The sequence below is a fragment of the Sphingomonas sp. HITSZ_GF genome, from assembly GCF_029543155.1.
Lineage (GTDB): Bacteria > Pseudomonadota > Alphaproteobacteria > Sphingomonadales > Sphingomonadaceae > Sphingomonas.
Window position 1 is genome coordinate 226565 of record NZ_JARQXA010000001.1, and the last position, 112044, is coordinate 338608.

At 67.6% G+C, this 112044-nt stretch carries 111 protein-coding genes and 4 tRNA genes (1 of these 115 running past the window's edge); 71 read left to right on the forward strand and 44 right to left on the reverse strand.

Annotated features, from left to right (window positions below; genetic code table 11):
• Positions 1–23: 23 nt before the first annotated feature.
• On the reverse strand, positions 24–482 hold the full coding sequence (locus P6144_RS01095; protein ID WP_277765879.1) for a YaiI/YqxD family protein: 459 nt from the start codon (positions 480–482) through the stop codon (positions 24–26).
• A complete protein-coding gene (locus P6144_RS01100) occupies positions 479–2188 on the reverse strand; it encodes a DEAD/DEAH box helicase (RefSeq protein WP_277765880.1) in 1710 nt (569 codons plus the stop codon). Before P6144_RS01100 ends, P6144_RS01095 begins: the two co-directional genes overlap by 4 nt.
• Positions 2189–2710: 522 nt before the next feature.
• On the opposite strand from P6144_RS01100, the gene P6144_RS01105 reads away from it, so the two are divergent.
• Positions 2711–3037: a hypothetical protein gene (locus P6144_RS01105; RefSeq protein ID WP_277765881.1), complete on the forward strand. Its 327-nt coding sequence runs from the start codon at positions 2711–2713 to the stop codon at positions 3035–3037.
• A gap of 49 nt (positions 3038–3086) precedes the next feature.
• Here P6144_RS01105 and P6144_RS01110 read toward each other — a convergent pair whose 3' ends face one another.
• On the reverse strand, positions 3087–3926 hold the full coding sequence (locus P6144_RS01110; protein WP_277765882.1) for an SDR family oxidoreductase: 840 nt from the start codon (positions 3924–3926) through the stop codon (positions 3087–3089).
• An 81-nt stretch (positions 3927–4007) separates the two neighbouring features.
• Here P6144_RS01110 and P6144_RS01115 point away from each other — a divergent pair, with 81 nt between their 5' ends.
• Positions 4008–4412, forward strand: coding sequence for a helix-turn-helix domain-containing protein (locus P6144_RS01115; protein WP_277765883.1), 405 nt, complete (start codon positions 4008–4010; stop codon positions 4410–4412).
• A gap of 81 nt (positions 4413–4493) precedes the next feature.
• Here the strand turns inward: P6144_RS01115 and P6144_RS01120 are convergent, their stop codons facing one another.
• The gene (locus tag P6144_RS01120; RefSeq protein ID WP_277765884.1) at positions 4494–5876 is read right to left on the reverse strand and encodes a methyl-accepting chemotaxis protein; all 1383 of its coding nucleotides are present in this window, start codon (positions 5874–5876) and stop codon (positions 4494–4496) included.
• Positions 5877–6118: 242 nt separating this feature from the next.
• On the reverse strand, positions 6119–7282 hold the full coding sequence (locus P6144_RS01125) for an NAD(P)/FAD-dependent oxidoreductase (RefSeq protein ID WP_277765885.1): 1164 nt from the start codon (positions 7280–7282) through the stop codon (positions 6119–6121).
• 78 nt (positions 7283–7360) lie between these two features.
• Between P6144_RS01125 and P6144_RS01130 the strand changes: the two genes are divergently transcribed.
• Positions 7361–7792: a hypothetical protein gene (locus P6144_RS01130; protein WP_277765886.1), complete on the forward strand. Its 432-nt coding sequence runs from the start codon at positions 7361–7363 to the stop codon at positions 7790–7792.
• Here P6144_RS01130 and P6144_RS01135 read toward each other — a convergent pair.
• Positions 7786–7965 carry a hypothetical protein gene (locus tag P6144_RS01135; protein WP_277765887.1) on the reverse strand — a complete coding sequence of 60 codons (180 nt, stop codon included), beginning with the start codon at positions 7963–7965 and terminating at the stop codon, positions 7786–7788. The two genes, P6144_RS01130 and P6144_RS01135, sit on opposite strands and share 7 nt — an antisense overlap.
• Positions 7966–8053: 88 nt before the next feature.
• Complete coding sequence (locus P6144_RS01140; RefSeq protein WP_277765888.1) at positions 8054–8311, reverse strand: SWIB/MDM2 domain-containing protein; 258 nt, start codon at positions 8309–8311, stop codon at positions 8054–8056.
• Between the two features lie 285 nt (positions 8312–8596).
• Between P6144_RS01140 and P6144_RS01145 the strand changes: the two genes are divergently transcribed.
• The 3 genes from P6144_RS01145 (at position 8597) to P6144_RS01155 (ending at position 12146) form a co-directional block, all read left to right on the forward strand.
• Positions 8597–8818, forward strand: a complete 222-nt coding sequence (locus P6144_RS01145) for a hypothetical protein (protein WP_277765889.1) — start codon at positions 8597–8599, stop codon at positions 8816–8818.
• 163 nt (positions 8819–8981) lie between these two features.
• Entirely contained in the window at positions 8982–10640 is a 1659-nt protein-coding gene (gene leuA / locus P6144_RS01150) for a 2-isopropylmalate synthase (RefSeq protein WP_277765890.1), read from the forward strand.
• An 87-nt stretch (positions 10641–10727) separates the two neighbouring features.
• On the forward strand, positions 10728–12146 hold the full coding sequence (locus P6144_RS01155; RefSeq protein WP_277765891.1) for an MFS transporter: 1419 nt from the start codon (positions 10728–10730) through the stop codon (positions 12144–12146).
• A gap of 3 nt (positions 12147–12149) precedes the next feature.
• Here the strand turns inward: P6144_RS01155 and P6144_RS01160 are convergent, their stop codons facing one another.
• Positions 12150–13277, reverse strand: a complete 1128-nt coding sequence (locus tag P6144_RS01160; protein ID WP_277765892.1) for a zinc-binding dehydrogenase — start codon at positions 13275–13277, stop codon at positions 12150–12152.
• Between the two features lie 148 nt (positions 13278–13425).
• Here P6144_RS01160 and P6144_RS01165 point away from each other — a divergent pair, with 148 nt between their 5' ends.
• Complete coding sequence (locus P6144_RS01165) at positions 13426–14580, forward strand: GGDEF domain-containing protein (RefSeq protein ID WP_277765893.1); 1155 nt, start codon at positions 13426–13428, stop codon at positions 14578–14580.
• Here the strand turns inward: P6144_RS01165 and P6144_RS01170 are convergent.
• The 3 genes from P6144_RS01170 to folE are packed head-to-tail and all read right to left on the reverse strand — an operon-like array spanning position 14577 to position 16307.
• The gene (locus P6144_RS01170; protein WP_277765894.1) at positions 14577–14927 is read right to left on the reverse strand and encodes a dihydroneopterin aldolase; all 351 of its coding nucleotides are present in this window, start codon (positions 14925–14927) and stop codon (positions 14577–14579) included. The two genes, P6144_RS01165 and P6144_RS01170, sit on opposite strands and share 4 nt — an antisense overlap.
• Positions 14920–15687, reverse strand: coding sequence for an SDR family oxidoreductase (locus tag P6144_RS01175; protein ID WP_277765895.1), 768 nt, complete (start codon positions 15685–15687; stop codon positions 14920–14922). The genes P6144_RS01170 and P6144_RS01175 overlap by 8 nt, the downstream gene beginning before the upstream one ends.
• Positions 15687–16307, reverse strand: coding sequence for a GTP cyclohydrolase I FolE (gene folE / locus P6144_RS01180; RefSeq protein WP_277765896.1), 621 nt, complete (start codon positions 16305–16307; stop codon positions 15687–15689). The genes P6144_RS01175 and folE overlap by 1 nt, the downstream gene beginning before the upstream one ends.
• A gap of 232 nt (positions 16308–16539) precedes the next feature.
• On the opposite strand from folE, the gene P6144_RS01185 reads away from it, so the two are divergent.
• Positions 16540–19224, forward strand: a complete 2685-nt coding sequence (locus P6144_RS01185; RefSeq protein ID WP_277765897.1) for a TonB-dependent receptor — start codon at positions 16540–16542, stop codon at positions 19222–19224.
• Between the two features lie 120 nt (positions 19225–19344).
• On the forward strand, positions 19345–19641 hold the full coding sequence (locus P6144_RS01190) for a GIY-YIG nuclease family protein (protein WP_277765898.1): 297 nt from the start codon (positions 19345–19347) through the stop codon (positions 19639–19641).
• A 57-nt stretch (positions 19642–19698) separates the two neighbouring features.
• Here P6144_RS01190 and P6144_RS01195 read toward each other — a convergent pair whose 3' ends face one another.
• Together P6144_RS01195 and P6144_RS01200 are read right to left on the reverse strand one after the other, a co-directional pair.
• On the reverse strand, positions 19699–20304 hold the full coding sequence (locus P6144_RS01195; protein ID WP_277765899.1) for a TMEM175 family protein: 606 nt from the start codon (positions 20302–20304) through the stop codon (positions 19699–19701).
• A gap of 75 nt (positions 20305–20379) precedes the next feature.
• On the reverse strand, positions 20380–20994 hold the full coding sequence (locus P6144_RS01200; protein WP_277765900.1) for a YceI family protein: 615 nt from the start codon (positions 20992–20994) through the stop codon (positions 20380–20382).
• A gap of 197 nt (positions 20995–21191) precedes the next feature.
• On the opposite strand from P6144_RS01200, the gene P6144_RS01205 reads away from it, so the two are divergent.
• Entirely contained in the window at positions 21192–21581 is a 390-nt protein-coding gene (locus P6144_RS01205) for a VOC family protein (RefSeq protein WP_277765901.1), read from the forward strand.
• Positions 21582–21605: 24 nt separating this feature from the next.
• Here the strand turns inward: P6144_RS01205 and ilvC are convergent, their stop codons facing one another.
• From ilvC to miaA, 4 genes are all read right to left on the reverse strand, one after another.
• Positions 21606–22679, reverse strand: a complete 1074-nt coding sequence (gene ilvC / locus P6144_RS01210) for a ketol-acid reductoisomerase (protein ID WP_277765902.1) — start codon at positions 22677–22679, stop codon at positions 21606–21608.
• 84 nt (positions 22680–22763) lie between these two features.
• Positions 22764–23279, reverse strand: coding sequence for an acetolactate synthase small subunit (gene ilvN, locus P6144_RS01215; protein ID WP_277765903.1), 516 nt, complete (start codon positions 23277–23279; stop codon positions 22764–22766).
• 4 nt (positions 23280–23283) lie between these two features.
• Complete coding sequence (ilvB, locus tag P6144_RS01220) at positions 23284–25035, reverse strand: biosynthetic-type acetolactate synthase large subunit (RefSeq protein ID WP_277765904.1); 1752 nt, start codon at positions 25033–25035, stop codon at positions 23284–23286.
• Positions 25036–25113: 78 nt separating this feature from the next.
• Positions 25114–26034, reverse strand: a complete 921-nt coding sequence (miaA, locus tag P6144_RS01225; protein ID WP_277765905.1) for a tRNA (adenosine(37)-N6)-dimethylallyltransferase MiaA — start codon at positions 26032–26034, stop codon at positions 25114–25116.
• A 129-nt stretch (positions 26035–26163) separates the two neighbouring features.
• Here miaA and serB point away from each other — a divergent pair, with 129 nt between their 5' ends.
• Entirely contained in the window at positions 26164–27042 is an 879-nt protein-coding gene (gene serB / locus P6144_RS01230) for a phosphoserine phosphatase SerB (protein ID WP_277765906.1), read from the forward strand.
• A 58-nt stretch (positions 27043–27100) separates the two neighbouring features.
• Here the strand turns inward: serB and P6144_RS01235 are convergent, their stop codons facing one another.
• Both P6144_RS01235 and P6144_RS01240 read right to left on the reverse strand, forming a co-directional pair.
• Positions 27101–27901, reverse strand: coding sequence for a MipA/OmpV family protein (locus tag P6144_RS01235; RefSeq protein ID WP_277765907.1), 801 nt, complete (start codon positions 27899–27901; stop codon positions 27101–27103).
• A 67-nt stretch (positions 27902–27968) separates the two neighbouring features.
• Positions 27969–28907: an SPOR domain-containing protein gene (locus P6144_RS01240; RefSeq protein ID WP_277765908.1), complete on the reverse strand. Its 939-nt coding sequence runs from the start codon at positions 28905–28907 to the stop codon at positions 27969–27971.
• A gap of 175 nt (positions 28908–29082) precedes the next feature.
• Here P6144_RS01240 and P6144_RS01245 point away from each other — a divergent pair, with 175 nt between their 5' ends.
• From P6144_RS01245 to P6144_RS01255, 3 genes are read left to right on the forward strand one after another with little or no spacing between them, the layout of a single operon-like run.
• Positions 29083–29796, forward strand: a complete 714-nt coding sequence (locus P6144_RS01245; RefSeq protein WP_277765909.1) for a ParA family protein — start codon at positions 29083–29085, stop codon at positions 29794–29796.
• A complete protein-coding gene (locus P6144_RS01250; RefSeq protein WP_277765910.1) occupies positions 29796–30383 on the forward strand; it encodes a hypothetical protein in 588 nt (195 codons plus the stop codon). The genes P6144_RS01245 and P6144_RS01250 overlap by 1 nt, the downstream gene beginning before the upstream one ends.
• A 10-nt stretch (positions 30384–30393) precedes the next feature.
• Positions 30394–31767 (forward strand): SPOR domain-containing protein, encoded by a 1374-nt coding sequence (locus P6144_RS01255; protein ID WP_277765911.1) that lies wholly within the window; start codon positions 30394–30396, stop codon positions 31765–31767.
• A gap of 66 nt (positions 31768–31833) precedes the next feature.
• Here the strand turns inward: P6144_RS01255 and P6144_RS01260 are convergent, their stop codons facing one another.
• The 3 genes from P6144_RS01260 to P6144_RS01270 form a co-directional block, all read right to left on the reverse strand.
• Entirely contained in the window at positions 31834–32049 is a 216-nt protein-coding gene (locus tag P6144_RS01260) for a hypothetical protein (RefSeq protein WP_277765912.1), read from the reverse strand.
• A 107-nt stretch (positions 32050–32156) separates the two neighbouring features.
• The gene (locus tag P6144_RS01265; protein ID WP_277765913.1) at positions 32157–32903 is read right to left on the reverse strand and encodes a siderophore-interacting protein; all 747 of its coding nucleotides are present in this window, start codon (positions 32901–32903) and stop codon (positions 32157–32159) included.
• Positions 32903–33598 carry a class I SAM-dependent methyltransferase gene (locus P6144_RS01270; RefSeq protein WP_277765914.1) on the reverse strand — a complete coding sequence of 232 codons (696 nt, stop codon included), beginning with the start codon at positions 33596–33598 and terminating at the stop codon, positions 32903–32905. Before P6144_RS01270 ends, P6144_RS01265 begins: the two co-directional genes overlap by 1 nt.
• Positions 33599–33718: 120 nt before the next feature.
• Here P6144_RS01270 and P6144_RS01275 point away from each other — a divergent pair, with 120 nt between their 5' ends.
• The 3 genes from P6144_RS01275 to P6144_RS01285 all read left to right on the forward strand — a co-directional run bounded on the left by P6144_RS01275 (position 33719) and on the right by P6144_RS01285 (position 35168).
• Complete coding sequence (locus P6144_RS01275) at positions 33719–34531, forward strand: helix-turn-helix transcriptional regulator (protein ID WP_277765915.1); 813 nt, start codon at positions 33719–33721, stop codon at positions 34529–34531.
• A gap of 62 nt (positions 34532–34593) precedes the next feature.
• Complete coding sequence (locus tag P6144_RS01280; protein WP_277765916.1) at positions 34594–34779, forward strand: hypothetical protein; 186 nt, start codon at positions 34594–34596, stop codon at positions 34777–34779.
• Entirely contained in the window at positions 34776–35168 is a 393-nt protein-coding gene (locus P6144_RS01285) for a DUF1801 domain-containing protein (protein WP_277765917.1), read from the forward strand. The genes P6144_RS01280 and P6144_RS01285 overlap by 4 nt, the downstream gene beginning before the upstream one ends.
• Before the next feature lie 211 nt (positions 35169–35379).
• Here P6144_RS01285 and P6144_RS01290 read toward each other — a convergent pair whose 3' ends face one another.
• The 4 genes from P6144_RS01290 to P6144_RS01305 all read right to left on the reverse strand — a co-directional run bounded on the left by P6144_RS01290 (position 35380) and on the right by P6144_RS01305 (position 39416).
• Positions 35380–36564, reverse strand: coding sequence for an amidohydrolase family protein (locus P6144_RS01290; protein WP_277766745.1), 1185 nt, complete (start codon positions 36562–36564; stop codon positions 35380–35382).
• 130 nt (positions 36565–36694) lie between these two features.
• Positions 36695–37684 carry an aspartate carbamoyltransferase catalytic subunit gene (locus P6144_RS01295; RefSeq protein ID WP_277765918.1) on the reverse strand — a complete coding sequence of 330 codons (990 nt, stop codon included), beginning with the start codon at positions 37682–37684 and terminating at the stop codon, positions 36695–36697.
• A 50-nt stretch (positions 37685–37734) separates the two neighbouring features.
• Positions 37735–38196 carry a Holliday junction resolvase RuvX gene (gene ruvX / locus P6144_RS01300; RefSeq protein WP_277765919.1) on the reverse strand — a complete coding sequence of 154 codons (462 nt, stop codon included), beginning with the start codon at positions 38194–38196 and terminating at the stop codon, positions 37735–37737.
• Positions 38197–38318: 122 nt separating this feature from the next.
• Positions 38319–39416: a DUF3089 domain-containing protein gene (locus P6144_RS01305; protein ID WP_277765920.1), complete on the reverse strand. Its 1098-nt coding sequence runs from the start codon at positions 39414–39416 to the stop codon at positions 38319–38321.
• Positions 39417–39591: 175 nt separating this feature from the next.
• On the opposite strand from P6144_RS01305, the gene P6144_RS01310 reads away from it, so the two are divergent.
• The 5 genes from P6144_RS01310 to gatB all read left to right on the forward strand — a co-directional run bounded on the left by P6144_RS01310 (position 39592) and on the right by gatB (position 44935).
• Positions 39592–41346, forward strand: coding sequence for a DUF4153 domain-containing protein (locus P6144_RS01310; RefSeq protein ID WP_277765921.1), 1755 nt, complete (start codon positions 39592–39594; stop codon positions 41344–41346).
• Positions 41347–41389: 43 nt separating this feature from the next.
• Positions 41390–41677, forward strand: coding sequence for an Asp-tRNA(Asn)/Glu-tRNA(Gln) amidotransferase subunit GatC (gene gatC / locus P6144_RS01315; protein WP_277765922.1), 288 nt, complete (start codon positions 41390–41392; stop codon positions 41675–41677).
• Positions 41677–41799 carry a hypothetical protein gene (locus tag P6144_RS01320; RefSeq protein ID WP_277765923.1) on the forward strand — a complete coding sequence of 41 codons (123 nt, stop codon included), beginning with the start codon at positions 41677–41679 and terminating at the stop codon, positions 41797–41799. Before gatC ends, P6144_RS01320 begins: the two co-directional genes overlap by 1 nt.
• Positions 41796–43280: an Asp-tRNA(Asn)/Glu-tRNA(Gln) amidotransferase subunit GatA gene (gatA, locus tag P6144_RS01325; RefSeq protein WP_277765924.1), complete on the forward strand. Its 1485-nt coding sequence runs from the start codon at positions 41796–41798 to the stop codon at positions 43278–43280. The genes P6144_RS01320 and gatA overlap by 4 nt, the downstream gene beginning before the upstream one ends.
• Positions 43281–43429: 149 nt before the next feature.
• Positions 43430–44935: an Asp-tRNA(Asn)/Glu-tRNA(Gln) amidotransferase subunit GatB gene (gatB, locus tag P6144_RS01330; RefSeq protein ID WP_277765925.1), complete on the forward strand. Its 1506-nt coding sequence runs from the start codon at positions 43430–43432 to the stop codon at positions 44933–44935.
• On the opposite strand, the gene P6144_RS01335 is transcribed toward gatB, so the two are convergent.
• Positions 44932–45723: a hypothetical protein gene (locus P6144_RS01335; RefSeq protein WP_277765926.1), complete on the reverse strand. Its 792-nt coding sequence runs from the start codon at positions 45721–45723 to the stop codon at positions 44932–44934. The genes gatB and P6144_RS01335 overlap by 4 nt on opposite strands.
• Positions 45724–45866: 143 nt before the next feature.
• Between P6144_RS01335 and P6144_RS01340 the strand changes: the two genes are divergently transcribed.
• Positions 45867–46487, forward strand: a complete 621-nt coding sequence (locus P6144_RS01340; protein ID WP_277765927.1) for a peptidylprolyl isomerase — start codon at positions 45867–45869, stop codon at positions 46485–46487.
• A 4-nt stretch (positions 46488–46491) separates the two neighbouring features.
• Here the strand turns inward: P6144_RS01340 and P6144_RS01345 are convergent, their stop codons facing one another.
• The 5 genes from P6144_RS01345 to P6144_RS01365 all read right to left on the reverse strand — a co-directional run bounded on the left by P6144_RS01345 (position 46492) and on the right by P6144_RS01365 (position 49928).
• On the reverse strand, positions 46492–47094 hold the full coding sequence (locus tag P6144_RS01345) for a hypothetical protein (RefSeq protein WP_277765928.1): 603 nt from the start codon (positions 47092–47094) through the stop codon (positions 46492–46494).
• Positions 47095–47131: 37 nt separating this feature from the next.
• Positions 47132–48034 (reverse strand): hypothetical protein, encoded by a 903-nt coding sequence (locus P6144_RS01350; RefSeq protein ID WP_277765929.1) that lies wholly within the window; start codon positions 48032–48034, stop codon positions 47132–47134.
• 67 nt (positions 48035–48101) lie between these two features.
• Complete coding sequence (locus P6144_RS01355; RefSeq protein ID WP_277765930.1) at positions 48102–48743, reverse strand: hypothetical protein; 642 nt, start codon at positions 48741–48743, stop codon at positions 48102–48104.
• Positions 48744–49013: 270 nt separating this feature from the next.
• Positions 49014–49733 (reverse strand): Crp/Fnr family transcriptional regulator, encoded by a 720-nt coding sequence (locus P6144_RS01360; RefSeq protein WP_277765931.1) that lies wholly within the window; start codon positions 49731–49733, stop codon positions 49014–49016.
• Between the two features lie 12 nt (positions 49734–49745).
• A complete protein-coding gene (locus P6144_RS01365; protein ID WP_277765932.1) occupies positions 49746–49928 on the reverse strand; it encodes a hypothetical protein in 183 nt (60 codons plus the stop codon).
• A 307-nt stretch (positions 49929–50235) separates the two neighbouring features.
• Between P6144_RS01365 and P6144_RS01370 the strand changes: the two genes are divergently transcribed.
• The 3 genes from P6144_RS01370 (at position 50236) to P6144_RS01380 (ending at position 53028) form a co-directional block, all read left to right on the forward strand.
• Positions 50236–50320: transfer RNA gene (locus tag P6144_RS01370), tRNA-Leu, on the forward strand.
• Between the two features lie 69 nt (positions 50321–50389).
• Positions 50390–51982: a trigger factor gene (gene tig, locus P6144_RS01375; RefSeq protein ID WP_277765933.1), complete on the forward strand. Its 1593-nt coding sequence runs from the start codon at positions 50390–50392 to the stop codon at positions 51980–51982.
• A 119-nt stretch (positions 51983–52101) separates the two neighbouring features.
• A complete protein-coding gene (locus P6144_RS01380) occupies positions 52102–53028 on the forward strand; it encodes a glycosyltransferase family 2 protein (protein WP_277765934.1) in 927 nt (308 codons plus the stop codon).
• 89 nt (positions 53029–53117) lie between these two features.
• Here P6144_RS01380 and P6144_RS01385 read toward each other — a convergent pair whose 3' ends face one another.
• Complete coding sequence (locus P6144_RS01385; RefSeq protein ID WP_277765935.1) at positions 53118–54146, reverse strand: aldehyde reductase; 1029 nt, start codon at positions 54144–54146, stop codon at positions 53118–53120.
• Positions 54143–55402 (reverse strand): hypothetical protein, encoded by a 1260-nt coding sequence (locus tag P6144_RS01390; RefSeq protein WP_277765936.1) that lies wholly within the window; start codon positions 55400–55402, stop codon positions 54143–54145. Before P6144_RS01390 ends, P6144_RS01385 begins: the two co-directional genes overlap by 4 nt.
• Before the next feature lie 195 nt (positions 55403–55597).
• Between P6144_RS01390 and clpP the strand changes: the two genes are divergently transcribed.
• The 3 genes from clpP (at position 55598) to P6144_RS01405 (ending at position 58522) form a co-directional block, all read left to right on the forward strand.
• Entirely contained in the window at positions 55598–56233 is a 636-nt protein-coding gene (clpP, locus tag P6144_RS01395) for an ATP-dependent Clp endopeptidase proteolytic subunit ClpP (protein WP_277765937.1), read from the forward strand.
• A gap of 119 nt (positions 56234–56352) precedes the next feature.
• Positions 56353–57609, forward strand: coding sequence for an ATP-dependent Clp protease ATP-binding subunit ClpX (gene clpX, locus P6144_RS01400; RefSeq protein ID WP_277765938.1), 1257 nt, complete (start codon positions 56353–56355; stop codon positions 57607–57609).
• A 259-nt stretch (positions 57610–57868) separates the two neighbouring features.
• Positions 57869–58522 (forward strand): hypothetical protein, encoded by a 654-nt coding sequence (locus P6144_RS01405; protein WP_277765939.1) that lies wholly within the window; start codon positions 57869–57871, stop codon positions 58520–58522.
• Here the strand turns inward: P6144_RS01405 and P6144_RS01410 are convergent.
• Positions 58491–59948: an NCS1 family nucleobase:cation symporter-1 gene (locus tag P6144_RS01410; protein ID WP_277765940.1), complete on the reverse strand. Its 1458-nt coding sequence runs from the start codon at positions 59946–59948 to the stop codon at positions 58491–58493. The two genes, P6144_RS01405 and P6144_RS01410, sit on opposite strands and share 32 nt — an antisense overlap.
• 124 nt (positions 59949–60072) lie before the next feature.
• On the opposite strand from P6144_RS01410, the gene P6144_RS01415 reads away from it, so the two are divergent.
• Both P6144_RS01415 and P6144_RS01420 read left to right on the forward strand, forming a co-directional pair.
• Entirely contained in the window at positions 60073–60693 is a 621-nt protein-coding gene (locus P6144_RS01415) for a hypothetical protein (protein WP_277765941.1), read from the forward strand.
• 186 nt (positions 60694–60879) lie between these two features.
• Positions 60880–61791, forward strand: a complete 912-nt coding sequence (locus P6144_RS01420) for a hypothetical protein (RefSeq protein ID WP_277765942.1) — start codon at positions 60880–60882, stop codon at positions 61789–61791.
• On the opposite strand, the gene P6144_RS01425 is transcribed toward P6144_RS01420, so the two are convergent.
• Genes P6144_RS01425 through P6144_RS01435 form a run of 3 tightly spaced genes read right to left on the reverse strand, consistent with a single transcriptional unit; the run spans position 61788 to position 64677 of the window.
• Positions 61788–62393 carry an isoprenylcysteine carboxylmethyltransferase family protein gene (locus tag P6144_RS01425; protein WP_277765943.1) on the reverse strand — a complete coding sequence of 202 codons (606 nt, stop codon included), beginning with the start codon at positions 62391–62393 and terminating at the stop codon, positions 61788–61790. The genes P6144_RS01420 and P6144_RS01425 overlap by 4 nt on opposite strands.
• 2 nt (positions 62394–62395) lie before the next feature.
• The gene (locus P6144_RS01430; protein WP_277765944.1) at positions 62396–64222 is read right to left on the reverse strand and encodes a M1 family metallopeptidase; all 1827 of its coding nucleotides are present in this window, start codon (positions 64220–64222) and stop codon (positions 62396–62398) included.
• On the reverse strand, positions 64126–64677 hold the full coding sequence (locus P6144_RS01435; protein ID WP_277765945.1) for a hypothetical protein: 552 nt from the start codon (positions 64675–64677) through the stop codon (positions 64126–64128). Before P6144_RS01435 ends, P6144_RS01430 begins: the two co-directional genes overlap by 97 nt.
• A 142-nt stretch (positions 64678–64819) precedes the next feature.
• On the opposite strand from P6144_RS01435, the gene lon reads away from it, so the two are divergent.
• The 5 genes from lon to P6144_RS01460 all read left to right on the forward strand — a co-directional run bounded on the left by lon (position 64820) and on the right by P6144_RS01460 (position 70810).
• A complete protein-coding gene (lon, locus tag P6144_RS01440; RefSeq protein WP_277765946.1) occupies positions 64820–67216 on the forward strand; it encodes an endopeptidase La in 2397 nt (798 codons plus the stop codon).
• A 168-nt stretch (positions 67217–67384) separates the two neighbouring features.
• The gene (locus P6144_RS01445) at positions 67385–67657 is read left to right on the forward strand and encodes an HU family DNA-binding protein (protein ID WP_086129015.1); all 273 of its coding nucleotides are present in this window, start codon (positions 67385–67387) and stop codon (positions 67655–67657) included.
• Positions 67658–67744: 87 nt separating this feature from the next.
• Positions 67745–67819: transfer RNA gene (locus tag P6144_RS01450), tRNA-Val, on the forward strand.
• Between the two features lie 178 nt (positions 67820–67997).
• Positions 67998–70061 carry a M13-type metalloendopeptidase gene (locus P6144_RS01455; RefSeq protein ID WP_347274982.1) on the forward strand — a complete coding sequence of 688 codons (2064 nt, stop codon included), beginning with the start codon at positions 67998–68000 and terminating at the stop codon, positions 70059–70061.
• A 209-nt stretch (positions 70062–70270) separates the two neighbouring features.
• Positions 70271–70810 (forward strand): hypothetical protein, encoded by a 540-nt coding sequence (locus tag P6144_RS01460; protein ID WP_277765947.1) that lies wholly within the window; start codon positions 70271–70273, stop codon positions 70808–70810.
• A gap of 1 nt (position 70811) precedes the next feature.
• Here the strand turns inward: P6144_RS01460 and bla are convergent, their stop codons facing one another.
• Positions 70812–71720, reverse strand: a complete 909-nt coding sequence (bla, locus tag P6144_RS01465) for a subclass B3 metallo-beta-lactamase (RefSeq protein ID WP_277765948.1) — start codon at positions 71718–71720, stop codon at positions 70812–70814.
• A 200-nt stretch (positions 71721–71920) separates the two neighbouring features.
• On the opposite strand from bla, the gene P6144_RS01470 reads away from it, so the two are divergent.
• The 4 genes from P6144_RS01470 to P6144_RS01485 all read left to right on the forward strand — a co-directional run bounded on the left by P6144_RS01470 (position 71921) and on the right by P6144_RS01485 (position 78781).
• The gene (locus P6144_RS01470) at positions 71921–72805 is read left to right on the forward strand and encodes a DMT family transporter (protein WP_277765949.1); all 885 of its coding nucleotides are present in this window, start codon (positions 71921–71923) and stop codon (positions 72803–72805) included.
• Between the two features lie 131 nt (positions 72806–72936).
• Positions 72937–74196, forward strand: a complete 1260-nt coding sequence (locus tag P6144_RS01475) for an amidohydrolase family protein (protein WP_277765950.1) — start codon at positions 72937–72939, stop codon at positions 74194–74196.
• 189 nt (positions 74197–74385) lie between these two features.
• On the forward strand, positions 74386–76029 hold the full coding sequence (locus P6144_RS01480; protein WP_277765951.1) for a hypothetical protein: 1644 nt from the start codon (positions 74386–74388) through the stop codon (positions 76027–76029).
• An 82-nt stretch (positions 76030–76111) separates the two neighbouring features.
• Positions 76112–78781 carry a TonB-dependent receptor gene (locus P6144_RS01485; RefSeq protein WP_277765952.1) on the forward strand — a complete coding sequence of 890 codons (2670 nt, stop codon included), beginning with the start codon at positions 76112–76114 and terminating at the stop codon, positions 78779–78781.
• 98 nt (positions 78782–78879) lie between these two features.
• Here P6144_RS01485 and P6144_RS01490 read toward each other — a convergent pair whose 3' ends face one another.
• Complete coding sequence (locus P6144_RS01490; RefSeq protein WP_277765953.1) at positions 78880–79551, reverse strand: 2OG-Fe(II) oxygenase; 672 nt, start codon at positions 79549–79551, stop codon at positions 78880–78882.
• A 118-nt stretch (positions 79552–79669) separates the two neighbouring features.
• Here P6144_RS01490 and P6144_RS01495 point away from each other — a divergent pair, with 118 nt between their 5' ends.
• The 14 genes from P6144_RS01495 (at position 79670) to P6144_RS01560 (ending at position 90681) form a co-directional block, all read left to right on the forward strand.
• Complete coding sequence (locus P6144_RS01495; protein WP_277765954.1) at positions 79670–80767, forward strand: ATPase, T2SS/T4P/T4SS family; 1098 nt, start codon at positions 79670–79672, stop codon at positions 80765–80767.
• A 68-nt stretch (positions 80768–80835) separates the two neighbouring features.
• A tRNA-His gene (locus P6144_RS01500) sits at positions 80836–80912 on the forward strand.
• 63 nt (positions 80913–80975) lie between these two features.
• Complete coding sequence (locus tag P6144_RS01505; protein ID WP_277765955.1) at positions 80976–82028, forward strand: Glu/Leu/Phe/Val dehydrogenase dimerization domain-containing protein; 1053 nt, start codon at positions 80976–80978, stop codon at positions 82026–82028.
• Between the two features lie 189 nt (positions 82029–82217).
• The gene (locus P6144_RS01510; protein WP_277765956.1) at positions 82218–83819 is read left to right on the forward strand and encodes a M20/M25/M40 family metallo-hydrolase; all 1602 of its coding nucleotides are present in this window, start codon (positions 82218–82220) and stop codon (positions 83817–83819) included.
• Positions 83820–84027: 208 nt separating this feature from the next.
• Positions 84028–84486 (forward strand): carboxymuconolactone decarboxylase family protein, encoded by a 459-nt coding sequence (locus tag P6144_RS01515; RefSeq protein WP_277766747.1) that lies wholly within the window; start codon positions 84028–84030, stop codon positions 84484–84486.
• Positions 84483–85346: a sigma-70 family RNA polymerase sigma factor gene (locus tag P6144_RS01520; protein WP_277765957.1), complete on the forward strand. Its 864-nt coding sequence runs from the start codon at positions 84483–84485 to the stop codon at positions 85344–85346. Before P6144_RS01515 ends, P6144_RS01520 begins: the two co-directional genes overlap by 4 nt.
• Positions 85347–85394: 48 nt before the next feature.
• The gene (locus tag P6144_RS01525; RefSeq protein ID WP_277765958.1) at positions 85395–85826 is read left to right on the forward strand and encodes a hypothetical protein; all 432 of its coding nucleotides are present in this window, start codon (positions 85395–85397) and stop codon (positions 85824–85826) included.
• Between the two features lie 64 nt (positions 85827–85890).
• Positions 85891–86610 carry a heme ABC transporter permease CcmC gene (ccmC, locus tag P6144_RS01530; protein WP_277765959.1) on the forward strand — a complete coding sequence of 240 codons (720 nt, stop codon included), beginning with the start codon at positions 85891–85893 and terminating at the stop codon, positions 86608–86610.
• A complete protein-coding gene (locus P6144_RS01535; RefSeq protein WP_277765960.1) occupies positions 86607–86741 on the forward strand; it encodes a hypothetical protein in 135 nt (44 codons plus the stop codon). Before ccmC ends, P6144_RS01535 begins: the two co-directional genes overlap by 4 nt.
• Complete coding sequence (gene ccmE, locus P6144_RS01540) at positions 86738–87172, forward strand: cytochrome c maturation protein CcmE (protein WP_277765961.1); 435 nt, start codon at positions 86738–86740, stop codon at positions 87170–87172. The genes P6144_RS01535 and ccmE overlap by 4 nt, the downstream gene beginning before the upstream one ends.
• On the forward strand, positions 87169–89097 hold the full coding sequence (locus P6144_RS01545) for a heme lyase CcmF/NrfE family subunit (RefSeq protein ID WP_277765962.1): 1929 nt from the start codon (positions 87169–87171) through the stop codon (positions 89095–89097). Before ccmE ends, P6144_RS01545 begins: the two co-directional genes overlap by 4 nt.
• Positions 89094–89618 carry a DsbE family thiol:disulfide interchange protein gene (locus tag P6144_RS01550; RefSeq protein WP_277765963.1) on the forward strand — a complete coding sequence of 175 codons (525 nt, stop codon included), beginning with the start codon at positions 89094–89096 and terminating at the stop codon, positions 89616–89618. Before P6144_RS01545 ends, P6144_RS01550 begins: the two co-directional genes overlap by 4 nt.
• The gene (locus P6144_RS01555; protein ID WP_277765964.1) at positions 89615–90019 is read left to right on the forward strand and encodes a cytochrome c-type biogenesis protein; all 405 of its coding nucleotides are present in this window, start codon (positions 89615–89617) and stop codon (positions 90017–90019) included. Before P6144_RS01550 ends, P6144_RS01555 begins: the two co-directional genes overlap by 4 nt.
• Positions 90016–90681, forward strand: a complete 666-nt coding sequence (locus tag P6144_RS01560) for a cytochrome c biogenesis factor-like protein (RefSeq protein ID WP_277765965.1) — start codon at positions 90016–90018, stop codon at positions 90679–90681. Before P6144_RS01555 ends, P6144_RS01560 begins: the two co-directional genes overlap by 4 nt.
• A gap of 4 nt (positions 90682–90685) precedes the next feature.
• Here P6144_RS01560 and ald read toward each other — a convergent pair whose 3' ends face one another.
• Entirely contained in the window at positions 90686–91792 is a 1107-nt protein-coding gene (gene ald, locus P6144_RS01565) for an alanine dehydrogenase (protein WP_277765966.1), read from the reverse strand.
• A 140-nt stretch (positions 91793–91932) separates the two neighbouring features.
• On the opposite strand from ald, the gene P6144_RS01570 reads away from it, so the two are divergent.
• From P6144_RS01570 to trxB, 8 genes are all read left to right on the forward strand, one after another.
• Positions 91933–92418 carry an Lrp/AsnC family transcriptional regulator gene (locus tag P6144_RS01570; protein WP_277765967.1) on the forward strand — a complete coding sequence of 162 codons (486 nt, stop codon included), beginning with the start codon at positions 91933–91935 and terminating at the stop codon, positions 92416–92418.
• A 142-nt stretch (positions 92419–92560) separates the two neighbouring features.
• Complete coding sequence (locus tag P6144_RS01575) at positions 92561–93424, forward strand: OmpA family protein (protein ID WP_277765968.1); 864 nt, start codon at positions 92561–92563, stop codon at positions 93422–93424.
• A gap of 290 nt (positions 93425–93714) precedes the next feature.
• Complete coding sequence (locus tag P6144_RS01580) at positions 93715–95640, forward strand: potassium transporter Kup (protein ID WP_277766748.1); 1926 nt, start codon at positions 93715–93717, stop codon at positions 95638–95640.
• A 118-nt stretch (positions 95641–95758) separates the two neighbouring features.
• Complete coding sequence (locus tag P6144_RS01585; RefSeq protein ID WP_277765969.1) at positions 95759–96274, forward strand: 2'-5' RNA ligase family protein; 516 nt, start codon at positions 95759–95761, stop codon at positions 96272–96274.
• A 41-nt stretch (positions 96275–96315) separates the two neighbouring features.
• A tRNA-Met gene (locus P6144_RS01590) sits at positions 96316–96392 on the forward strand.
• 138 nt (positions 96393–96530) lie between these two features.
• Positions 96531–97334 (forward strand): fructosamine kinase family protein, encoded by an 804-nt coding sequence (locus P6144_RS01595; protein WP_277765970.1) that lies wholly within the window; start codon positions 96531–96533, stop codon positions 97332–97334.
• 297 nt (positions 97335–97631) lie between these two features.
• The gene (locus P6144_RS01600; RefSeq protein WP_277765971.1) at positions 97632–98960 is read left to right on the forward strand and encodes a tyrosinase family protein; all 1329 of its coding nucleotides are present in this window, start codon (positions 97632–97634) and stop codon (positions 98958–98960) included.
• Between the two features lie 125 nt (positions 98961–99085).
• Complete coding sequence (gene trxB / locus P6144_RS01605; RefSeq protein ID WP_277766749.1) at positions 99086–100060, forward strand: thioredoxin-disulfide reductase; 975 nt, start codon at positions 99086–99088, stop codon at positions 100058–100060.
• A gap of 30 nt (positions 100061–100090) precedes the next feature.
• On the opposite strand, the gene P6144_RS01610 is transcribed toward trxB, so the two are convergent.
• Genes P6144_RS01610 through P6144_RS01620 form a run of 3 tightly spaced genes read right to left on the reverse strand, consistent with a single transcriptional unit; the run spans position 100091 to position 101771 of the window.
• Complete coding sequence (locus P6144_RS01610) at positions 100091–100876, reverse strand: hydrolase 1, exosortase A system-associated (RefSeq protein ID WP_277765972.1); 786 nt, start codon at positions 100874–100876, stop codon at positions 100091–100093.
• The gene (locus P6144_RS01615) at positions 100864–101502 is read right to left on the reverse strand and encodes a hypothetical protein (protein ID WP_277765973.1); all 639 of its coding nucleotides are present in this window, start codon (positions 101500–101502) and stop codon (positions 100864–100866) included. The genes P6144_RS01610 and P6144_RS01615 overlap by 13 nt, the downstream gene beginning before the upstream one ends.
• Positions 101499–101771, reverse strand: a complete 273-nt coding sequence (locus P6144_RS01620) for an acyl carrier protein (protein ID WP_277765974.1) — start codon at positions 101769–101771, stop codon at positions 101499–101501. The genes P6144_RS01615 and P6144_RS01620 overlap by 4 nt, the downstream gene beginning before the upstream one ends.
• A gap of 74 nt (positions 101772–101845) precedes the next feature.
• Here P6144_RS01620 and P6144_RS01625 point away from each other — a divergent pair, with 74 nt between their 5' ends.
• From P6144_RS01625 to P6144_RS01665, 9 genes are all read left to right on the forward strand, one after another.
• Positions 101846–103333 carry an acyl-CoA ligase (AMP-forming), exosortase A system-associated gene (locus P6144_RS01625; protein ID WP_277765975.1) on the forward strand — a complete coding sequence of 496 codons (1488 nt, stop codon included), beginning with the start codon at positions 101846–101848 and terminating at the stop codon, positions 103331–103333.
• A gap of 100 nt (positions 103334–103433) precedes the next feature.
• On the forward strand, positions 103434–104621 hold the full coding sequence (locus P6144_RS01630; protein WP_277765976.1) for a pyridoxal-dependent decarboxylase, exosortase A system-associated: 1188 nt from the start codon (positions 103434–103436) through the stop codon (positions 104619–104621).
• Between the two features lie 138 nt (positions 104622–104759).
• On the forward strand, positions 104760–104963 hold the full coding sequence (locus P6144_RS01635) for a hypothetical protein (protein WP_277765977.1): 204 nt from the start codon (positions 104760–104762) through the stop codon (positions 104961–104963).
• 191 nt (positions 104964–105154) lie between these two features.
• Positions 105155–105796, forward strand: a complete 642-nt coding sequence (locus tag P6144_RS01640) for an XrtA/PEP-CTERM system exopolysaccharide export protein (RefSeq protein ID WP_277765978.1) — start codon at positions 105155–105157, stop codon at positions 105794–105796.
• A gap of 10 nt (positions 105797–105806) precedes the next feature.
• Positions 105807–107321, forward strand: coding sequence for an XrtA system polysaccharide chain length determinant (locus P6144_RS01645; RefSeq protein ID WP_277765979.1), 1515 nt, complete (start codon positions 105807–105809; stop codon positions 107319–107321).
• 346 nt (positions 107322–107667) lie between these two features.
• Entirely contained in the window at positions 107668–108414 is a 747-nt protein-coding gene (locus P6144_RS01650) for an AAA family ATPase (RefSeq protein ID WP_347274995.1), read from the forward strand.
• On the forward strand, positions 108411–110000 hold the full coding sequence (locus tag P6144_RS01655) for a hypothetical protein (protein ID WP_277765981.1): 1590 nt from the start codon (positions 108411–108413) through the stop codon (positions 109998–110000). The genes P6144_RS01650 and P6144_RS01655 overlap by 4 nt, the downstream gene beginning before the upstream one ends.
• Before the next feature lie 16 nt (positions 110001–110016).
• Positions 110017–111168 (forward strand): AAA family ATPase, encoded by a 1152-nt coding sequence (locus tag P6144_RS01660; protein ID WP_277765982.1) that lies wholly within the window; start codon positions 110017–110019, stop codon positions 111166–111168.
• A gap of 128 nt (positions 111169–111296) precedes the next feature.
• Positions 111297–112044, forward strand: partial view of an XrtA system polysaccharide deacetylase gene (locus tag P6144_RS01665; RefSeq protein WP_277765983.1) — the 5' portion only. 110 nt of this gene lie beyond the right edge of the window; only the first 748 of its 858 coding nucleotides appear in the window; it begins with the start codon at positions 111297–111299; its stop codon lies beyond the right edge, outside the window.

The following is a 112044-nucleotide window of genomic DNA, read 5'->3' on the forward strand; positions in this document are numbered from 1 at the left end:
GCGGGAAGTTAGCCGAGCGTCTCCTAATATTGCGTAAGGGACCGCTTGAGCGAGATCAATTCCCGGTCGAGCGCCTGAAGGAACGCCGAGCGATCCGCGGACGAAAAGGGCCTGGGGCCGCCGATCTGGTCGCCGCCGGCGCGCAGATCCGCCATGATCGCCCGGGTGGCGATTGCCGCGCCGATGGAGTTCATCGTGAACGGCTTGCCATTGGGCGCCAGCACCCGGGCACCCGCCTTGAGCGCGCGGTCGGCCAGCAGGATGTCGGCCGTGATCACCACCGTGTCGCTGCCTGCCGCCTCGGCGATCCAGTCATCGGCGGCGTCGAACCCGTCGCTGACTACCTGGCGGCTGACCAGCGGATGCTGGGGCACGCGCAGCCACGAATTGCTGACGATCACCACCGGCACCTCGTGCCGCCACGCCACTTTATAGACCTCGTCCTTCACCGGGCAGGCATCGGCGTCGACGAGGACCCTCACCGCGGCGCGTGACCCCGCGGCGGACCCTTGCGGTGCGGCTTGGCCTGGTAGTTCGGGCGGTTGGGGCCGTTAGGGCCATTGCGCTGCGGGCGGGCACCCTGGACCGGCGCATCGGACTGCTCGAAGCGCACGTCCTCCTCACCCTCGGCACTGCGCGCCACGGCGGCCATGAACTTGCCGGCCAGCCCGCGCGGGATCTGGAACGCAGTCTCGTTCGGCCCGATGCGGATCGCGCCGACTTCGTTCTTGGTGATGTGGCCACGACGGCAGATCAGCGGCAGGATCCAGCGCGGATCGGCATTTTGCCGGCGACCGATGTCCATGCGGAACCACACGACATCGTCGAAGCCCGGGCGGTGCTGCCCGGCCTGGCGCTCCTCGCGCTTGTCCGAATGGCTGCGCTCGCTGAGCTCTTCCGGGGCAGGTAGCGCAGCGCGGTGCGCACGGACGAGCGCTGCGGCGATCTCTGCCGGAGTGCGCTCGGCGAGCAGGCGCTCGGCGATGGCGGCGTCTTCCTCGTCGGTCTCCACGGGCGTGAGCAGCGTGGTGATCAGCCGCTCGCGATCCTGCTCGCGGATCGCCTCGGCGCTGGGCACGTCGACCCATTCGACCGGGATGCGCGCACCCTTGAGCATCATCTCGACGCGGCGGCGGCGCTGATAGGGGACGATCAGGACCGCGGTGCCCTTCTTGCCGGCGCGGCCGGTGCGGCCCGAGCGGTGCTGCAGCGTCTCGGCATCGCGCGGCAGCTCGACATGGACGACGAGCGTGAGCGTCGGCAGGTCGATGCCGCGGGCGGCGACGTCGGTGGCGACGCAGACGCGGGCGCGCTGGTCGCGCAGCGCCTGGAGCGCGTGGTTGCGCTCGTTCTGGCTATGCTCGCCCGACAGCGCCACGGCAGAGAAGCCGCGCTCGACCAGCGTGGCGTGGAGGTGGCGGACATTGTCACGGGTCGCGCAGAACAGGATCGCCGTCTCCGCCTCGTGGAAGCGCAGCAGGTTGATCACCGCATGCTCGATATCCGAGGGGGCGACGGTCATCGCCTGGTAGCTGATGTCGCCATGCCCGCGGTCCTCGCCGACCGTCGAGATGCGCAGCGCGTCCTGCTGGTAGCGCTTGGCCAGGGCCACGATCGGCTTGGGCATCGTCGCCGAGAAAAGCAGCGTGCGGCGGGTTTCCGGCGTCGCGTCGAGGATCGCCTCGAGATCGTCGCGGAAGCCCATGTCGAGCATCTCATCGGCCTCGTCGAGGACGATGGCACGCAGCGCCGAAAGGTCGAGCGCGCCACGCTCGAGATGGTCGCGCAGGCGGCCCGGAGTACCGACGACGATATGCGCGCCGAAGTTGAGCTGCCGGCGCTCCTTCGAGGCGTCCATGCCGCCGACGCAGGTCGCGATACGCGCACCGGTGGGGCCGTAGAGCCAGATCAGCTCGCGGCTGACCTGGAGCGCAAGCTCGCGGGTGGGGGCGATGATCAGCGCGTGCGGCTCGCGGGTGGGCACGACGCGGCCATCCTCGCCGAGCAGCTCGGGATGCATCGCCAGGCCGAACGCGACGGTCTTGCCCGAGCCGGTCTGGGCCGAGACGATGAGATCGCGGCCGGCAGCTTCCGGGGCGATGACGGCGGCCTGCACGGCCGTGGGCGCAGCATAGCCACGCGATGCGAGCGCTTCGGCGAGAAGCGCAGGGAGTTCAGCAAATGACATGAGACCCCGCACATGGGCTCGTGGGAGCGCTACCGCAAGGGAAAAGAGGGTTGCGCGCGCAGGACGTGGCTTTGTGTCGTTCAACCGGCAGGTTGAGCAATTAAATGGCCGATTTCGGCGGTTTTCGGTTGCCAGCTGTAAATTCCTTACAGCGAAAACATTGACTCCGTTGACTTGGCCCCACGTGCGCGGGGCGCGGCAAGGGGTGGTGGAGTCGGCTCGAGGCTGCATCCGACAGGGTAGATCAGACGAAATCCTACATTGCCATGGAAAAGGTGATCCTTGCCGGCCGGGCGAGCCGATGTCAGGCTCGACGTCATGGGATCCCGTCTTCATTTCGTCGGCAGTGGCGTTGGTATTGCTGCACTATTTGCGTGCTTCCCGGCATTCGCCCAGGCCGCGGCGACCGAACCTCCGCGTTGTGCGACCGGGCATAGAGGCGCGGATTGCCTCGCCGCGTTCGCCGTCGATCTCGATGGGGATCAGGAGCTTGACCAGGTGAGCCTGGCGGTCGACCCGAGAATGGGCCTCTACTATGTGGTGGTCTATACGCATTCGGGCCGGCAGCTCTGGCCGTTCGCGGGAAGCTTCGACCGCAAGACCGATCATGTCATGCTGACCGCACGTTCGGGCGGTGGGGATCTCCGCTGTCGCCACTGGGCGGCGAGGAAATGGTGCGGCTATCCGGTGGTGACGCATGATCTTCCCCGCACCGTGCTGTACCTGTCGGACAGCAAGCGCGGCGACTTCGTGCTCTATATCCCGCAGCCCTATGGCCATGACTTCAACGCCGACGGAATCTTCAGGATCATGCCCGCGCTGGACGGGCCGATGCGGGACATGCCCTAGTCCGTCCGCCACCCCGGCTTCGAGCCGGTGTGGCGGAAGGAGCCGAGGTTCAGGCCAGAAGCGCCTTCACGCCGTCGGTGAGGCTGGTGGTCGGGTGACCGATCAGCTTCGAAAGCGCATGGCCGTCGTCGAACAGCGCGCCGTCGGCGATATCGGCGTCCCAGCCGGCGAGCATCCCGGCGACCGGGGCGGGGAGGCCGGCCCCGGCGAGCGCAGCGGCATAATCGGCGACAGAGAGATTGCGATAGGGAATGGTGCGGCCCGCCTGGCGCGAGACCTCGGCGGCGAGATCGGCGAGGGTAAAGGCGGTGTCGCCGGCCAGCTCATAGGTCTTGCCGTCATGCCCCGTATCGGTGAGCACCGCCACCGCGGCATCGGCATAGTCGGCGCGAGTGGCGGCGGCGATGCGGCCGTCGCCGGCGGCACCGATCAGCGCGCCGTGTGCGAGCGCGGCCTGCACGCCGCTGGCATAATTTTCGATATACCAGCCGTTGCGCAGGATCGTGTGGGGGATGCCGGAGGCGGCGAGCGCGCGCTCGGTTTCGAGATGCTCGGTGGCGAGGCTGAGCGCGCTGCTGTCGGCGCGCAGCAGGCTGGTATAGGCGATGCGGGCGACGCCGGCCTGCTTCGCGGCGGCGATTACCGCCCGGTGCTGCGGCACGCGCTTGCCGACTTCGCTGCCCGAGATCAGCAGCAGCGTATCGATGCCGGCGAGCGCGGCGGCATCGGGCGCGTCATAGTCGAAGGCGCGGACTGCGACGCCGAGATCGGACGCCCTTTCCGGGCTGCGGGCGAGCGCGACGATCTGGCCGGCGGGCAGCCTGGCCTTGAGCTTGGCGATGACGATGCGGCCGAGCTGGCCGGTGGCTCCGGTGATGGCGATGGTCATGGGTCCGTTCCTCTTGATGGGTGACGGACGCCCAGATATTGGCCTTGCTTACTATTCGTAAGTACATACATTGAAGTAAGTATGGAAAAAACTTCGAACGTCCCTGGCGAGCCCTTTTCGACCCGCGTGCGCCGAGGCGCGCTGCTCGAGCGCAACTGCCCGTCGCGCGAGGTGCTGAAGCACATCTCCAGCCAATGGGGGGTGCTGATCCTGATCGTGCTGGAGGGCGGCACGCACCGGTTCAGCGAACTGCGCCGCAAGGTGGACGGAGTGAGCGAGCGGATGCTGGCGCAGACACTGCAATGGCTGGAGGGCGACGGGTTGGTCGAGCGGATCGCCTATCCGGTGGTGCCGCCGCATGTGGAATACAGCCTGACGCCGATCGGGCGCGAGGCGGCGGGGCATATCCGCGCGCTTGCCGACTGGATCGAAGTGCGGTTGCCCGACATTTGCGACGCGCAGGCAGCACGGCTGGCGGCGGAATAGGTTTCAGGGCCGGGACTGCGCCTGCCGCAAACCCCGCCGAGCGGAGTGGGGGCGCCGCATCGCGACGCCCCCCGGCCGGGATCAGAAGCTGGCCCATTCCTCGCTGGCTACGGTCTTGGCCGTCGGCCGGGCAGCGGCGAGCGGCTTGACCGGCGAGACATAGCCGCGCGGCTTTTGCGGGCGCGACGGCACATTGGTGCGCGCGGCGGCGCCGACGTCGAACTTCGCAGCCTGCTCGCCCAGCGCGGCGACTTCGCCGGTGAGGTTGCGCGCGGCGGCCGAAGTCTGCTCGACCATTGCGGCATTCTGCTGGGTCGACTGGTCCATCGTGCCGATCGCGGCGCTGATCTGGGTGATCGCAGTCGCCTGGGCCTGGTTGTCGCCGGCCATCTGCCCGAGCAGCGCATGGACCTCGCCGACATCGCCCGAGATATTGGCGAGCGCGCCGTCGACCTTCTGCACCATCTCCACCGCCGCGACGATGTCGGTCTGGGTAGCGGTCAGCTGATCGCGGGCGCGGCCGGCTTCCTCCTCGGCACGCATGGCGAGCGCGCTGACCAGGTCCGCGACGACCGCGAAGCCGCGGCCTGCTTCGCCGGCGCGACCGGCTTCCACCGCGGCGTTCATCGCGAGAACGCGCGTCTGGAAGGCGATCTTGTCGAGGCCCTCGATCACGCTGTCGATGCCCTTGGCGCTATCGCTGACGCGGGTCATCGCCTGCACCGCCTCTTCGGCGATCGAGCGGCCGCCTTCGACCGTGGCGATGGCGCCATCGGCGCGCTCGACGGTGCGGCTGGCAGCCTCGGCAGTGGCCTTGAGACGGCCATCCATCTGCGCGACGGCGGCCGAGGTCTCTTCCAGGCTCGCGGCATTGGCTTCGGTGCGGCGGGCCAGGTCTTCCGAGGCCTGGGCGATCTCGCCCGAGCCGGTCTGGATCGTCGCCGCCGATTCCATCACCGAGCCGATCAGCCCGCGCAGGCTGACCATCGCTTCGTTGAAATTGGCCTTGAGACCGGCATAGCCGGCGGGGAAGCCAGTGCCGATATCGGCGGTGAGGTCGCCGGCGGTCAGCCGCTCGAGGCTGGTGCCGAGAAGCGTCACTGCGACCGACTGTTCCTCGGCCTGCTTGGCCTGCTCGACTGCGTTGTCCCGGAAGGTGAGCATCGCCTTGGTCATGCGGCCGACGCAATCCTCATAGTCGGTGAACTGGATCGCGCTGGTGAGGTCGCCGGCGGCGAGACCCTCCATGCGGACGACGGTGCCGACATAGGGATCGGCGATCGCGCTGCGAAAGCGGACGCACTGGATCGCGGCGCCGGCGATCAGCACCGCCACCACGGGCAGCGCGATCATCGTGGGCGCGAGCAGCGCGACGAGCGCGACCAGCGTCATGACACCCATCAGCGAGCTGAAGGCAACGAGCAGTTTGAGACGTATCGGGGCCTTGGCCTGGAACCAATGCATAGGAATCCTCCTGCGTGGCTCCAGCGAGATGCATCCCCGTGAAGCCTGTGTGGACGCACGGCAACGCAGGAAGCGGCACCGGCTTCCCCTTTGTAGAAGACACGCGGCGGAAACATTCGAAATTACGTAAATTACAATACGGGGTTCTACGGTAGGAATAGGGTCAATTCGGACCGAAATATCGCATTTTACGCTACGGAAACCGCGAACATTACAAATTTTTTAGAGACGATGCGCGGGCGCTATACGGCCTGTCCGGCGGCCCGTCCGCTCGCCCATGCCCATTGGAAATTATAGCCGCCGAGCCAGCCGGTGACGTCCACCGCCTCGCCGATCGCGTAGAGGCCGGGCAGCTTGCGCGCTTCCATGGTCTGCGAGCTCAATTCGGCGGTGCTGATCCCGCCGACGGTGACTTCGGCCTTGGCATAGCCTTCGGTGCCGTTGGGCGCGAAGCGCCAGTCGGCGAGGGCGCGGGCGGCATCCTCGAGCCTGCGGTCGGGGGTGTTGGCGAGCTCGGTGGGGAGGGCGAGCTTCTCGGCCAGCGCGTCGGCCAGGCGATCGGGGAGGGCTTCGCCGAGCAGCTTGCGCAGCGTGACGCGGGGCCGGGCACGCTTGGCGGCGAGCAGCCAGCCGGGCTCGGCATTGGGCAGGAAATCGATCGCGATGCTCTCGCCGTGGCGCCAATAGCTCGAGACCTGGAGGATCGCCGGGCCCGAAAGGCCGCGATGGGTGAACAGCGCCGCCTCGCGGAACGCCGCCTTGCCGGCGCGCGCGGTCACTTCGGTCGAGACGCCGGAAAGCTCGCGGAACAGCGCTTCCTCGCCGCTCAGGGTGAGCGGGACGAGGGCGGGGCGGGGCTCGACCACCTTGAGCCCGAACTGGCGGGCAAGCTCATAGGCGAAGCCGGTGGCGCCCATTTTGGGGATCGAGGGGCCGCCGGTGGCGATCACCAGCGCCGGGGCCTCGGCGACGCGCTTGCCACAGGTGATGCGGAAACGGGCATCGCCGTGCTCGACCCGGGGCGCATCGCCGAGCCAGATCTCGACGCCGCCCCGCGCGCACTCGTCGAGCAGCATGTCGACGATCTGGCGGGCAGAGCCGTCGCAGAAGAGCTGGCCGAGCGTCTTCTCGTGCCAGGCGATGCGGTGGCGCTCGACCAGGTCGAGGAAATCCTGCGCGGTGTAGCGGCCGAGCGCGGACTTCATGAAATGCGGGTTCTGCGAGAGGTAGCGATCCGGCGCGGTGCCGATATTGGTGAAGTTGCAGCGCCCGCCGCCCGAGATCAGGATCTTCTTGCCCGGCGCATCGGCATGATCGACCAGCAGCACGCGCCTGCCGCGCTGGCCGGCGGTGAGCGCGCACATCAGCCCCGCGGCGCCGGCTCCCAAGATGATCGCGTCATACATTGCGGCGGGCCTAGCAGTTGTTCAGGCTGCGGCAAGCGGTGGTGCGGGATCGTTGCACAACTGGAAGGAGAATAGGGGATGCACTTCCCGATTGTCGCGGCGCTGCTCGCCGCATCCGTTGCCCAGGACGATCCGTTCTGCGCCGACATCAGCCGCCTTTCGGCGGCGGCCGGCGAGGAGAAGCCGTTCGAAAGCCTCTATCAGGCGAAGTTCGTGCCGCGACTGCTGAACAGCTGCCAGCGCGGGGTGGGCTATTTCTGCCACCGGAGCCTGTTGCCGCCGGAGATCACCTACGAGACGATGGCAACGCGGATCGCGGCGTGCCTGCCCGGCGCAGTCAAGGCGATGCCGGCGCAGCAATGGCCCGGCATCCGGCGCGTGACCGTAACCGGCGGGGGGCTGTTCTTCGATATCGAGGAGACCGGCAGCGACCGCGCCCATGTCGGGCGCATCCTCCACATCGAGATCCGCTCCGAGAAGCAGCCCCGGCCCGAACACTGGTATCAGTGAAGCTTGGCGATGCTGAGCCCGTCGAGCTTGGCGCGCTCCTTCACCGATTCCTCGCTGCGGGTAAGCGCCTTTGCGATCGCCCGCAGTGCCATGCCCTTCTTGGCGAGCGTATGGAGCTTCTGGATCTCGTCGGCGCGCCAGGGCTGGCGGTGACGCTCGAACTTCTCGGCCATCGGTATCTCCTCAAAGCAAAAGGGCGGGCCCCGATCGGGAACCCGCCCTTCGCGTTTTCAGCGGCGGGGCACGGGGCCCCGGGCCGGCTTACTTGACGTGCTTCGCGATGTGCTTGTTCATCTCGAACATCGTCACCTTGTCGGCGCCGAAGATCGGCTTGAGCGTCGCGTCCGCGAGGATCTCGCGCTTGTTCGCCGGGTTCTGGAGATTGTTCTTCTTGATGTAGTCCCACATCTTCGAAACGATCTCGCTGCGCGGCAGCGGCGCAGAGCCCGTGATCTTGGCCAGCTCTGCGGAAGGGGTCACCGGCTTGGCGATGCCGCCGCGTGCTTTGGTCTCGGCCATAAAGTCTTCTCCTGTTCCTGCCCTTGGACGGGGCTATGCCTTCGTGGGCGCTAGCGGCTTGTGCGAACCCTCCGCCGCCTGTCACGCCTACGATGTACCGTGGTGAGGGCGTTACTCCTCACCTGACAACCCTTTGATCGTGCCAAATCGCGTCTGTCTAGAGAGCAGATGCGCCGAGACGCCCTCTGAGAGCGACATTTTGGGGATAAGTGGGGTTAAACGGCCGGTAGGAGAGGGGAAAAGGCCGTGCTAAGAGGGATTTTCTCGGCAAATGGGGAGAGCGGGATGCGCGTTGTGGTGGTCGGCGGGTTGCTGATTCTGGCGGGTTGCGGCGGCAGCGGTACGACGGGAACCAACTATTCCGACCCGCCGCCGATGGCCGAAATCGTCGCCACGCCCAGCCCGAAGGCGACCGAGACGCCCGAGCCGACGCCGACGCCCGACCATGTCGAGACGACGGTGATCGAGCCGAATAGTGCAGCTTCGGTACCCGACAACGCGAACTGAGGTGGACAAGCCTGCGCGGGCGCGTCTAAGGGGTGCCCAACATGACGACCCGCGCGCTTCTTGGTCTGCGACTTATCCGCCCTTAGGGGCCGGACGCGCACGCGCACGCCCCTAAGGGCAACTTCACCGTCGAACCGAAGTCTCCAGCCGAGAGAGAGCTGTCATGTTGCGCGATCCCAGTTCCAAATACCGTCCCTTTCCCCAGGTGAACCTGCCCGGCCGGCAATGGCCGAGCCGCACCATCACCAAGGCGCCCCGCTGGCTGTCGACCGACATGCGCGACGGCAACCAGGCGCTGATCGACCCGATGGACGCCGAGAAGAAGACCCGCTTCTTCGAGCTGCTCTGCAAGGTGGGGCTGAAGGAAATCGAAGTCGGCTTCCCGAGCGCAGGCGCCACCGAATTCGACTTCATCTCGGGCCTGGTCCAGCAGGACAAGATCCCCGACGACGTGATCGTCCAGGTGCTCACCCAGTCGCGCCAGGACCTGATCGAGACCAGTTTCCAGTCCTTGAAGGGCGCGAAGAAGGCGATCGTCCACCTCTACAATGCCGTCTCGCCGGCCTGGCGCCGCATCGTGTTCGGCATGAGCCGCGAGGAGATCAAGGCGATCGCGGTTGCCGGCGCCAAGGTGCTGCGCGACGAGGCCGCCAAGCAGCCCGACACCGACTGGCATTTCGAATATAGCCCCGAGACCTTCTCGACCGCCGAGCTCGATTTCTCGATCGAGGTCTGCGAGGCGGTGATGGACATCCTGCGGCCGACCACCGACAAGCCGCTGATCCTCAACCTGCCGGCGACGGTGGAGGCGGCAACGCCGAACATCTATGCCGACCAGATCGAGTGGTTCTGCCGCAACATCCGCAGCCGCGAGACGGTGGTGATCAGCCTGCACACGCACAACGACCGCGGCACCGGCGTCGCCGCGTCGGAGCTGGGGCTGCTCGCCGGCGCCGACCGCGTCGAGGGCTGCCTGTTCGGAAACGGCGAGCGTACGGGCAATGTCGACCTGGTGACACTCGCCCTCAACATGTACACGCAAGGTGTTGATCCGGAGCTGGATTTCTCGAACATCGACGAGGTGATCCAGACGGTGGAATATTGCAACGCGCTGCCCGTCCACCCGCGCCATCCCTATGCCGGCGATCTGGTGTTCACTGCCTTTTCGGGCAGCCACCAGGACGCGATCAAGAAGGGCTTCGCGGCGCAGGAAGCGCGCAACGACGATTTCTGGGACGTGCCCTATCTGCCGATCGACCCCAAGGACCTGGGCCGCGACTACGAGGCGGTGATCCGCGTCAACTCGCAATCGGGCAAGGGCGGCGTCGCCTGGGTGCTCGAGCAGGACAAGGGCCTGAAGCTGCCCAAGCGCATGCAGGCCGATTTCTCGCGCCATGTGCAGGCGCTGGCCGACGAGACCAGCCGCGAACTCAACGCCGCCGACATCTGGGGCCGCTTCGAGCAGATCTATCTGCCGGGCGAGAAGGATCGCTTCGTGCTCGAGGATTATGAAGAGAGCGGCGCGGCTGGGCAGCGCGTGTTCGTCGGCCGCATCGCGGTGGACGGCGAGACCCAGTCGATCTCCGGGCGCGGCAACGGCCTGATCTCGGGCGTGATCGACGCGCTTGCCGGCACCACCGGGCCGAACCTCGACGTGGTCGACTATAGCGAGCATGCGATCGGCCATGGTGCCGATGCGCAGGCAGCCGCCTATGTCGAATGCCGCACCGCGGACGGGCGCACCGTGTTCGGCGTGGGCATCGACGCCGACATCGCGACGGCCTCGGTACGCGCCGTGCTCAGCGCGGCCAACCGGGCCTGAAGCCGCTCCCATCATGTCGGCCGGGCTGAAATCCGGGCGACATGATGGCATATCACGGGCGCGGGATCGTTATCGGGAGCCTGTTGCATGCATGAACCTTCGGCCGCGTCGCCCTTTGCGGACGAAGACGATGGCCTGCCGGTGCCGCGCCGCTATTTCGCGGCGGCGGCGATCTGGCTGGCGATCACCATGGCGGTGCTCGACGGCGCGATCGCCAACATCGCGCTGCCGACCATCGCCGGGCAGCTGGGCGCACCCCCCGCAGTCGCGGTGTGGGTGATCAACGCCTATCAGCTGGCCATAACCGTGCTGCTGCTGCCGCTGGCGGCGATGGGCGACCGGATCGGGCATGCGAAGGTCTATCTGCCCGCGCTCGGCCTGTTCATTATCGGCTCGCTGGCCTGCGCGCTGTCGCACAGCCTGGACATGCTGATCGCTGCGCGGGTGGTGCAGGGGATGGGCGCGGCCGGGATCATGAGCATGAACGCGGCGCTGGTCCGCGCGACCTATCCCTCGGCGATGCTGGGACGGGGCATGGGCTATAACGCGATGGTGCTGTCCGCTTCGGCGGCGGCGGGGCCGACGATCGCGTCGCTGATCCTGAGCGTGGCGAGCTGGCCCTGGCTGTTCGCGATCAACGTGCCGTTCGGCATCGCCGCGATCCTGATCGGCCGGCGCTATCTGCCGCAGGCTCCCGGGCACGGCCGCAAGCCCGACTTCGTTGCCGCCGCGCTCAGCGCCGGCATGCTCGGCGGGATCATCTATGGCGGGGAATCGCTGGCCCGCGAAGGCGCGACCTCGGGCCTCGTGCTGCTGGTCCTTGGCGTGGTGCTCGGCATCGTGCTGGTCCGGCGCGAATGGCGCCGGCCGGCGCCGCTGGTGCCGATCGACCTGCTGCGCATCCCGATCTTCGGACTGTCGATCGCGACCTCGATCACGTCCTTCTCGGCGCAGATGCTCGCTTTCGTCACCATGCCGTTCCTGCTGCAGAAGGTGCTGGGGTACAGCGTGGTCGCGTCGGGATTGCTGATGACGCCCTGGCCGCTCGCGGTCGGCTGCGTCGCGCCGTTCGCCGGGCGGCTGGCCGATCGCTATTCGGCCGGGCTGCTGGGCGGCATCGGGCTGGGGCTGTTCGCGAGCGGGCTGCTCTCCCTGGCGCTGCTCGGCCAGCACCCCTCGGTATTCGACATCGTCTGGCGGATGGCGCTGTGCGGCGCGGGCTTCGGACTGTTCCAGTCGCCGAACAACCGCGCGATGATCGGCGCCGCGCCGCGGGAGCGCTCGGGCGCGGCCGGGGGCATGCTCGCCACGGCGCGGCTGCTCGGCCAGACCATCGGCGCCGCCGCGGTCGCCTATGGCTTCCACGCGTTCGGGCTGGGATCGAGCGCGACGCTGCTGGGCGGGGCGGCCGCCGCCGCTGCGCTCGCCGCGTGCATCAGCCTGTTGCGCACCCGCGTGCCGAGCCCGGCGACCCGGCGCGCCGCGGCGATCATGGACCCACCCTGAGGCTCAGCGGCTGGGATCGATCAGGAACTTCTCGCCGGTCGCCTTCTTCGCATAGGCGGAGACCACTTCCGGATCGAGCGCCTGGGCGAGCGAGATCGTCCTGTTGTAGTGGCTGGCGAAGGTGGTGGTCAGCTCGGCGGCGACGCGGGCGCGCAGGCGCATCGCGCCTTCCATGCCGAGCTTCATCAGGAAGGGCGTGACCAGGAAGCCGCTGACGCCCCAGGCCAGGCCATAGCCGCGATCGAGCTCCATCGGCGACGTATCGAGCATGCCATAGACATAGACCTGCTTCCAGGTCGCCGAGCCATAGCGGCTAAAGGCGGTGGCGGTGCGGTTGATCGCGTCTTCCATCGCGTGGAGGATCGTGTTGACGATCCGCCCGCCGCCGATCGCGTCGAAGGCGAGGGTGGCGCCGGTCTCGGCGATCGCATCGGTGAGCTTCTCGCGAAAATCGGGGGCGCTGCTGTCGACAATGTATTTCGCGCCGATCTCACGCAGGATCGCGGCCTGCGCATCGCTGCGCACGATGTTCACCAGCGGCACGCCATCGGCGATGCAGATGCGGTTGAGCATCTGGCCGAGGTTCGAGGCGGCGGCGGTGTGGATCAGCGCCTTGTGCCCCTCCATCCTGAGCGTCTCGACCATCGAGAGCGAAGTCAGCGGATTGACGAACATCGAGGCGCCGTCGGCGGCGCTGGCATGATCGGGCAGCGGAATGACGTCGCGCGCGGCGATCCTGCGATACTGGGCGTACATCGAGCCGCCGAGCATGCCGACCTTCTTGCCGAGCAGCCCGGCGACATTGGCGCCGGCTTCCACCACGGTGCCGGCACCTTCGTTGCCGACGGTCATCGACTGATCGAGCCGCGCCTTCATCGCGCGCAGGCCAGCCGGCGAGACGGCGGCGGTGAGGGTGGGGCGATCGGGCGTGCCGCCGGCGGCCAGGGTCGCCAGGTCGGCGGGGCCGAGCAGCAGGCCGAGATCCGAAGGGTTGATCGGCGAGGCCTCGACCCGGACGATCACTTCGTCCGGCCCGGGCGCAGCGAGCGTCACCGGCTCGAGGGCGAGGGTGAGCTTGCCGTCGCTCGAAATCGTCGAGCGTAGTTCGAGGCTGGTGCGCGGCTCTGCCATGGCGACTCTCCTGAGGATCTTTCCCGCGGTGATATCGCGCTTCGCCGCGAGGTCCAGCGCCCGTGCACAGGATCGGGAAAATCGGCAGGCGATAAGGCTGGTGTTAACGCCTTTCGGCCCAGACACTTGCCATTCGGGGGTAGGGTAATTGTTCGTCAGCCTGACAGCAGTGCATGCGTGCGTCTTCGCGACGCTGGCCTTGCTCGTTGGTGCGATCCGGATCGGCATGCGCAACGAGTCCGCTTTCTCGTGGATCGTCGCGGCGCTGCTCTGCGGCACCACCGAGATGCTGGTGCTCGCGCTGGCGCGGCACGGGCAGAGCGAGCTGATCGCTGCGATGCTGCTCGTTCCCCCAGCCTATCTCTGCTTCAGCCAGGCAGTGCGCATCTCGGTGGGTGGCCGGCAGCAATGGCGGCTGATCGGGGCGAGCGTGGCGCTGGTCGGCTGCGCGCTGGTGCTGCGCGCGGTGGGCGCGCCCTTCGTGGTGATGACCATTCCGTTCCAGCTCGGCTGCGCGCTGGCGCTTGGCGACGGGATCCTGCACCTGGCGCGGCGGCCCAAGGGTGTGGTCGATCGCGCGCTGCTCTTCTGCCTGGCAGTGATCGCCGGCGTGTTCCTGGTCCGCATCCCGCTCTATCCGGCGCTGTTCGGCGTGCATGTCGCCTATGCGACGATCATGCCGAGCATGTTCGAGCGCAGCCTGCTGCTCGTCTCGGCGCTGCTGACCCCGCCTTCGATCTTCCTGCTGCTCGCCAAGATCATCGGCGGCGTCATCGCGCAATATCGCCTGCGCTCCGAGCGTGACCATCTGACCGGCGTGCTCAACCGCCAGACCTTCGAGGCGGCGGTGCGGGCCGAGCCGCTGCGCGGCGGCGCGGTGATCTACAGCGACATCGACAAGTTCAAGCGGATCAACGATCGCTACGGCCATCATATCGGCGACGAAGTGATCCGCCAGTTCGCGGACATCCTGGCCGGGACCGGCTTCCGGGTGGGGCGGCTGGGCGGCGAGGAGTTCGCGTTGTTCCTGCCCGGCAACAGCGCGGCGGACGCCGCCGGGCTCGCCGAGGTGCTGCGCATGCATTTCCACAACTGCACCCACGAAGCGATGGCGCCCGACCACCGGCTGAGCGCGAGCTTCGGCGTGGCCGACTATGCGCCCGGCGAGCCGCCCGCCGAGGCGCTGATCCGCGCCGACGTCGCGCTCTACCGCGCCAAGGGCGAGGGGCGGAACCGGGTGGCGATATTCCACGCCTGGGGGATGATGCCGGTGGTGCAGGAGCCGCCGCGCGCCGCGGCCTAGCGTTCGCGCACGATCTCGCAGCCGATCCGCGCGTCGGGGTAGATGTCGAGCTTCATCGAGCGGACGGTGACGCGAACCACCCGAGCATCTTCCAGCGCCAGCGCGGCAACCTGTTCGCACAGGGTTTCCTGCAGCTCGAAATGGCGCGATTCCACCAGCTTGTGGATGCCGGTTCGCAGGAAATCGTAATCGACGACGGCGCCGATCCGGTCCTCGGGCGGGGTGTCGTAACGGCAGGTCATGGCGACGTGGAGCGTCACCCGCTGGGGGGCGGCGCGCTCCTCGGGGTGGATGCCCAGGCCCATCACCACCTCGAGCCCGTCGAGCAGGATCGTGTATTCAGCCATGCGGGCGCTCCCGGCCTTCGAACATCACGTCACCCTCGCGCTGCAGGAAGCGCTGGCCGCAATCGACGAAGATGTTCTGACCGGTGATGCTGGGCGTGACGAGCAGCATCTCGACCGCAGCGGCGATGTCCGCCAGCGCAACCGGGCGCTGGAGCAGGTTCTGCCGGGCATGCTCGGCGAACTCCTCGGCTGTCTGGTCGAGGCTGGGGAGGGTGAGGCCGGGCGAGACGGCGTTGACGCGGATGCGCGGGGCAAGACCGCGGGCGAGCAGCTCGGTCGCGGTGGCGAGCGCGGCCTTGCTCAGCGTGTAGGTGAGGAAATCCGGGTTGAGGTTGGCGAGCTTCTGGTCGAGCAGATTGACCACCGCGCCGGAAACAAGGTCGTCCTGCGCCGCCAGCGCCGAGGCAAGCGCGACGGGCGCGCCGCAATTGACGCGCATGTGGCGGTCGAGCAGCGCGAAATCGGTGAGCGGCAGCGCGTCCCAGGCGAATTGCGAGGCGTTGTTGACCAGCCCCTCGATCGGGCCGCCAAGCCCTTCGCGCGCCGCCTCGATCAGCGCGGGGGCGGTGGCAGCGTCGGCCAGCTCGCCGCTCACCACACAGGCGGTGCCGCCTTCCGCCGCGATCTGCGCGCGGAGCGCCCCGGCCTCATCGGCGATGTTGTGATGATGGTGGATCGCCACCTGGTGGCCGCGCAGCGCCAGGCGCCGGGCGATGCCCGCGCCGATGCGACGCGCGCCGCCGGTGACGAGAACCCGCATCAATAACCCATCAGCTTGAGCACTTCCTGGCGGCTGCGCTCGTCGTCGCGGAACACGCCCATCATGCGGCTGGTGACCATGCCGACGCCGGGGGTGCGGACGCCGCGCGCGGTCATGCAGCCATGCGTCGCCTCGATCACCACCGCGACGCCCTGGGGACGCAGCTTTTCCCAGATGCAGTCCGCCACCTGGGCCGTGAGCCGCTCCTGCACCTGGAGGCGGCTGGCGAAACCGTGGAGGACGCGGGCGAGCTTCGAGATGCCAACCACCCGATCCTTGGGCAGATAGGCGATCGATGCCTTGCCGGTGATCGGCGCCATGTGATGCTCGCAGTGCGACTGGAAGGGGATGCCGTTGAGCAGGACGATATCGTCATAGCCGCCGACTTCCTCGAACACCCGGTTGAGGTGATGCGCAGGATCTTCGTCATAGCCCTGGCAATATTCCTTCCAGGCGCGGGCGACGCGGGCAGGCGTATCGAGCAGTCCTTCGCGCTCGGGATCATCGCCGGCCCAGCGGATCAGCGTACGGATCGCCTCGGAGACTTCGTTGGGAACCGGAATCTTGGGCGACGGAGCGACGATGTCGCCATCTTCGGGGCCGTCGTGATCATGCACCATTTTAGTCTCTTCCTCGCCGCTTCCGGGCTTTACGCTACGGCATCTGCACTTCTGGCAGAAACCGGGTGTGGCTATACTGTATCTACCCCGGGGAAAATGGCCGGAAACCGTGGGGTTCCGCCCCTTATCCCCGTTGACGGGCTGAAAAATGCAGCGTTAGTTTCGCTGGCGATTAATGCAACGCCGTGACCGGTAGCAAGCCGGCTGGCGCTCCAGAGGAGGGGATCACCCGATGAAGAAGTTCGAGCTGCTCGCGGCTACTGCGGTCACGCTGTTCCTGGCGACGCCTGCCCTTGCGCAGCAGACCGCACCGACGCCGACCCCGGCACCTGCCGCGGAAGACCAGGAATATCAGTCCGCCAACGAGATCGTCGTCACCGCGACCCGCCGTAACGAGACGGTGCAGGACGTGCCGATCGCGATCACCGCCATCGGCGCCGCCGAGCTGCAGAATTCGGGCGTCGACAATATCCGCGACCTCGAGCAGCTTGCCCCGTCGATCCAGAGCTCGACCGGCCAGTCTTCGGCTTCCGGCACCACCGTCTATCTTCGCGGCATCACCACCGCCGGCGACAATCCCGGCTTCGAGCCGGCGGTCGGCGTGTTCATCGACGGCGTGTTCCGCGCCCGCGCCGGTGTCGCGGTCTCCGAGCTCCCCGAGCTGGAGCGCGTCGAAGTGCTGCGCGGCCCGCAGGGCACGCTGTTCGGCCGCAACACCTCCGCCGGCGCGTTGAGCATCTACACCGCGCTGCCGCAGTTCGAGACGCATGGCTATGTCGAGGGCAGCTACGGCAACTACAACGCCTATGGCATCCGCGGCGCGATCACCGGCCCGGTGAGCCAGGAGCTCGCGCTGCGCCTCGACGGCAGCTACCGGAAGCGCGACGGCTATATCAAGGACGCCAATAGCGACCGTCGCTTCAACGACGTCGACCGCTGGGCACTGCGCGGCCAGGCGCTGCTCGACAAGGGCGACGTGACTTTCCGCCTGATCGCCGACTATTCCCAGACCGACGAGCAGTGCTGCGCCACCGTCTCGGTCGTCCGCGGCGCGATGGCGCAGGTGATCAACGGCATCGCCGCCTCGCAGGGCCGCGTGGGCATCTATACCGGCCCGCCCAGCGACCGCATCCAGGCCGTCTCACCCAATCGCGAATATGGCGAGAAGGTGAAGGACTGGGGCATCTCGGGCGAGCTCAACTGGGATCTGGGCGACATCAAGCTCACCTCGATCACTGCCTATCGCGACTGGCGCGCGCTGCGTAGCCAGGACATCGACTTCTCGGGCATCGATCGCGCCTATCGCGACGGCTACAAGACCCAGCTCAAGGACTTCACCCAGGAAGTGCGCTTCCAGGGCTCGGCGTTCGGCGGCGTGCTCGACTGGCTGGTCGGCGGTTTCTACCTGCACGAGCAGAATGACCTGACCGACACGGTCCGGATCGGCAATGACGGCAATCGCTACGTCGACTCGGTGTTCAACGCGCTGGCGGGCCCGTCCTTCGGCGGGTCGGTCCAGTTCTACGGCTCGCTCGGCGCCTCGGTGCCGACGCCGGGCGCGGTGTTCCTGAACCCGGCGGTGCCGAACAGCCTGGCTGCGCTGCAGTCGGTCTATGGCGCCACGCTGGCGCCGCTGGTCGGCTGCTTCCGCGCCCAGGCAGGCACGGCGCCGTCGAGCCTGTGCGTGATCCCGGGCTATCCGTCGACCGCAATCCCGGGCCTCGCCGCGCTTGCCGCCTCGCCGCTGCCCGGCGCCACTGCGGGCCAGGGCAACAACAACGACCAGTTCGGCGTGAAGACCGATGCCTTCGCGCTGTTCACCCACAACATCGTCAACATCAGCGACAATTTCTCGCTGACGCTGGGCGCGCGCTGGAACCACGAGCGCAAGGCGCTGAACGCCTCGATCAACAACAACACCGGCAGCTGTACCTTCTTCAACCAGGTGCGTGCGGGCAACGCGGCGGCGACCGCCTATGCCAATGTGCTGCGCCAGCTCGGCATCTTCAACAACCTGTTCCTGCTGAGCTGCAACCCGGCGATCAACAGCGAGTTCAACGGCAATTACAGCGACAGCTTCACCGATGACGAGATCACCGGCACCGTGAAGCTGGCCTACAAGCTGTCGAACAAGCTGCTGGTCTATGGAAGCTATGACCATGGCTATAAGTCGGGCGGCTACAATCTCGATCAGGCGACCTTCGATTCGGTGCTGCTCGGCGGCAACGGCGCCCAGGGCAGCGACCTGCGCTTCGGCGCGGAGACCAACGACGCGTTCGAAATCGGCACCAAGTTCAGCCCGAACCGCGCCTTCTCGCTGAACATCGCGGCCTTCTACATGAACTTCTACGGCCTGCAGTCGCTGGTGTTCTCGGGCAACAACTTCGTCGTCCAGAATGTCGACAAGAGCATCTCGAAGGGCGTCGAGATCGAATCGACGATCCGGCCGTCCAAGGACCTGACCTTCCAGCTCGGCTACAGCTATATCGACGCGCAGTACGCCAAGTCGAACGACTTCACCGGCACGCCGCTGCAGGGCCAGGAAGGCCGCCAGTTCCAGAACCAGCCGAAGCACACGGTGACCGGCGCGGTGACCTGGGAGCCGCAGGTCTCGAGCGGGCTCAAGGGCCTGATCCACCTCGACTTCCGCTACAACAGCGAAGTCGACATCCCGTCGAGCAACCCCGACCCGGTGACCGGCCACACGGCGATCCGCAACGAGGGCTATGCGCTGGTCAACGGCGCGATCGGCCTGCAGTCGAACAATGGCAAGATTCGCGGCGAGGTGTTCGTCGAGAACCTCACCAACACCTTCTACTTCATCTCGGGCTTCGCCGTGCCGGAGCAGACCGGCAACTATAACGGCTATCCGGGCTATCCGCGCTTCTATGGCGCGCGGGTGCGCTTCGGGTTCTGATCCGCGAGCCCTCGGGCCGGGAAACAGGCGCTCCGGGCAACCGGGGCGCCTTTTTCGTTCTTAGGGTGGACGCACGATTTTCCCCGGCGAAGGCCGGGGCCCAGACTTGGAGTCTGAAACGTGGAACTCAGGGGCTTCGTCTACATCATGGCCAGCGGGCGGAACGGCACGCTCTACGTTGGGGCAACGAGCGAGCTCGCAAAGCGAGCTTGGGAGCATCGCAATGGCGTCGTAGACGGCTTCACCAAGAAATACGGATGCAAGCTGCTCGTCTGGTATCTGGCGTTCGAGAGCCTTGAAGCAGCACGGCTTCGCGAGAAGCAGATGAAGGGTTGGAAGCGGCTCTGGAAATTGCGTGAGATCGAGACACTGAACCCGGATTGGGAAGATCTCTATGACCGCATTGCGCTGCCTTAGATTTCAAGTCTGGGCCCCGGCCTTCGGCGGGGAGAAAGGCTGGCTAACCTCCTGCAATTAATCCCCGAACAGTGCGTCGATCGGGCTCTTCGGCAGGAACCACAGCACGGCGACCAGCGCCGCGCAGGCGAGGCCTGCCCAGGGCGAGGCGAAGGTGAGGGCAATGCCGCCGGCATAGATGGCGGAGGCGACGGCGCCCTTGCGCAAGGTACGGTGGTGATAGGCCTGCGCAGCCTCGTCCTGGCGGCCGGTGCGGCGGATCACCGACTGGAGCCACACATAGGCGAAGCTCGGCAGCATCATCACGCACATATAGACGAGCGCCGCGTCATGGCTGAAATGCTGCTCGCCCAGATAGGCGGTGGCGAAGGGCACCAGCGAGAGCGTGAAGAGCAGGGCGATGTTCGACCAGAGCAGATCGTTGGTGATCCGCGTGGCATGGGCGAACATCCGGTGGTGGTTCACCCAGTAGATCGCGACATAGGCATAGCTGAGCACATAGGCGGTGAAGACCGGCCACAGCGCCCACAGATGCGCGAGGCCATGCTCTTCGGGCGCCTTCATCTCGAGCACCATGATCGTGATGATGATCGCGATCACGCCGTCGGAGAACGCCTCCACCCGGTTGACGCCGCCACGGCCTTCGCTCTCGCTGTCACTCATCCTGTTTCCCCCTCGCGCCGTGTCCGGCAGGTGCTGTCCTTTTGCCGGGAACGCGCGCGAGGGGAAAGGGCATGCTTATTGCGCGGCGAAGGCCGCGTTGATCTCGAGTGCGACCTCGTCGGAGACGAAGGGGACATACTTGTCCATGCCGAAGTCGCTGCGCTTGATCGTAGTGGTCGCGGCGAAGCCGAAGTTGAGCTTCTTGCTCATCGGGTTCTCGCCGGCGCCGACGAATTTGGTGTCGAGCACCACCGGGCGGGTGACGCCGTGCAGCGTGAGGTTGCCGGTGATCTTGGCGGTGGTGCCGGTGACGGCCACGCCGGTCGAGACGAAGCGGATGGTCGGGTACTTGGCGGCGTCGAAGAAGTCGGCAGTGCCGAGATGCTCGTCGAGCGCCTTGACCGTGGTGACGATGCCCGAGGCGGGGATGGTCACGTCGAGCCTGGCATCGGCGGGCTTCTTCGGATCGATGGCGAGCGTGCCGGTGGCGCCGCCGGCCTGGCCGGTGAACTTGCTGAAGCCGAAGTGATCGACGGTGTAGCTGACCTGGGTATGGCCGCCGTCGACGGCATAGGTGCCGGCGGCGATGCGGGCGGGATCGGGCTGGCCGGGAAGCTCCGCGGCCTGCTGGGCGGCGAAGGCGGCGAGCGGGGTTGCGGCGAGCAGGGCGACGGCGAGGATGACGCGCATGGGAACTCCTTGTGGGGGAAGGTCCGTGCGTTGTGGCGGGGGCGGCTCACGGACGAAATCCCGAAGCCGGCAACCCAGCGTTTCCGAAAAGGCCCGGTTTCCAAGCCTGTCGAGCCGCAAGCTCAGACGATGGCGACACGATTGCCGGGCAGGGGGCGTGGGTCTAGAATTGGCGGGTCGCCACGATGGAGGCAGCGATGCACGTCCCGCCCGGCTTCACCAGGCTATTCCCCTATCTCTTCGTCGAGGGTGCGCGCGCCTATCTCGCGTTCCTGGTCGATGGGCTGGGCGGCGAGATCCTTGGCGTGCACGACCGCCCGGACGGGCTGGTGGCCAATGCCCAGGTCCGCTTCGGCGACACCATAATCATGGTGAGCGAGGCAGGGGAGGGGCGCACGGCGACGCGCGGCACCTATTATCTCTATGTCGAGGACGCCGATGCGGCGATGGCGCGCGGCCTGGCGGCCGGCGGCACGATGGAGTCGGAAGTGGGCGACCGGGTCTATGGCGATCGCCAGGGCGGGCTTCGCGATCCCGCGGGCAATATCTGGTGGCTGTCGCAGCGGCTGGCGCCGGGCCCCTATTGAGGCCCGGCGCCGCGCGCCATTCGCTTAGTTCTTGGTCTGGTCGACCAGCTTGTTGGCACCGATCCACGGCATCATCGCGCGCAGCTCGCTGCCGACCTGCTCGATCTGGTGGCGCTTGGCGGCGATGCGGCTGGCCTTCAGCTCGGGCTGGCCGGCGCGGTTGTCGAGCACGAAGTCCTTCACGAAGCGGCCCGACTGGATGTCGGCGAGGACGCGCTTCATTTCCTTCTTGGTCTCTTCGGTGATGATGCGCGGGCCGGTCTTGATGTCGCCGTACTCGGCGGTGTTCGAGATCGAGTAGCGCATGTTGGCGATGCCGCCTTCATACATCAGGTCGACGATGAGCTTGAGCTCGTGGAGGCACTCGAAATAGGCCATTTCCGGAGCGTAGCCGGCCTCGACCAGCGTCTCGAAGCCGGCCTGGACCAGCGCGGTGGCGCCGCCGCAGAGCACCGCCTGCTCGCCGAACAGATCGGTCTCGCATTCCTCGCGGAAATTGGTCTCGATGATGCCCGAACGGCCGCCGCCGACGCCCGAGGCATAGGCGAGCGCGATGTCATGCGCGTTGCCCGAGGCGTCCTGGTGGATCGCGATCAGGCAGGGCACGCCGCCGCCCCGGGCATATTCGCTGCGCACGGTGTGGCCGGGGCCCTTGGGCGCGATCATGATCACGTCGATGTCGGCCGGGGCCTCGATCAGGCCGAAATGGATGTTGAGGCCGTGGGCGAAGGCGAGCGCGGCACCGGGGCGCAGATTGCCCTTGATGTCGTTCTCGTAGATCGCGGCCTGATGCTCGTCGGGCGCGAGGATCATCAGGATGTCGGCCCAGGCGGCCGCTTCCTTGTTCGGCAGCACCTTGAAGCCGGCGCCTTCGGCCTTGGCGGCCGAGGCCGAACCCGGGCGAAGCGCGATCGCGACTTCCTTCACGCCGCTGTCGCGCAGGTTCTGCGCATGGGCATGGCCCTGCGAGCCATAGCCGAGAATGGCGATCTTCTTGCCGGCGATCAGGTTCAGATCGGCGTCGCGATCGTAATAGACACGCATGATATTCCAGTCCCTTTCCGAAATGTGATCGTCATGCTGAACTTGTCTCAGCATCCAACGCGCAACTGGCGACGGTGTCGCTCGTGGAGGGTTGGGCCCTGAAACAAGTTCAGGGTGACGGTTAGTTATTGTGATCCTTCAGGCGGCCTCGGCCCCTCTCGCAATCGCGACGATGCCGGTGCGGGCGACCTCTACGAGGCCGAGATCGCGCATCAGCTCGACGAACTTGTCGATCTTCTCGATGCCGCCCGTCACTTCGAAGACGAAGCTGCTCGTGGTCGCATCGACCACCCGGGCGCGATAGACTTCGGCGAGGCGCAGCGCCTCGATCCGGTGATCGCCGGTGCCGGCGACCTTCACCAGCGCCAGCTCGCGCTCGACATGCGGGCCGAAGGCAGTGAGGTCGGTCACCTTGTGGACCGGCACCAGCCGCTCGAGCTGGGCGATGATCTGCTCCATCACCGGCGCCGAGGCGTGGGTGACGATGGTGATCCGGCTGATCAGGTCGTCGTCGCTGATCTCGGACACGGTGAGCGAGGTGATGTTGTAGCCCCGCGCGGTGAACAGGCCGGCGATCCGGGCGAGGATGCCCGGCTCGTTGTCGACGATGACCGCGAGCGTGTGCCGCTCGACTGCTTCTTCCTTGATGTGCATGGGTTCAGACCAGCGCCTTGGCTTCGTCGTCCATTTCGCCCGAGACTTCGGCCGACTGGAGCAGCATTTCGGTATGGGCGGCGCCCGACGGGATCATCGGGAAGCAGTTGGCGAGCTTGGCGACGCGGCAATCGACCACCACCGGCCCGTCATAGGCGAGCATCTCGGCGATGCCGCTGTCCAGCTGGTCGCGAGTGTCGATGCGGATGCCCTTCCAGCCATAAGCCTCTGCCAGCCTTACGAAATCCGGGAGCGCGTCGCTGTAGCTCTCCGAATAGCGCGACTGGTAGGTCAGCTCCTGCCACTGGCGGACCATGCCCATATATTCGTTGTTGAGGATGAAGATCTTGACCGGCAGCCGATACTGGGTCGCGGTGGCCAGCTCCTGGATGTTCATCTGGATCGAGGCTTCGCCGGCGATGTCGATGACCAGCGCATCGGGGTTGCCGAGCTGGGCGCCGATCGCGGCGGGGAGGCCATAGCCCATCGTGCCGAGGCCGCCCGAGGTCAGCCACTTGTTGGGATCGTCGAAATGGAAGTGCTGGGCCGCCCACATCTGGTGCTGGCCGACTTCGGTGGTGATGATCGGCGCCTTGTCCTTCGTCGCCTCCCACAGCGCGCGGATGGCGCGCTGGGGCATGATGACCTGGGGATCGGCTTCCTTGAACTCGAGGCAGCCGACCTGGCGCCAGCCGTTGATGCGGCTCCACCATTCCGACAGGTCCGGACGCGGATGCTTCCGAAGTTTATACGCATCGATCATCGCCCGGATCGCCGAGCCGACGTCCGCCACGATGGGCAGGTCGACGCGGACGTTCTTGTTGATGCTCGAACGGTCAATATCGACGTGGATCTTTGCACTGTTCGGCGAAAAGGCATCGAGCCGGCCGGTGACGCGATCGTCGAAGCGGGCACCCAAAGCGATGATGAGATCGGCCTGGTTCATCGCCAGGTTCGCCTCATAGGTGCCGTGCATGCCCAGCATGCCCAGCCACTTGTCGTCCGAAGCGGGGAAGGCGCCGAGGCCCATCAGCGTCGAGGTGACCGGCGCGCCGGTGATCTCGGCGAGCTCGCGCAGCAGGCGCGACGCTTCGGGACCGGAATTGATGATGCCGCCGCCGGTATAGAAGATCGGGCGCTCGGCCGCGGCCAGCATGTCGACCGCCTTCTCGATCAGTGCTGCATCGGGCTCGGTCTGCGGGCGATAGGTCTTGTGCGAGATCGGGCCGTTGTCGCCGCGACGCGCCGTCGCGACCTGGACGTCCTTGGGAATGTCGATCACGACCGGGCCGGGGCGGCCCGAGGTGGCGATATAGAAGGCCTCGCGGATCGTCGGCTCGAGCCGGGCGGGATCCTTGACCAGATAATTATGCTTCGAACAGTGGCGGGTGATGCCGACGGTATCGGCTTCCTGGAAGGCATCGGTGCCGATCAGCGCGGTAGGGACCTGGCCGGTGATGACGACCATCGGAATCGAATCCATCAGCGCATCGGTGATCCCGGTGACCGCGTTGGTCGCGCCCGGGCCCGAGGTGACGAGGACGACGCCCGGCTTGCCGGTGGCGCGGGCATAGCCCTCCGCGGCGTGGGTGGCGGCCTGCTCGTGGCGGACGAGGATGTGCTTGATGCGGTCCTGCTTGAAGATCGCGTCGTAGATCGGAAGCACGGCACCGCCGGGATAGCCGAACACGACTTCCACACCGAGATCGCTCAGCGTCTCGATCAGGATGTCTGCTCCACTCTTCTCGGTCGTCACATCGGCCTCCAAATACTGCGGTAAGGGCACCGCCGGAAGGGCGCTGCTAGCCGCACGAAAACTTCGCGTCAAGCGTATTTATCGCAATTTTATTTCGAATTGCTCAGCGAGTCTGTTTGTTTGTGTCTCGTCTGTTCGTTCCCATTCCGGGGGCGGCTGGCGACGGAACCAGGTATATTGCCGCTTGGCATATTGGCGGGTGGCGAGCGACCCGGCGAAATGCGCCTCGTCGAGGTTGCTTTCGCCCGCCAGCGCCAGCCCGACCTCGCGCACGCCGATTGCCCGGAGCACCGGTGCGTCGTTCGGCACGTCGGTGCGGGCGAGCAGCGCCTCGACCTCGGGCCTGGCGACATTGACCATGTGGCGGAAACGCCGGTCGATCCGGTCGGACAGCCAGGTCTTGTCGGGGAGGAGGATGGTTGCGGCGATGCGCACTTCGCCCGCGATCCCGCCATGGCGCTCGGCCTGCCAATAGGCGAGCGGCTTGCCGGTGGAGCGGACGACTTCGAGCGCCCGGGCGATGCGCGTGGTATCGGCGGGGCCGAGCCGGGCGGCGGTCTCGGGATCGAGCCGGGCGAGCTCGGCCTGGGCCTCGGCGACGGGCAGCGCGCGGACCTCGGCACGGATCAGGGAATCGATCTCGGGCACCGGTGCGATGCCCTCGACCAGCGTGCGCAGATACATGCCGGTGCCGCCGACCAGGATCGGCAGCCGAGAGTCCTTGTGGGCTTCGTGGATGGCAGCGCGGGCCTCGGCCGCCCAGCGCGCGGCGGAATAGGCCTCGGCCCCGTCGACATGCCCGAACAGCCGGTGCGGCGCGCGCTTCTCCTCGTCGACGGTGGGGCGGGCGGTGAGCACGCGCAGATCGGCATAGACCTGCATCGAATCCGCGTTGATCACGGTGCCGTTGTGCTTTTCCGCGAGCGCGAGCGCGAGCGCGGACTTGCCGCTCGCGGTCGGCCCTGCGATGAGCGCCACCATTGGGAGCTCGGCGCTCATGCCCAGGCCTCCGTTCGTGCCGAGCTTGTCGAAGCACCGTCCTGCTTTCCGCGAAGGAAGGACGGCCCTTCGACAAGCTCAGGGCGAACGGAAAGGGGGAGAGCCCATCCCGTATCAAAGGGGACGCAGGTGTTCATTGCGACGCTTATAGCAGACGGTTTGACCGCGGGGCAGCTTTCGGAAGCGGCCGACCGGCTGGCTTCGGTGCAATGCGCGCCGGGCAGCTGGCGCTGGATCGACGAAGGGCGCGCGGCGGACCTCGAGTTCGCGATGCATCCCGATGCGGCGCGCGGCGCGCTTGAGGGGGCGTTCGCGGCGACCGACGTAGCGGTGCAGCCGGCCGAGGGGCGGGCGAAGGCGCTGCTGATCGCCGACATGGATTCGACGATGATCACCGTCGAGTGCATCGACGAACTGGCCGATTATGCCGGGATCAAGGCGCAGATCGCCGACGTGACCGAGCGGGCGATGCGCGGCGAGCTGGATTTCGGCGCGGCGCTCGATGCGCGGGTGGCGCTGCTCAAGGGACTTTCGGAAAGCGCGATCGCGCAGTGCCTGGCCGAGCGGGTGAAGCTGATGCCCGGGGCGAAGGCGCTGGTGCGGACGATGCGCGCGCGCGGCGCAACCTGCGTGCTGGTGTCGGGCGGGTTCACCCGCTTCGCCGAGCCGGTGGGGGGTGAGATCGGCTTCCACCGGATGATCGCCAACCGGCTGGTGATCGCCGATGGCATGCTCGACGGGACGGTGGAGAAGCCGATCGTCGACAGCAACACCAAGCTCGAGACGCTGCTGGCGGTGCGCGCCGAGCTGGGGCTGGCGGCGCACGAGACGCTGGCGGTGGGCGACGGCGCCAACGACCTGGCGATGATCCGCGAGGCCGGGCTGGGCGTGGCGTACCACGCCAAGCCGATCGTCGCCGCGGCGGCGGGGGTGCGGGTGGACCATGGCGATCTGACCGCGCTGCTCTATGCGCAGGAGATACCGGCGAAGGAGTGGGTGACTTCCTAGTCCTACCTTCTTAGCCCTCTCCCGCGAAAGCGGGAGAGGGCTAAGAAGAAGAGGCCCCTCAGCGCACGCCCTTGCCGAAGGTGAAGCTGAGTGCGGCGCCGCCGGAGAACTGGTCGCGGCTGCCGATCGTGCGGGTGATCGGGCTGTCGGCGCCGTCGCCGGTCAGGCGGTCGTACTTGGCATAGGCATAGACGCCCCAGCGCTTGCTGAGCTGGAAGGTCGAAGTGGCGGTGGCGCCATAGGCCTGCACCCAGCTGCCGTCGGCGCGATAGACCGGCAGGCCGGTGCGCGCCGCGACCGCGGGGGTGACGTCGAAATAGGCCTGGCGATACTTGTTGTCGGTCACGGTGATGCGCGGGCCGATCGCGAACAGCCATTTGTCGCCGCTCCGCGCGACATAGTCGAAGCCGGCATTGCTGATCAGGCCGCCATGGCCGTTGACGCCCTGGCGCAGCTCGACACGGGCGCGCAGCGGCCTGGCCAGCCAATATTGCATATAGCCGCCGAGCTCGATCGTGGTGCCGACCTCGTCGATCGCGATGCCGGCGGTCTTGCGGCGGCGCGCGCCCTGGAAATTGGCGGCGGGGCCCATCTCGAAGCGGCCGCTGTCGATCATCGGCACCGCGAAGCTCTCGTCCGCCGCCTCGAAGGGAAAGGGATTGTCGCCGCGCGTGACGGCGACGTCGACCAGCGGGCTGAGGCGGAGCTTGTCCTCGCCCGGATAGCTGGGGGTGAATTGCGGGCCGAGCGCGACGCGGTAGCGCCGCGGCGGCTTGTTCTCCTCGTCCTGCGCATGGGCGGGGAGGGCCAGCGCCAGCACGGGGGCGGCGAAGAGCAGGTACGCGTGGATACGGTTCATGGCGCTGAAACGCCATGAACCGGATTTTGTTGCAACTGCGATATGACCGGCCGGTCTGGCTTTGCGGCTAGTTGCTGACCGGCACGCAGGGGCTGACCCCGCGGCAGGCGCCGGCGGCCTCGCCCTTGCTGGCGAAGGGGCCGACCAGCACCTTGGTAAGGCTGCCCGCCTTCACATAGCTGACCGAGCGGCCGGGGAAGCGGCCGCCGACCTGGCTCCACAACTTGCGGGCATTGGCGGGATCGCCGAACGCGCCGAGCTGGAGGCGCCAGCCGCCGTCGCGGATCGCCGCGGCGGGGGCCGATGCGGCGACCCTGACCGGCTCGGGCGCGGGCGAGGTAGCGCGCGGCGGGGTGCGGACGGGCGGCGTGCGGACCGGTGCCTGGCTGCTCGCCACCGCGACCGGCGGCATCGCGCCCGGCAGCGGCGGGCGGTTGGCCTCTTCCTCATATTTGCGCGCGAGAGTGAGGCCGGCCTGGCGGTCCTGCACGCTCATATATTTGTCCATCTGCGACAGCGCGCCCGAGGCTTCGGCCAGGCCCGATTGCGAGGAGCGGGTGACCAGCGCATAGGCGCGGATCCAGTCCTTCTGGACGACGTCGCCGTTGAAATACATCGTGCCGAGCACATACTGGGCGCGCGGATCGCCGCGGCCGGCGGCACGCTGGAGCCAGGGCTGGGCGGCCTCGCGCTTGCCATTGGCGAAGAGGGCGAGGGCGTAGCTCGCCTCGGCCTGCTCATGGCCCTGGGCGGCGGCCTTGCCATACCAGAGCTCGGCCTGGGTGAGATCGGCGGGGACGCCGCGGCCGAGCTTATAGGCCTGGCCGAGATTGAACTGCGCGTCGCTGTCGCCCTTCATCGCAGGGCTGCGCCAGCGATCGACGGCGCCCTTGTAATCGCCGCGCTCCCAGGCCTCCACGCCGGCCTTGACCGGGTTCTCCTGCGCAAGCGCGGGCAGCGCGGCAAGCGCGACACCGGCAGCAACGACGTAACCAAAGACCTTCATTCGAACCCGACTCCCGCCCCCGCAAGATTGGATAAATGCCCGTTTACCATCGTCGGGGAAAGAAATCCTTACCGGGTGCGCCCTCAGGAGAATCCCGGGGCGGAACGCCGTTAACGCATTCTTAGACGACGCCGTGGCATTCGACCCTTGGGTAAATAGTATCTCGAGGGGGTTCATGCGCGTTCTGGCGATGGCATCGCAGAAGGGCGGATCCGGCAAGACGACCTTGTCGGGGCATCTGGCCGTGCAGGCGGAACGGGCGGGCTGCGGCCCGGTCGTGCTGATCGACATCGATCCGCAGGGGTCGCTGGCCGACTGGTGGAACGAGCGCGAGACGGATCTTCCCGCCTTCGCGCAGACCACGGTCGCGCGGCTGGCCTCGGACCTCGAGATCCTGCGCCAGCAGGGCTTCAAGCTGGCCGTGATCGACACGCCACCGGCAATCACCATGGCGATCCAGAGCGTGATCGCGGTGGCCGAGCTGATCGTGATCCCGACGCGCCCGAGCCCGCACGACCTGCGCGCCGTGGGCGCCACGGTCGATCTGTGCGAGCGCGCGGGCAAGCCGCTGATCTTCGTGGTCAACGCCGCGACGCCCAAGGCGCGGATCACCAGCGAAGCCGCCGTCGCGCTGTCGCAGCACGGCACGGTCGCGCCGATCACGCTCCATCACCGCACCGATTTCGCCGCCTCGATGATCGACGGCCGCACCGTGATGGAAACCGACCCCAAGGGCCGCTCGGCCGCCGAGGTCGAGGCGCTGTGGACCTATATCAACGACCGGCTGGAGAAGAACTTCCGCCGCACCGTGTTCGCGGCGCCGACCGCGGTCAGTCACTTCGGCGCGGCGCGCCCGGCGGGCGGCTTTGGCCGCCGGGTGGTGAGCTGATGCTCGGCACGCCCAAGCCTACCGCCTCGCTCTCGTCCAGCCTGCTCGCCCGCAAGGGGCAGGCGCGCCCGGCGATGCGCCCCCAGGGGTTCGTCGGCCTCAACCCGGCGACTGCCCAGGAGGACCTGGGCTGGAACGACATGGGCGAGGATGCCTATGCCCAGCAGTTCGCGCCCGATCCCACGGCCAAGCCGCCGGTGCTCCGCCAGATCGAGGAGCTGGACGAGCGGCTGAGCCAGAGCGAGCCGGTTCCGGCCCCCCAGGCCGTGATCGAGCATCACCTGACGCCGGAGCCCCAGGCGCTCGCCGCGCCGGTGGTGCCCGCCGCCGTCGCTCCCGTCACCACCAAGCTGCCTGCGCTGGGCACTGCCGCCGCCGAGCGGGTCGCCCGCGAAGTGGCAAAGAAATCCAAGGCGGCGTTCACGCTCCGCCTCGACAATGACCGGCATTTGCGACTGCGCCTCGCATCCGCCGTCACCAACCGTTCGGCGCAGATGCTCGTGACCGAGGCGCTCGACGCCTTTCTGGAATCGATCGCCGAGGTCGAGGCGCTGGCGCGCCAGGTCGGCCCCGGGACGAACCGCTGAGGAAGATGCAATGAAGACCCGTAGCAAGCTCCTGATCGGCCTTTCGGCGCTCGCCGCCGGAAGCACGCTGGCGGCCGGCATCGCGACGCAGGGCCTGGTGCTCTCCGCGTTCGCGAGCGACGCGCCCAACGCGAAGAAGGCGGCGCAGGAAGCGGCGGCGGCGCGCAAGGCGATCGCCAAGCGCAAGGCCGGCGACGCGGTGGCGCATGCCGAGCTGGCCGTGGCGAACGACCCGCAGAATGGCGACTATCGCGCGCTGCTCGGCCAGGCCTATCTGCTCGCGGGCCGCTTCGCCTCGGCGAACCAGGCGCTCGGCGACGCGCTGACGCTCAACCCGGGCAATGGCAGCGTCGCGCTGAACCTCGTCCTCGCCAAGATCGCCGGCGGCGACTGGTCGGGCGCGCGCGAGATGCTGAACACCCATCAGGACACCATCCCGGCGAGCGACCGCGGCCTGGCCTATGCGCTGGCCGGCGATCCCGTCACGGCGGTGCAGATCCTCGAGCCGGCCGCCCGCGCCGAGGACGCGACCGCCAAGACCCGCCAGAACCTGGCGCTGGCGCTGGCGCTTTCAGGCCGCTGGTCCGAAGCCAAGCAGGTCGCCTCGGTCGACGTCGCGCCGGACCAGCTCGGCCCGCGCATGATGCAGTGGCTGAGCTTCGCCCGCCCGGTGAACGCCTATGACCAGGTCGCGACGCTGCTCGGCGTGACGCCGGTGGCCGATGGCGGCCAGCCGCAGCGCCTGGCGCTGGCGCAGCAGAATGTGATGCTCGCCGCGGCCGCGACCCAGCCGGTGCAGACCCCGGCGCAGGATCCGGTCGATACCTATATGCCGGGCGTGCCCGCGGGTGCTGCGGCGGTTGTCGCCGAGGCGCCTGTCGAGGCCGCAGCGCCTGTCGAGGTCGCGTCCGCCGAGGTTGCACCGGTTGCCGGCACCAATGCCGGCGTCGTGTTCGGCCCGCGTGCCGAGATCGTCCAGTCGGTTCCGACCCGCGCAGTCGCGGCGCCTGCGGCCACCGCTTCGGTGAGCGCGCGTGCGCCCAAGCTCTTCGAGAAGAACGCCGCCGTCACTGCAAAGCCGGCCAAGGGCAATTTCTACGTCCAGCTCGGCGCCTATGTGAGCCCGGCCGTCGCGCGCGACGCCTGGGGCCGGATGGGCAACCGCGTGCCCGCGCTCGGCAGCCAGACGCCGTACGGCGCCAAGGTCTCGACCAAGGCCGGCAATTTCTATCGCCTGTCGGTGGGCGGCTATGACCGCAGCGGCGCCGACGCGCTGTGCCGCCAGGTGAAGGCGAGCGGCCAGACCTGCTTCGTGCGCTCCGGCGCCGGCGACGCGCTCGCCGAATGGGCCAAGCCCGGCCGCGCGCGCATGGCCTCGCGCTGACCAGTTTTCCCACTCCCATCGGGAAATAGGAGAGGCCGGGGTGGCGACGCCCCGGCCTTTTTCGTGTCAGTCCTTGGCCTTCGATGCCCCGGCGAAGTGATTCCAGAGGAGTCCGGCGAACACGCCGACGCCCAATGGTATCAGCCAAAGCTGATACGGGCTCATGAACTGCAGGAAGAACATGAGGAAGGCGCCCGCGACTATCTCATCGGGGGCGAGACCGCCCATCCACAGCACAAAGCCGAGAGGGAATGCCAGGAAGGCACCTGCGAGCGCGATCAATCCTCTGACCCAGGGTTCCATGGCATGCCACCGAGCAATTCGAGGCGTCCTATCCGACAGTCTTGCAGAGGCGATGCAGCCGGCACGGAATTTCCGGCAATCCCCTCTCAATCCAGCCCGGTCTTGCCTGGGGCCCAATAGGCCTTGGTAATCACCCGGGAGGATGGCACGCCCAGCGCCTTGAGCGCGTGGCGCAGGCGCTGGACCATGCCGGCGCGGCCGGCGAGGACGAAGCCGGCATCGGCGGCGATCAGCGCGGGAAGGGCGGCTTCCATCGCGGCGACGTGCGATTCTCCGGCCCGGCGGGGATAGAGGGCCATCCGGCCGACGCCGAGCTGATCGGCGACCTTGCAGACCGCGCCCGAATCCTCGACCTCGAAATGGCTGGTGATGCGCCTGCCCTGGCGGGAAAGGGCATAGGCCAGGCCGATCGCCGTCTCATCGCCGAACAGCGCGAGCGTGCCGGGCAGGCGACCCGCGTCGAGCGAGCCGCGCGGGCCGAACAGGTCGCAGGCGTCGCCCGGGCGGGCATCGCGCACCCAGGCGCTGCCCGGGCCCTCGCCATGCGCATAGCCGAGGATGCAGGTGCGCCCGGCCACGCTATTCCACTCGATCGGCGTGTAGGTACGCGTCATGAATGCCGAGCCCATCGCGACCTGGAGCTTCTGCCCCGGAGTCCAGGCGACGCCGGCGAGCGCGGGGCCCTCGATCGTGATCAGGCGGAAGCGATCGCTGAGCTCTTCATTCGCGACGATCGCGGCGGGCTTCATCAGCAGGCGGCGCAGCGCCTGGTCGATCCGGCCCGGCGCCTTGGCGGCGGGGGCGGGACGCTCGGGGGAATCGGGAGCAAGCATCACAGGGTCCTCACGGTGAATTCGTTGCCGCGGCCCTCGTCCACCGGAAGCGGTTGCGAGACATAGCCGTTGGCGGGATTGCGGACATAATCGAGATAGGCGGGGTCGAAGGCGTTCTCGCCGAGGATCACCGCGCCGGGCCTGAGGAACGGCTCGATCAGCCTGAGCACGGGAAGGTAGAGCGAGAAGGCGCCATCGACGAGCATCAGATCGACCGTGCCGCCCGGATCGGCCAGCGTCTCACGGGCGTCACCGACGCGGATCTCGACCAGATCGGCGAGCCCGGCGGCCTCGAGATGGGCGCGGGCGCGCGCGGCCTTGGCCGGCTCGATCTCGCTGCCGATCAGCCTGCCGCCGCCATTGTCGCGGATCGCCGCGGCGAGATAGATCGCCGAGACGCCCATCGAGGTGCCGAACTCGACGATGCGGGTGGCGCCGCGGGCGCGGGCGATCGCATAGAGGAAGCGGCCGAACACCGGCGAGACGGCAAGGAAATTGCTGGCATATTCGCGATAGACCGCACCCAGATCGGCGCGCTCCTCCGCCAGGATCGTCTCGACCAGCGCATCGATATTGCCGTCCTGCGCCTCGACCTTGTCCATCATCGCGCGGAAATGGGCTTCGTCGGTGGCGGTGGCTTCGTCGTGCAGCGTTGCGAGCAGGCGGGCGACGGGCCCGTCGGTCAAAGTCGTCACGTTCTGTCCTTTCGCGAGGGGCGAGAAGAGTCTCGACCGGGCTCTGGAAAGTTGATAACCGCTCGCAATAACGGCGTCATTCCGAAGGTTGGCCAGAATGTTATTCAAAATGGACAAGTCATGCCGATCCTGACCAGCAAGGCCGACAAGGCGGACTGGCTCGATCCCGACGAGGTGCCGCGGCCGGTGGTGACCTATGGCGCGGCGATGAAGGATGTCGGGGCGTTCGAGCTGGAGCCGCACCGGCACCGCAAGGGTCAGGTGCTGCTCGTCTATCGCGGCGCGCTGACCTGCGAAGTCGATGGCGGGCTGTGGCTGGTGCCGCCGCGCAGCGCGGTGTGGATACCCGGCGATGCGCTGCACAGCATCAAGGCATCGGGGGTGCTCGAGGGCTATAATGCGTTCGTCGCGCCCGAAGTGGCGGCGAACCTGCCGGCGACCTGCTGTGCGATCTCGGTGACGCCGCTGCTGCGCGAGCTGCTCGTCCGCTGCGCGCATCTGCCGGTGCTCTACGAGGAGAATGACGCCAACGGACGGATGGTCGCGGTGCTGCTCGACGAGCTGGCGCGGGCGCAGGTGGAGGACCTGCACTTGCCGATGCCGAGCGATTCGCGGCTGCGGCGGATGGCCGAGGCGATGATCGCCGCGCCGAGCGACCGGGCGACGCTGGAGGTGTGGGCGAAGCGCGCCGGGCTGGGTGCGCGGACGCTGGCACGGACGATCGTGCGCGAGACGGGGATGAGCTTCGGGCGCTGGCGCCAGCAGCTGGCGGTGATGCTGGCGGTGAAATGGCTGGCCGGCGGCGCATCGATCCAGCAGGTGGCGGGGGACCTGGGCTATGAGAGCGTGCCCAGCTTCGTGACGATGTTCGGCAAGGTACTGGGCACGTCGCCGGGGCGCTACATGGCGGAACGGCACGCGGGGCGGGATTGACTCATCGATAACCGGGTGGTTATGGGAATGCATAACCCAATGGTTATTTGAGAGGGCAGGCCATGATCCGTCAGATCCACCGCTGGAGCGGTTTCGTGTTCAGCATCGCCGCGATCGTGAACATCGTCGCGGTGATCCTGAAGAGCAATGCGCAGTGGCTCGGGCTGGTGGCGGTGGTGCCGCTGCTGGTGCTGTTGCCGACGGGGCTCTACATGTTCGCGCGGCCCTATCTGGCGAGGAACGCATGAGCGAAGACAAGACCGCAGCCGAACAGATCGACGCCCGCATCGGGGCGCTGGACGACTGGCGCGGCAGTACGCTCGCCCGGGTGCGCGCGATCATCCATGCAGCCGATCCCGAGGTGGAGGAGACGTGGAAGTGGCGCGGCGTGCCGGTGTGGGAGCATGCCGGGATCATCTGCACCGGCGAGACCTACAAGGCGGCAGTGAAGCTCACCTTCGCCAAGGGGGCATCGCTGGCGGATCCGAGCGGGCTGTTCAATTCGAGCCTGGACGGAAATGTGCGGCGCGCGATCGACATCCATGAAGGGGAAGCGATCGACGCGGCGGCATTGAAGGCGCTGGTGCTGGAGGCGGTGGCGGCGAATTTGGCGAAGCCGGCAAAGAGTAAGAAGTAGGGCGCGGCTTTCCGTTCTTCCCGTCACCCCGGCCTTGTGCCGGGGTCCACTATGCCTCCCACTCCGCGCTTGGGCCTCTTGTCTGTCACTTGTCTTCCGGTGGACCCCGGCACAAGGCCGGGGTGACGATGGCGTGCGCAGGGGAAGAGCCGCATGCGATCCCGGCTTTCGCCGGGATGACGGTTTGAGGCACCGCGACGGCGGCCTTGGCCTATTCGATCTCGCGGCCGCCTTTGAAGACGCGGTGGACCTTGCCCTGGACGGGGAGCCCGTCGAACGGGGTGTTGCCGGCGCGGGCCTTCATCTTCGTGCTGTCGATCGCCCAGGGGGTGTCGGGCGCGAACAGGATGAAGTCGGCGGGCTTGCCGGGGGCGAGGCTGCCAGCGTCGAGGCCGAGGATGCGCGCCGGATTGGCGGCGAGCAGCTCGAACAGGCGCTCGATCGTCAGCGTGCCGTCGCGGACCAGGCCGAGCGACAAGGCGAGCAGCGTTTCGGCGCCCGACATGCCTTCCTCGGCATCGGCGAAGGGGAGGCGCTTGCCCTCGGGCCCGCGCGGATCATGGCCCGAGGCGATCACGTCGATCGTGCCGTCGGCGAGCGCGGCGCGGACCGCCTGGCGATCGCCGTCGCTGCGCAGGGGCGGTGAAAGCCGGGCATAGGTGCGGTAGTCGTTCAGATCGATGTCCGACAGCAGCCAGTGCGCCGGGGTGACGCCGCAGGTGACCTGCACGCCGCGGCGCTTGGCCTGGCGGACCAGGTCGAGCCCGGCGGCGGTGGTGACCTGGCGGAAGTGGATGCGCGCGCCGGTATCCTCGGCCAGCATCGTGTCGCGGGCGATCGCCAGCGCCTCGGCGATGGCGGGGGCGGCGGCGAGGCCGAGCAGCGTGGCGGTGAGGCCTTCGGTCGCCACCGCCTCACCGGCGAGGCCGCTGTCCTCGGCATGGGCGATGACGGTGAGGCCGCAATCCTTCGCATAGGCGAGGATCTTGCGCATCACGCCTGCGCTGGAGACCCAGCGGCGGCCGGTGGCGACGGCCTTGGCGCCGGCGCTGGCGTTGATCGCCATCTCGGCGAGGTCGGCGCCTTCGAGCCCACGCGTGGCGGCGGCCAGCGGGTGGACCCACAAGTCCGGCTTCCCCATCAGCGCGGCGCGGCGGATGATGCCGGGATCGTCGAGGATCGGCGACTGATCGGGCATCAGCCCGACCCGGGTGATGCCGCCGGCGCGGCAGGCGGCACGATCGACCGCGAACACGCCGAGATCGATGATGCCGGGGGCCAGGGTGAGGCCTTGGCCGTCGATGCTTTCGGCGCCGGCAGGGGCGTCGGCAAGGATGGTCTCGCCGTCGAACGCGAAGCCGGTGGCGCCGCCGAGCACGCGGACGTTTTCAAACACGGTGCTCACGCTACTACTCCTGCGGCATCCATTCCCTCGTCATCCCCGCGAAGGCGGGGATCCATTGGCGCCGACGGTATTGAATGGATCCCCGCCTTTGCGGGGATGACGGTGAAGGGGGGGAGGTAGCTCATGCCCAGCCCTCCACGCCGCGCTCGGCTCTGGTGAGGACGTCGAGGCAGGCCATGCGGACCGCCACGCCCATCTCGACCTGCTCGGTGATCGCGCTGCGCTCCGGATGGTCCGCCACCGAGCTGTCGATCTCGACGCCGCGGTTCATCGGGCCGGGGTGCATGACCAGCGCGTCTTCCCTGGCGCGGGCCAGGCGTTCGGGGGTGAGGCCGTAGCGGGCGTGGAACTCGCGGGTCGACGGGATGAAGCCGCCGGCCATGCGCTCGTTCTGGACGCGCAGCATCATCACGACATCGGCGCCTTCGAGCGCGGCGTCGAAATCGGTGAAGGGGGTGACGTAGAGCCCCTCGATCGCCGGGGGCATCAGGGTGGAGGGGGCGACGACGCGGACCTCTGCACCCAGCGAGGTCAGCGCCAGCATGTTCGAGCGGGCGACGCGGCTGTGGAGCAGGTCGCCGCAGATCACCACGCGCTGGCCGGCGACGCTGCCGCGGCGGCGGCGGATCGTCAGTGCGTCGAGCAGCGCCTGCGTCGGGTGCTCGTGCCAGCCGTCGCCGGCGTTGAGCACCGGGCAGTCGACCTTGTCGGCGATCAGTTGGACCGCGCCTGAGGCCATGTGGCGGATGACGATCACGTCGGCGCGCATCGCATTGAGCGTCACCGCGGTGTCGATCAGTGTCTCGCCCTTCTTCACCGAGCTTTGCGCGGCGTGCATGTTGACCACGTCGGCGCCGAGCCGCTTGCCCGCGATCTCGAAGGAGAGGAGCGTACGGGTGCTGTTCTCGAAAAAGGCGTTGATCTGGGTGATGCCCTCGAGCCGGCGATCGCTGCGCGCGCGCGAGCGGTTCGCCTCGATCCACTGCTCGGCCTCGTCGAGCAGGAACATGATCTCATGGGGCTGAAGACCCGCAATGCCGGTGAGGTGCCGGTGCGGGAAGACGGCGCGGCCCGGTATCTGGGCAGCGGGGCGATGATCGGAGGCTTGCATTAAAGCCGTCGCCTAGACCGGGACAGGCGGGTGCGCAAGGCCGCCGGTGGCTAGACGTTGACCAGCGCGTCGATCGCCGCTTGCAGGATGTGCGCGGCGGCCATGTTGTCGATCATCTCGGCGCGGCGGGCGCGGCTGAAATCCTGCTCGATCAGCGTGCGCTCGACTGCGACGGTGGACCAGCGCTCGTCCCACAGCAGGATCGGCATGCCGAGATCGTCCATGTTGCGGGCGAAGGCACGGGTGGACTGGGTGCGCGGGCTGTCGGTGCCGTCGAGGTTGAGGGGCAGGCCGATCACCAGGCCCATCACCTGCTGCGCGGCGATCAGCGCCTGGAGCTGGGCCTTGTCCTTGGAGAATTTGGTGCGGCGGACCAGTTCGGCCGGGCTGGCGAAGCTCCAGCCGGCGTCGCACAGCGCGGTGCCGATCGTCTTGGTGCCGACGTCGAGGCCGATCAGGCGGCCGCCGTTCGGGAGCGCAGCGCGGAAATCGGCGGAGGCGGTGGTGATCATCGCCCGTCACTACCCCCAATCGTCATCCCGGCGAAAGCCGGGATCTCGTGCGGTGCCTTCCCAGCGCCTTTTCCTGAGATCCCGACTTTCGCCGGGATGACGGGGGTGGGGCGGGATGAGGGCTATTTGGAGAATGCCTTCAACCGGCGCTCGGCATCGGCGCGGATATTGGCCCAGAACAGGCTGTAGTCGAACACGTGATAATTGTTGCCCGGCAGCACATAGGGGCCGAGGTCGGGCGGGGTGGTGCCGATCATCAGGAAGCCGCGGCCCTCGCAGCGCGCCGGCACCAGGTTCTTGCTGAGCACCGCGCTGGTCAGGTCTTTGCTCGGCAGCAGGCCGCCGAGATTGGCCTCCGCGCCGGCGCTGTCGTTGGGCTTGCCGGTGAGCGGATTGGTGCAGACCATCGGCGTGCCCTTGCGCGGCAGGCCGGTGAAGCCGTTGGTCTGGTCGAAGGTATCGAGGATCAGCGAGGGATCGGCGGGATCCGAGAAGCTCTGCCACGAGAGGATGCAGCCGCTCTCGTCCGGCCCCGCGCAGGCGGGCAGGCCGAGCCTGGGCAGATCGGCGGTGATCGAGACGGGCCAGCCGACGACATAGGCCGCGACGATGCGCTTCGCGAGCGGCGTGCCCGCGACGCGCTCCGCAAGCAGGCGAGTGAGGTGGAGCGCGCCCTGGCTGTGGCCGGCCAGGATGATCGGGCGGTTGCCGGCTTCCTTCAGGAACTGGTCGAACGCCGCCGCCACGTCGCGATAGGCGAAGTCGAGCGCCTGTTGCGCCTGCTGCTTCGAAGTGAGGAAGGCGCCGAAGGTCGCCTGGCGATAGCGCGGCGCCCAGACCAGCCCGGCGCCGTTGAACGCGCTGGCCTGGCCGCGCAGGAACAGCTCCGCCCGGCTGTTGGCGGTGGCGTCGTTCAGAGGAGCGTTCCAGGCTGAGCGATCGAGGAACGAGGTCGGGTGGATGAAGAACACCGCGGCGGGCGGGTTCTCGGCCGGCGTGAAGCCAGCGGGCGTCCACAGCGCCGGGTTGCCGGGCTTGTCGGGACGGGCGAGCCATAGGTCGGCCTTGGAATAGTCGCCCGGCGGGGAGAGCTGGACCACATTCGCGCTCGGCACCATCGCCTGGCGGAGGAGCTCGATGCCCCAGAATCGGAATGCGAAGGTGGCGGCTGTTGCGAGCACTATGAGTCCTACGATGCCGTAGAGGAATTTACGGGCCAAGCCCCACTCTCCATTGTGCAATGCAGCATAAAGCCGGTTTGTTGCAATCGCATTCCCTTCGGGCACGATTGCCGCGGATGCAACCGTACATGCAGATTGCAGCCCTTCTGCATCGGAAATCCACTTTACCGGGCGGCGGCGATCGGGAAGCATCCGCGCCAGAGGGAGAGCGTGCATGGAAGAGATCGATCGCGGCGCCGAAGGGGCGCCGGAACGCTGGGCGGCACGGCCGCTGCTGCTGGCCGGATTGGGCCTGGCGACGGGGATCGTCGTCCACCTGATCCTGGGCAAGAGCCAGATCTATGAAAACAGCCTGGGCACGGTGCAGGCGGCGCTGGTGCTGGGCGTGACGCTGGGCGCGGCGCTGATCGGCTTCACGATCGAGCGGCGGCTATGGTGGGCGGCGCTGCTGTTCGGCGGCGTGATGGGCCTGTTCGGCTATCTGATCATGCTGGGCAACGGCGCGCCGGGCGGCTGGGGTGCCGGCGAAGAGTGGCGGCTGTTGAGCCTGGTGCTGGCGCTGGCGATCGCGGCACCGCTGTTCCAGGCGGCGCGCGACGAGGACACGCTGCGTCCCTCCTATAGAGGCGTGCACGACCATGTCTGGGCCAATATCGTGCTGTGGTTCGCGAGCTGGCTGTTCGTGGCGATCGTCTGGGTGATGGCGGTCCTGCTTTCCGAGCTGTTCCACCTGATCCGGATCGACTTCGTTCGCGAGCTGCTGGGCAAGGACTGGTTCGGTCGGGCGATGACCGGGCTGGCGTTCGGATCGGCGCTGGGCCTGCTGCGCGAGCATGATGTGGTGGTGCGCACGCTTCAGCGCGTGGTGGCGATCGTGCTCGCGGTGCTGGCTCCGGTGTTGGCGGTGGGGCTGGCGCTGTTCCTGATCGCGCTGCCCTTCACGGGCGTGCAGGCGCTGTGGGACGCGACATCGGCGACCACCCCGCTGCTGCTCGCCTGCGCGGCGGGCGCGCTGATCCTCACCAATGTGGTGATCGGGCGCGAGGATGCCGACGAGCGCCGCAATCCCGCGTTGCGCTATGCCGCGATGGTGCTGGCGGCGGTGATCCTGCCGCTGGCGGTGCTCGCCGCGGTGGCGACCGGTCTGCGCATCGGCCAATATGGCTATACGCCCGAACGGCTGTGGGGCGTGGTGTTCGTCGGCATCGCGCTCTGCTGGGGCGCGGCCTATTTCGTCACGCTGGTGCTGCGCCGACGCGGCTGGGCGCGGCAGGTGCGCCCGGCGAACCTGGTGCTGGCCTGCCTGGTCTGCCTGCTCGGCTTCGTGCTGGCGACGCCGCTGATCAGCTTCAACGCGATCTCGACGCGCGACCAGGTCGGGCGGCTTGAATCGGGGAAGATCGCTCCCGACAAGTTCGATTGGCCAGCGCTCGCGTTCGACTTCGGCAAGCCGGGCCGGGACGCGCTTACGCGGCTGCGCGGCTCGTCCAACGCGGCGGTGCGCGCAGAGGCCGTCAAGGCCGCGAGCGCCAAGACCCGCTGGGATCTGGCCCGGTCCGATGCACGCCCCGATCCGGCAGATGCGGTGGCGCGTAACGCGCGGATGCTGCCCGCGGGCGCGGTGTTTCCGCAGGGCCTGATCGATGTGCTGAGCACCAGCTATCTTTGCCATGCGGAAAGCCCGTGCACGGTCCTGATGCTGTCGGCGAACGAGGCGGTAGTGTTCGGCCGGCACTGCTTCGCCGAAAACAATGCCGATGCCAAGCCCAACACCTATCCGTGCCTGGGTGGCGACCGCTACGTGCTGTCGGAGGGAAGCTGGGCGGAGGCGCAGGATACAGGCGTGCTGACGCCGGCGGAACGGGCGGCGGCAGCCGCGGCGTACAAGGAAGGCAAGATCGAGGTGCGCACCGTGCCGCGCAGGCAGGTTTTCCTGGGTGGCATGCCGGTCGGCGCACCGTTCGAATAAGCCAGCGCTTGAAGGCGGGAGGCGCCCCTGTTAGGCGCCTCCCATGTCCGTCGATACCGCAACCGTGAAGAAGGTGGCGAACCTGGCCCGCATCGCGATCAGCGATGCCGAGGCCGAGCGTCTCGCACCCGAGCTCAACAACATCCTGGGCTGGATCGAGCAGCTCGGCGAGGTCGATACCTCGTCGGTCGAGCCGATGACCGCCGTGATCCCCAATCATCTGCGCCTGCGCGAAGACGTGGTCACCGAAGGCGCCCAGCGCGACGCGGTGCTGCAGAACGCGCCGCAGGGCGAGCACGGCTTCTTCACCGTGCCGAAGGTGGTCGAATAATGGTCATCGCCTTCAACCCCGTTCGCCCTGAGCTTGTCGAAGGGCTGTCCTTTTCTTCTCCTGTCGGCGCCAAGGAAGAACGGCGCTTCGACAAGCTCAGCGCGAACGGAGAAGTGAAGTGAGCGAAATCACCGATCTGGGCGTTGCCGCGCTGCGCGACGGCGTGCGCACCGGCAAGTTCTCGGCGCGCGAAGTGGCCGATGCCTTCATTGTCCAGGTGAGCAAGGGCAAGGCGCTCAACGCCTTCATCGTCGAGACGCCGGAGCATGCGCTGACCGCTGCCCGTGCTGCCGACGAGGCGATCGCCAAGGGCGAGCCGCTCAAGCCGCTGTCCGGCGTGCCGCTGGGCATGAAAGACCTGTTCTGCACTAAGGGCGTGCAGACCACCGCCGCCAGCCACATGCTCGAAGGCTTCAAGCCGGTCTATGAATCGACTGTCTCGCAGAAGCTGTGGGACGCCGGCGCGGGCATGCTCGGCAAGCTCAACCTCGACCAGTTCGCGATGGGCTCGTCGAACGAGACCAGCTATTTCGGCAACGTGATCTCGCCCTGGCGGCGCGGCGGCGGCGACAATGCCCCGCTGGCGCCGGGCGGTTCGTCGGGCGGCAGCTCGGCGGCGATCTCCGCACGGCTGGTGCCGGGCGCGACGGGCACCGACACCGGCGGCTCGATCCGCCAGCCCGCGGCGTTCACCGGCATCAGCGGCATCAAGCCGACCTATGGCCGCTGCTCGCGCTACGGCGTGGTCGCCTTCGCCTCGAGCCTCGACCAGGCCGGGCCGATGGCGCGCGACGTGCGCGACTGCGCGATCCTGCTCGAGAACATGGCGGGCTTTGATCCCAAGGACTCGACCTCGCTCAACCTGCCGGTGCCCAATTGGGAGCAGGCGCTTTCGGGCGACCTGAGCGGCAAGAAGATCGGCATTCCCGCCGAATACCTGATCGACGGCATCCCGACCGAAATCGCCAAGCTGTGGGAAGCGGGCATCGCCTGGATGAAGGATGCCGGCGCCGAAGTGGTGGAAGTGAGTCTTCCGCACACCAAGTATGCGCTGCCGGCCTATTACATCATCGCGCCGGCCGAGGCTTCGTCGAACCTCGCCCGCTATGACGGCGTGCGCTACGGCCTGCGCGAGTTGGCCGAGGGCCAGAACCTGCAGGAAATGTACGCGGCGACGCGTGCGGCCGGTTTCGGCGATGAAGTGAAGCGCCGCATCCTGATCGGCACCTATGTGCTGTCGGCGGGCTTCTACGACGCCTATTTCACCCAGGCATCGAAGGTGCGCAGCCTGATCGCGCAGGATTTCGACAATGCCTTCTCGATGTGCGACCTGCTGCTGACGCCGACCGCGCCTTCGGCTGCCTTCGCGCTCGGCGAGAAGTCGGACGATCCGCTGGCGATGTACCTCAACGACGTGTTCACCGTGCCGTCGAGCCTTGCCGGCCTGCCGGCGATGAGCGTGCCGGCCGGGCTGGATGCCGCCGGGCTGCCGCTGGGGCTGCAGATCATCGGCCGCCCGCTCGACGAGCAGGGGGTGCTGAACGCGGGCCTAGCGATCGAGCAGCGCGCGGGCTTCGTCGCGCGGCCGGAGCAATGGTGGTGAGATGAGCGAGTTCCCGGAGACTGGCTATCACCGCCGCGAACGCGAGGCGGAGGATCGGCTGGTCCGATGGAACTGGCTTGTGAGTTTGTTGCGTCCACGCAGGACGCCACTTGTGGACGAGATCGAACGGCGAAGGGCCGGGAACAAAGATGGCTGAATCCACCTATCGTATCATGGGCGAAACCGGCGAGTGGGAGGTCGTTGTCGGCCTCGAAGTCCACGCCCAGGTCACCTCCAACGCCAAGCTCTTCTCGGGCGCGGCGACCGCGTTCGGCGCGGAGCCGAACAGCCAGGTCAGCCTGATCGACGCGGCGATGCCGGGCATGCTGCCGACGCCGAACCGCGAGTGCATCCGCCAGGCGGTGCGCACCGGCATGGCGATCGGCGCGGTGATCAACAAATGGTCGCGCTTCGACCGCAAGAACTACTTCTACGCCGATCTGCCGCAGGGCTATCAGATCAGCCAGCTCTTCCACCCGCTGGTGGGCGAGGGGCAGATTGACATCAGCCTGGACGACAAGGATCCCGAGGCGAACGTCAAGACGATCGGCATCGAGCGCATCCATGTCGAGCAGGACGCCGGCAAGCTGATGCACGACCAGCATCCGACGCGCTCCTATGTCGATCTCAACCGCGCCGGCGTGGCGCTGATGGAGATCGTGTCGAAACCCGACATGCGCTCGCCGCAGGAAGCCGGCGCGTATCTGAGCAAGCTGCGCGCGATCCTGCGCTATGTCGGCTCGTGCGACGGTAACATGGACCAGGGCTCGATGCGTGCGGACGTGAACGTCTCGGTTCGCAAGCCGGGCGCCGAATTCGGCACGCGCACCGAGACCAAGAACGTCAACTCGGTCCGCTTCGTCATGCAGACGGTGGAGATCGAGGCGCGCCGCCAGATCGAGGTGATCGAGGCGGGCGGCAAGATCGTCCAGGAAACGCGCCTGTTCGATCCGGACAAGGGCGAGACCCGCTCGATGCGCTCGAAGGAAGACGCGCACGACTATCGCTATTTCCCCGATCCCGACCTGCTGCCGCTCGAGCTGGACGATGCGTTCCTCGAGGAATGCCGCGCCAGCCTGCCCGAGCTGCCCGATGCCAAGCGCCGCCGCTACGAGCAGGAGCTGGGGCTTTCGGCCTATAACGCCGCGACGCTGACCGCCGATGCGGACACGGCGCGCTGGTTCGAGGCGCTGCTCGCCGAGGGCGCGCGGGTGCAGAAGAAGGGCGAGAACGAAGTCGCCCGCGCGTCGGCCAACTGGCTGCTGTCGGACCTGTACGGCGCGCTCAACAAGCTGGGCAAGGACCTGGACGAGAGCCCGGTGAGCCCCGAACAGGGCGCCGAGCTGCTGGCGCTCGCCGCCGACGGCACGCTTTCGGGCCCGCTCGCCAAGCAGGTGTTCGAGATCATGCTCGAGACCGGAGACCCGGCGGGCAAGATCGTCGAGGAGCGCGGGCTCAAGCAGACCAGCGACACCGGCGCGATCGAGGCGGTGATCGCCGAGGTGCTCGCCAGGAATCCGGGCCAGCTCGAGCAGTATCGCGGCGGCAAGGAAGCCCTGTTCGGCTTCTTCGTCGGCCAGACGATGAAGGCGATGGCCGGCAAGGCCAACCCGGCGGTGGTCAACGAGCTGCTGAAGAAGGCGCTGGCGGGCTAACCCCGCGCCGGCCGGGACGGCGTATATTGGGCGCCTGCCGAATAGACGCCGTCATAGCCCGCACGCAGGCCGGGATCGGCGCGGACGCCGCGCGGCGCCACCGGCTCGCGCACCGGCATCGCATAGGGCTTGCAACCGTCCCGCGTGCCGTCTGGTGCGGCACAGCCCCAATAGCTGCCGCCCGGGCGCGCAAAGGCAAGGACCAGCGAGCGATCCCTTGGCAGCAGCCCGCCAAGCGCGGGGAAGGGTGGCGTGTAGGAGGACCAGGGCTCGCGGCTCGCATGGCCCACCCCGGTAAGCACGATCGCAAGGCCGTTCGGCCGGCGGGCGACGGCTGCGCGCAGCCGCTCTGCCATCCCGGCCTCGCGCTCCATCGACGTGCCGGTGACCACTTCGACGGGATCGAAGGCGAGGATTTCCACCTGCCGGCCCGATCTGGCGAGGCGTCGGCTAGCCTCGATCAGGTCGAGGATCGCGCCGGTGGTGCGGCCGCCTTCCTCGCGCCAGCCGGGCGCTTCGAGCAGCGCGGTGCGAGCGGAGTCGCTGCCGTCGCTGCGCAGATAGGTGTCGAGTGCGGACTGGTTGCCTGCATGCATCTCGATCCCCAGGATCAGCGGGCGGCCGGTGGCAGCGGCGCTGCACAGCGCATCGGCGACCGCGCCGGGCATCTCCACCGTCCCGTGATATTCGCCGAACAGCACGAACTGCGTCTCCGGCGTGATCAGCGGATCGAGGCCGGGGAGGGGCGTGCAGGCGGGGGCAAGCGCGAGAAGGAGGGGGAGCAGCAAGGGGCAATCTCCAGGGGGATGGCCATGTTGCGGCATTCCGCACTCGCGCGGGCGCAAATGCGACCAATGGCTTCGGTACGGCTATGAAGTCCGATCTGGCATCCCGCCGGTGGCGCGTTAGGATCGCCGGCAAGGAGATGCCGATGATCCGTTCGATGCTTGCCTTGCTCCTGCCGTTGCTGGCGGCACCCGCGCTAGCCCAGACCGTGCCGGCGCCGGTGCCTGTCCCGGCCCTGCCGCGCGTCACGATCACCACGGCGCAGGGCGCGTTCACGGTCGAGGTGGACAATGTCCACGCGCCGATCACCGGCAACAACTTCCTGCGCTATGTCGACCAGAAGCGGCTCGATGGGGCGAGCTTCTACCGGGTGGTGAAGGTCGCCGATCATTATGGCTTCGTGCAGTTCGGCGTGCAGAACGCGCCGGCCAAGGTGCTGCCGCCGATCAGGCACGAGCCGACGACGCAGACCGGGATCCAGCATCTCGACTTCACGCTCTCCAGCCCGCGCCGCGCCGTCGGCACCGCGCAGGGCGAGTTCACGATCATGCTGGGCGACCAGAGCGCCTCGATGGACGCCGATCCGGCCAAGCCCGGCGACAATCTCGGTTATGCCGCCTTCGCGCATGTGGTGGAGGGGCAGGACGTGGTGCTGAAGATCTTCGACGCGCCGGTTTCGCCCGACGCCTCGATCCGCGGCGCGTTCAAGGGCGAGGTGCCGGCGGCGCCGGTGAAGATCCTCACTGCGCGGAGGATCAAGCCATAGCGCCTCAATCGCTCGGCGGCTCCAGATAGGCGCGGATGTCGCGGGCGATCGCCTGCGAATCGGCATCGTCCTTCGCCCCGAGCTTGCCCGCCAGATCGGCGAGTGCGCGCTTCGGGTCGGGCCTGGCGAGGGCAGCGATGTAGAGCCGGGCGGCACGCGGCCAGAGATCGTCGGCGGCGCGCACATCCTCGATGCCGCGGGCAAAGGGATAGGCGAGCGGCACATAGCCCTTGTCGGTATGCTTGTAGAGCGCGAGGACCAGCCCGCCTTCGCCATAGGCCTGGCGGACACAGGCGCCCCACATCGCGGAGGGGTGGGGGCGATCGAGCGGCGTCACCACCTGCGGATAGGCGCGCTCCCCGCGCCCCTGGGTGGAGCCGAGCGCGGTGAGCGGCTGGCGCGGGATGCGGCCCTTGAGCGCCTTTTCGGGGCGCAGGCGCACGGTGAAATCCGGCCCGTCGCCTTCGACGCGCGCCAGCACCACCAGATCGGCCTTTTCGATCAGCTCGACATTGCCGGGCAGGTGATAGCCCTGCTGGACCGAGCAGGCGAAGGCGGATGCCGGGGCGATCAGCAGCAGCGGAAGGGCGAGGCGGAGCATGCGCATGGCGGCATGCTCGCATCCCCGCCCACCGGCGGCAAGACTAGTCGGCCGGCTGGACCTGGACGAGGCCGTTCGACCAGAGCAGCAGGCTTTCGCGATTGGCCGGATCACGGGCGATCAGCGGCCCGTAGAAATCGGCGCCGAACGCCTTCTCCCGGCCCTTGGCGGTATAGGCGGCGACGTCCTGCTGGCCGAGTATCAGCGCGCGCGGGATCAGGTCCTCGAAGCGGGCAAAGGCGGCGGTGAGGCCGGCGCGGGCGCGCTTGCCATCGGCTTCGCTCCACTGCGCCGCATTGGCGCGCGGATCATAGGAGCGGGCGCGGAGCTGGACGACGCTCCACACGCGCTGGTGGAACAGCACCGGCTCGATGCCCGACTTGCGCTTGCCCGCGCGCTCGATGCGGATGTCGGCCAGCACGCGAATTTGCGAGAAATCGGGCGACAGGCCGTACCAATAGTCGACGAACGCCGCCTGCGAGGCGCTCGACGCCACGGCATAGGCAGTGCGCTGCGTCGGTGTGGAGTCGTGTGCGGTGGCGAGCGGCTGGCCCTGGAACCAGGCATGCTTGCCCAGGCCCGATCGCGTGGCGGCAACCGCCAGCCCCTCGACGTCGAAGCCGTTGAGCGCCTGGCGGATCGGCGCGGCAGTGCCTTCCGCCTTGTCGATCGCGGTGCGCCGCATCGTCTTGGCGCGATCGTCCATCGCAGTGATGATGAGCGCGCCGAGCAGGCCGCCGCCATTGGCGTTGCCGGCGATGCGGCCGAGGTCGATCGTGGTGGCGATCTCGCTTTGCGCGAGCGTCAGGCGGACGGCGCGGCCGGCGGGCACGCCGCGGTCCTTTTCCGCCAGCAGGATCGGGTCCTTGTCCGCGGCGGATGCGTGGAGGGCGCCCGCGGCGCCGAGCGAAAGGGCGAAGGCGCCCAGGCCGAGCAACATGCGCATGGATGTTTCCTCAAGGCAGTGGGGCGGGGGCCAGCGGTGCGCGGCCCCCGCCCGGATGGGAACCGGCTTATTTGGCCGAGACGCCCTTCGAGAATTCGAGGAAGTTCTTCACGAACGCCTCGCGCAGGTCCTGCGCCGCCGCCGGCTTCTCTTCCTCGGTCTTGGCCGGGAAGTGCGACAGGCCGTTGCCGCCGCGGCCCTTGACCAGCTCGGCTTGCGCCTTGCCGCCGCGGAAATCCTTGAAGATGAAGCGGTTGTTGAGCGAGCGGCCGTAGATCGCCTTCTTGGTGTAGAAGTTCTGCGTGACGAGCAGCTCGAGATAGCAGGGCGCCGCCGACGCGCTCAGCCGGTTGGTCGCCTTGGTGGTGATCTTGCGATCGGCGATCGGCGTCTCGTAGATGATCTGCGACGGCGGCAGCTTCAGCTCTTTGACCAGATCGATCGTCTTGAGCGAGTCGACCTGGAAGCCCGGCCCGAGTGCCTCCTTCAGATATTCCGCCTCGCTGACATTGCGGTTCTTGTTCTTCGCGGCGTCGGCGACGGCGCCGATCACGCCGAAGCCCGAGAGCAGGCCGGTGGTCATTGCCTGGCCTTCCAGCGTCGGAAACACGTGCAGCTCGCAGGCTGGCGCAGCGGCGTCCTGCGCGGCGGCGGTGCCGCCGAAGCCGGCAGTGAGTGCGGCGGCGGCGAGCATCATATAGGTCTTCATCAAGTCCTCCCCCTTATCGGATTTGCGTATCGCGATTCCGGCGGGAGGGCGGGCTTGCCCAGGCAGCATATCTCGAACGTGCGGCATGGTCGGCGCATCCTGCTCCGTGCCCTAGGGCGACGGAGACGGAGCCCGCAGCCTTTGGCCACGAACGATGGATACGCTACTCTGAACAGTGCCTTCCGCCCCCGAAGGCATCGAGATGTGGCGACTATAGGCTGCGGTTTAGGAAGGGCAATCGGACAAGCGTACCGAAATGGCGCGATGTCTCTATCGGTTTTGCCGATCGAGATAGAGATAGAGCGGATCGAACTCCGCCAGCGCCTCCAGCCCGGCGCGATCGTGGATCGTAACCACGCCGCTGCGGAAATCGGCGAGTCCGGCCTCGCGCAGCTCGCGCAGCACCCGGTTAACATGCACGCCGGTGAGGCCCAGGCACTCGGCGAACTGGGTCTGGGTGATCGGCAGGCGGAAGCGGTTGGGCTCGGCCGAATCGACTGCGAGCAGCCGCGAATGCAGCTCGCACATCAGGTGCGCCGCGCGCTCGATCGCGTTGCGCCGGCCAAGCGAGACTTCCCATTCGCGGTGGATGCTCGCGTCGAGGTTGGTCGAGAACCAGAAGGTGCGCGTCAAATGCGGGAAGCGGTCGGTGATCATGTCCAGCTTGGCGTGCGGCATCCGCGCGATGCGCACCGGGGTGAGCGACATCAGGTTGTGATCGAGATATTTGAGCGTGTAGCCGTGGAGATCGGCGAAATCGCCCGGCGTGTGCAGATGCGTGATCTGCCGCTGGCCGTTGCTCAGGTCCTTGTAGCGCGCGAGCAGCCCCTCGAGCAGCAGGATCGAGGTGTTGAGCGGCTCGCCGCGACGCACGATGATCTGCTCCGGGCCGTAGTCGAACGGACCCAGCAACGCGGCGCGCATGGCCTCCTCTTCGGACACGCCGATTTCGCAGCGCAGCCGGAGCTTCTTCAGATGTTTGTCGATCATGGGCGGCGGCGGTTACTGCGCGTCCGCGTCCTGATTCTTGACGTCGCCGGCGGTGCCGCCGACGCCGTCCGAGACGCCTGCGTCTTCCAGCGGCGAATGACCGCTGCCGCCTTCGCCGCGCTTCACCGCGTCGGCGCGCGCCTCGACGATCTGTTCGAGGTCGGAGCGCGGGTCTTCACGATTCTGGTCGTTCATCCTCTCTCTCCTTGTTCAGGCAATCGGTTGGCCGGGGCTGGGGACCCCGGGCACCGCGGGCTGCGGTGCAGGCACGTCGATATCCGGCACGGGCGGTTCGAGCTCGGGCGGGGGGCTCGCCGGCTGGCCGGGCTGCGGCACCGGCGGCTGTTCCGCGGGCGGCACGGTAGGCTGGACAGGCGGCTCAACGGGCACGATCAGTCTCCTTGTTTCGCTTGACCAACGCTTCATGTCGCGATGAAGTTTCTTGCGCCCTTGCGATGAGACCCCTGACTGCTATAGAGCCCGCCGACCGGCGGTGCCCTGTGCGGGCGTGGCGGAACTGGTAGACGCGCCAGATTTAGGTTCTGGTATCGAAAGGTGTGGGGGTTCGAGTCCCTTCGCCCGCACCAGCATCGCCGCTCGTTGCCCGCGCCACCGGACGCCGCGACTCCTTTTCTGATTTTGGAAGCCTGAGAAAAATGCAGACTGTCGAGACGTTGAACGAGGGCCTGAAGCGCGCCTACACGCTCAAGATCACTGCCAAGGACATCGACAAGAAGGTCGATGCCGAGGTCAAGCGGGTTGCCCCGCAGGTCCGCATGCCGGGCTTCCGCCCCGGCAAGGTGCCGACCAACCTGATCCGCAAGATGCACGGCGAGGCGATCGCGCAGGACGCGCTCAACAGCTCGATCCAGGAAGGCGTGCAGAAGCTGATCGCCGACAACAAGCTGCGCCCGGCCGTGTCGCCGTCGGTGAGCCTGGAAGGCGAATATGCGCCCGGCGGCGACGCCGAGATCAAGGTCGAGCTGGAAGTGCTGCCCGAGGTGCCGACGCCGTCGATCGACGCGCTGAAGCTCGAGCGCCTGACCGTTCCCGTGAGCGACGACGAGGTCAACGAGCAGCTCAAGCAGCTCGCCGGCCAGCAGAAGGCCTGGACCGACGCCGCCGCCAAGCACAAGGCCGCGACCGGCGACCAGGTGACCATGGACTTCGCCGGCACCGTCGATGGCGTCGCCTTTGACGGCGGCACGGGCGAGGGCATGTCGGTCGAGATCGGCACCGGCCGCCTGATCCCGGGCTTCGAGGACCAGCTCGTCGGCGTAAAGGTCGGCGACGAGAAGACGATCGACGTCACGTTCCCGGCCGATTATGGCGTGGCCGACCTGGCCGGCAAGCCGGCGCAGTTCGCGCTCAAGATCACCGCGGTGAAGACTGCCGGCGAGACCGAGATCAACGACGACTTCGCCAAGACGCTGGGCCTGCAGAGCCTCGAGCAGCTCACCGGCCTGCTCAAGGGCCAGCTCGAGCAGCAGCTGGGGGGGCTGACCCGCACCTATATGAAGCGCAAGCTGCTCGACCAGCTCGCCGCCGGCCATGACTTCGAGGTTCCGCCCTCGATGGTCGAGGCCGAGTTCGACCAGATCTGGCACCAGCTCCAGCATGAAGCCGAGCACGAGGCCGATCCGGCAGCGGCCAAGGCCGAGCTGGAAGCTGAGCGCGACGACTATGTGAAGATCGCCGAGCGCCGCGTGCGCCTGGGCCTGCTCCTCTCGGAAATCGGCACCGCCAATGGCGTCGAGGTCTCGTCGCAGGAGATGAACCAGCTGATCGCCCAGGCGGCAGCGCAGTACTCGCCCAACGATCGCGAGCGCTTCTACCAGTATGTCCGCAACGAGCCGATGGCCGCCGCCCAGCTGCGCGCGCCGCTGTTCGAGGACAAGGTGGTCGACTTCCTGTTCGACAAGGCCGAGATCAGCGACCGCGAAGTGACCCGCGAGGAGCTGGAAGCCGCGATCGAGAGCGATGACGGCTTCGACACCGGCACGCACACCCACGACCACGACAACCACAAGCCGCGCAAGTCGAAGAAGGCCGACGCGGCGAAGGACGAGGCCAAGGCCGAGAAGAAGCCGGCCGCCAAGGCGAAGAAGGCCGACAAGGCCGAAGAGCCGGCAGCGGAAGCCGAGCCGGCCAAGAAGCCGGCCGCCAAGAAGGCCCCGGCCAAGAAGGCCGAAGCCGAAGGCGAGGCCAAGCCCGCCAAGAAGGCACCGGCGAAGAAGAAGGCCGACTGAGGCTTTCCTCCTTCGTGAGATAATCGAAGGCCCTCGCTCCCGCTGGAGCGGGGGCCTTTCGCTTTTGGCGCTGCCGAATTGCTATCGAACCGTAACCAAATCGGCCCTATGGCTGGCGCATGACCATGCCCAAAGTCGCCGTGATCCTGCCCTGCTACAACGAGGAAGCCGCGATCGCGCAGACGATCGAGGGGTTCCGCAAGGCGCTGCCGGACGCGGCTATCTACGTCTATGACAACAACAGCCGCGACCGCACGACCGAGGTTGCGCGCGCGGCGGGCGCGGTGGTCCGTACCGAGCGGATGCAGGGCAAGGGCAATGTCGTCCGCCGGATGTTCGCCGATGTCGAGGCCGACATCTATGTGATGGCCGACGGCGACGCGACCTATGATCCCGAGGCGGCCCCGGCGATGGTGGCGCGCGTGGCGGAGGAGGGGCTCGACATGATCGTCGGCACCCGCGTCCACGAGGCGGCGGAGGCCTATCGCCGCGGCCATGTGCTCGGCAACCGGCTGATGACCGGCATCCTCGCCAGCCTGTTCGGGCGCAGCTTCACCGACATCTTCTCGGGCTACCGCGTCTTCTCGCGCCGCTTCGTGAAGAGCTTCCCGGTGCTTTCCGCCGGCTTCGAGATCGAGACCGAGATCAGCGTGCACGCGCTCGAGCTCAAGATGCCGGTCGGGGAAGCGGAGACGCGCTATTTCGCCCGGCTCGAAGGCTCGGAATCGAAGCTCAACACCTATCGCGACGGCTGGCGCATCCTGAAGACGATCGCCGTGCTCTACCGGATCGAGCGGCCGATGCTGTTCTTCGGCTGGATCGCCACGGTGCTGGCCGCGATCGCGGTGGGGCTGAGCATTCCGCTGCTGTGGACCTGGTTCGAGACCGGGCTGGTGCCGCGCTTCCCGACCGCGATCCTGGCGACCGGCCTGATGCTGCTCGCCGCGCTCAACCTGTTCACCGGGCTGATCCTCGACACGGTGGTGCGCGGCCGGCGCGAGATGCGGCGGCTGGCCTATCTGGCGCAGCCGGGGCCGTTGAAATAACCCAATACCGTCATCCCGGCGGAAGCCGGGATCTCAGGCGATGGCGGGAAAAGAGCCGCACGAGATCCCGGCTTCCGCCGGGATGACGGCTATTTCACCAGCCCCAGCGCGATCAGGCTGTTCGCAGTGGCGAGGATCGCTTCCTCGTTGCTGCGCGGCGCCCAGCCGAGCAGGCGGCGGGCCTTTTCGTTGCTGGCGTTGGACTGGATGCCGAGCCGCGGCGCCGCCTCGCGTGCCATCGGGTTGAACAGCGCCATGATGCGCACCAGCCAGCTGGGCACGCGGCGGCGCGTGATGCGGGCGCCGGCCGGGCCCAGGCCCTGGCGCAGCACATCGGCCATTTGCGGGATCGACATCGCCTTGCCCGCAACCGCGAGGAAGCGCTCGCCCGCGGCATCGGGGTGCGTCATCGCTTCGACCTGCAGGCTTGCCACATCGCGGACATCGACCACGCCGAACCAGAGATCGGGGAGCCCCGGCATCTTGCCTTCGATCATCGACTTGACCAGCCAGATCGAGGTGGAGAGATCGTCGTTGAGCGCCGGGCCGAAGATACCGACCGGGTTCACCACCGCCAGCTCCATCCCGTCGCCTTCGCGCGCGACGAAGTCCCAGGCGGCGCGTTCCGCCAGCGTCTTGGACTTCATATAGGGCTGGACGGCGGGGCCGTTCACATCGGTCCAGTCGGCCTCGGTATAGTCGGCGGTGCGATTGCCATGGCCATAGCCGATCGCGGCGAAGCTCGAGGTGACGACGACGCGCTTCACGCCGGCGGCATGGGCGGCGCGCAGCACCCGCAGCGTGCCCTCCACCGCGGGGCGGATCAGCTCCTGCTCGTCCTCGGGCTGGCTCTGCGGAAAGGGGGAGGCGACGTGCTGGACATGGGTGCAGCCGGCCACCGCTTCGGCCCAGCCTTCGTCCTTTTCCAGATCGGCGACGGCGAAGCTGAGGTTGCGCGTGTCGGCGCCGGCCCTTTCCAGCGTCGCGCGCACCTCGGACTCGCGCGCCGGGTTGCGCACGGTGGTGCGGACGCGGTGGCCCGCTGCCAGCAGCTGGAGGATGACATGGCTGCCCACGAAGCCCGAGCCGCCGGTGACCAGAACATTGTGCGTAGTCATTGCGCCATCATGGGTGTGCGCCCGCGCCGCTGCAAGGTCGCGAAGCTGTCGGCGGCGAGCTGCGCGGCGAGAAAGGCGAGCAGCGGCCAGATCCCATAGGCGTAGCGCGGGATCGGCATCACCAGCGCATAGGGCAACCCCGCCACCGCCAGGTAGAGCGCGAACAGCCCGTAATGGCGCCTCCGCCGGACGAGCCCGATCGCCAGGCCGAGCAGGCCGAAGGCGGCGAACAGCCGGATCATCTCGATCCGGAGCGTGGGGAAGGCACCCCAGTTGGTGAGCGCGCCCTGCCAGCGATCGGGGAAGTAGAATTGCCGGTAGTGGCGCAGCGCCAGCCGGGTGAAGTCGCCGGGATGGGCGGCGGCCCAGGCCCAGGTCTCGCGGCCGAGCGCCTGCGAATAGGCGGCCTCGCCGCCGGCGGCGCGCAGCCGGGCGAGCACTTCCGGGTTGCGATAGGGGTGGATCGCCTTGGCGCGCGCCAGCGTTTCGGCGCGCGGATCGGCGGGATCGAGCGCGCCGGGATAATTGGCCATGGCGATTTCGAGCCCGAAATTGTCGCGCAGCAGGATCGGGCTGCCCATCACTTGCGCGTTGCGCAGCATCCAGGGGGCGAGGACGAGCGCCAGCGCGGTGGCGGCGACGGCGGCAAAACCCAGAGCGCGGCGCAGCGGCAGGCGGCGCAGCGCCAGCCACGCCCAGCAGGCATCGACCGCCAGGCCGGTGGTGGGGCTGACGAAGAAGGTAAGGGCGGCGAGCGCGGCGCCGAGCAGCAGCGGCTGGGCGGCGATCTCCGCCCGCCTGTCGAGCGTGACGATCAGCCAGAGATTGGCGAGCACCAGCAGCGTCGCCAGTCCACCTTCCCAGACGCGGAAGTCGGCGGCTTCCTGCACGATATGGCCGGGCAGCAGGCAGAGCAGGGCGAGCCCGCCGAGCAGCGCCTGGGGTCGCCATCCGGCACTGGCGAAGAGCACACGGGCGAGCAGCCAGATGCCGGCGAGCAGGGCGAGCGTCCAAATGCTGAGCAGCAGCGCCGCCGCGCCCGAATCGCCGAAGACCCGCTCTACGGCGGCGGCAAGCGTCACCGTGGCGGGCATCAGGTGCGCGGTGGGGCCGCTGCCGGGGGCGAAGGCATCGGCGAGCGTGCCGTTTCGGGCCATGGCGCTTGCTGCCTGGCTCGCCTCGCCCAGGTCGAGCGGGGAGAGCAGCGCGCGCACCAGCACCAGCCAGGCGAGGCGCAGCGTCAGGCCGGCAAGCACCAGCCACAGCGCGATCCTGCGCGTCGCCTCCAGCGTCCGACTTGCCTGCTCCCCGGTGATCGCGCGTCCTCCCCCGATCCGCCTGTTAGGCCCTAACCATAACCAAGGCTTGAACTCCGCTCGTCAAGCGCCGATGTTGGCGTTCGCGAAACACTCATAACGAGAAAATCTCCCATGCATCCGCTTTCCGGTCAGATGACCATCGATCCCACCACCGGCTACCTGATCCCGACTGTCATCGAGCAGTCGAGCCGCGGCGAGCGCGCCTTCGACATCTATTCGCGCCTGCTCCGCGAGCGAATCGTGTTCGTCACCGGCGGCGTCGAGGACCAGATGGCGGCATCGATCACCGCGCAGCTGCTCTTCCTCGAGTCCGAGAATCCGAAGAAGGACATCTGGATGTACATCAACTCGCCGGGCGGCGTGGTGACTGCCGGCATGGCGATCCACGACACCATGCAGTACATCCGCCCCAAGGTCGGCACGGTCTGCATCGGCCAGGCGGCGTCGATGGGCAGCTTCCTGCTCGCCGCGGGCGAGCCGGGCATGCGCGTGGCGCTCACCAACGCCCGCATCATGATCCACCAGCCCTCGGGCGGCGCGCAGGGCATGGCTTCGGACATCGAGATCCAGGCCAAGGAAATCCTGCGCATCAAGCGCCGGATGAACGACCTGTACGTCAAGTACACGGGCAAGCCGCTCGAGGAAATCGAGCGTGCGATGGATCGCGACACCTTCCTCGAGGCCGACGAGGCCAAGGCATTCGGCCTGGTCGACGAAGTCTATGCGAAGCGTCCGACCCCGACCGACGGCGAGGCAACGGCAGCCTGATCGTCAGTAGGTGCTTAAGGAGTCTGGCGTAATAGCCAGATTCCGGTTTGCCGGAGTATCACCCGCGTGTAGGATGGCGGGTGGCGTAATGTGCGCAAAGCGCACCAAGGATGGATTGAATGACCAAGCTCAGCGGCGGTGACTCGAAGAGCACGCTCTATTGCTCGTTCTGCGGCAAGTCGCAGCACGAAGTGCGCAAGCTCATCGCAGGCCCGACCGTGTTCATCTGCGACGAGTGCGTGGAGCTCTGCAACGACATCATTCGTGAAGAGACCAAGTCCGCGCTCGTCAGCAAGAAGGACGGGGGCGTGCCGACGCCGCAGGAGATCTGCGACGTCCTCGACGATTATGTGATCGGCCAGAAGCGCGCCAAGCGCGTGCTCTCGGTGGCGGTGCACAACCACTACAAGCGGCTCAACCACGGCGCCAAGGGCGCGGACGTGGAGCTCAGCAAGTCGAACATCCTGCTCGTCGGCCCCACCGGCTGCGGCAAGACGCTGCTGGCACAGACGCTGGCGCGCATCCTCGACGTGCCCTTCACCATGGCGGATGCCACCACGCTCACCGAAGCCGGCTATGTCGGCGAGGACGTGGAGAACATCATCCTCAAGCTGCTCCAGGCTTCCGACTACAACGTCGAGCGGGCGCAGCGCGGCATCGTCTATATCGACGAGATCGACAAGATCAGCCGCAAGGCCGAGAACCCGTCGATCACCCGCGACGTGTCGGGCGAGGGCGTGCAGCAGGCGCTGCTCAAGCTGATGGAAGGCACCACGGCTTCGGTGCCGCCGCAGGGTGGCCGCAAGCACCCGCAGCAGGAATTCCTGCAGGTGGACACGACCAACATCCTGTTCATCTGCGGCGGCGCCTTTTCGGGCCTCGAGAAGATCATCGGTGATCGCCTCCAGGGCAAGTCGATCGGCTTCGGCGCGCATGTCGCCTCGCCGGACGAGCGCAAGACCGGCGAGATGCTCAAGCAGGTCGAGCCCGAGGATCTGCTCAAGTTCGGCCTGATTCCCGAGTTCGTCGGCCGCCTGCCGGTGATCGCGACGCTCGAGGACCTCGATGTCGAGGCGCTGATCAAGATCCTGACCGAGCCGAAGAACGCGCTCGTGAAGCAGTATCAGAAGCTGTTCGACATGGAGGGCGTGAAGCTCGGCTTCAACGACGACGCGCTCACCGCCGTCTCGAAGAAGGCGATCGAGCGCAAGACCGGCGCGCGTGGCCTCCGCTCGATCCTGGAAGGCATCCTGCTCGACACGATGTTCGACCTGCCGTCGATGGACGGGGTGGACGAGGTCGTGGTCGACAAGGACGTGGTCGGCGGCTTCAAGGAGCCGGTGCGCGTCTATGCCAAGAAGGAAAAGGCGGGCTGAGCGTAGCGCGCTAGCTTCGACTGGAATTTGGAAGGCCCTTCCTGCGAGAGCGGGGAGGGCCTTCTGCTTTCTGGATGCCAGGCGCAACCGGCGACCCAACCCCCTTCGTCATCCCGGCGAAAGCCGGGATCTCGTGCGGCACCTGTCCTGCGATCGCCTGGGATCCCGGCTTTCGCCGGGATGACGGTCAGGCGCGAGAGCGCTTGCTCCGCCGCCATCCTCTGGCATCATGCTGCCCGATGGGGATCGGGGGCCAGCTTTGACGGGAACGGACGCGCATGCCCGGCGCCGCAACGTGCGGTTCCGCCATGCGTTCGTCTGGCTGCTCGTTGGCGCGGTCGTCTATGCAGTGGCGCTGGCCTTCGCGATCCTGCTCTATCCCGACCCGAAGGACATCCTCGCCCCGGTCATCGGGCCCAGCCTCTATCTGACGCCGCTGTTCGGGCTGCCCTATCTCTTCACCAGCGCCCGCCAGCGCGGCTGGTTCACCCGGCTGATCTATTTCGGCGCGGCGCTGCCGCTGGCGCATGTCGCGGCGAACTATCTCGCCTGGCGGCACGCGGTGCTGAGCTTCTCGCTCGAGCCCGATCCCCAGGCCTATGTCCGCGATCTAGGTGCCGGAGCGGTGGGCGGGTGCGCGGGCGGCGCGCTGGCGTTGATGCTGCTGGTGCCGTTGCGCCTCACGCCGCTCGGCACGGGCACGCGCGCGATCATCCTGCTCGGCATCAGTGCGCTGACGCTGCTCGGCGCGCTCGGCATGGCGCAGGGCCTGCTATTCACCAACGCGCTCGATTACCCGCTCAAATCGGCGCGCTTCGTCTTCTGGTTCGAGTGCGTGCATTTGCCATGGCAAGCATGTCTGGCATTCTTCCTCGCCTGGCTCATGTGGCTGGGGCGGCGCCCCGCGGGATGACGCGCATCAGGCCGAGATAGGCGACCCCCGCGATCGCAAGGCCGACGAACCACGCCCAGGTGTAGATCGCCATCCAGAACGGGCCGACGGTGATTGCCTTGGGCGCAGCGACGGCGAGGAAGCCCGGCAGATTGGGCAGCACGCCCGCGGCAAAAGCGATCAGCGCCGCCGGGTTCCAGCCGCCGCGATAGGCATAGGCGCCGTCGGGCCGGTAGAGGTCCTCTACCTGCAGCGCGGTGCGGCGGATCAGCCAGTAATCGGCGATCAGGATGCCGGCGATCGGGCCGAGCAGCGCCGAATAGCCCGCCAGCCAGACGAAGATATAGCCGCCGGTGGAGGCGAGCAGCTTCCACGGCATCATCAGGATCGCGATCCCCGCGGTGATCATCCCGCCGGTGCGATAGCTGATCCGCGCCGGCCAGATCGACGAGAAGTCATAGGCCGAGGAGACCAGGTTGGCGGCGATGTTGCACGAGATGGTGTCGACGCTGATCACGATCAGCCCGAGCAGCACCAGCGGCCCCTCGAACCGGCCGGAAAGCGCCACCGGGTCCCAGATCGCATGGCCATAGATCACTACGGTCGCGCTGGTGGTGATGACGCTGGCGAGTGCGATCAGCCCCATCATCGGCGGCAGCCCGATCGACTGGCCGATGATCTGGTCGCGCTGCGAACGCGCGAAGCGGGTGAAATCGGGGATGTTGAGCGCCAGCGTCGCCCAATAGCCGATCATCGCGGTCAGCGCCGGCCAGAAGGTCTGCCAGAACCGCCCCTCGCGCGGCATGCCGGGGACGAACTCGGAGGGCTCGGAGAGGATCGGGCCGAGTCCGCCGGCGGCATGCACCGCCCACCAGACCAGCGCGATGCAGACCAGGATCTTCACCGGCGCGGTCCAGGTCTCGAGCCGGCGGATGGTGAGCAGGCCCTTGCGCACGAAGAAGAGCTGGATCGACCAGAAGACGAGGAACGCGACGAGCTGGCCGATCCCGATGCCGAGCATGGGAAGCGGGCCGCCGCGCAGGTCTGCGCCGATCAGTACGCCGAGCAGCGTGAGCAGCGCCTCGCCGCCGATCCAGGTCTGGATGCCGTACCAGCCGCAGGCGACGAGCGCGCGGGCAAGCGCCGGAAGGCGCGCGCCGGTGGTGCCGAACGAGGCGCGGACGAGCACCGCATAGGGGATGCCGTGCCGGGCGCCGGCATGGCCGATCAGCAGCATCGGCACGAGCACGATCAGGTTGCCGAGCAGGACGGTGAGCGCGGCCTGGGTGGCGGACATGCCCTGGTCGATCAGCCCGGCGGCGAGCATCCAGGCGGGCACCGCCACGATCATGCCGATCCACAAGGCGGCATAATGATACCAGGCCCAGCTGCGCTGCGCCGGACCGGTCGGCGCCAGATCCGGATTCCAGAGTGTTGCGTCGTGCATTTGCGATCCTCCCCCGGGGCGGAAGTGTCGCGCGAACTTCGCTGCACTGCAAGATCGGCTTTTGTTGACGCGAATCAAGTTGAGGCGCACGCTCGCTCCATTGGCAGGATAGAGGAGTGTTCCGATGTCTGATGCTGCAATCCTCGCGGACGAAGATCCCCGCGAGTTCCGTTCGCCCTTCGATCTTGCGCTAGACTCCGCTGCCGGTGCGGCGTTCCTTTGGCTTGTCATGGGGCATCTGTTGTTCGCCGTGGGACTTTGCGTCCTCGTACTTTCCGGTGTTGCTAATGGTGCGATCTGGATCACGCCGTTATTCGCCGTTCCGCTCGTCTGGGCGGGGCGGGGGCACAAGCTGCTGCTCAAGGTCGCGGTGTTCCTGGTCGGCTTCACCGCTGCGCACTGGCTGGGAGCGCAGCTCGCCGGCCAGGTCAATGCGATCACCCATCCGATGCTGCCGGGGCTCGTCGGCGGCGGGGTGGGGGCGGGGCTCTCGCTGCTGCTGGTGATGATCACCGGGCTCGGCCGGCCGGGCACGCCGAGCGCAATCTTCGCGGTGTTCGGCACCGCGCTGCTCGCGGGCATCGGCGCGCTGGTCGTCTATCTCTACATGACGACACTCGCGGGCAACGAGGCGTTCCCGGGCAACTGGCTGCAGCTGCTCAAGATCTACACCCCGTGGCAGATCGGCTTCGCCTATGTGCTGGCGAAGCTGCTGCGGCCTGACGGTGGGATGATCGACGACTGAGCGGTCTGGGAATCGCATGACTGCGGGCGGTGCGGAGCGAGACGGGCTCCGTCGCCGCCCTCGCTATTTTCTGCCCGATATCAATGCGGTGCGTGGCGCTATTGACGCAGGTGGTCCGCGGCACATTATCGTCGCGGAAAACCGGTGTGGGGGGCTGCAATGCGCGTGATCGGTGCAGGTATTTTCGTGGCTGGGCTAGCGGTGTCGGGCGTCGTCGCCGCGCAGCAGGGACGGCCGGCGCAGAAGGCGCCGCTGCCCAGGGAAGTCACCGCCTGGGTCGCCGAGCAGCGCGCCGATTGCGTGTCGAGCGGCAGCGGTCGCTTCGTCGCTTCGCCGAACTTCTACGACACCGCCGATTTCAACGGCGACGGCAAGCCCGATTATGTGGTGACGCGCGCCGGCATGCAGTGCGGCAACGACGCGACCTGGAGCCTCGAAGGCCCGCAGATTCCGGGCTACACCTTCTTCGTCTCGACCCCGCGCGGCTATGTTGATGCCGGGTTCGACGTCGCGGCCGAGGGCATTCGCTATGTGAAATATCAGGGCCGCGACGTGGCCGTGATGGTCTATGCCGGCCCCGGCATGGGCGCCGCCAAGACCTTCTATGTCGGCTGGAACGGGCAGCGGATCGACCGGCTCGCCGAGATCGACCGGCGCGGCAAGATCACTCCGATCCGCACCGTCGCCGTGCCCCTGCGTCCGGTCGCGCCGCCGGCCCCACCTGCGCCGCCAGCGGGGGCGGGCGCCGCCGCCTCGCGCCTGCTGCCGCTTCCCAAGGGCTATTATGTCGCGCGCACCAGCTGCGAGGACGCCGCGCGCGGTTCCTCGGTCTCGGTCTATGGCTATCTGAGCGATACCGATTTCAGCGATGGCACCAGCGCCTGCAAGGTCCTGTCGGCCACGCGCACGGGGCAGGGCGTCTCTACGCTCAAGAAAAGCTGCCCCGATCCGATGGGCGCCCGGGCGACCGACCGCACCGTATCGAGCGTCACCCTGCGCGCCACCGGGCCGACCGGCCTCAGCGACGGCTATTTCAACTATCGCTATTGCCCGGTGAACCAGATCCCGCCGGCGCGGCGCTTCTATCGGGGCAACTAGACAAGTCCGGGGATGAAGCGCTTCACGCGCGCGGCATAGGCGTCATAGGCGGCGCCGAACTGCGCGCGGAGGAGCTTCTCCTCGCGGGCAACGCGCATCCAGGTGCCGATCCAGTAGAGCGGCACACCGAGGATCAGCGCGCGCCAATGGCCGAGCGCCAGCGCCATCACCAGGATCCAGACGAACAGCGCGACATAGATCGGGTTGCGGATCACCGCGAACGGCCCCCAGGTGACGAGCTGGTGGTCGTCGCGGGTGCGCGCGACGATCGCCCAGTTGCGGCCCATTGCGCGCGACGAGGCCATGAACAGTGCGATCACGCCGGCGATCAGCGCGAGCACCACGATCACCTCGGCGATCGCCCGCCCGTCCGGCGCGCCGAGCACCAGGTTGAGCGGCCCGAAGCCAACCACCAGAAAGCCGAGCGCCTGCACTGCGACGCCGCGCATCGAGGCGGAATCGCGCCCCTGGGTGACTTCGCTCCCCGCCGGACCGCGGCGGCGCTTGGCGATAAGCAGCGCCGCGGCCCAGAGGAACAGGCTGCCGAACAGCGCAGCGACGGCATAGATGCTGGTGGGCTCGGGATGGATCAGTCCGATCATTCTCACCTCCGATAGGCGTAGCGCTGATAGGCTTCGACGGCGGCTGAATATTTGAGGATGCGCGCATCGGGATCGACGATCACGTGCGCGCCCGCAGGCACCGTCAGCGTGGCGGTGCCGCCCGGCATCTCCACCGTCTTCACCTTGCCGTCGACCGAGACCTCGACCGGCAGCGGGAAGGGCTTGTCGTTCTCCACCCGCCAGCGCAGCGTCAGCGTGTCGCCCTGGCGCTCCTGAACCAGCTCGGGCAGCTTCGCCTGATAGAGATAGACGTCGAAGAACCATTGCAGGTCCTTGCCCGTCACCTGGTTCACGTCCTTGATGAAATCGGGCGTGCTCGCGAAGCGCGGCATGAAGTTGCCCGGCTTGGGATCGGCGCGGCCATAGACGAGCAGGCGGGTGGCATCGAAGAACTTGGCGTCGCCGATCAGGTTGCGCAGCGTGTGGAGAATCCAGGCGCCCTTGACGTAGATGTCCTGGCCGGGTCCGCCATTTTCCTCCTCATAGACCTGCTCCTCGGTGCGGATCTGCCCGGAGACGATCGGCGCATGGTTGGTGATCGAAAGGCGGAAATCCTCCATCATGATCGCATAGCGCGCCTCGCCCTCGCGCCAGCGGCCGTAGAGCGGCTGCATGTACTGGGCGAAGCCCTCGTGCAGCCAGTAATCGTCCCAGTTGCCGGCCGAGAGCTGGTTGCCGAACCACTCATGGCCCAGCTCGTGCTGGAAGATCTCGTCGAAGCCCGACGGGTATTGCTTGTAGTTGTTGCCATACGCGTTGATCGTCTGGTGCTCCATGCCGAGATGCGGCGTCTCGGCGACGCCCACCTTCTCATCGCCCCAGGGATAGGGCCCGATCACGCTCTCGTAGAAATCGAGCGTCGGCGCGAATTCGGCGAACAGCTTCTTCGCCTTGTCGTCGCGGCCGGGCAGATACCAATATTGCATCGGGATCGTGTTGCCGAAGCGGCTCTTATAGTCCGCCTGGATCAGCTTGTAGGGCGCGATCTGGAGCGTCACCGAATAGGGATTGGGGCTGCGCGCCGACCAGTTCCACACCGAGCGGCCATCGGGCAGTTCCTGCGTGCTGATCAGCTTGCCGTTGCCGGCCGCCTTCAGCCCCTTGGGCACGGTGATGTGCAGGTCGACGCTGTCGGGCTCGCCCTTCGGGAAGTCGAGGCAGGGCCAGAACAGGTCGCAGCCATAGCCTTCGGCCGTCGAGGCGATCCAGGGCAGCCGGTCCGGCCCCGGCGTCTTGGCCCAGACCATGCCGTCATCCCAGGGCGCTCGCACCGCGACGTGCGGCGTGCCGCCATAGACGATCTTCACCACCGCCTTGCCGCCGGCCTTGATCGGGCGGGGCAGGGTGACGGTTAGCCGGCCTTCGGGATTGGACCAGTCCTTCGCGGTCAGTGCCTTGCCGTCGACGCTGACCGCGCTGATCGGCAGGTTCTTGTCGAGATCGATCTGCAAGGTCTTCTGGGCGATGGCGCTGGTGATGGTCAGCGTGCCGGTGCCTTCGATGCGCTGCTTGTCGGGGAATACCTCGATCGCGAGATCGGCATGGTCCAGATGCAGCGCCGCGCGCTCGGGGGCGATCGGGCCTCCCGATTCCTGCGTGGTGGCGGTGATCGCCGGCTCGCCGGGCTTGATCGTCTGCGCGGCGGCAGGCAGCGCGGCGAGCGACAGGGCCGATGCGGCGAGAAGCAGATGGGTGCGGATGGGAGCCTCCTTCAGGCGCGGATGACGGTGAAATTGTCGATGGTGTTGCGGAAGTTGAACTGGCCCGGCGCTCCTTTGGCAAGCCGGAGCGTGATCCGTTTCGGCCATGTTATGCCCTGATCGGCCACTTCGCCTTCGAAATCGATGCGTTGATCGATCACGCCGTCGCTGGCGTGGTCGGGAACGACATAGGTCGCGCTGATCGGGCGCCCGTTGGCGTCACGAAGGAACGAGATGGGCGGCAGGCCGGGATGGCGGATTTCCGTTGGCCCCGCGCCGATGCCGTCAGTGCGTTGCAGCTCGAGCAGATAGCCGTACAGCCCATATTGCGCGCGTTCATGCGCGGCACGCTGCGTAGGCAGCGCCTCGCGCGTGCCCTGAACCTCCCGCCAGGCGCCGTCGGGTTCGATGATCGTCATGCGGGCACTGGCCGGCGCTTCGCCCTCGAGCCAGCTTGTCGAGCGTGCGCGGACAAAGGGTTCGACTCGGGTTCTGAATGTCCGGCGCATGATGCCGCGCTCGGTGGGGATCTCGCCAAGCGCGTCCCATTCGAGCGCTTTCACGCCCTGGATGGGCGCAAAAATGCTTGCCCGTGCCGCAATGGGAAGCAACACTCCACAGCCTAAGAGTGTTCGCCGATTGATGCCGGCTCCGCGGCCACCATATAATGGAGGTAAGGAGCCCTGTGCGGGCTCAGGAGTATCCATGAAGCAGTCCTACCCCGTTCTACCCCTTCGCGACATCGTCGTCTTTCCGCACATGATCGTGCCGCTGTTCGTCGGCCGCGACAAGTCGGTTGCGGCGCTCGAAGCGGCGATGGCCGACGACAAGGAGATCTTCCTCGTCGCGCAGCTCGATCCGGCCGAGGATGATCCCGGCCGCGAGGACCTGTACGACACCGGCGTTTCCGCCGAGGTCCTGCAGCTGCTCAAGCTGCCTGACGGCACGGTACGTGTGCTCGTCGCAGGCAAGGAGCGCGGCGCGCTCGCCACGATGGACGAGAGCGGCGCCTATCTGACCGCCACTGTCACCCCGATCGAGGACGAAGCGGTCGAAGGCAACGAGATCCAGGCGCTGATGCGCTCGGTGGTCGATCAGTTCGAGAATTACGCCAAGCTCAACCGCAAGCTGCCGGCTGAGACTGCGGTGCAGCTCGCCGAGCTCGAGGATGCCTCGCGCCTGGCCGACGCGGTTGCCGCCAACATCGCGGTGAAGGTGTCGGACAAGCAGTCGCTGCTGGTCGAGACCAATCCGATGAAGCGCCTCGAGATGGTGTTCGCCTTCATGGAGGGCGAGCTGGGCGTGCTGCAGGTCGAGAAGAAGATTCGCAGCCGCGTGAAGCGCCAGATGGAGAAGACGCAGCGCGAATATTACCTCAACGAGCAGCTCAAGGCGATCCAGCGCGAGCTGGGCAATGAGGGCGAGGAAGGCGATGGCGACGAGATCGCCGAGCTGACCCAGAAGATCGCCACGCTCAAGCTCTCGAAGGAAGCGCGGACCAAGGCCCAGTCGGAACTCAAGAAGCTCAAGACCATGGCGCCGATGAGCGCCGAGGCGACGGTGGTGCGCAACTATCTCGACGTGTTGCTGGGCCTGCCTTGGGGCAAGAAGTCGAAGCTCAAGAAGGACCTGGTCGAGGCCGAGAAGATCCTCGATGCGGACCATTATGGGCTGGAGAAGGTCAAGGACCGGATCATCGAGTATCTCGCGGTCCAGGCGCGCACCAACAAGCTGAAGGGGCCGATCCTGTGCCTCGTCGGCCCGCCGGGCGTCGGCAAGACCTCGCTGGGCAAGAGCATCGCCAAGGCGACCGGGCGCGAATTTGTCCGTCAGTCGCTTGGCGGTGTGCGCGATGAAGCAGAAATTCGCGGCCACCGCCGCACCTATATCGGCTCGCTGCCGGGCAAGATCGTGTCGAACCTCAAGAAGACCGGGACCAGCAACCCGCTGTTCCTGCTCGACGAGATCGACAAGCTCGGCCAGGATTTCCGCGGCGATCCCGCCTCGGCGCTGCTCGAGGTGCTCGATCCCGAGCAGAACAACAAGTTCAACGACCACTATCTGGAGATCGACATCGATCTTTCGGACGTGATGTTCGTCACCACGGCGAACTCGCTGAACCTGCCCCAGCCGCTGCTCGACCGCATGGAGATCATCCGGCTCGAAGGCTATACCGAGGACGAGAAGGTCGAGATCGCCAAGGGCCATCTGATCGAGAAGCAGATCGAGGCGCACGGGTTGAAGGACGGCGAGTTCGTCCTCACCGACGAGGGCCTGCGCGCGCTGATCCAGAAGTACACCCGCGAGGCGGGCGTGCGTACGCTGGAGCGCGAGATCGCCAAGCTCGCCCGCAAGGCGCTGCGCAAGATCCTGGAAGGCAAGGCCGAGAGTGTGACGATCACGCCCGACAACCTCTCCGAGTTCGCCGGCGTGCAGAAGTATCGCCACGGCCTCAGCGAGGAAGAGAACCAGATCGGCGCGGTCACCGGCCTCGCTTGGACCGAGGTGGGCGGCGAGCTGCTGACCATCGAGAGCGTCACCGTGCCCGGCAAGGGTATGATCAAGACGACCGGCAAGCTGGGCGACGTGATGAAGGAATCGGTCGAGGCCGCGTTCAGCTTCGTCAAGGCGCGCTCGCCCGCCTATGGGATCAAGCCGAACCTGCTCCAGCGCAAGGACATCCACGTCCACCTGCCGGAGGGCGCTGTGCCCAAGGACGGCCCGTCGGCGGGCATCGGCCTGGTCACGGCGATCGTCTCGACGCTCACCGGCGTGGCGGTTCGCAAGGACATCGCGATGACCGGCGAAGTGACTCTTCGTGGGCGGGTGCTGCCGATCGGCGGCCTCAAGGAGAAGCTGCTCGCCGCGCTGCGCGGCGGGATCAAGACGGTGCTGATCCCCGAGGAGAACCAGAAGGACCTGGCCGAGATCCCGCAGAACATCCGGGACGGGCTGGAGATCGTGGCGGTGAAGCATGTCGACGAGGTGTTGCGCCTGGCGCTCACCGAGCCGCTCGCGCCGATCGACTGGAGCGAGGCGGACGAGCTGGCGGCGCAACCGCCGGCGGGCGCCGCGGGCATGGGAGACGCCGTCCATCATTGATGGCGGCGCATCCCTAACCGTTCAGCTACCGTAACCTTTTCGTCATTTGGAGGGAAAAGCGGGTCGAAACGCTTTGACAGCGGCGGCGCCGCCGTGCTGACTTGATCGCTCGGCCTGCAGGCACGACTCGCGTATTTGTGCGTACTTCATGAGGGGGAAAGTCACGAGATGAACAAGCAAGAGCTGATCGGTCAGGTCGCCGATACCTCAGGTCTGGGCAAGGGCGATGCGAGCAAGGCGGTTGAGGCCGTGTTCGACGCGATCCAGGCTGCGCTCAAGAAGGGCGATGAGGTTCGCTTGGTCGGCTTTGGCACCTTCTCGGTCAGCAAGCGCAAGGCGTCGACGGGCCGCAACCCGCGCACGCGCGAGCCGATGACGATCAAGGCGTCGAACCAGCCCAAGTTCAAGGCAGGCAAGGGCCTGAAGGACGCGGTCAACTAACCGCGTCGGAAAAGCGGGTTTTGGGGCTGGACAGCATGGTCTGCGCCGCCTAAAGGCCCGCTTCCCGTTTCGGCCGAATGGCCAAATGGGCGCGTAGCTCAGTGGTAGAGCACACCCTTCACACGGGTGGGGTCGTAGGTTCAATCCCTACCGCGCCCACCATTTCAAAAGCCCGTCGGTCCCGCGTGACCGGCGGGCTTTTTGGTTTCAGGGCGCTAGCGCATAGCTCCAGGCTGGGGTGGCAATATTGCCGGGGCGCGCAACGATATTGCGCGGGCCAGAGTGCCGTGACACACCGTTGATCAGACGCGCCTGACGTCACCATTTGGGGGGACCTGAATTGAAGAAAACTCTGCTGCTCGCCACCGCCATGGCCGCGATCGTCGTGCCTGCGATCGGCTTCAGCCAGCAATCGGCCGAGCCTGTCGCCGTCGCCGATGCAGGCGCCACCCGCTACGGCGCCTGGGGCTTCGACCTGACCGGCATGGACAAGCGCGTGAAGCCCGGCGACGACTGGTTCCGCTTCGTCAACGGCGCCTGGGTCGACCGCACGACGATCCCGGCCGACCGTTCTTCCTATGGCGCCTTCGCGGTGTTGCGCGAGCTTTCCGAGGCCCGCATGCGTAGCCTGATTTCGGGCTATAGCGCCGGCGACACCGCGCATCCCGACCGGATGAAGGCGGCGATCCTCTACTCGGGTTTCATGGACGAGGCGCTGGCCGAAAAGCTCGACGCCCAGCCGCTGCTCGACCGCCTGGCGCCGATCAAGGCTGCGGCGAGCAAGGACGATATGGCGAAGCTGATGGGCGCATCGGTCGGCGGCTTCGGCGGCAGCTTTTTCGGCGTCGGCGTCAACGACGACGCCAAGAACCCGGACGTTTATGCGCTGTACCTGCGCCAGTCCGGCCTCGGGCTGGGCGACCGTGACCTCTATCTCGATGCCAAGTTCGCTCCGCAGGTCGCGCGCTATCAGCAATATGTCGCGCAGCTGCTCGGCATGGCCGGCTGGGCCGATGCCGATGCGATGGCGGCGAAAGTTGTCGCGATGGAGGCCCGGATCGCCAAGGCGCACTGGACCCGCGCGCAGAGCCGCGACCGCGACAAGACCTACAACCCGACCGGCATCGCCGAGCTGAAGGCTGCGGCGCCGGGCTTCGGCTGGGACGGCTTCTGGGCGGCGGCGGGCCTAACCAAGGCCGATCGGGTGATCGTCGCGCAGAATACGGCGATCCCGGCGATCGCCCAGGTCTTCGCCGACACCGATCTCGAGACGCTCAAGGCCTGGGAAGCCTTCCGCACCGCCGACGACATCGCGCCGTTGCTGTCGAAGCGCTTCGTCGATGCGCAGTTCGAGTTCCGCTCGAAGTTCCTCAACGGCCAGCCGCAGCAGCGCGACCGCTGGAAGCGGGGCGTGGCATTCGTCGAGCGCGGCATCGGCGAGGGTGTGGGCCGCGACTATGTCGCGCTCTATTTCCCGCCGGCCTCCAAGGCGAAAATGGACACGCTGGTCGGCAACCTGCGCGTAGCGCTCGCCGGGCGGATCAACAACCTCGCCTGGATGAGCCCGGCGACCAAGGCGCAGGCTCAGGACAAGCTCAAGGGATTCAGTGTCAAGATAGGCTATCCCGACAAGTGGCGCGATTATTCGGCGTTTGAAGTGAAACCGGGCGACCTGGTGGGCAATGCCGAGCGCTCGGGCCGTTTCGAATGGGACTATCGCCGCAACCGGCTGGGCGGGCAGGTCGACAAGGCCGAGTGGGGCATGACCCCGCAGACGGTGAACGCCTATTACAACTCGGTGAAGAACGAGATCGTCTTCCCGGCCGCGATCCTGCAGCCGCCCTTCTTCGATCCGCAGGCCGACGACGCGGTCAACTATGGCGGCATCGGCGGCGTGATCGGGCACGAGATCAGCCACGGCTTCGACGACCAGGGCCGCAAGTCCGACGGCAATGGCGTGCTGCGCGACTGGTGGACCACCGAGGACGCCGCCAAGTTCGAGGCCCAGGCCTCGATCCTCGGCGCACAGTATGAGGCCTATACCTTCGACGGGCTGCCCGGTGTCCACATCAACGGCCGCGCCTCGATGGGCGAGAATATCGGCGATCTCGGCGGCGTGCTGATCTCGCTCGACGCCTATCACCAGTCGCTCGGCGGCAAGAAGGCCAAGGTGATCGACGGCTATACCGGCGACCAGCGCTTCTTCCTGGGCTGGGGCCAGGTGTGGCGCACGCTGTTCCGCACCGAGGCACTGCGCCAGCAACTGGTCAGCGACCCGCATTCGCCGGGCCAGATCCGCGCGGTCAATCCGCTGCGCAACGTCGATGCCTGGTATGCCGCGTGGAAGATCGACGCGAGCCAGAAGCAATATGTCGCGCCGGACAAGCGCGTGCGCATCTGGTGATCTGACGGCCTCTCCCTAGCTGTGCCCCGGCGCAGGCCGGGGCCCAGGGTTTCTCTGCCGTATCGCTTTGTTACCCTGGGCCCCGGCTTTCGCCGGGGAACTGAAAGGACCGGCGCCTGCACATCCTCTGCACGCCGATTCCTCCGAAGCCTGGTTGGATCGATCTGCCGCGAAAGCGCACACCGCCCACACCAACCACGGAGGCAGGCATGGCGGCACAGGTGATCGACGAACCCGGGACCAGCAACAAGCTGCGGATCGCGGCATGGAGCGCGGCGGCGGGGCTGCTGATGCTGCCGGCGATCGCGATGCAGCTCACCCACGAGGTCCGCTGGGGGCCTGCCGACTTCGTCCTTGCCGCGCTGCTGATCGGCGGCACCGGCCTGGTCTTCGAGCTGGCGATCCGCGCGCGTGCCAGCGGGGCCTATCGCGCCGCCGTCGCGCTGGCGCTGTTCACGGCCTTTCTCACCGTCTGGGTCAACCTCGCCGTCGGCATGATCGGCGACGCGGGCAATCCGCTCAACCTGCTGTTCGGCGGCGTGATCGCGGTGGCGATCCTCGGCGGCTTCCTCGCGCGCTTCCAGCCGGTCGGCATGGCCTGGGCGATGGCGGCGACGGCGCTGGTGCAGGCTGCCACCGTGATCCCCGCGCTCACCTACGATCCGCGCACCGCGGCGCTGATCGGCGCCTTCACGCTGCCCTGGCTGCTGTCGGCTGCACTGTTCCGCGCCGCGCACGGGCGCGATTGAGCTATCTGGCCTTGCCCGCTTTCTCGTCTGCCAGCCGCTTCGCCAGCGCGCCGGCCGAGCGGTCCGCATAGGCGCGGCAGGCGCCGGGATCGAGATAGGGGTTGGGCCGCACGCCCCGGGCGAAGCGCGCATATTTCTCCGGGCCACCCGAATTGTCGGGGTGCGCGCTGAACAGGATGTCGCAGGGCATCGCTCGCATCTTCGCCTGGCTGGTGCGGAAACTGGCCACCACTTCCGGATGGCGGGTGAAGCGATAGCCGTCGGCGGCGACGGGGTTGAGGCTCGATCCGAACACGATCGCCTTGCAGGCGCGGCCCTCGCAGCTCTGCCAGGTCCAGCTCATGCTTCCCGGCGTATGACCCGGCGTGGCGCGGGCGGTGACGGTGACGCTGCCCAGCCGGATCGCCGCGCCATCCTTCACCGCCCGCACCTGGGAAACGGCAGGGAAGGGCTCCAGCCATGCCGCCTGGGGATCGTCGGGCGTGCTCTTTCCCTGCTTCAGCACCGGCACGGCCCAGCTGCCGGCCAGCACGGTGGCGCCGCTGTCGTGCGCCAGCGCGGCGAGCCCGCCGGCATGATCGAAATGCGGCTCGGTGCTGAGGATCAGCTTCACGTCCTGGATGCGAAAGCCGAGCTTGCGGAGGTTGGCCTCGACGTCGCGCACCGATTGCGGCACCGCGCCGTCGATCAGGATCAGCCCCTTGCCGGTGTCGATCAGCGCGACGTTCATGCCCTGGAAGCCGACCAGATAGGTGTTGCCATGGACGCGGATCGGCGCCTGGGGCCCGATCCACTTGGCGGCAGCCTCGGGCGCGATCGGACGCGTGAGCGGATCGTCCTGCTGCTGCGTTGCGGCAGTGGTGATCGCGGTGGTGACGAGGGCGAGGGCGGCGAGGTGGATCGGCTTCATCGGGCATGTCCCTGATTGCGTGCCCCGCGAGATGGCCCGTCACGCACGCCACGCGCAAACCACCATTTCTCGGATGAGCCATTAGCTGGATTGATGGCTCGTTGCGCCAGACCCCATCCAATCATCGCCAATCCCGCCTTCGCGGGGATGGCGGAAGGGGGTATGGCCGGCCGAATCGACGGGTGGGTGGGAGTTAGCGCGTGCTCTGGGCAGTGGCGACGGTGGCGGCGGCCGGGTTTCAGGTGGGCCGCAACGCGCTCCAGCGGGGCATGATGTCGAACACCGGCCCCTGGGGCGCCACGCTGGTGCGCTTCCTGTTCGGCCTGCCTTTCTCGCTGTTGTTCACCGCAGTCGCATTCGCGCTCAGCCCGCATCTCGATCCGCAGTTCGGCTGGCCGTTCTGGTGGCCCGCGCTCACCGGGGCGCTGGCACAGGTGATCGCCACTGCCGCGCTGCTGCTCGCCATGCACCATGCCGGCTTCGCCGTGGGCACCGCGCTTCAGCAGAGTTCGGTGCCGCTCGCCGCCACCGTCGGGCTGGTGGTGTTCGGCGACAATCTCTCCTTGCTGGGCTGGGTGGGCGTCGCGGTGACGACGCTGGGGCTCGCCGCCTTGGTCTGGCCGAAGAAGATCGAAGGCGCGCATCATCCGGTGCTTGGCGTCACCTATGGCGTGCTTTCCGGCCTGCTGTTCGGTTTCGCGCTCAACGCCTTTCGCCATGCCGGGCTGCGCCTCGAGCCGCATCATCCCTGGTTTGCGGCAGTCGCGGGCGTCGCGATCGTCCAGGCGGTGCAGGCGGCGGGACTGGGGCTGTACCTGGCGATCCGCGACCGCGCCGCGCTGGTCGCGGTGGTGAAGGGCTGGCGCCAGTCGCTGGGGGCAGGGCTGTTCGGCGCGCTTGCTTCCTCGGGCTGGTTCCTTGCGCTGCATCTTGCCCCCGCCGCTGCGGTGCGCGCGCTGGGGGTGATCGAGATGCCGATGGCCGCCGCGGCGGGGCACCGGCTGTTCCGCGAGAAGCTGAGCGCGCGGCAGCTGCTCGGCGTGGTGCTGGTTGCCGGCGGCGTGGCGATGACGGCCGCCTTCTAATCGTCATCCCGGCGAAAGCCGGGACCTCGCGCGGCTCTTGTCCCGCGCCTTCGCCTGAGATCCCGGCTTTCGCCGGGATGACGGAGAATAAGGAGATGGCGCGACGTGCCGACCTTTGCCACTCTCGTGCGATGATCAAACTCCGCGTGCTCCTCGCCCTTGTCGTCAGCCTGCTCCCCGGTGCGGCCCTCGCGCAAAAGGCGCCGGTTCTTCTCGTCCCCGACCGCGTCTTCACCGCCACCGATCGGGCGATGCACCCCGGCTGGAAGGTGCTGGTCGCCGACGGCAAGATCGTCGCGGTGGGGCCGGACGTGACTGCGCCCGCCGGCGCCGAGACGCTGGCGCTGCCCGGTACCACGCTGATGCCGGGGCTGATCGACCTGCACGTCCACCTCTTCCTCCACCCGTACAACGAGACCAGCTGGAACGATCAGGTGATGAAGGAGCCGCTGGCGCTCCGTACCGCGCGTGCCGTCGCGCACGCCCGTGCGACGCTGGCGGCGGGCTTCACCACCGTGCGCGATCTCGGCACCGAAGGGGCGGGGGAGGCCGATGCCGGACTCAAGGCGGCGATCCAGCAGGGCATCGTGCCGGGCCCGCGCCTGCTGATCGCCAGCCGCGCGCTGGTCGCCACCGGCGCCTATGGGCCCAAGGGCTATGCCTATGACGTGCCGCAGGGTGCCGAAGAGGTGAGCGGCGACGGCGTGGTCGCCGCGGTTCGCCGCCAGATCGCGCACGGTGCGGACTGGGTGAAGCTCTATGCCGATTATCGCTGGGGACCGGGCGAGCCGAGCCGCGCGACCTTCAGCCTGGAAGAGCTCAAGGCGGGGATCGCCGCCGCGCATGATGCCGGGCGCAAGGTCGCGGTTCATTCCAGCACGCCCGAGGGGATGCGTCGCGCGATCCTGGCCGGCGCCGACACGATCGAGCATGGCAACGAGGCGACGGCGGACGTCTTCGCGCTGATGAAGGCGCATGGCGCTGCCTTCTGCCCCACGCTCGCCGCCACCGATGCGATCACGCGCTATGGCGGCTGGAACGGCGCCGCGCCCGAGCCCAAGGCAATCGCGGTGAAGCGGGCGAGCTATGCCGCGGCGCTCAAGTCCGGCGTGACGATGTGCGTCGGCGGCGACACCGGCGTATTCGCCCACGGCGCCAATGCCCGCGAGATCGAACTGATGGCCGGCTGGGGCATGGCGCCGGCCGATGCATTGTGGACCGCGACCGCGGGCAACGCTGCGATCCTTGGCATGGCGGATCGGCTCGGATCGATCGCCCCCGGTCGAATCGCCGACCTGGTCGCTGTCGCCGGCGATCCGCTCGCCGACATGGCGGCGCTCGAAAATGTCCGCCTCGTGATGCAATCAGGCAACATCTTCACCGATCGGTGAACCATTTCGGGGACGTACGCTGGCGCTGTAACAATAGCGTCATGTGACAGTCTCGAAAGTGTCTCCAAAACCGCGCCAACGCGTAACAACCCCCGCCTAGCGCCGCTTTTGCGGCCGACGGGGGAACAGCCGAGTCGATCCCGCACCGTAATTCGATGCAATCCCGGCGTCCGCCGGAACGGAGATCCTATGGCCAGCTTCAAACGCGTCAGCCTTCTTATGATGACCACCATGGCATGCGGCGCGCTCGCTGCTTGCGATGGTGCGAACGACATCGCCTCGCCGGGCACCGGCGGCAACGTCATCATCAACAATCCGCCGGCGCCGACCCCGACGCCCACGCCGACGCCGACCTCCACGCTCGTCACTGCCGCCACCGGCTGCCCGACGATCGCCGACCCGAAGGGCCTGACCGACAATGGCGTGATCACCGGCCCGACCGGCAGCTGGCGCGTCTGCACGCTGCCGTCGATCATTGCGAAGAGCGTCCAGCTCCCGAAGGTCGCCGGCCTGGTCTATGAAATGCGCGGCCGCGTCGACGTTGGCTGCGACAGCGGCTTCACCGCGCCGACCGCCGGCGCGCCGCTCACCAGCACCACCGTGGGCTGCACCGCGGCCAACGGCTTCACCCTCACCGGCGGCCAGCTGACCGCCGACACCAACGTGACGCTGACGATCGATCCGGGCGTGATCGTGTTCGGCGGCACCGGCACCTCGTGGCTCGCCGTCAACCGCGGCAACAAGATCGCCGCCAACGGCACCGCCACCGCACCGGTCGTCTTCACCAGCCGCGACAACATCCTCGGCCTCAACACCGACGCGTCGTTCGGCCAGTGGGGCGGCGTGGTGCTGCTTGGCCGCGCCAAGGTCACCGACTGCAACTACGGCTCGACCGCGGCCGGCACCTGCGAGCGCGACACCGAGGGTGCCGCCGACAAGGCGATCTTCGGCGGCGCCGACGACACCTATAACGCCGGCAGCATGAAGTACGTCCAGATCCGCTATTCGGGCTATGTGCTCGGCGCGGACAAGGAGCTCCAGGCGCTCACCACCGAAGGCGTCGGCTCGGGCACCACGCTCGAATATATCCAGAGCCACAACAGCTCGGACGACGGCGCCGAGTTCTTCGGCGGCACCGTGCGCTTCAAGCACTATATCGCCACCGGCGCCGACGACGACAGCCTCGACATCGACACCGGCCTGCAGGGCTTCTTCCAGTACGTCCTGCTGCTGCAGCGTCCGGGCCAGGGCGACGCGCTGATGGAAATCGACAGCAACGGCCTCGAGACCGATCTGCCGCGCCAGAAGACCGCGGTGGTGAACTTCACCGCCGTCCAGTCGCAGGTCAGCAGCAACAACGAAGCCAACGACCTCGGCTCGCTCCTGCTGCGCGGCAACTCGGACACCTCGCTCGTCAACGGCATCATCGTCTCGCCGAACAACGAGTGCCTCCGCCTGAACGGCTCGGGCGCCACGCCCGCCACGCTGTTCGCCCGTGCGGTGGTGATGCAGTGCAACGCGACCAAGTATCTCGGCTCGGGTTCGTACACCGCGGCGCAGGCCGCGACGGCCTTCGGCTCGGGCTCGAACGCCAACAACGACGCCTATACGCCGTCGCTGACCAGCCTGTTCATCAACGGCGCGACCGAGACGGCCGTGACTGCCTTCGATGCCAAGACGCTGAACACGTTCTTCGACACGACGACCTATATCGGCGCGGTCAAGGACGCGAACGACAGCTGGTACAAGGGCTGGACCTGCAATTCGAGCTACGCACCGTTCGACACGACCACCTCGACGAGCCGCAGCTGCACGTCGATCCCGACGAACTGAGCCTTGCTTGACTGAACCGGGGGCGGAGCGTGGCCATGCGGCGACGCTCCGCCCCTCTCAGGATTTGAATTGGGGGTTTCACATGACGAAGCCGATGGGGCTCGCCCGCCTGTTGCTACTTACTTCCGCGCTCGTCGCGCCGTCGATCGCCTGGGCGCAGGCGACCACGCCGGATTCGGCCGGGGCGCCCGCCGCCGGCACCACTGCTGAACCCCAGGACCAGGCTGCCGAACCGGCTGCCCAGGACGCCCAGGAAGCGGCGCCCGACGTTTCGGTGCCCGGCGAGATCGTCGTCACCGGCCGCCGCACCAATGTCGTGCGCGACATGCCGCAGGTCGTCTCGGTGCTTTCCAGCGCGGACATCGCGCGCACCGGCGAGGGCGACATCGCCGGCGCGCTCAGCCGCGTCACCGGCCTGTCGGTCGTCGGCAACGGCTATGTCTATGTCCGCGGCCTCGGCGATCGCTACTCGCTCGCGCTGCTCAACGGTTCGCCGCTGCCCAGCCCCGAGCCGCTGAAGCGCGTCGTCCCGCTCGATCTCTTCCCGACCAACGTGGTCTCCTCGTCGCTCGTCCAGAAGAGCTACTCGGCCAATTATCCGGGCGAGTTCGGCGGCGGCGTGATCAACCTCACGACCAATTCGCTGCCCAAGGAAGGCTTCCTGACGGTCAGCGGCGGCGTCGGTGCCAATCTCGTGACGACGGGCCATTTCGGCTATGTCTATGCGGGCGGCGGCAAGGACTGGACCGGTTATGACGACGGCACGCGCGATCTGCCCCCGGCGCTGGCGGCCTATTTCGCCAGCGGCGCGCGCATCAGCTCGGGCACCGTCGATACCCAGGCGATCGGCGGCCAGCTGGCCAATGCCAACAACTCGCTCGTCCAGAAGCAGAAGCATATCGGCCCGAACTGGTCGCTCACTTTGTCGGGCGGCGACACCTGGGATATCAGCGACGACGTCCGCCTCGGCCTGATCGCCACCGGCGGCTATTCGAACAAGTGGACGACGCGCGACGCGATCCAGCAGAACTCGCTGAACTCCGATCTGTCGGATCTGGAGAATAATTTCGAGCGTGTCTCCACCGACAATCGCATCGTCACCAACGCGCTTCTCGGGCTGGGCCTCGAGTTCGGCGACAACAAGATCCGCTGGACCAACCTCTATGTCCACGACACGCTGAAGCGCGCACGCATCGGCATCGGCAAGCGGCACGGCAACACCGTGACTGACTTCATGCAGCAGGACACCGCCTGGTACGAGCGCCAGCTGATCGACACCCAGATGGTCGGCGAGTTCAAGCTGAGCCCCGAGTTCAGCCTCGATCTGCGCGCCGGCTATGCCAATTCGAAGCGCAAGGCGCCGGACGAATTCACCTATGAATATGTCCGCACCAACGCCGCCGCCGATCTCTACGGCGCCTATTTCGTCAATCGCCTCAACGGCAACAGCGGCGACGCCACCGTCAGCTATTCGGACCTGAACGAGGATCTCTACTCGGCGGGCGGCGACTTCACCTGGAAGCTCGATCCGGCGCTCAGCCTCTCGGTCGGCTATGCCTATCTGAACCAGAAGCGTGACAGCTCGCGTCGTGACTTCCAGTTCAACGCGCCCAGCACCTTCCCGACCGCGGTGGGCATGCTGCGCCCCGATCTGCTGCTCGGCTCGGCGATCATCGACTATTACAACATCGCGCTGGTCGAGACGAACGAAGGTGCGCCGGCCTTCCATGCCGAGCTGGTCAACCATGCCGGCTATTTCCGCGAGAACTGGCAGATCACTTCGGAAATCTCGCTCGATGCGGGCATCCGCTACGAGACGGCCAAGGAAACTGTGGTCCCGATCGCAGTGTTCAGCACGCCCGGCGGCAGCACCGCCGCGACCAGCCTGGACAATGACTATTGGCTGCCCTCGGCCACGGCGACCTGGCAGTTCCAGCCGGGCATGCAGGTTCGCCTGAACGCCTCCAAGACGATCGCGCGGCCGCAGTTCCGCGAGCTGATCTTCCAGTTCTATTTCGATCCGGACACCAACCGCCAGTATCGCGGCAACCCGCTGCTCAAGGACAGCGAGCTGCTCAACCTGGAGGCCCGGTACGAATGGTACATCGCGCCGGAACAGCGCTTCACCGTGGCCGGCTTCTACAAGCGGATCGACAATCCGATCGAGGCCTACATCACGGGCGACACGTTCGTGACCAGCTTCGCCAACGCGCCCAAGGCCGATCTCTACGGTGGCGAAGTGGAGCTCAGCAAGAAGTGGCAGGTGCTCGGCCAGCGCAGCCTGATCGCGATCGCCAACTATACCTACACCAAGTCGAAGCTGAAGGTGGAAGCCGACGATCCGGTCTCGGTCTATGGCGCCGCCTCGACCAAGGCGTCCGACTTCTTCCGCGACGGCGCGCCGCTCACCGGCCAGTCGGACCATCTGGTCAACTTCCAGTTCGGCCTGGAGGACAAGGCCTCGCTCTCGCAGCAGACCTTCATCCTCTCCTATGCCAGCAAGCGCGTCACCAGCCGCGGCCTGGCGAATTCGGGCCAGCCCGATGTGTTCGAATATCCGGGCTTCAACCTGGACTTCGTCGCGCGCCAGGGCGTGACGGTTGCGGGCCAGCAGTTCGACGTGAAGTTCGAAGCGCGCAACATCACGAACCGGAAGTACAAGGAAACCCAGTCGAACGGGACGAACACGGTGATCTACAACCGTTACAGCCCCGGCACGACGCTGAACCTGTCGCTCTCGACCACCTTCTGAGATCGCCAGCCGGAACAGGGAAGGGCGGCCCGCACGCGCGGCGCCGCCCTTTTCTTTTCGTGTAGGGCCCCGGCGAGAGCATCAGCGGTAGCGCGCGATCACCAGCCCCAGGGCTTCTCGCGATACCATTGCGTGACGACGTACTTCATCCCGCCGCGCACCGGCATCGCGTGGTGGATGGTGCTGGGGTTGGGCGTGCCGTCGGGGCGGAGGTTGTTCCAGGCGAGCACCTTGCCGGTTTCGGGGCGCACGATCTTGTCGACTGCCTTGAACCGCGTCGCGCCGCCGGCCTCGACATCGTTCAGATAGAGCATCACCGTCCAGGTGCGCTGACCGGCGACTCCGCAATATTTCTGATAGTCGCGGCCCTGCGGCTCGAAATAGTCGGTGTGCGCCTTGAACTCCTGGCCGATGTCGTAGCGCTGGCCCTGCATAGGCTCGCCATGCGTGGGGTCGAGGCCGGTAAAGGCGGTCATCCGCCGCTTCAGCTCCATCACAACCGGATCCTGCGAACTGAAGTCGCAGGTCTCGCTGGTGCGGAAGGCGTAATCGTCATTGGCGTCGGCGATCGTGGAGGGGCGCCGTTCGGCATCCACCTTGATCCGCAGCAGCTCGCACAGCTCGGGCTCCAGGAAGTTCTTGGCGATGAACATCTGGATCTTCGGGTGCGGGACGCGCTGCACGCCGGGCCATTGCAGGATGTGATCGACGATGGGTTCGGACGGAAGCCCCGAGCCGAGATTGATGAGAGGCGAAGCGGCACTGTGCATTGCGGCTATGTGCCAAAAGCCCCGGCCCGGCGCCAGCGTGACGCGAAACCGTCACAAAAGCGCAAGCGGCGTGTCACATGACGTGCCTAGCTGATGGCGATCCGCAAAAGGGGATCCAATGGACGTGGAAGCTGAAACGCTGGCGCCCGTGGCGGAAGCACCGCAATCCCCGCTGTTTTCCGGCGCCCGGGCCGAGGCGCCGGCCAACGCGCTGATCGCCGAGGCCCGCCGCCGCCGGGCCTCGCACATCCATCTCGAGATCGGGCCCGGCGCCACGGTGGTCCGCATGCGCATCGCCGGCCAGCTCACCGAGCCGCGCCATTATCATGCCGATGCCGCGCTGGCGGCCGGCTTCCGCGACGCCGCGGGCGCCTCGCTGCTGGTGCATGAAGGCGGTGAGCGCATCGTGCTCCGCCTCGATGGCGGAGAGCGGCGCGAGCGGGCCCTCGAAGCCATCGGGATGCGCCGCGAGCAGGTCGACGCGCTACTGCCGGCGCTGCGCCGCGGGGGGCTGGTGCTGGTCGCCGGCCCGGCCGGATCGGGCCGCAGCACCAGCATCGCCACCTTGCTCCGGCACTTCGCCGGTTCGCCGCGCCACATCGCGACGATCGATACCTTGCCGGTGGAGGGGGCAACACGGATCGAAGGTCTCGCCGGCGCCGCCGCGATCCGCGCCACGCTGGAGCAGGATCCCGACGTGATCGCGCTCGATGTCCTGGAGGGGCGCGAGGCTGCCGGGGCCGCGGCCGAGGCGGCGGAGGCGGGGCATCTCGTCATTGCCGGGATCGACGCGCCCGACAGTGTCTCGGCGATCCGCCAGATGCGCGACTGGCGCGTGGAGCCCTTCCGCCTGGCGTCCAACGTTGCCGCGGTGCTCGCCCAGCGCCTGGTCCGCCGGCTGTGCCCGGATTGCCGGCGACCGGTGCAGGCCCAGGGGTCGGTCTCGGCGCTGCTCGGCTTCGATTCGGGCGCGATCGTCTTCGCGCCGGTCGGCTGCGAGAGCTGCGAGGGTACGGGCTTTGCCGGCATGACCGGGGTGTTCGAGGCGATCGTGGCGGACGGCGCGATCCGCAGGCTGATCAACGACGGCGGTGACGAGGCGATCCTGGCGCGCCACGCCTTCCTGCGCGCGCCCAATCTTGGGTCCGCAGCCCGGGCGCTGGTCCGGGAGGGGATGACCACGCCCGACGAGGCTGTGCGAATTTCACGCGGATAAGCGCCAATATTTCTGGCGCAACTATCTTGCGCTTCGCATCGGCCCCCGCTAAGCGCGCCTTCTTCACGGCGGTTGTAGCTCAGTTGGTTAGAGCATCGGTTTGTGGTACCGAGGGTCGCGGGTTCAAGTCCCGTCATCCGCCCCATTTCTCCCCCTAGTGACCGCGCGCGGCACACAGACGTGCGGCACCTCCGCAGGAATGTAGCGCGTGATCACCGACTGGGGTTTCCCCGATTTCGACGACCATGAGGGCGTCCATCTGTTCAGCGACCGCGAATCGGGGCTGAGCGCAATCATCGCAGTCCATTCGACCAAGCTCGGCCCGGCGGCCGGCGGCGTGCGCTTCTGGCACTATGCCGATCACCGCGCCGCGATCACCGACGCGCTGCGCCTGTCGCGCGGCATGAGCTACAAGAATGCGATGGCGAACCTGCCGCTCGGTGGCGGCAAGGGCGTGATCCTGGCAAGCCAGCCGGGCGCGACCGTGACCACCGCGCAGCTCGAGGCGTTCGGCCGCGCCGTTGCTTCGCTCGACGGCCGCTATGTGACTGCCGAGGATGTCGGCATGTCCGAGGAGCGGATGAAGGTCGTCGCGACCCAGACCAAGCATGTCTCGGGCCTACCCGTGGCCGAAGGTGGCGCCGGCGGCGATCCCGGCCCGATCACTGCGCGCGGCGTCTATCTGGGCGTGAAGGCGGCGGCGAAGCGTGGCTTGGGTGCCGATTCGATGGCCGGCGTGCGCGTCGCGATCCAGGGCGTCGGCTCGGTCGGCGGCGGCGTTGCCCGTCTGCTCGCCAAGGACGGCGCGAAGCTCACGCTCGCCGACGTCAATGCCGATCGCGCCAAGGCGCTGGCGGCGGAACTGGGCGGCGAGGCGGTCGATGCGTCCGAGATCCTGGGTCTCGAAACCGACGTGCTCAGCCCCAATGCGCTGGGCGCGATCTTCACCGAACAGTCGATCGCGGCGCTGAGGACCACCGTGGTCGCCGGCGGCGCGAACAACCAGCTTGCCACGCGCGCGGACGGCCAGCGCCTGCACGATCGCGGCATCCTCTATGCGCCCGATTACGTGATCAACGCGGGCGGGATCATCAATGTCGGGCTCGAATATCTCGGGCAGGGCAACATGGCAGAGGTGATGGCGCGCGTGGAGAAGATTCCCGATCGCCTGATCGAAGTGTGGGACGAGAGCGCCCGTACCGGCGATCCGCAAAGCGAAGTCGCTGACCGCATCGCCCAGCGGCTGATCGGCCGGGGCTGATCGGTTGGAGTGAACTGTTCCCCGGCGAAAGCCGGGGCCCAGAGGCACAAGCGACACGGCAGAGAAACCCTGGGCCCCGGCTTTCGCCGGGGAACAGGTATATGCGCATGAATACCGTCTGTAGGCCGCGGACTTGCGCCAGACATACGCCCCCAATAGCCTCGCGCATCCTCACTCCCCCGGAGCCCCATGCGCACCTTCCTCCTCGCCACCGCCGCCTTCCTTTCCATCGCGCCGGCAGCGGCGCAGTCGATCGATCCCGCCACCGTCGGCATCCTCGTGGATCAGGGGACCAGCCATTCGGAGGTGATGACCACCGCCGAATATCTCGCCGATGTGATCGGCCCGCGCATGACCAATTCGCCTGCGATGCGCGAGGCGGAGGCCTGGACGCAGGAGAAGTTCAAGGGCTGGGGGCTGACCAACGTCCACAAGGAAGGCTTCGAATTCGGCAGGGGCTGGTGGATCGAGAAGTCGAGCGTGCGCATGGTTGCGCCGCGTCCGGTGCAGCTTACCGCGATCCCGATCGCCTGGACGCCCGCCACCAGCGGACCGGTGACCGCACCGGTGATCGTCGCGCCGATGCGCAGCGCGGGCGACTTCGCCCAGTGGAAGGGCAAGCTCGCCGGCAAGATCGTCCTGGTCTCGGCACCGGGCACCGGATCGGAGCCGAAGGAGCCCGATTTCCAGCGGCTGAGTGACGAGGACCTCGCCAAGCTCGACGTTTATGAGGAACCGACCTGGGATCCGGGCAAGCTCGACCAGTCGCTGGCCCGCGCCAAGTTCGAGGGGCAGCTCGCCAAATTCCTCGCCGAGGAAGGCGCGACCGCCTATGTCTCGCGCTCGCGCAGCGACGGCAAGCTGGTGCATGGCGAAGGCTATCTCCACCATGTCGGCGAGACCCCCAAGGTCCCCGGCGTCGAGATGGCGGCAGAGGACTATCGCCGGCTGGTGCGGCTCGCCTGGACCGGCAAGGCGCCGACGCTGGAGATCGACAGCAACGTCCATTTCGACGACAGCGACCCGCAAGCCTATAACGTCATCGCCGATATCAAGGGCAGCGATCCCAAGGCCGGCTATGTGATGGCCGGCGCGCATCTCGACAGCTGGGTGGCAGGCGACGGCGCCGCCGACAATGGCGCGGGCAGCGCGATGGTGATGGAAGCGGCGCGGATCATCGCCGCGAGCGGGATCAAGCCGAAGCGCACGATCCGGTTCGCGCTATGGGCCGGCGAGGAACAGAGCCTCTACGGCTCGATCGCCTATATCGAGCAGCATCTCGCCAAGCGCCCGGCCTGGGATCACCAGCCCAGCGCCGACGAATTCTACTACAGCTGGGCGACGCGCTTCCCGATCACGCCGCTGCCGGGGCACAAGGACCTGGTCGCCTATTTCAACCTCGACAACGGATCTGGGAAGATCCGCGGCGTCTATGCCGAGAACAACATGGCTGTGGTGCCGATCTTCAAGGAGTGGCTCGCCCCCTTCGCCTCGATGGGCGCCTCGACCGTGGCGATCCAGAAGACCGAGGGCACTGACCATCAATTCATGCAGGCCGTGGGCATTCCCGCCTTCCAGTTCATCCAGGACCCGCTCGACTACGAGACGCGGGTGCACCACACCCAGCTCGACACCTTCGATCATCTGAAGGCGGCGGACATGCGCCAGGGGGCGATCGTCCTGGCGGCATTCCTGCTCGATGCGGCCAATGCCAGGGAGCCGCTGCCGCGCCTGCCGATCCCGACCCAGCCGGGCGTGACCGATCCGTTCGCGGGGCCGCAGGGGAAGTAATCTCCATTCCGTCATCCCCGCGCAGGCGGGGATCCAGAGTAACGGAGCGACGGACTGCTTGGCTCTGGATCCCCGCCTGCGCGGGGATGACGATAAAAAGCGCGGGGATGACGATAAAAAGAGGGTAGGGGTGATGAAAAATCGCACCCCCATGTCACATCCCGCGCGGCCATCTCGTCATGCATGTATCCAACCAAGGAGATGCATGATGACACCCCGCCTCGACCTGTTCGCCGCCGCTCCCGCCGAGATGAAGGCGTGGTACGAAGCTTCGCTCAAGGTCGCCCCGAAGCTGGAGCCAGGTCTGCTCGAGCTGGTGAAGATCCGTTCCTCGCAGATCAACGGCTGCGCCAACTGCCTGAACATGCATACTGCCGACGCGCGCAAGGCCGGCGAGACCGAGCAGCGCATCTATCTGCTCAGCGCGTGGCAGGAAGCGCCCTGCTACACGCCGCGCGAGCGCGCCGCGCTGGCGTGGACCGATGCGATGACTCTGGTATCCACGGCGCGGGCGCCGCAGGCGCTGTATGAGGAACTCGCGTTCGAGTTCAACGAGGAGGAGCAAGTGCAGCTCACGCTCGCGATCAACGTGATCAATGGCTGGAACCGCCTCGCCGTGGCGTTCAACCTCTTCTACGAGGCCAAGCCCGCGGTGGCGGCAGCATGACCGGCGCGGACGCGGCGGCGAGTTTCGATCCGCTGCGTCCGCGGCTGGCGCGCATCGCCTATCGCATGCTCGGCTCGGTCGCGGACGCCGAAGACGTGGTGCAGGACGCGTTCCTGCGCTGGCTCGACACCGATCGCGACCAGATTCGCGAGCCCGAGGCGTTCCTGCGCCGCGTGGTGACGCGGCTGTGCCTCGATCAGCTCAAGTCCGCCCGGGCGCGGCGCGAGACCTATGTCGGCCCGTGGCTGCCCGAACCGGTGGTCGAGGAAGCAGATGAAGTGGAGGACGTCACGCTGCCGCTGATGATGGCGCTCGAACGCCTCTCGCCGCTCGAGCGGGCGGCCTTTCTGCTTCATGACGTGTTCGGCGTGAGCTTCGACGAGGTGGGCGAGACGATCGGCCGCGATCCGGCCGCCGCGCGCCAGCTCGCCAGCCGGGCGCGCACCCATGTTCGTGCCGCCCGCCCGCGCTATGACATGCCGAAGGAGAAGGGGCTGGAGATCGCGGCGGCCTTCTTCGCCGCGTCGCGCAGCGGCGACATGACGGCCTTTCGCAGCCTGCTGGCCGACGATGTCGCGACCTGGTCGGATGGCGGCGGCAAGGTCCATGCCGGCCTGCGCCCGATCCACGGCATCGACAACATGATCAAGCTCTACACCTCGCTCGCCCGCTTCTTCGTCAAGGAGCCGTCGCGGATCTTACGCTACGGCATGATCAACGGTCTGCCGGGCTTCGTCAGCATCGAGCCGGACGGCGTTCTTCAGACCACCGCGCTGGCGATCGAGGGCGGCAAGATCACCGGCATCTACGTTACCCGCAACCCCGACAAGCTGGGGCACCTGGGGGCGGCGCTGCATTAACTCTCGCCATTCTGCCCCGCGAAACGCCGGGCGGCCTATTATAAGGGCATGCGCATCGTTCCTCCCATGCTCGCCGTCCTGGCGCTGGCCGGCTGCGGGCAAGGCTATGGCGGCGGTTCAGGCGAGATCGTCGGCTATCGCTGGGCGCGAACGCTGGGCGAATGCGGCGATACCTATCTCCAGTTCTCCCGCGATTCGATCGAGTTCGTCAGCGAAGGGCGGTCGGTGAACCAGCTTCCGGTGCGGCGCATCGTTCGCGAGGATTCGTCGCGTGTGATGTTCGTGGTGGAGACCGACAGCGCGCTTGCGCCCGGATCGATCGCGCCGCGCGGCAGCGCGGACGTGGCGATGGTGTTCAAGGTCGATGGCGACAGCATCAAGCTGGTCGGCCAGGGCACCCCGGACAGCCTGCACGGCATGACGGCGCGCGTGCGGGACTATCCGAGCTTCGTGATGCGGCGCTGCCCGGCGAGCCACTGAGACGCCGGCAAATCGGGCCAATCCGGCCATGGATTCCGTTTCGGAACCCCGCTAGTCATCGCGGGTGCCTGCCTTGCATGCCTTTGCCAATCCCGCGCGCTTCCTGAAGATTGCGCGGCCGCTGACGCCGATCCTGTTCTGGCTCGGCGCGGCGCTGGTGGCGTTCGGCTGTTGGGCCGGGCTGACGATGACACCGCCCGACGCAGTGCAGAAGGAAAGCGCGCGCATCCTTTACATCCATGTGCCCAGCGCCTGGCTGGGGATGGGCGGCTGGAGCGGGCTGGCGATCGCCTGCCTGAGCTATCTGGTGTGGCGGCACCCGCTGGCGAGCATCGCGGCGCGGGCGATCGCCCCGGCGGGCGCGACCTTCGCGGCGCTCTGCCTGCTCACCGGCTCGATCTGGGGCCGCCCGACCTGGGGCACCTGGTGGGAATGGGACGGGCGGCTGACCTCGATGCTGCTGCTGTTCTTCATCTATATTGCCTGGATCGCGCTCGACCGCGCCGATGCCGACCGATCGGGCGACGGACGGGTGCCGGCGCTGTTCGGCGTTGCGGGCAGCGCGCTGTTGCCGATCGTCCATTATTCGGTGGTCTGGTGGAACACGCTGCACCAGGGCCAGAGCGTGATGGCCGGCAAGATCGCCCCGTCGATGCTGTGGCCATTGTTCTTCACGCTGCCCGGCTTCACGCTGATCTTCGCGGGCGTGGTGCTGATGCGGATGCGCGCGATCCTGGCGGCGCAGAAGGTCGAGGCGCGGCTGCGCCGGATGGCGACCGCATGAACCACTGGCCGTTCATCACCGCTGCCTATCTGCTCGTGCTGATCGGCACCGGCGGGCTGGCCGCGCTCAGCTATGCCGCGATGCGCCGGGCCGAGGCGGCGGCCGAAGCGCTGCGGAGCGGGCGCGAATGAAGGCCAAGCATCAGCGGCTGACGCTGGCGCTGCTCGCGCTGGGCGCGATCTTGGGCGCCTCCGCGCTGGCGATGTCGGCGCTCAAGGACCAGGCGGCGTTCTTCTACGCCCCCGGCGACGTGAAGGGGAAGCCGCTGCCGCTCGACCGGCATGTGCGGCTGGGCGGCATGGTGGAGAAGGGCTCGATCGTCCGCGCCGCCGATGGCGTTTCGATCCGCTTCATCGTGACCGATGGCCAGGCGACGGTGCCGGTCGCGTTCCGGGGCGTGACGCCGGACCTGTTCAAGGAAGGATCGGGCGTGGTTGCCGAAGGCAAGTTCCAGCCCGACGGCAGCTTCGTCGCCGACAATATCCTGGCCAAGCATGACGAGCGCTACATGCCGCCCCAGGCCGCGGGCAACATGCACGAGACGAAGACGCTAGAGCAGTGATCGCCGAAGCCGGTCTCGCCGCCCTGTGGCTCGCGACGGGTTTCGCGCTCGTCCAGGTGATGCTTGCCTGGGGCGCCGCGCGCGGTGCCGACCGGAAGGGCGCGGCGATGGTGATGACGGGGCTACGCCGTGTCGCGATCGTCCAGGGCCTGCTAGCGCTTGCCGCCTTCGGGCTGCTGATCACGCTGTTCGTCCGGTCGGACATGTCGGTGCTACTGGTCGTCGAGAACAGCCATTCGCTCAAGCCGCTGATCTACAAGATCGCCGGCGCCTGGGGAAATCATGAAGGCTCGATGCTGCTCTGGGTCACCGTTCTGGCGGTGTCCGGGGCTGGAGTCGCGATCTTCGAGAAGCGGCTGCCGCAGGGCACGCTTGCCGCCACCTTGGGCGCGCAGGCGGCGATCGCGCTCGGCTTCTACGCCTTCCTCGCCTTTGCCTCCAACCCGTTCGTCCGCATCGATCCGGCGCCGCTCGACGGGCGCGGGCTCAATCCGCTGCTGCAGGACCCGGGCTTGGCCTTCCATCCGCCGACGCTCTATCTCGGCTATGTCGGCCTCTCGGTCGCGTTCAGCTTCGCAGTGGGCGCGTTGCTGATGCGGGACGTCGGGCCCGCCTTTGCCCGGGCGATGCGGCCCTGGGTGCTGGCTGCCTGGATCTTCCTGACCATCGGCATCACCGCGGGCAGCTATTGGGCCTATTACGAGCTGGGCTGGGGCGGCTGGTGGTTCTGGGACCCGGTCGAGAATGCCTCGCTGATGCCCTGGCTGGCGGCGACTGCGCTGCTCCATTCGGTGAGCGTGCTCGCCACGCGTGACGGGCTGCGCGCCTGGACGGTGATGCTCGCGGTGGTCGCCTTCTCGATGTCGATGATCGGCACCTTCCTGGTGCGCTCGGGCATATTGGTGAGCGTCCATGCCTTTGCCGTCGACCCGACCCGCGGCGGCTTCATCCTCGCGCTGCTCGGCCTGTACATCGGCGGCGCGCTGGCGCTGTTCGGGGCGCGGATCGGTACGGTGAAGCAGGGCGCGACGTTCGAGCTGCTGAGCCGCGAAGGCGCGCTGGTGCTCAACAACCTGCTGCTCAGCGTGATCCTGGGCGTGGTGTTCATCGGCACGCTCTATCCGCTGGTGGCGCAGGCGGCCGGGGTGCAGCTCTCGATCGGCGCGCCCTTCTTCGAGAAGGCGGCAGTTCCGGTCGGGCTGGCGCTGGTCGCCGCGACGGCGTGCGGGCCGCTGCTCAAATGGCGGCGCGACCAGTGGAACGCGCTGCTCGGCAAGCTGCTCGTGCCGGTGGCGGCGGCGGCGGGCACCTTCGCCCTGGTCTTCGCGCTGGCCGGTACCGAGCATTGGCTGGCGGTGCTGAGCCTGGCGCTCGCCGCCGGGCTGGCGGTGGCGAGTGTGATCCCGCTGGTCCGCCGCAACCTGCGCCGCACCCCGCTCCATATCTGGGGCATGGTGGTGGCGCATCTCGGCATCGCAGTGAGCGTCGCCGGCATGGCGGCGGACAGCGCCTTCAAGTCCGAACGGCTGGCGGCGATATCGGTGGGGCAGAACGTCACTGTCGGCCCCTATCGCGTCGAGCTGCTCGAGGTGCGGCCGGCGATCGGCCCCAACTGGTCGGCAGTCGAGGCGCATCTCAAGGCGACCCGCACCGGCGCGGCGCCGATCGACCTGTTCCCGCAGCAGCGCTTCTTCGCCAACCCGCCGACCAACACCAACGAGGCGGCGATCGCCACCGAGCTGGACGGCCAGCTCTATACCGTGGTCGGTCAGGGCGACGGGCGGGGGCGCTGGCAGCTGCGGCTGTGGTGGAAGCCCTTCGTCACGCTGATCTGGCTGGGTGGCGCGCTGGTTGCGCTGGGCGGGTTGCTCTCGCTGATCGGCCGGGTGCGGCGCGAACGGCGCGATGCGGAGAACGATCTGTGAGGCGCGTGGCAGTATGGGCGCCGCTGGTGCTGTTCGCGCTGGTGTTCGCGCTGGTCGCGGGCGGGCTGATCAAGCCGGCCGACCGGACGATCCATTCGGCGATGGTCGGCAAGCCGCTGCCTTCGCTCGCGCTGAAGCCGCTGCTGCCGGGTAAGCCGGGCGTCTCGAGCGCGGATTTCGCGGGCAAGCCGCGGCTGCTCAACGTGTTCGGCAGCTGGTGCATTCCCTGCATCGCCGAGGCGCCGCAGCTGATGAAGCTCAAACAGGCCGGCGTGGAGATCGACGCCATCGCCATTCGAGATACGCCCGAGGCGGTGCAGGCCTTCCTCGCGCGGAACGGCGATCCCTATGCGCGGATCGGCGACGACCCGACCGGCAAGGCGCAGATCGCGCTCGGCTCGTCGGGGGTGCCCGAGACCTTCCTGATCGACGGCAAGGGCAAGATCGTCGAGCAGCATATCGGAGACATCCGCGCTGACGATATTCCCGGGATCATGCGCAAGCTGGAGGCGGCGAAGTGAAGCGGCTGGCCATCCTTCTGGCGCTGCTGGCGAGCCCGGCGCTTGCCGATTCCAATCGCCCGCCGGCGGCGCTTGCCTATTCGCAGCTTCCGGACCCGGCGCAGGAGTCCGAGGCCAAGGCGCTGATGGAGACGCTGCGCTGCCTGGTCTGCCAGGGCCAGTCGATCGCCGACAGCGATGCCGAGATGGCGGGCGACATGCGCGCGCTGGTGCGCGAGCGGATCGCGCGGGGCGAGAAGCCCGGGGCGATCCGGCGCTATCTGGTCCAGCGCTACGGCGACTATGTCACCTATGATCCGCCGCTGAGCTGGGTGACCGCGCCGCTGTGGATCGCGCCGCTGCTGCTGCTCGCCATCGGCCTGTTGCTGGCGCGGCGGCTGTTCCGGAAGGAGGCCGCATGATGGGCTGGGCGATGTTCGCCGCGCTGGCGCTCGTCGCGCTGCTCGCGCTGGCGGTGCTGCGCTATCCGGTCAAGCTGTGGAGCGTGCCCGCCACTGCGGTGATGCTGGGTGCGGCGGGCTATACCTGGCAGGGCAGCCCGGCGCTTCCCGGCCATCCGGTGAAGCCGAACACGCAGAAGGCCGAGATCGATCAGGGGCTGATCGACCTGCGCGATGCGATGTTCGGCAAGTACGGCACCTATGCCTGGAGCTACGCCAACCTTGCCGACGGCATGGTGCGGACGGGCAATCCCGAGATGGTGGTGGGCGTGTGGCAGGGTGCGGTGCGCAAGGTCCCGGAGGACGTGGCGCTGTGGACCGGTTTCGGCACGGCGCTGGCCGAGCATGACGGCAACCAGGTATCGCCGGCCGCTCAACTCGCCTTCGACAAGGCGCTGGCGCTGAGCCCCGGGCATCCGGGGCCGCATTTCTTCTACGGCCTCGCGCTGGTCCGCGCCAATCGCTACGCCGACGCGCTGCCCTGGTGGAAGAAGGCCGTGGAGCTCACGCCGCCCACCGCAACCTATCGCCGCGAGCTGGAGCTGCGGCTGATCGCACTGGAGATGTTCCTGGCGCAGCAGCAAGGGCAGGCTTCCCCTCCCGCCGCGCGGGAGGGGAAGTAAGGGCTCAGCCCGCCCAGGCTTCGTAGGGCAGGTCGAGATCGTCAGCGACGGCCTTGAACGCGATCTTGCCCTTATAGACGTTGAGGCCGTTGGCGAGGTGCTTGTCGGCCTTCATCGCGCCCTCGGCACCGAGGTTGGCCAGCTTGAGCACGAAGGGCAGCGTCGCGTTGTTGAGCGCGAAGGCAGAGGTGCGGGCGACGGCGCCCGGCATGTTGGCGACGCAATAGTGGATCACGCCGTCGACTTCATAGACCGGGTTGTCGTGGGTGGTCGCCTTGCTCGTCTCGAAGCAGCCGCCCTGGTCGATCGCGATGTCGACCAGCACCGAGCCGCGCATCATCGTCTTGAGCATTTCGCGGGTGACGAGCTTGGGCGCCGCGGCACCCGGCACGAGCACCGCGCCGATCACGACCTGCGAGGTCCTAACCGCCTCGGCGATCGCGGCCTTGGAGGCATAGGCGGTCTTGATCTGGCTGCCGAAATGCATGTCGAGCTCGGCCAGCCGCTCGTTGCTGATGTCGTAGATCGTCACGTCGGCGCGCTGGCCGGTGGCCATCTGCGCGGCGTTGATGCCCGAGACGCCGCCGCCAAGGATCGCGACCTTGCACGGCGCGACGCCCGGCACGCCGCCGAGCAGCTCGCCGCGACCGCCCTGTTCCTTCTCGAGATAATGCGACGCCACCTGGATCGACATGCGGCCGGCGACTTCGCTCATCGGCTTGAGCAGGGGCAGGGCGCCCGAATTCGACGTCACCGTCTCATAGGCGATGCAGGTCGCGCCCGACTTCATCAGGCCCTCGGCCTGCGGCTTGTCGGCGGCGAGGTGGAGATAGGTGAAGAGCAGGTGGCGCGGCTCGAGCATCGCGATTTCCTGCGGTTGCGGCTCCTTGACCTTCACGATCATGTCCGAGCCGGCGAACACGGCGGCGGCGTCCGGCGCGATCTTGGCGCCGACGGCGGTATAGGCCGAATCGTCGAAATCGATGCCGCTGCCGGCCTTGGTTTCGACCAGCACTTCATGGCCGGCATGGACCAGCTCGGCGACCGAGGCCGGCGTCAGGCCGACACGATATTCGTGGTTCTTGATTTCCTTGGGAACGCCGATGCGCATGGGAGCCTCTCCGTGAAAAGCGGTGTCGGCGCGCACGATATAGCATGGATCGCAGCAAATCCCTGCAAAGATATGACATTGGGCGAAGGTTTGCGCATAAAATTGCTGTTTGGGGCGATGTTTTCGGCTATCCATGCAGCATGGACAAAATCGATGCATCCATTCTCAAGCTACTCGCTGCCGATGCCCGCGCGCCCGTGAGCGCGATCGCGACTCAGGTAGGATTGTCGCAATCGGCTTGTACCCGCCGCATCCAGGCGCTGGAGGCATCGGGCCATGTCCAAGGCTATGGCGCGCGGCTTGGGCATCGGCGGCTGGGTTTCCGGATCACGGCGCTGGTCGACATCACGCTGGGCACCCAGATCGAGGAAGATCTGGCGCGGTTCGAGGCCGCGGTGGCGCAGATCGACGGTGTGGTGGAATGCGCGCTGGTATCGGGCGGGCAGGATTACCGGCTGAAGATCCTGGCGCGCGACCTCGACGATTATGAACGGCTGCACCGCGAACATCTGGGGCGTTTGCCCGGCGTGGTGACGATCAACTCGAGCTTCGTGCTGCGCGCGGTACCGACGCGCAGCGAAGCGGAGGCGCTGTTCGGCGGCGGCCACCCAGCGCGCCACTCCTAACCAACCATCGGTTCGTCGCACGATCCGCTCGAACCACCCGCTCGGCACGTGATCCCGGCGGAACCGTTCATCCGTCGGACAGCTTCTGCCGAACACCCCTGTGGAACCGGCGGGGGCCAGTTTTTAAGAGGAGTGTCCTCCAATGCGTACCATTTCCAAGAAATCAGGGGTTCGCCTTCTGGCTGTAATGCTTGCCGTTTCGGCGGCGCCTGGCGCGTTCGCGCAGGATCAGCAGTCTGCGCCCGACTCGAATATCGTCGTGAATGGCCCGGCGCCGTCCGAGATGACCCCGGGGCCTGAGATCAAGGGCGTCATCGTCGCGCGCAACGGCGACCGGATCAAGATCGGCACCGCCGACGGCGCCAGCACGATCATCGCGGTCACCGATGCGACGCGGATCAAGTCGAGCAGCGGCCTCTTCGGTGGCGGCAAGCTGGCATCGAACGCGCTGCTCAACGGTCTGCCGGTCACGGTGAAGACGATGCAGGCGGGCGGCGAACTCTACGCTAGCCAGATCAGCCTGAAGAAGAGCGACCTGCGCACCGCGACGATGATCGCGAGCGGCACGTCGCAGCGCTTCGATGAGCAGGCGGCGGCCACGGAGGCCCTGCGCGGCCGCATGGGCGACATCGACAAGTACAACATCAAGAGCACCACCAACGTGCACTTCGATGTGGGCCGCGCCGATATCTCGCCGGAGGACAAGGCGCAGCTCTGCTCCGCGGCGACCGCAGCCGACCAGCAGGAGAACGCGCTTCTGCTCGTGGTCGGCTATACCGACTCGACCGGCAGCGACGACCTGAACCAGGTGCTGAGCGAGAAGCGCGCGGCCAAGGTAATCAACTATCTGCAGCAGCAGTGCGGCTGGAAGCCCTACCGCATGCTGACGCCGACGGGCATGGCCAAGGCCGATCCGCTGGCGCCGAATGACACCGAGGAAGGCAAGGCGATGAACCGCCGCGTCGCCGTGAACGTGCTCGTCAGCAAGAGCGTCGACGGGCTCTAAGACGGGCTAAGTTGATTGGGGCGGGCTTCGGCCCGCCCCATGTGACACGCGATACTCACGAAATCCGTCTTCACCAGCGCGTTGGTCACCGGGAATTTGCCCAGGCCCTATATTGATTTCGCGCGACGGAACTCTCCACACCCCTTGCGCGTCCACCCCTGCGTAACGACATTCGTTGATTGGCTTTGCTGCGCGTGCTAACGGCGCGCCCGCACTTAGAAGATCGAGAACGCAGGTCGCATGACCAGGTCCGTTTCCTTTCCGACGCGACATCCGCGCCCGTGAATACCATCCCAGAAGGGGCCGCGCAGACGGCTCCGACAGAACATGACGCGCACGCGGCGCATGGCCACAGTCATGACGCCACGTGGAAGCTGGCGATCGGCGCCATCGGCATCGTCTTCGGCGATATCGGCACCAGCCCGCTCTATGCGTTCCGCGAAACCTTTGACGGTCACCACAAGCTGACGCTCGACACCATGCACATCATGGGCGTGATCAGCCTGATGTTCTGGTCGATGATGGTGGTGGTGACGCTGAAATACGTCACGATCATCATGCGCGCCGACAACAAGGGCGAGGGCGGCAGCCTGGCGCTGCTCGCGCTGATCTCGCGCTCGAGCGGCAACCCCAAGCGCTGGACGCAGGGGATCGTGCTGCTCGGCGTATTCGCCACCGCGCTCTTCTACGGCGACTCGATGATCACGCCGGCGGTGTCGGTGCTGTCGGCGGTCGAGGGCCTTGCCGTTGCCGCGCCGGGCTTCTCCCGGCTCGTGCTGCCGATCGCAGTGGTGATCCTGGTGCTGCTCTTCTCGATCCAGCGGACCGGCACCTCGCGCGTCGGTACGCTGTTCGGGCCGATCATGCTGTTCTACTTCCTGACGATCGCGACGCTGGGCACGCTGAGCCTGATCCAGACCCCCACGATCCTGCATGCGCTGCTGCCGCATCACGCGTTCCTGTTCCTCGCCGCCGACCCGGTGAAGGGCTTCCTGGCGCTGGGCTCGGTCGTGCTCGCGGTGACGGGTGCCGAGGCACTCTACGCCGACATGGGCCATTTCGGCCGCAAGCCGATCCGCATCTCGTGGCTGTGGTTCGTGCTGCCGGCGCTGATTCTCAACTATATGGGGCAGGGCGCGCTGCTGATGCGCGAGGGCCATGCCGCGCTGCGCAGCCCCTTCTACATGCTGGCGCCCGAAGTCCTGCAGTTTCCGCTCGTCATCCTGGCGACGATGGCGGCCGTCATCGCCTCGCAGGCGGTGATCTCGGGTGCCTTCTCGGTGACGCAGCAGGCAATCCAGCTCGGCTTCGTGCCGCGCCTGCGCATCGAGCATACCAGCGCCTCGACCGCCGGCCAGATCTACATCCCGCTCATCAACTGGGCGCTGATGATCATGGTGATCCTGCTGGTGCTGGCGTTCCAGACGTCGTCGAACCTCACCGCGGCGTACGGCATCGCGGTGACCGGCGCGATGCTGATCGACAACTGCCTGCTGGCGGTCGTCCTGTTCTCGCTGTGGAAGTGGAAGAAGCGCTATGCGATTCCGCTGCTGGCGATCTTTTTCACCGTCGATCTGGCCTATTTCGCCGCGAACCTGACCAAGGTGCCCGATGGCGGCTGGTTCCCGCTGTTCATCGGCTTCCTGGTGTTCACGCTGCTGACCACCTGGTCGAAGGGCCGCCAGCTGATGATCAACCGGCTGCGCGAGAGCGCGATGCCAATCAAGATCTTCATCGATTCGGCGGCGAGCACGGCCACCCGCGTGCCGGGCACCGCGGTGTTCATGACGTCGACGCCCGAGGGCGTGCCGCACGCGCTGCTGCACAACCTCAAGCACAACAAGGTGCTGCACGAGCGCGTGATCCTGCTGACGGTGAAGATCAAGGACGTGCCCTATGTCCCTGACGAGCATCGCATGATCGTCGACGATCTGGGCCGCGGCTTCCACCGCATGATTCTGGCCTATGGCTTCATGCAGGAGGCGGACGTGCCGGCCGCACTGAAGCAGGCCGGCGCGTGCGGGGCCGAGTTCAAGATGATGGAGACCAGCTTCTTCCTGGCGCGGCAGACGCTGTTGCCGTCGTCGCGGCCGGGAATGATGATCTGGCGCGAGAAGCTGTTCGCCTGGATGCTGCGCAACGCGGAAAGCGCGATGGAGTTCTTCCGCCTGCCCACCAACCGCGTGGTCGAGCTGGGCAGCCAGGTCGAGATTTGACCCGCCGCTGCATTAGCCGTTCCCCGGCGAAAACCGGGGCCCAGGACTTCTCTGCTGCGTCCCACGTGGCGCTGGACCTCGGCTTGCGCCGGGGAGCAGCTTTGCTGGGCGGGTGAGCTTGGATCAATCCAGGCCCGCGCCTCTCATCGTCACTGCGCTGCTGGGGCGGCAGGACCAGGCCTGGTTCAACGCGCTGCGCCGGGAGCATTATCCGCCTGAGCGCAATGTGGTGGACGCGCACCTGACGCTGTTCCACCAACTGCCGCCTTCGGTGGCGGACGAGCTCAAGCATCGGCTCTCGGTCGAGACGCGCGGCATCCGCGCGCCGCGCGCCAGGGTGACCGGGCTGATGTCGCTCGGCGGCGGCGTCGCCTACCGGATCGAAGCGCCGGAGCTGGTGGCGATTCGCGAGGGGCTGGTCGATGCCTTTGCCGGGCTGCTGACGCCCCAGGACGCCGGCCGCTGGCGCCCGCACGTCACGATCCAGAACAAGGTGCGCCCGGTCCTGGCCAAGGCGGTGCTCGCCGCGCTGTCACGCGATTTCATCCCGCGCGAGGTGGAAATCGCCGGGCTGGCGAGCTGGCAGTATCGCGGCGGCCCCTGGGAAGCGCATTCCCGCCACATGTTCGCTTGACGGGCGGCGAAGCGGGACCTATTGGGCGCCCTCCGCTTTGGGGCGGAGTAGCTCAGTTGGTTAGAGCAGCGGAATCATAATCCGCGTGTCGGGGGTTCAAGTCCCTCCTCCGCTACCACTTCGACAGTGGGTGCCCCAAGCGTCCTTCCCCGCCAAATTGTCGCGATCTGTCAATTGCTTGTTCCCCGTGGCGGGTTCATGATCGCCTGCATCTGGCTTCGCCGCGTCGGCGAGAACCAGGATCGGATGCGTCCCTATGAGTGACCTGCATCAACGTGCCGAGCTGCTGCTCGGCTCGCCCGTGCGCTCGTCCCGGCGGATTTCGGGCGCCGATCTCTCGATGGTCTGGGCGCTCGACCTTGCCGACGGCCGCAGCGTGATCGCCAAGCAGGGCAAGGGCGCCTATATCGAGGCCGAGATGCTGCGCGCCATCGCCGCCACCCGGGCGCCGGTGCCGGCGGTGCTGGCCGCGGAAGACGAGCTGGTCCTGATGGAGCGGCTCGAATCGACCAGCGGCCCCTCGGTCGCCTGGGAATCGCTCGCCGAAGCGCTGGCGCTGCTCCACGGCGCCCCGGGGCCGGGCTATGGCTGGAACCGCGACTATGCCTTCGGCCCGGTCGCGATCGGCAATCACTGGAACGCGGACTGGGCGGCATTCTGGGCGGACAACCGCTTGCGCTGCCATTTGCCGCATGTCGATTTCAACCTTGCCCGCCGGCTGGGCGCCCTGGCTGACCGTTGCGGCGAGCTGCTGCCGCGCGATCCGCCGCCCGCGCTGCTCCATGGCGACCTGTGGGGCGGCAACATCCTGGTCGCGGGCGGCCGGGTGACCGGGCTGATCGATCCGGCCTGCTATCATGGCGACCGCGAGGTTGATGCGGCGATGCTTACCCTGTTCGACCTGCTGTCGCCCGCGTTCGTCGAGCGGCTGGCGCTTCCACAGGGCTGGCAGCGCCGCCAGCCGCTTTACCGGCTCTGGCCGCTGCTCGTGCATCTGCGGCTGTTCGGCGCGGCCTATCGCGGCCGTATCGAGGCCGATCTCTACACGCTGGGCTTCTGAGGCGCCGTCGGCGGGCACGCCGCGCTGGGGATTGGCGTGCCCGCCGGTCGCAGCGCGGAGTGGGCAGGCGCTGCGCCTGCACCCGGCCGGGAGTAGGGACGGGCGCGCCTCCTTGTCGCCCGAACCGGCGGAACCCGCGATCACGAACGGGGGAAGCGCGATCACTCCTTCGAGGGTGAGGGACTCGCCTTTGGCGTCATGCCGGTCATGATGGCGGTGAGCCGAATCGGGGGAGGGGGCATGCTCAGCAGGCGCGATATCATAGCATTATTGGCTGCGGGTGCCGCGGCACCGGCCGTGGCGTTCGAACCGTCGACCCAGCCGCGCCTGCCCTGGGCGGCCTTTCGCCGTACGCCCGACTATCCGCGCTTCGTCGAGGCGGTGCGTCGGATGAAGGCCAATCCCGATGCCGAGAGCCCGAACAGCTGGGGCTTCTGGCCGATGGTCCACATGCACCATTGCCCGCACGGCAAGCCCTATTTCCTCGCCTGGCACCGCGGGTATCTCCACCTGTTCGAGGCGAAGCTGCGCGAGATATCCGGCTCCGCGACGCTCCGGGTGCCCTATTGGGACTATTTCGCCGATCCGCACCTTCCCGCCGAGTTCACCAGCGGCAATTCGGCGACCAACCCGCTGTTCGAACCACGCATCGGCGGCGAAGTGGGCAAGGCGCTGGGCTTCGCCGCCTTCGCGCCGCAGATCACCGGCTTCCAGCGCGGCGCCAGTGCCGAATGCTTCGAGGCGGAGGTGGAGGCCTTCCACAACAAGGTCCACAATCTGGTCGGCGGCCGGATGGCGACGATGCTTTCGCCTTCGGACGTGATCTTCTGGGTCCATCACGCCAATGTCGACCGGCTCTGGGCCGCCTGGACCGCGGCGGGCGAGGGGCGGACGATGCCGCCGCCGGGCGATGCCTATTGGGCGGGCCGCTTCGACTATGCCGAGGGTGTGGAGCTGGACCGAGCGGTGGCGAGCGACGGGGCGGGCCTCGGCTATCGCTACCCGGACCTGAAGCTGCCGGCGCGCGAGGGCGAGCCGGCGCCCCGGCCCACGCCGAGGCCGGTGGAAATTCCGCCTCCGCCCGCCGATGCGGCTCCTGCTCCTGTTCCGGCTCCCGTGCCCGTTCCCGAGCCGGTTCCAGTCGAGGCGCCGCCGCCCATGGCCATGGCGCCGCCGCCCGCGCCCGCCGCTGCGGCCCCCGCGCCGGTGCCCTATCGCGGCATCTGGCTGGGCGGCAGCCGCTACCAGCGCGAGCCGCTGGCGCGCGCGCGTGACGCCGGCTTCGTGCCCGATGAAGTGACGATCGTGCTCGATCAGATCTCGCTCAGCGGCGCGGGCCAGCTCGGCGGCTATTTCTACGACCTCTATCTCGACCTGGACGGCGAGGGCAGAACCTTGCCTGAATGCCTGCTCGGCTCGATCGGACCGTTCCAGATATCCTCGGCGCGCCATCACAGCGAGGACGGCATGGCACGGATCGAGCTGCCGGTGGGCGAGGTGATCCGCCGCGAGGCGCAGGGGCTCGATCTCGCCGATCTGGGGGTGGTGTTCGCCCGGGTCGAAGTGGAGGGTGCTGCCGCCGGCGAGACGATCGCGATCGGATCGATCGAGGTCGCGGGCGGCTAGCAGGGCTTTCGGCACCCCAGCCAAAGCTGTTGTCCACAGCCATTGCGGGCGGTGGCACACTACCCATGTTGCCTCTTGCCTCTGCCAGCCCCTAGATGCGGGGCTCAGCCAATTCGGAAACCATGATGACCGCCACCCATTCGACTCGCATGCTGATCCTCGGTTCCGGCCCCGCCGGCCTTACCGCCGCCATCTATGGCGCGCGTGCAGGCATGGCGCCGATCGTGGTGCAGGGCATCCAGCCCGGCGGCCAGCTGATGACCACCACCGATGTCGAGAATTATCCCGGCTTCCGCGACGTGATCCAGGGGCCGTGGCTGATGCAGGAGATGCAGGCCCAGGCCGAGCATGTCGGCGCGCAGATGATGTGGGACACGATCGTCGAGGTCGACGTCACCCAGCGTCCGTTCCGCATGGTCGGCGACAGTGGCACCGTCTATCTGGGCGACGTGCTGGTGATCGCCACCGGCGCGCAGGCCAAGTGGCTGGGCCTCGATTCGGAGCGGCTGCTCCAGGGCAAGGGCGTGAGTGCCTGCGCGACCTGCGACGGCTTCTTCTTCCGCGGCAAGAAGGTCGCGGTGATCGGCGGCGGCAACACCGCGGTGGAAGAGGCGCTCTACCTCACCAACCACAGCCATGACGTGACCGTGATCCACCGCCGCGATTCGTTCCGCGCCGAGAAGATCCTGCAGCAGCGCCTGTTCGCCAATGACCGCATCAACGTGCTGTGGAACAAGAAGGTCGAGCGCTTCATCGGCGGCGGCGAGCCCGAGGGCCTTGTGGCGATCGAGCTGAAGGACATGGAGACCGGCGAGCTGTCGCAGATCGAAGTCGATGGCGGCTTCGTCGCGATTGGCCATCACCCGTCGACCGAGCTGTTCCGCGGCCATATCGACCTCGACGATGACGGCTATATCAAGGTCGAGACCGGCACCACCAAGACCAGCGTGCCCGGCGTGTTCGCCTGCGGCGACGTGATGGACAAGCATTACCGCCAGGCGGTGACCGCCGCCGGCACGGGCTGCATGGCAGCGCTCGACGCCGAGCGCTTCCTGGCCGAGGCGGACTTCGAGACGGTGGTCCAGCACGCGGCGGAGTGAGTGCATTCCCCTCCCTGGAAGGGAGGGGAGCTAAAGGGCTTCGACCACCCGCTGGAATAGCCAGTCCTTGTCTGCGGCGCTGGCGAAGCTGTGGCTGTCGCTGTCGAGCTGCTTGATCTTCACCTTGCCGCGCGCCGCGTCGAACGGCGGGCCCTTGAAGGCATCGGCAAAGGCAATCGCGGTATTGTCTCCCCTGGCGAGCAGAATCGTCACCGGCACCTGCGCTTCGCCTAGCGCCGCGGCGAGGCGGGCCGTGAGTCCAGTCGGCATCTCAAGTGGCTTCTGCGAGACCTTGCGCAACCCCTTGACCAGCTTGGCGATGTTCACGCCCCCGCGGAGCAGGCGGAGCCATTCCTTCGGATCGCGCAGCTTGGCGGCATAGTGCGAGCGAATTGCAGCGGCGGGGGGGAGTTCGTACGCCTCCTCCACCGTCCAGGGATTGGCGAGGATCAGCGCGTAGATTCCGGCCTGGGGATGGAAGAAGGCGAGCGCGGTGGCGGCGTCGCAATTGCCATAGGCGACGATCCGCTCGACACCGGTCTCACGAAAGGCCCGGGCAGCGGCGGCGATGTCTTCGGCGCTCGTCTCGAAGCCCCCATTGTCGCCCGTCGAATCGCCGATGCCGCGGCGATCGAAACGCAGCACCGGATGGCCCGCCGCCGCGACGCGCTGGGCGAGCAGCGCCATGCCGCGATGCGCGCCGATGCGGATCTCGTTGCCCCCCGAGACGATCAGCAGCCCGGTGGTGCCGGGCGCATCGTCGAAGGTGGCGGCCAGCGTCTCGCCGGCGCAGGGGATGGCGATCAGGCGCCGCATGTGCGCATCCAGGCGGCGATGTCGTCTGCGAGCAGCGCGGCGAGCGCGGCGTCATTGTCGGGCTCGGCTCGCCGCCAGAGCGGGGCGGCATCCACGCGGAAATCGGCGTCCTTGGGATCACGGTCGACGCGGACGGTGTAGCCGGGTTCCACCGCGGCATTGTCGAGCTCGGTGAGGAAATCGGCGGACAGCAGATTGCCCCCGAAATCCTCCGCACCGCCGGCCTGGCGGATGCGGCCGAGCTCCCGGAGCAGCTCCGGGCCCGATTGCGGGGCGAAGTGCCAGCGGCCGGCGAGCACCGCGCCACCATCGAGCAAAGCGCCGCTGCGGAGGGCGAGGCCGAAGGCCGGGGCGCCGGCAGCGCGGGCCGCGGCGGCATAGGCGGCGCGCAGGTTGGCGAGGCGGATTTCCGCCGTCGGTACAAGGCTTTCGCCCTGGCCGGGCAGATCGGGCAACACGCCCACGATGCCGCGCTCGGCGAGGTGACGCAGGATCGTCACGACGAAGGCGCGGGTGCGGTTGGCCTCCTCGAACAGCGGCAGCGCCGCGACCACGACCGGGCCCGTGGCGGGGCCGAAGCGAAGCATCGCCTCCCGCCCGCCGGCCCAGTCGTAATGGTCGATCATCCGAGCGCCTTGCCGGCGGCGAAGCGGGTGAGGGCGCCGAAGCTCTCGAGCATCTCGCCGTCCACCTCGTCATCCTCGATCAGGATGCCGAGCCGGTCCTCGAGCTCGGTCAGCACGCCCGCGACCGCGAGCGAATCGAGCTCGGGCAGGGCGCCGAACAAGGGGGTGTCCGCGCGGAAATCCGCGACGCGCTCGGCACTTAAGCCCAGAACATCGCGGAGGACGCCGCGCACGGTATCTTCGACTTGGAGCGACCCATCGGGCTGCAATGCTTTTCCCCTAAGGAGGTTTTTTCGCCCCCGTAAGGGTTGGCGCGGGCGCTGCCAAGTATAAGGGTAGTCCCGTGATCGAACTCGACCCCGTTCCCCGGCCTCTCGACCACCTGCCACTGCGCGGTGCCCCCGATGCCGTGGCGCTGGCGGACAAGGGCGGCACGCTGACCTATGCGGCGCTCGAAGCCGAGGTCGGGCAGATGGCCTTCGCCCTCAAGGCATTGGGATTAAAGGCCGGCGACCGGGTGGCGAGCTGGCTGCCGAAGACGCGGACCGCCTGCCTGATGCCGCTGGCGGCGGTGCGCGCCGGGCTGGTGCACGTGCCGATCAACCCGGTGCTCAAGCGCGCCCAGGTGGCGCACATCCTGGCCGATTCGGGAGCGGCGGCGCTGGTCAGCCAGACCACCCGCCTCCAGTCCCTCGAAGTTGGCGATGTTCGCGACGGGTGCCGGGTGGTCGACGAAACTGCGCTCACCGCCGACCAGACACTTCCACCCGCGGAAGTTAGCACCGATGCGCTGGCGGCGATCCTCTATACCTCGGGATCGACGGGCAAGCCCAAGGGGGTGATGCTGAGCCACGCCAATTTATGGCTGGGAGCCATAAGCGTAGCGCATTATATTGAGATAAAACCTGAAGATCATGTGCTCGGCGTGCTGCCGCTAAGCTTCGATTACGGACAGAACCAGTTGCTCTCGACCTGGGCCGCCGGCGCCCGGGTGGTGCCCCTCGACTATCTGACCGCGCGCGACGTGATCAAGGCAGTCGAGCGCTTCGGCATCACCAGCCTGGCGGGTGTGCCGCCGCTCTGGGTGCAGCTGCTCGAAGCCGAATGGCCAGTTGAGACCGCATCTAAACTAAGGCGGCTAACCAACTCCGGTGGGGCGCTTACGCCGAAGATGGTGCGCGACCTGCGCACGCGCTTCCCCGAGGCCGATCTCTACCCGATGTACGGGCTGACCGAGGCCTTCCGATCGACCTATCTCGATCCCGCGCTGGTCGATACGCATCCGGACTCGATCGGACGCGCCATCCCCTTTGCCGAGGTGCTGGTGGTGGGGCCGGACGGGGCGCCGGCCGCGCAGGGCGAGCTGGTCCATGCCGGGCCGCTGGTGGCGCAAGGCTATTGGCAGGACCCCGAGCGGACTGCGCAGCGCTTCAGGCCGGCGCCTTCATATGCGGAAAGTGGCGGCATGGCAGTCTGGTCGGGCGACACGGTGCGGCGCGGCGAGGACGGGCTGCTGCGCTTCGTCGGCCGCGACGACGAGATGATCAAATCGGCGGGCAACCGGATCAGCCCGACCGAGATCGAGGAAGCGGTGCTGGCGGGCGGCGAGACCGGCGAGGCGGCGGCGTTCGGCGTGGCGGACGCGCGGCTGGGCCAGGCGATCGTGGTGATCGCCCGCGGCGACGGCAGCGGCGAGGAAGCCCTGCGCGAACGCCTGCGGCGCGAGCTGCCGAGCTTCATGCAGCCCGCGCGCTACGATTGGCGGACGGAACTGCCCAGGAACGCGAACGGCAAGCTGGACCGGACGGCGCTGCGGGGATCGCTGAGGTGACGCTCTCATCCGTCATCCCCGCGAAGGCGGGGATCCATTCAATACCGACGGCGCCAATGGCTCCCCGCCTTCGCGGGGATGACGGAGAGGAGGGGGCAATATGACCGTTACCGCAAAGCCTTTCGGCCCGATCCCGCCCGAGTTCGCCGGGCTGGACGCGTTGCCGTGGCTGGATGTGAACACACCCGCCTATGTCTATGATTTTTCAGTCATAGAGGCCCGGATCGCGCGGCTGCGCGCGGCGCTGCCCAAGGGCATAGGCGTGCATTATGCGATCAAGGCCAACCCGTTCCCGCCGCTGCTCGAACGGATCGCGCCGCTGGTCGACGGGATGGACGTTGCCTCCGCGGGCGAGATGGCGCGGGCGCTTGGCGTCATGGCGGCACCGGCAATCAGCTTTGCCGGCCCCGGCAAGCGCGACGCCGAGCTGGAAGCGGCGATCCGCGAAGGGGTGACGCTCAACCTCGAATCGATCGCCGAAGCGCAGCGCGCGATCGCCATCGGCAGGAGGCTGGGCCTGACGCCGCGGCTGGCGGTGCGGGTGAACCCCGATTTCGAGCTGCGCGGATCGGGGATGAAGATGGGCGGGCGCGCCTCGCCCTTCGGGATCGAGACGGCGCACGTTGCCGAGCTGGTCGCGCGCATCCGCGGCGAGGGCGCGGAGTGGCGCGGGCTGCATATCTTCGCTGGATCGCAGTCGCTCGACACGCCGGCGATCATCGCCACCCAGGCGGCGACGGTGGCGCTGGCGGCGCGGCTGGCCGAGGAGATCGGCGCGGTGCCGCCGCTGGTCAATCTGGGCGGCGGCCTGGGCATCCCCTATTTCCCGGGCGACACGCCGGTGGCGGTGGAGGCGATCGGCGCGGCGCTGGAAGGCGCCATCGGCATGCTCGACACCGACTATGCGATCGAGCTGGGCCGCTGGCTGGTGGGCGAGGCGGGGGTGTATCTCGCCCGGGTGGTCGACCGGAAGGAAAGCCAGGGCGAGACCTTCCTGATCGTCGAGGGCGGGCTCAACCATCACCTCGCCGCGACCGGCAATTTCGGCACGGTGGTACGGCGCAACTATCCGGTGGCGGTGGCGCACCGGATGCAGGATCCGGCGGAAGAGGTGGTGACGATCGTCGGGCCGCTGTGCACCCCGCTCGACCGGCTGGCCGACCGCGTGGCGCTGCCGCGGGCCGAAGTGGGCGATATGATCGCGGTGTTCGCTTCCGGCGCCTATGGCGCGAGCGCGAGCCCGAGCGCGTTCCTGGGGCATCCGGCAGTGGGGGAAATGGTGGTCTGAGCCGGTATCAACGGCTTTCGCGCGTGCTCTGCCCGTTCGGCCGGCCCGTATCTTCGATTGCGTCGATTTGGACCGAAACGCGATTGCCTGCACATCCGTGCAGCCTAGTCTCCCCGCAACATTCGGGGGAGAAGTGAAATGGCTTTTGTCGCTTTCACGCGGCCTGACGGTGAGCCGGTTTCGGTGAACACCGCCGAGATATTCAAGGTGACGCCGGTGCCGACTTCGGGCGCCACCATGGGCCCGCTGACGGAAGGAACGCGGATCTATTTCAAGAATGGCACCCATCAGGACGTGAAAGAACTGGTGGATGTGGTGCATGCCCGGTTGAACGGGGGCTAGCGAACGGCCCGGCAGGGTGCCTGGGACGACTTCCAGGCCCGTCCCGCCCCGGCACACGCTCCCCCTGCGGGATAAAGCGCGCGACCCCTAACCCGATATTTACCTCTCAAGCCCATAGCTGACCCTGATCCTGTGCGGGTTGCTGCCGAGACGTCGGTGGCGCGTGTGCCCGTCGGGAAAAGGAGCTCGGCATGCGTTTCATCGGCTTTGGCAAGATTTTCCTGGCTCTCGGACTGGCGGCGACGCTGGCCGCCTGCGGTGGTGGCGGTGGCCGCCCCGAGCTGCCGACCGCGACTGCGGCGCCGCAGCGCGAAGTGCCGAGCGAGGAATATGTCATCGGCCCGATGGACCAGCTCCAGGTGTTCGTGTGGCGCAACCCCGAGCTGTCGGCCAAGGTGCAGGTGCGCCCCGACGGCCGCATCACCGTGCCGCTGATCAGCGACATGCCGGCGGTGGGCAAGACCCCGGCGATGCTGGCGGACGACCTGAAGTACGCGCTGAGCGAGTATATCAAGGATCCGATCGTCTCGGTGATCGTCGAGAATTTCAACGGGACGTACAGCCAGCAGGTCCGCGTCGTCGGCGCGACCGAGAAGCCGGCTTCGATCCCGTACCGCGCCAACATGACCGTGCTCGACGCGATGATCGCGGTGGGCGGCCTCAGCGAGTTCGCCGCGGGCAACCGTGCGCGGCTGGTGCGCTACGACCGGCAGACCGGCAAGCAGACCGAGTACAAGGTCCGGCTGGGCGACCTGCTGAAGAACGGCGACATCAAGGCCAACGTCAAGCTCGAGCCGGGCGACGTGATCATCATCCCCACGAGCATGTTCTGAGGTAGCGCCGGTGGGAAGCCTCTACGACGAGCTGCGCGGCGCACTGCACGCGATCTGGCAACGCCGCTGGGTGGCGCTGGCCGTGGCCTGGGGCATCTGCCTGGCGGGCTGGCTGGTCGTCTCGCAGATGCCCAACAACTATGAGTCGCGCGCGCGCATCTTCGTGCAGCTGCGCCAGATCATCCCGACCGACGGGACGACCGCGCTCAACCAGCAGAAGGACCTCGACCGGATCCGCCAGACGCTGACGTCTGCCGTGAACCTGGAGAAGGTGGTGCGCGGCACCGACCTGGCGCGGACGGTCTCGACCGACCGCGACGTGGCGGACCGGGTGGCGGGCCTGCAGAAGGCGATCAAGCTGACCGCGCAGCAGGACAATCTGTTCGAGATCGCGGTGACCGCGCCGAGCGGCAAGCTGGCGCGCCAGATCGCGCAGAAGCTGATCGACATCTTCGTCGAGGCCAACCTCTCCGACAATCGCGACCAGTCGAGCCAGTCGCTCGACTTCATGGACCAGCAGCTCGCCGAGCGGCAGAAGCAGCTGCAGGACGCCGACACCAAGCGTGCCGACTTCCAGGCGCGCTTCCTCGGCTCGCTGCCGGGCACCGGATCGATCGACGACCGCGTATCGGCGGCGCGGACGCAGCTGGCGCAGATCCAGGGCGACCTGGCGGCGGCGCAGTCGGCGCTCAACGTGGTGAGCGCGCAGATGGCGGGTACCCCGGCGAACGTCGCGGGTGGCGGCGGCGGTGCGGTGACCGGGCCGGCGCGGGCGCGGCTCGCGGCGATCCAGGGCCAGCTCGCCGATGCGCGGGCCAAGGGCTATACCGACAGCCACCCCGACGTGATCGCACTGAAGGCGCAGCTGGGCGCGGCCCAGACCGCGGCGGCGCGCGAGCCGGTGGTGAGCGGCGCTTCGGCGGGGGCTTCCAACCCGGTCTATATCGGGCTGCAGTCGATGCGGGCGGACAAGCAGGCGACCGTCGCCGCGCTGATCCAGCGCAAGGCGCAGATCGAAGGCGACCTCAACCTGCTCCAGGCCAAGCTGGCCGAGGCGCCGGGCGTTGCGGCCGAGCAGGGCGAGATCGAGCGCCAGTATCAGGTGCTCAAGGGCCAGTACGACACGCTGCTTGCCCAGCGCGAGCAGATGAAGATCGCCAGCCAGGCGCAGAATGTTGCCGATGCCGACAAGTTCAACGTGGTCGATCCGCCGACCCAGCCGCGCGGGCCGAGCTCGCCCAACCGGCCGCTGCTGCTCACCGGCGTGCTGATCGCCGGGCTGGGCGCCGGTGTCGCCGCAGCGTTCGCGCTGGGCAAGCTGACCACGACCTTCGCGACCGCCGCCAAGCTGGAAAAGGCGAGCGGGATGACCGTGATCGGATCGATCGGCGAAGTGGTGACGCAGGCGCAGACCGCGATGCGGCGCAAGAAGCTGACGCTGTTCGCGGGCGGCGTGGCGGCATTGTGCGCGGCCTATGTCGGGCTGATCGGGGTCGAGTTCGTGCAGCGCGGAATGGGGGCCTGACATGAACGACCACACGCCCCGCCGCTTCAAGGGATCGTTGCTCGAGCGCGCCGCGCCGAGCTTTCACTATGCGCCGGCGCCGATCGAGGACGCGCCGGGTGCGCCGGTGGCGAAGCCAAAGCAGCGCAAGGTTGAAGCGCCGGTGGTGGCGCCCGCACCCGCTCCGGTGGCAGCACCCGAGATTGTGCCGCAGCCCGCGCCGCAGGCTGAGTCTTTCCCCGGCGAAGGCCGGGGCCCAGCCTCAGCGTCCCAGACTGAAAGTCTGGGCCCCGGCCTTCGCCGGGGAGAAGCTTTGGAAGAAGCTGCTGCCCCTCAGATCGCGACTGCCCGAAGTGCAGGCCGCCGGATGGCGCCGCTCGACCGGGCGGTACTCGAAAAGGGCGGGATGCTGATGCCCGGCGCGGCGATCACGCCGCTGGCCGAGGAATTCCGCATGGTGAAGCGGCAGCTGCTGCTCACCGCGCGCGCCGTTGCCGCCAAGGATACCGCCAAGGCCGCCGATCGTGCGCGCATGATCCTGGTCTGCTCGGCCCAGCCGAGCGAGGGCAAGACCTTCTGCGCGATCAACCTGGCGCTCTCGATGGCGACCGAGAAGGACGTGGAAGTCCTGCTGGTCGACGCCGATTTCCCCAAGCCCGACGTGCTGCCGCGCCTCGGCCTGCCGAGCGGCCCCGGCCTGCTCGACGTGCTGGCCGGTTCGGTGGCGAACGTCGAGGACTGCATCATCGACACCGACGTGCCGCAGCTTTCGGTGCTGCCGGCCGGCGCGCGCTCGAACAGCGACACCGAGCTGCTGGCGAGCGACCGCGCGCGGGCGGTGATCGACAGCCTGGCGACCGCCAATCCGCGCCGCATCGTGATCTTCGATTCGCCGCCTGCGCTCGCCGCATCGCCCGCGTCGGTGCTGGCGCTGCACGTGGGGCAGGTGATGCTCGTCGTCCGCGCCGACCAGACCAGCGAGGGCGATCTGCGCGCCGCGGTCAACACGCTCGACGCCTGCGAGCATATCCAGCTCGTGCTCAATTCCGTGTCGTTCCAGCCCGGTGGACGGCGCTTCGGCAGCTATTACGAATATGGGGAGGAAGGCCGGTGAAGCGGCTGATTATCTTGGCAGGCGTGGCCACGGGGGTGGTGGCGCCGGCACAGGCCCAGCGGGTCCAGGTGACGCCCTATATCGAGGCGAGCCAGGTGGTCGCGGCGGATCTCAACGGCGGTGACGTGCTGACCTATTCGACGGTAGGCGCGGGCATCGACGCCGCGGTGCATTCGCGCCGCGTCGAGGTGCAGGTGAGCTATCGCTACGAGCATCGGTTCGATTACCAGAACCGGCTCAACAACGATCACACGCACAGCGGCCTCGCCACGGTGAAGGCAGCGGTGGCGCCGGGCTTCACGATCGAGGCGGGCGGCATCGCGACGCGCACCCGATCGGACATCCGCGGCGACCTGCAGACCAGCAACGTCGGCAATTTCAGCAACTCGGCCCAGGTCTTCTCGGGCTATGTCGGGCCGAACCTGGCAACGCATCTGGGGCCGATGTTCGTCAACGGCGCGTATCGCTTCGGCTATACCAAGGTGGAAGCGCCCGGCACGACCGGCGTCGCCGCCGGCCAGCCGCGGCTCGACTATTATGACGATTCGACCGTCCATGTGGCGACTGCCAGCGTGGGCGTGAAATCGGGCACCGTGCTGCCCGTCGGCATCACCGCCAGCGGGTCGTACACGCGCGAGAATGCCGGCCAGCTCGACCAGCGCTTCGAAGGCAAGTGGGGCCGCGGCGACGTGGTGCTGCCGGTGCTGCGCGGCCTCGCGCTCGCAGGCGGCGTCGGCTACGAGCAGATCAAGATCACCCAGCGCGATGCGCTGCTCGACACCGGCGGCCAGCCGGTGCTCGACGGGGCAGGGCGCTTCCGCACCGATCCCAACTCGCCGCGCCGCATCGCCTACAACCTGGAAGGCGTGTTCTGGGACGCCGGCGTGATCTGGAAGCCCAGCCGCCGCACCTTCTTCGAAGCACGTGTCGGCCGCCGCTACGGCTCGATGAGCTATACCGGCTCGCTGAGCTATCAGGCGGGCCCGGGCAGCGGCATCCAGATCGGCGTCTATGACACCGTCCAGACCTTCGGCCAGCAGCTCAACGGCCAGCTCTCGACGCTGCCGACCAGCCTGGCGAGCACCACCGATCCGTTCGGCAACCAGTTCTCGGGCTGCGTCTATGGCACCACCGGCGCTGCGACCGGCGGCTGCATGACCGGCATCCTCGCTTCCGCCACCACCTCGGCCTATCGCGGCCGCGGCGTGACCGGCGTGGCGGTGGCCGGCCGCGGCGGCACCCGCATCGGCATCGGCGGCGGCTGGGCGAAGCGCGACTTCATCGCGCCGGCCGGCGGCAGCGGCTTCACCACCAACGGCACCAGCGACACGACCATCTATGGCCAGATCTTCGCTTCCACCAATGTGGGCCCCAACGGCTCGCTCCAGGGCAGCGTGATCGGCAGCTATTACGATAGCGACCTGGCGGGGAGCGACGGCATTTACGGTTGGGGAGCGAATGCTGCCTATACCCACCGCTTCGGACGACTCGGTGCCACGCTTTCGACGGGCATCTTCGGGTTCGAACGAGATGGCGAAAGCTCGGCCAGCGCCCAGGCGCTGCTGGGCCTGCGCTACGGCTTCTAAGCGTCGAGACGAGACCATGTACGACGACCAATACGGATTGACCGGCCGGCCCTTCCAGCTGACCCCCGATCCGAAATTCTGGTTCGACACCGCCACGCACCGCAAGGCGATGGCCTATCTCGGCTATGGGCTGAGCCAGGGCGAAGGCTTCGTGGTGATCACCGGCGACCCCGGCGTGGGCAAGACCACGCTGATGGGACACCTGCTCGGCGAGATCGATCGCGAGCGGCTGAACGTGATCAAGATCGTCTCGACCCAGCTGCGCCCCGAGGACCTGCTGCGGCTGGTCTGCCAGGGCCTGGGGATCGACAGCGCCAGCCTGAACAAGGCCGAGATGCTGGGTGCGATCGAGCGTGGGCTGCACACGGTGGCGCGTACCGGCCGCCGCACCCTCGTCGTCGTCGACGAGGCCCAGTCGCTGCCGATCGAGAGCCTGGAGGAGCTGCGCATGCTCTCCAACTTCCAGGCGGGCGGCTATCCGCTGCTCCAGATCTTCCTGCTCGGCCAGCCCGAGTTCCGGCTCACCCTGTCCGATCCGCGGCTGGAGCAGTTGCGCCAGCGCGTGATCGCGATGCACCATCTCGAGCCGATGCAGGCGGACGAAGTCGAGCCCTATCTGATCCATCGCCTGTCGTGTGTCGGCTGGCGGGGCAAGCCGCGCTTCACCAACGACGCGGTGGCCGCGATCCATCGCTGGTCGGGCGGATCGCCGCGCCGCGTCAACCAGCTCGCCAGCCGCGTGCTGCTGTTCGGTGCGGTCGAGGAGCTGGAGACGTTCGGCGCGCAGGAGCTGGCGATGGTGATCGCCGATCTGAACGACGACACCCCGCTCTCGGCCTATCGCCCGACACCGGCGCCCGCGCCGGTGGCGCCGCCCGCGCCGCAGCCGGCGGCCGAGCCCTATGAGCTGACCGATGTCGCGCCGATGCCGATGGGCGCGCCCGTGCCGCCGCCGCAGCCGGTGAATCCGGTGCCGCTGCGCGCCGCCGCTGCCGAGGTGCCTGCGGGCGATCCGGTGCAGCAGCGCATCGCCGAGCTGGAAGCGCAGGTGCGCGACCAGGACGAGGCGCTGCGCCGCGTGCTGGGGCTGCTGGTCGACTGGGTGGAGCAGGGCGAAGGCAATGGCCGTCGCCCCGACCTGTCCGCGGTCCGCGGGAACGCGGCCTGATGTCTTTGGACTCTTCTTTCCTTGTTCCCCTGCGAAAGCAGGGGGCAGGGTTATGAAGGGCGTCGCCGGCCGCCCCGGGCCCCTGCTTTCGCAGGGGAACGGGATGCGCTGTGGGAGGCGCTGAGCTCATGGTCGTCAACGCCCTCTCCGTCGATGTCGAGGACTGGTTCCAGGTCGGCGCCTTCGAGAACACGATCCGCCGCGAGGACTGGGACGGGCTCGAGCACCGCGTCGAGGCGAATACCGACAAGGTGCTGGCGCTGTTCGACGCCGGCGGAGTGAAGGCGACCTTCTTCACCCTGGGCTGGGTGGCGGAACGCTATCCCGCGCTGATCCGCCGCATCGCCGAGGCCGGGCACGAAGTCGCCAGCCACGGCTGGGACCATGCCCGTGTCTTCACGCTGGGGGCCGAGGAATTCCGCGCCGATATCGGCCGGGCGCGCAAGGCGCTGGAGGATGCCAGCGGGCAGAAGGTGACCGGATACCGGGCGCCGAGCTTCTCGATCGACCGCCGCACGCCCTGGGCGCACGAGGTGCTGGCCGAGGAAGGCTATGCCTATTCCTCGAGCGTCGCGCCGGTGAAGCATGACCATTATGGCTGGCACGATGCGCCGCGCGCCGCCTTCTGGCCGGTGCCGGGCGCCGACCTGATCGAGATCCCGATCACGCTGGCAAGCTTCTTCGGACGCGAGGTGACCACCGGCGGCGGCTTCTTCCGGCTGCTGCCCGGCGAAGTGACCTATCGCGCGGTGCGCGCGGCCAACGACGCGGCTCGTCCCGCGATCTTCTACTTTCATCCCTGGGAGATCGACCCGGGCCAGCCGCGCGTGCAGGATGCGCCGTTCAAGTCGAAGCTGCGCCATTACAGCCGGTTGG

What these genes read in the sequence shown, in the direction of transcription:
- P6144_RS01100 (WP_277765880.1), bottom strand. Translation starts at nt 2,188, where the DNA reads ATGTCATTTGCTGAACTCCCTGCGCTTCTCGCCGAAGCGCTCGCATCG.
- P6144_RS01105 (WP_277765881.1), top strand. Translation starts at nt 2,711, where the DNA reads ATGGGCCTCTACTATGTGGTGGTCTATACGCATTCGGGCCGGCAGCTC.
- P6144_RS01110 (WP_277765882.1), bottom strand. Translation starts at nt 3,926, where the DNA reads ATGACCATCGCCATCACCGGAGCCACCGGCCAGCTCGGCCGCATCGTC.
- P6144_RS01115 (WP_277765883.1), top strand. Translation starts at nt 4,008, where the DNA reads ATGGAAAAAACTTCGAACGTCCCTGGCGAGCCCTTTTCGACCCGCGTG.
- P6144_RS01120 (WP_277765884.1), bottom strand. Translation starts at nt 5,876, where the DNA reads ATGCATTGGTTCCAGGCCAAGGCCCCGATACGTCTCAAACTGCTCGTT.
- P6144_RS01125 (WP_277765885.1), bottom strand. Translation starts at nt 7,282, where the DNA reads ATGTATGACGCGATCATCTTGGGAGCCGGCGCCGCGGGGCTGATGTGC.
- P6144_RS01130 (WP_277765886.1), top strand. Translation starts at nt 7,361, where the DNA reads ATGCACTTCCCGATTGTCGCGGCGCTGCTCGCCGCATCCGTTGCCCAG.
- P6144_RS01135 (WP_277765887.1), bottom strand. Translation starts at nt 7,965, where the DNA reads ATGGCCGAGAAGTTCGAGCGTCACCGCCAGCCCTGGCGCGCCGACGAG.
- P6144_RS01140 (WP_277765888.1), bottom strand. Translation starts at nt 8,311, where the DNA reads ATGGCCGAGACCAAAGCACGCGGCGGCATCGCCAAGCCGGTGACCCCT.
- P6144_RS01145 (WP_277765889.1), top strand. Translation starts at nt 8,597, where the DNA reads ATGCGCGTTGTGGTGGTCGGCGGGTTGCTGATTCTGGCGGGTTGCGGC.
- leuA (WP_277765890.1), top strand. Translation starts at nt 8,982, where the DNA reads ATGTTGCGCGATCCCAGTTCCAAATACCGTCCCTTTCCCCAGGTGAAC.
- P6144_RS01155 (WP_277765891.1), top strand. Translation starts at nt 10,728, where the DNA reads ATGCATGAACCTTCGGCCGCGTCGCCCTTTGCGGACGAAGACGATGGC.
- P6144_RS01160 (WP_277765892.1), bottom strand. Translation starts at nt 13,277, where the DNA reads ATGGCAGAGCCGCGCACCAGCCTCGAACTACGCTCGACGATTTCGAGC.
- P6144_RS01170 (WP_277765894.1), bottom strand. Translation starts at nt 14,927, where the DNA reads ATGGCTGAATACACGATCCTGCTCGACGGGCTCGAGGTGGTGATGGGC.
- P6144_RS01175 (WP_277765895.1), bottom strand. Translation starts at nt 15,687, where the DNA reads ATGCGGGTTCTCGTCACCGGCGGCGCGCGTCGCATCGGCGCGGGCATC.
- folE (WP_277765896.1), bottom strand. Translation starts at nt 16,307, where the DNA reads ATGGTGCATGATCACGACGGCCCCGAAGATGGCGACATCGTCGCTCCG.
- P6144_RS01185 (WP_277765897.1), top strand. Translation starts at nt 16,540, where the DNA reads ATGAAGAAGTTCGAGCTGCTCGCGGCTACTGCGGTCACGCTGTTCCTG.
- P6144_RS01195 (WP_277765899.1), bottom strand. Translation starts at nt 20,304, where the DNA reads ATGAGTGACAGCGAGAGCGAAGGCCGTGGCGGCGTCAACCGGGTGGAG.
- P6144_RS01200 (WP_277765900.1), bottom strand. Translation starts at nt 20,994, where the DNA reads ATGCGCGTCATCCTCGCCGTCGCCCTGCTCGCCGCAACCCCGCTCGCC.
- P6144_RS01205 (WP_277765901.1), top strand. Translation starts at nt 21,192, where the DNA reads ATGCACGTCCCGCCCGGCTTCACCAGGCTATTCCCCTATCTCTTCGTC.
- ilvC (WP_277765902.1), bottom strand. Translation starts at nt 22,679, where the DNA reads ATGCTGAGACAAGTTCAGCATGACGATCACATTTCGGAAAGGGACTGG.
- ilvN (WP_277765903.1), bottom strand. Translation starts at nt 23,279, where the DNA reads ATGCACATCAAGGAAGAAGCAGTCGAGCGGCACACGCTCGCGGTCATC.
- miaA (WP_277765905.1), bottom strand. Translation starts at nt 26,034, where the DNA reads ATGAGCGCCGAGCTCCCAATGGTGGCGCTCATCGCAGGGCCGACCGCG.
- P6144_RS01235 (WP_277765907.1), bottom strand. Translation starts at nt 27,901, where the DNA reads ATGAACCGTATCCACGCGTACCTGCTCTTCGCCGCCCCCGTGCTGGCG.
- P6144_RS01240 (WP_277765908.1), bottom strand. Translation starts at nt 28,907, where the DNA reads ATGAAGGTCTTTGGTTACGTCGTTGCTGCCGGTGTCGCGCTTGCCGCG.
- P6144_RS01245 (WP_277765909.1), top strand. Translation starts at nt 29,083, where the DNA reads ATGCGCGTTCTGGCGATGGCATCGCAGAAGGGCGGATCCGGCAAGACG.
- P6144_RS01250 (WP_277765910.1), top strand. Translation starts at nt 29,796, where the DNA reads ATGCTCGGCACGCCCAAGCCTACCGCCTCGCTCTCGTCCAGCCTGCTC.
- P6144_RS01255 (WP_277765911.1), top strand. Translation starts at nt 30,394, where the DNA reads ATGAAGACCCGTAGCAAGCTCCTGATCGGCCTTTCGGCGCTCGCCGCC.
- P6144_RS01265 (WP_277765913.1), bottom strand. Translation starts at nt 32,903, where the DNA reads ATGCTTGCTCCCGATTCCCCCGAGCGTCCCGCCCCCGCCGCCAAGGCG.
- P6144_RS01275 (WP_277765915.1), top strand. Translation starts at nt 33,719, where the DNA reads ATGCCGATCCTGACCAGCAAGGCCGACAAGGCGGACTGGCTCGATCCC.
- P6144_RS01280 (WP_277765916.1), top strand. Translation starts at nt 34,594, where the DNA reads ATGATCCGTCAGATCCACCGCTGGAGCGGTTTCGTGTTCAGCATCGCC.
- P6144_RS01285 (WP_277765917.1), top strand. Translation starts at nt 34,776, where the DNA reads ATGAGCGAAGACAAGACCGCAGCCGAACAGATCGACGCCCGCATCGGG.
- P6144_RS01295 (WP_277765918.1), bottom strand. Translation starts at nt 37,684, where the DNA reads ATGCAAGCCTCCGATCATCGCCCCGCTGCCCAGATACCGGGCCGCGCC.
- ruvX (WP_277765919.1), bottom strand. Translation starts at nt 38,196, where the DNA reads ATGATCACCACCGCCTCCGCCGATTTCCGCGCTGCGCTCCCGAACGGC.
- P6144_RS01310 (WP_277765921.1), top strand. Translation starts at nt 39,592, where the DNA reads ATGGAAGAGATCGATCGCGGCGCCGAAGGGGCGCCGGAACGCTGGGCG.
- gatC (WP_277765922.1), top strand. Translation starts at nt 41,390, where the DNA reads ATGTCCGTCGATACCGCAACCGTGAAGAAGGTGGCGAACCTGGCCCGC.
- P6144_RS01320 (WP_277765923.1), top strand. Translation starts at nt 41,677, where the DNA reads ATGGTCATCGCCTTCAACCCCGTTCGCCCTGAGCTTGTCGAAGGGCTG.
- gatB (WP_277765925.1), top strand. Translation starts at nt 43,430, where the DNA reads ATGGCTGAATCCACCTATCGTATCATGGGCGAAACCGGCGAGTGGGAG.
- P6144_RS01340 (WP_277765927.1), top strand. Translation starts at nt 45,867, where the DNA reads ATGATCCGTTCGATGCTTGCCTTGCTCCTGCCGTTGCTGGCGGCACCC.
- P6144_RS01345 (WP_277765928.1), bottom strand. Translation starts at nt 47,094, where the DNA reads ATGCGCATGCTCCGCCTCGCCCTTCCGCTGCTGCTGATCGCCCCGGCA.
- P6144_RS01350 (WP_277765929.1), bottom strand. Translation starts at nt 48,034, where the DNA reads ATGCGCATGTTGCTCGGCCTGGGCGCCTTCGCCCTTTCGCTCGGCGCC.
- P6144_RS01355 (WP_277765930.1), bottom strand. Translation starts at nt 48,743, where the DNA reads ATGAAGACCTATATGATGCTCGCCGCCGCCGCACTCACTGCCGGCTTC.
- P6144_RS01360 (WP_277765931.1), bottom strand. Translation starts at nt 49,733, where the DNA reads ATGATCGACAAACATCTGAAGAAGCTCCGGCTGCGCTGCGAAATCGGC.
- P6144_RS01365 (WP_277765932.1), bottom strand. Translation starts at nt 49,928, where the DNA reads ATGAACGACCAGAATCGTGAAGACCCGCGCTCCGACCTCGAACAGATC.
- tig (WP_277765933.1), top strand. Translation starts at nt 50,390, where the DNA reads ATGCAGACTGTCGAGACGTTGAACGAGGGCCTGAAGCGCGCCTACACG.
- P6144_RS01380 (WP_277765934.1), top strand. Translation starts at nt 52,102, where the DNA reads ATGACCATGCCCAAAGTCGCCGTGATCCTGCCCTGCTACAACGAGGAA.
- P6144_RS01385 (WP_277765935.1), bottom strand. Translation starts at nt 54,146, where the DNA reads ATGACTACGCACAATGTTCTGGTCACCGGCGGCTCGGGCTTCGTGGGC.
- clpP (WP_277765937.1), top strand. Translation starts at nt 55,598, where the DNA reads ATGACCATCGATCCCACCACCGGCTACCTGATCCCGACTGTCATCGAG.
- clpX (WP_277765938.1), top strand. Translation starts at nt 56,353, where the DNA reads ATGACCAAGCTCAGCGGCGGTGACTCGAAGAGCACGCTCTATTGCTCG.
- P6144_RS01410 (WP_277765940.1), bottom strand. Translation starts at nt 59,948, where the DNA reads ATGCACGACGCAACACTCTGGAATCCGGATCTGGCGCCGACCGGTCCG.
- P6144_RS01415 (WP_277765941.1), top strand. Translation starts at nt 60,073, where the DNA reads ATGTCTGATGCTGCAATCCTCGCGGACGAAGATCCCCGCGAGTTCCGT.
- P6144_RS01425 (WP_277765943.1), bottom strand. Translation starts at nt 62,393, where the DNA reads ATGATCGGACTGATCCATCCCGAGCCCACCAGCATCTATGCCGTCGCT.
- P6144_RS01430 (WP_277765944.1), bottom strand. Translation starts at nt 64,222, where the DNA reads ATGGCCGAAACGGATCACGCTCCGGCTTGCCAAAGGAGCGCCGGGCCA.
- lon (WP_277765946.1), top strand. Translation starts at nt 64,820, where the DNA reads ATGAAGCAGTCCTACCCCGTTCTACCCCTTCGCGACATCGTCGTCTTT.
- P6144_RS01445 (WP_086129015.1), top strand. Translation starts at nt 67,385, where the DNA reads ATGAACAAGCAAGAGCTGATCGGTCAGGTCGCCGATACCTCAGGTCTG.
- P6144_RS01460 (WP_277765947.1), top strand. Translation starts at nt 70,271, where the DNA reads ATGGCGGCACAGGTGATCGACGAACCCGGGACCAGCAACAAGCTGCGG.
- bla (WP_277765948.1), bottom strand. Translation starts at nt 71,720, where the DNA reads ATGAAGCCGATCCACCTCGCCGCCCTCGCCCTCGTCACCACCGCGATC.
- P6144_RS01475 (WP_277765950.1), top strand. Translation starts at nt 72,937, where the DNA reads ATGATCAAACTCCGCGTGCTCCTCGCCCTTGTCGTCAGCCTGCTCCCC.
- P6144_RS01480 (WP_277765951.1), top strand. Translation starts at nt 74,386, where the DNA reads ATGGCCAGCTTCAAACGCGTCAGCCTTCTTATGATGACCACCATGGCA.
- P6144_RS01485 (WP_277765952.1), top strand. Translation starts at nt 76,112, where the DNA reads ATGACGAAGCCGATGGGGCTCGCCCGCCTGTTGCTACTTACTTCCGCG.
- P6144_RS01490 (WP_277765953.1), bottom strand. Translation starts at nt 79,551, where the DNA reads ATGCACAGTGCCGCTTCGCCTCTCATCAATCTCGGCTCGGGGCTTCCG.
- P6144_RS01495 (WP_277765954.1), top strand. Translation starts at nt 79,670, where the DNA reads ATGGACGTGGAAGCTGAAACGCTGGCGCCCGTGGCGGAAGCACCGCAA.
- P6144_RS01510 (WP_277765956.1), top strand. Translation starts at nt 82,218, where the DNA reads ATGCGCACCTTCCTCCTCGCCACCGCCGCCTTCCTTTCCATCGCGCCG.
- P6144_RS01515 (WP_277766747.1), top strand. Translation starts at nt 84,028, where the DNA reads ATGACACCCCGCCTCGACCTGTTCGCCGCCGCTCCCGCCGAGATGAAG.
- P6144_RS01520 (WP_277765957.1), top strand. Translation starts at nt 84,483, where the DNA reads ATGACCGGCGCGGACGCGGCGGCGAGTTTCGATCCGCTGCGTCCGCGG.
- P6144_RS01525 (WP_277765958.1), top strand. Translation starts at nt 85,395, where the DNA reads ATGCGCATCGTTCCTCCCATGCTCGCCGTCCTGGCGCTGGCCGGCTGC.
- P6144_RS01535 (WP_277765960.1), top strand. Translation starts at nt 86,607, where the DNA reads ATGAACCACTGGCCGTTCATCACCGCTGCCTATCTGCTCGTGCTGATC.
- ccmE (WP_277765961.1), top strand. Translation starts at nt 86,738, where the DNA reads ATGAAGGCCAAGCATCAGCGGCTGACGCTGGCGCTGCTCGCGCTGGGC.
- P6144_RS01560 (WP_277765965.1), top strand. Translation starts at nt 90,016, where the DNA reads ATGATGGGCTGGGCGATGTTCGCCGCGCTGGCGCTCGTCGCGCTGCTC.
- ald (WP_277765966.1), bottom strand. Translation starts at nt 91,792, where the DNA reads ATGCGCATCGGCGTTCCCAAGGAAATCAAGAACCACGAATATCGTGTC.
- P6144_RS01570 (WP_277765967.1), top strand. Translation starts at nt 91,933, where the DNA reads ATGGACAAAATCGATGCATCCATTCTCAAGCTACTCGCTGCCGATGCC.
- P6144_RS01575 (WP_277765968.1), top strand. Translation starts at nt 92,561, where the DNA reads ATGCGTACCATTTCCAAGAAATCAGGGGTTCGCCTTCTGGCTGTAATG.
- P6144_RS01595 (WP_277765970.1), top strand. Translation starts at nt 96,531, where the DNA reads ATGAGTGACCTGCATCAACGTGCCGAGCTGCTGCTCGGCTCGCCCGTG.
- trxB (WP_277766749.1), top strand. Translation starts at nt 99,086, where the DNA reads ATGACCGCCACCCATTCGACTCGCATGCTGATCCTCGGTTCCGGCCCC.
- P6144_RS01610 (WP_277765972.1), bottom strand. Translation starts at nt 100,876, where the DNA reads ATGCGGCGCCTGATCGCCATCCCCTGCGCCGGCGAGACGCTGGCCGCC.
- P6144_RS01615 (WP_277765973.1), bottom strand. Translation starts at nt 101,502, where the DNA reads ATGATCGACCATTACGACTGGGCCGGCGGGCGGGAGGCGATGCTTCGC.
- P6144_RS01630 (WP_277765976.1), top strand. Translation starts at nt 103,434, where the DNA reads ATGACCGTTACCGCAAAGCCTTTCGGCCCGATCCCGCCCGAGTTCGCC.
- P6144_RS01635 (WP_277765977.1), top strand. Translation starts at nt 104,760, where the DNA reads ATGGCTTTTGTCGCTTTCACGCGGCCTGACGGTGAGCCGGTTTCGGTG.
- P6144_RS01640 (WP_277765978.1), top strand. Translation starts at nt 105,155, where the DNA reads ATGCGTTTCATCGGCTTTGGCAAGATTTTCCTGGCTCTCGGACTGGCG.
- P6144_RS01650 (WP_347274995.1), top strand. Translation starts at nt 107,668, where the DNA reads ATGGCGCCGCTCGACCGGGCGGTACTCGAAAAGGGCGGGATGCTGATG.
- P6144_RS01660 (WP_277765982.1), top strand. Translation starts at nt 110,017, where the DNA reads ATGTACGACGACCAATACGGATTGACCGGCCGGCCCTTCCAGCTGACC.